Source organism: Roseicyclus mahoneyensis (assembly GCF_003148775.1).
In the GTDB taxonomy this organism is placed as follows: domain Bacteria; phylum Pseudomonadota; class Alphaproteobacteria; order Rhodobacterales; family Rhodobacteraceae; genus Roseicyclus; species Roseicyclus mahoneyensis.
Genome location: NZ_QGGW01000002.1, coordinates 1 through 109,988, shown reverse-complemented (window position 1 = coordinate 109,988; position 109,988 = coordinate 1). Strand labels below are relative to the sequence as shown.

At 64.5% G+C, this 109,988-nt stretch carries 116 protein-coding genes and 2 tRNA genes (1 of these 118 running past the window's edge); 62 read left to right on the top strand and 56 right to left on the bottom strand.

The window, feature by feature from the left end; all coding sequences use genetic code 11:
- The 5 genes from C7455_RS05530 to C7455_RS05510 all read left to right on the top strand — a co-directional run.
- Positions 1-269 carry the 3' portion of a hypothetical protein gene (locus tag C7455_RS05530; RefSeq protein WP_211315449.1) on the top strand. The gene continues 55 nt to the left of window position 1, outside the view, so 269 of the gene's 324 nt are visible here — the last part of the coding sequence; the start codon falls outside the window, past its left edge; the stop codon is at positions 267-269.
- An 81-nt stretch (positions 270-350) separates the two neighbouring features.
- Entirely contained in the window at positions 351-1,139 is a 789-nt protein-coding gene (locus tag C7455_RS05525; protein ID WP_109666368.1) for an exodeoxyribonuclease III, read from the top strand.
- 67 nt (positions 1,140-1,206) lie between these two features.
- Positions 1,207-2,124: a thioredoxin family protein gene (locus C7455_RS05520; protein ID WP_109666821.1), complete on the top strand. Its 918-nt coding sequence runs from the start codon at positions 1,207-1,209 to the stop codon at positions 2,122-2,124.
- 27 nt (positions 2,125-2,151) lie between these two features.
- On the top strand, positions 2,152-2,796 hold the full coding sequence (locus C7455_RS05515; RefSeq protein ID WP_109666820.1) for an LON peptidase substrate-binding domain-containing protein: 645 nt from the start codon (positions 2,152-2,154) through the stop codon (positions 2,794-2,796).
- Positions 2,793-2,978 (top strand): Trm112 family protein, encoded by a 186-nt coding sequence (locus tag C7455_RS05510; protein WP_109666366.1) that lies wholly within the window; start codon positions 2,793-2,795, stop codon positions 2,976-2,978. The genes C7455_RS05515 and C7455_RS05510 overlap by 4 nt, the downstream gene beginning before the upstream one ends.
- A 5-nt stretch (positions 2,979-2,983) precedes the next feature.
- Here C7455_RS05510 and C7455_RS05505 read toward each other — a convergent pair whose 3' ends face one another.
- The 12 genes from C7455_RS05505 to C7455_RS05450 all read right to left on the bottom strand — a co-directional run bounded on the left by C7455_RS05505 (position 2,984) and on the right by C7455_RS05450 (position 14,704).
- Positions 2,984-3,427 (bottom strand): hypothetical protein, encoded by a 444-nt coding sequence (locus tag C7455_RS05505; protein WP_109666365.1) that lies wholly within the window; start codon positions 3,425-3,427, stop codon positions 2,984-2,986.
- Positions 3,428-3,685: 258 nt separating this feature from the next.
- Positions 3,686-4,963: a DUF6522 family protein gene (locus C7455_RS05500; protein ID WP_109666363.1), complete on the bottom strand. Its 1,278-nt coding sequence runs from the start codon at positions 4,961-4,963 to the stop codon at positions 3,686-3,688.
- Entirely contained in the window at positions 4,956-6,089 is a 1,134-nt protein-coding gene (locus C7455_RS05495; protein ID WP_245904237.1) for a P-loop NTPase, read from the bottom strand. The genes C7455_RS05500 and C7455_RS05495 overlap by 8 nt, the downstream gene beginning before the upstream one ends.
- A gap of 19 nt (positions 6,090-6,108) precedes the next feature.
- The gene (locus C7455_RS05490) at positions 6,109-6,711 is read right to left on the bottom strand and encodes a MarR family winged helix-turn-helix transcriptional regulator (protein WP_109666360.1); all 603 of its coding nucleotides are present in this window, start codon (positions 6,709-6,711) and stop codon (positions 6,109-6,111) included.
- 163 nt (positions 6,712-6,874) lie between these two features.
- Positions 6,875-7,615, bottom strand: coding sequence for an energy-coupling factor transporter transmembrane component T family protein (locus C7455_RS05485; RefSeq protein ID WP_109666358.1), 741 nt, complete (start codon positions 7,613-7,615; stop codon positions 6,875-6,877).
- Entirely contained in the window at positions 7,609-9,180 is a 1,572-nt protein-coding gene (locus C7455_RS05480; protein WP_146199936.1) for an ABC transporter ATP-binding protein, read from the bottom strand. The genes C7455_RS05485 and C7455_RS05480 overlap by 7 nt, the downstream gene beginning before the upstream one ends.
- The gene (locus tag C7455_RS05475; RefSeq protein WP_109666355.1) at positions 9,173-9,757 is read right to left on the bottom strand and encodes an ECF transporter S component; all 585 of its coding nucleotides are present in this window, start codon (positions 9,755-9,757) and stop codon (positions 9,173-9,175) included. Before C7455_RS05475 ends, C7455_RS05480 begins: the two co-directional genes overlap by 8 nt.
- A 63-nt stretch (positions 9,758-9,820) precedes the next feature.
- Complete coding sequence (locus C7455_RS05470) at positions 9,821-10,429, bottom strand: YkoF family thiamine/hydroxymethylpyrimidine-binding protein (RefSeq protein ID WP_109666819.1); 609 nt, start codon at positions 10,427-10,429, stop codon at positions 9,821-9,823.
- A 318-nt stretch (positions 10,430-10,747) separates the two neighbouring features.
- Positions 10,748-10,823: transfer RNA gene (locus tag C7455_RS05465), tRNA-Thr, on the bottom strand.
- 99 nt (positions 10,824-10,922) lie between these two features.
- Complete coding sequence (locus C7455_RS05460) at positions 10,923-12,398, bottom strand: heme biosynthesis protein HemY (protein WP_109666354.1); 1,476 nt, start codon at positions 12,396-12,398, stop codon at positions 10,923-10,925.
- A 12-nt stretch (positions 12,399-12,410) separates the two neighbouring features.
- A complete protein-coding gene (locus C7455_RS05455; protein WP_109666352.1) occupies positions 12,411-13,883 on the bottom strand; it encodes a COG4223 family protein in 1,473 nt (490 codons plus the stop codon).
- Between the two features lie 89 nt (positions 13,884-13,972).
- Positions 13,973-14,704: a uroporphyrinogen-III synthase gene (locus tag C7455_RS05450; RefSeq protein ID WP_109666351.1), complete on the bottom strand. Its 732-nt coding sequence runs from the start codon at positions 14,702-14,704 to the stop codon at positions 13,973-13,975.
- A 51-nt stretch (positions 14,705-14,755) separates the two neighbouring features.
- Between C7455_RS05450 and tsaD the strand changes: the two genes are divergently transcribed.
- The 4 genes from tsaD to C7455_RS05430 all read left to right on the top strand — a co-directional run bounded on the left by tsaD (position 14,756) and on the right by C7455_RS05430 (position 17,784).
- A complete protein-coding gene (gene tsaD / locus C7455_RS05445; protein ID WP_109666349.1) occupies positions 14,756-15,838 on the top strand; it encodes a tRNA (adenosine(37)-N6)-threonylcarbamoyltransferase complex transferase subunit TsaD in 1,083 nt (360 codons plus the stop codon).
- On the top strand, positions 15,835-16,779 hold the full coding sequence (locus C7455_RS05440) for an NAD(P)H-dependent glycerol-3-phosphate dehydrogenase (RefSeq protein ID WP_109666348.1): 945 nt from the start codon (positions 15,835-15,837) through the stop codon (positions 16,777-16,779). Before tsaD ends, C7455_RS05440 begins: the two co-directional genes overlap by 4 nt.
- A 5-nt stretch (positions 16,780-16,784) precedes the next feature.
- Positions 16,785-17,198 carry an EVE domain-containing protein gene (locus C7455_RS05435; RefSeq protein ID WP_109666346.1) on the top strand — a complete coding sequence of 138 codons (414 nt, stop codon included), beginning with the start codon at positions 16,785-16,787 and terminating at the stop codon, positions 17,196-17,198.
- A 214-nt stretch (positions 17,199-17,412) separates the two neighbouring features.
- A complete protein-coding gene (locus C7455_RS05430; RefSeq protein WP_109666345.1) occupies positions 17,413-17,784 on the top strand; it encodes a VOC family protein in 372 nt (123 codons plus the stop codon).
- 57 nt (positions 17,785-17,841) lie between these two features.
- On the opposite strand, the gene C7455_RS05425 is transcribed toward C7455_RS05430, so the two are convergent.
- From C7455_RS05425 to ahcY, 3 genes are all read right to left on the bottom strand, one after another.
- Entirely contained in the window at positions 17,842-18,183 is a 342-nt protein-coding gene (locus C7455_RS05425) for a DUF2853 family protein (protein ID WP_109666343.1), read from the bottom strand.
- A 153-nt stretch (positions 18,184-18,336) separates the two neighbouring features.
- On the bottom strand, positions 18,337-19,338 hold the full coding sequence (locus C7455_RS05420; protein ID WP_109666342.1) for a ketopantoate reductase family protein: 1,002 nt from the start codon (positions 19,336-19,338) through the stop codon (positions 18,337-18,339).
- An 8-nt stretch (positions 19,339-19,346) separates the two neighbouring features.
- A complete protein-coding gene (ahcY, locus tag C7455_RS05415) occupies positions 19,347-20,732 on the bottom strand; it encodes an adenosylhomocysteinase (RefSeq protein WP_109666340.1) in 1,386 nt (461 codons plus the stop codon).
- A gap of 161 nt (positions 20,733-20,893) precedes the next feature.
- On the opposite strand from ahcY, the gene C7455_RS05410 reads away from it, so the two are divergent.
- The 5 genes from C7455_RS05410 to C7455_RS05390 all read left to right on the top strand — a co-directional run bounded on the left by C7455_RS05410 (position 20,894) and on the right by C7455_RS05390 (position 23,213).
- A complete protein-coding gene (locus C7455_RS05410; protein ID WP_211315448.1) occupies positions 20,894-21,157 on the top strand; it encodes an alcohol dehydrogenase catalytic domain-containing protein in 264 nt (87 codons plus the stop codon).
- A 41-nt stretch (positions 21,158-21,198) separates the two neighbouring features.
- Positions 21,199-21,540 carry a hypothetical protein gene (locus C7455_RS05405; protein ID WP_109666339.1) on the top strand — a complete coding sequence of 114 codons (342 nt, stop codon included), beginning with the start codon at positions 21,199-21,201 and terminating at the stop codon, positions 21,538-21,540.
- 134 nt (positions 21,541-21,674) lie between these two features.
- Positions 21,675-22,271: an HD domain-containing protein gene (locus C7455_RS05400; protein WP_109666337.1), complete on the top strand. Its 597-nt coding sequence runs from the start codon at positions 21,675-21,677 to the stop codon at positions 22,269-22,271.
- A complete protein-coding gene (locus C7455_RS05395; protein ID WP_109666336.1) occupies positions 22,268-22,756 on the top strand; it encodes a GNAT family N-acetyltransferase in 489 nt (162 codons plus the stop codon). Before C7455_RS05400 ends, C7455_RS05395 begins: the two co-directional genes overlap by 4 nt.
- 43 nt (positions 22,757-22,799) lie before the next feature.
- Complete coding sequence (locus C7455_RS05390) at positions 22,800-23,213, top strand: putative signal transducing protein (protein ID WP_109666334.1); 414 nt, start codon at positions 22,800-22,802, stop codon at positions 23,211-23,213.
- 3 nt (positions 23,214-23,216) lie between these two features.
- Here C7455_RS05390 and C7455_RS05385 read toward each other — a convergent pair whose 3' ends face one another.
- The 3 genes from C7455_RS05385 to C7455_RS05375 form a co-directional block, all read right to left on the bottom strand.
- Positions 23,217-23,717 (bottom strand): hypothetical protein, encoded by a 501-nt coding sequence (locus C7455_RS05385; protein WP_146199935.1) that lies wholly within the window; start codon positions 23,715-23,717, stop codon positions 23,217-23,219.
- A 39-nt stretch (positions 23,718-23,756) separates the two neighbouring features.
- The gene (locus C7455_RS05380; protein ID WP_425450624.1) at positions 23,757-24,296 is read right to left on the bottom strand and encodes an ActR/PrrA/RegA family redox response regulator transcription factor; all 540 of its coding nucleotides are present in this window, start codon (positions 24,294-24,296) and stop codon (positions 23,757-23,759) included.
- 113 nt (positions 24,297-24,409) lie between these two features.
- Positions 24,410-25,051 carry an SCO family protein gene (locus C7455_RS05375; RefSeq protein ID WP_109666329.1) on the bottom strand — a complete coding sequence of 214 codons (642 nt, stop codon included), beginning with the start codon at positions 25,049-25,051 and terminating at the stop codon, positions 24,410-24,412.
- Between the two features lie 120 nt (positions 25,052-25,171).
- Between C7455_RS05375 and regB the strand changes: the two genes are divergently transcribed.
- The 8 genes from regB to trxA all read left to right on the top strand — a co-directional run bounded on the left by regB (position 25,172) and on the right by trxA (position 37,385).
- On the top strand, positions 25,172-26,578 hold the full coding sequence (regB, locus tag C7455_RS05370; protein ID WP_109666327.1) for a sensor histidine kinase RegB: 1,407 nt from the start codon (positions 25,172-25,174) through the stop codon (positions 26,576-26,578).
- A gap of 108 nt (positions 26,579-26,686) precedes the next feature.
- Positions 26,687-28,363, top strand: a complete 1,677-nt coding sequence (locus tag C7455_RS05365) for a PAS-domain containing protein (protein WP_170119004.1) — start codon at positions 26,687-26,689, stop codon at positions 28,361-28,363.
- Positions 28,364-28,435: 72 nt separating this feature from the next.
- Entirely contained in the window at positions 28,436-28,981 is a 546-nt protein-coding gene (gene tsaE / locus C7455_RS05360) for a tRNA (adenosine(37)-N6)-threonylcarbamoyltransferase complex ATPase subunit type 1 TsaE (protein ID WP_109666324.1), read from the top strand.
- The gene (locus C7455_RS05355; RefSeq protein WP_109666323.1) at positions 28,978-29,958 is read left to right on the top strand and encodes an aminoglycoside phosphotransferase family protein; all 981 of its coding nucleotides are present in this window, start codon (positions 28,978-28,980) and stop codon (positions 29,956-29,958) included. The genes tsaE and C7455_RS05355 overlap by 4 nt, the downstream gene beginning before the upstream one ends.
- A complete protein-coding gene (locus C7455_RS05350; RefSeq protein ID WP_245904235.1) occupies positions 29,955-30,644 on the top strand; it encodes a nucleotidyltransferase family protein in 690 nt (229 codons plus the stop codon). Before C7455_RS05355 ends, C7455_RS05350 begins: the two co-directional genes overlap by 4 nt.
- Positions 30,637-33,627, top strand: coding sequence for a double-strand break repair protein AddB (gene addB / locus C7455_RS05345; RefSeq protein WP_109666321.1), 2,991 nt, complete (start codon positions 30,637-30,639; stop codon positions 33,625-33,627). The genes C7455_RS05350 and addB overlap by 8 nt, the downstream gene beginning before the upstream one ends.
- Positions 33,620-37,000 (top strand): double-strand break repair helicase AddA, encoded by a 3,381-nt coding sequence (addA, locus tag C7455_RS05340; protein ID WP_245904234.1) that lies wholly within the window; start codon positions 33,620-33,622, stop codon positions 36,998-37,000. Before addB ends, addA begins: the two co-directional genes overlap by 8 nt.
- A gap of 64 nt (positions 37,001-37,064) precedes the next feature.
- Positions 37,065-37,385, top strand: a complete 321-nt coding sequence (trxA, locus tag C7455_RS05335; protein ID WP_109666318.1) for a thioredoxin — start codon at positions 37,065-37,067, stop codon at positions 37,383-37,385.
- Positions 37,386-37,446: 61 nt separating this feature from the next.
- Here trxA and C7455_RS05330 read toward each other — a convergent pair whose 3' ends face one another.
- Complete coding sequence (locus tag C7455_RS05330; protein WP_109666317.1) at positions 37,447-39,726, bottom strand: transglycosylase domain-containing protein; 2,280 nt, start codon at positions 39,724-39,726, stop codon at positions 37,447-37,449.
- 268 nt (positions 39,727-39,994) lie between these two features.
- Here C7455_RS05330 and C7455_RS05325 point away from each other — a divergent pair, with 268 nt between their 5' ends.
- The 4 genes from C7455_RS05325 to C7455_RS05310 all read left to right on the top strand — a co-directional run bounded on the left by C7455_RS05325 (position 39,995) and on the right by C7455_RS05310 (position 44,805).
- Positions 39,995-40,333, top strand: coding sequence for a P-II family nitrogen regulator (locus tag C7455_RS05325; RefSeq protein WP_109666315.1), 339 nt, complete (start codon positions 39,995-39,997; stop codon positions 40,331-40,333).
- 36 nt (positions 40,334-40,369) lie between these two features.
- On the top strand, positions 40,370-41,707 hold the full coding sequence (locus tag C7455_RS05320; protein WP_109666314.1) for an ammonium transporter: 1,338 nt from the start codon (positions 40,370-40,372) through the stop codon (positions 41,705-41,707).
- 166 nt (positions 41,708-41,873) lie between these two features.
- Complete coding sequence (pheT, locus tag C7455_RS05315) at positions 41,874-44,282, top strand: phenylalanine--tRNA ligase subunit beta (protein WP_109666312.1); 2,409 nt, start codon at positions 41,874-41,876, stop codon at positions 44,280-44,282.
- Between the two features lie 76 nt (positions 44,283-44,358).
- Positions 44,359-44,805 carry a YtoQ family protein gene (locus C7455_RS05310; protein WP_109666815.1) on the top strand — a complete coding sequence of 149 codons (447 nt, stop codon included), beginning with the start codon at positions 44,359-44,361 and terminating at the stop codon, positions 44,803-44,805.
- 6 nt (positions 44,806-44,811) lie between these two features.
- On the opposite strand, the gene C7455_RS05305 is transcribed toward C7455_RS05310, so the two are convergent.
- Complete coding sequence (locus tag C7455_RS05305; RefSeq protein ID WP_109666311.1) at positions 44,812-45,513, bottom strand: glutathione S-transferase family protein; 702 nt, start codon at positions 45,511-45,513, stop codon at positions 44,812-44,814.
- A 157-nt stretch (positions 45,514-45,670) separates the two neighbouring features.
- Between C7455_RS05305 and mscL the strand changes: the two genes are divergently transcribed.
- Entirely contained in the window at positions 45,671-46,099 is a 429-nt protein-coding gene (gene mscL / locus C7455_RS05300) for a large conductance mechanosensitive channel protein MscL (RefSeq protein ID WP_109666309.1), read from the top strand.
- A 52-nt stretch (positions 46,100-46,151) separates the two neighbouring features.
- Here mscL and ald read toward each other — a convergent pair whose 3' ends face one another.
- The gene (gene ald / locus C7455_RS05295; protein ID WP_109666307.1) at positions 46,152-47,270 is read right to left on the bottom strand and encodes an alanine dehydrogenase; all 1,119 of its coding nucleotides are present in this window, start codon (positions 47,268-47,270) and stop codon (positions 46,152-46,154) included.
- Positions 47,271-47,387: 117 nt separating this feature from the next.
- Here ald and C7455_RS05290 point away from each other — a divergent pair, with 117 nt between their 5' ends.
- Positions 47,388-47,867, top strand: a complete 480-nt coding sequence (locus tag C7455_RS05290; RefSeq protein WP_109666305.1) for an Lrp/AsnC family transcriptional regulator — start codon at positions 47,388-47,390, stop codon at positions 47,865-47,867.
- Between the two features lie 10 nt (positions 47,868-47,877).
- On the opposite strand, the gene C7455_RS05285 is transcribed toward C7455_RS05290, so the two are convergent.
- Both C7455_RS05285 and C7455_RS05280 read right to left on the bottom strand, forming a co-directional pair.
- Positions 47,878-48,927 carry an ABC transporter ATP-binding protein gene (locus C7455_RS05285; RefSeq protein WP_109666303.1) on the bottom strand — a complete coding sequence of 350 codons (1,050 nt, stop codon included), beginning with the start codon at positions 48,925-48,927 and terminating at the stop codon, positions 47,878-47,880.
- 20 nt (positions 48,928-48,947) lie between these two features.
- Positions 48,948-49,736 (bottom strand): IclR family transcriptional regulator, encoded by a 789-nt coding sequence (locus C7455_RS05280; protein WP_109666301.1) that lies wholly within the window; start codon positions 49,734-49,736, stop codon positions 48,948-48,950.
- 145 nt (positions 49,737-49,881) lie between these two features.
- Here C7455_RS05280 and C7455_RS05275 point away from each other — a divergent pair, with 145 nt between their 5' ends.
- From C7455_RS05275 to C7455_RS05235, 9 genes are all read left to right on the top strand, one after another.
- Positions 49,882-51,138: an ABC transporter substrate-binding protein gene (locus tag C7455_RS05275; RefSeq protein WP_109666300.1), complete on the top strand. Its 1,257-nt coding sequence runs from the start codon at positions 49,882-49,884 to the stop codon at positions 51,136-51,138.
- Positions 51,139-51,207: 69 nt separating this feature from the next.
- Positions 51,208-52,143: a carbohydrate ABC transporter permease gene (locus tag C7455_RS05270; RefSeq protein ID WP_109666298.1), complete on the top strand. Its 936-nt coding sequence runs from the start codon at positions 51,208-51,210 to the stop codon at positions 52,141-52,143.
- A gap of 10 nt (positions 52,144-52,153) precedes the next feature.
- Positions 52,154-53,002, top strand: coding sequence for a carbohydrate ABC transporter permease (locus C7455_RS05265; protein ID WP_109666297.1), 849 nt, complete (start codon positions 52,154-52,156; stop codon positions 53,000-53,002).
- On the top strand, positions 52,999-54,342 hold the full coding sequence (melA, locus tag C7455_RS05260; protein ID WP_109666295.1) for an alpha-glucosidase/alpha-galactosidase: 1,344 nt from the start codon (positions 52,999-53,001) through the stop codon (positions 54,340-54,342). The genes C7455_RS05265 and melA overlap by 4 nt, the downstream gene beginning before the upstream one ends.
- A complete protein-coding gene (locus tag C7455_RS05255) occupies positions 54,339-55,103 on the top strand; it encodes an SDR family NAD(P)-dependent oxidoreductase (protein WP_109666293.1) in 765 nt (254 codons plus the stop codon). The genes melA and C7455_RS05255 overlap by 4 nt, the downstream gene beginning before the upstream one ends.
- Positions 55,100-56,023 carry a 2-dehydro-3-deoxygalactonokinase gene (locus C7455_RS05250; RefSeq protein ID WP_109666292.1) on the top strand — a complete coding sequence of 308 codons (924 nt, stop codon included), beginning with the start codon at positions 55,100-55,102 and terminating at the stop codon, positions 56,021-56,023. Before C7455_RS05255 ends, C7455_RS05250 begins: the two co-directional genes overlap by 4 nt.
- Positions 56,020-56,643 (top strand): 2-dehydro-3-deoxy-6-phosphogalactonate aldolase, encoded by a 624-nt coding sequence (locus C7455_RS05245; protein ID WP_109666290.1) that lies wholly within the window; start codon positions 56,020-56,022, stop codon positions 56,641-56,643. The genes C7455_RS05250 and C7455_RS05245 overlap by 4 nt, the downstream gene beginning before the upstream one ends.
- Positions 56,640-57,500, top strand: a complete 861-nt coding sequence (locus C7455_RS05240) for an SMP-30/gluconolactonase/LRE family protein (protein WP_109666289.1) — start codon at positions 56,640-56,642, stop codon at positions 57,498-57,500. Before C7455_RS05245 ends, C7455_RS05240 begins: the two co-directional genes overlap by 4 nt.
- A 2-nt stretch (positions 57,501-57,502) precedes the next feature.
- Complete coding sequence (locus C7455_RS05235) at positions 57,503-59,416, top strand: beta-galactosidase (RefSeq protein WP_109666814.1); 1,914 nt, start codon at positions 57,503-57,505, stop codon at positions 59,414-59,416.
- Positions 59,417-59,425: 9 nt separating this feature from the next.
- Here C7455_RS05235 and C7455_RS05230 read toward each other — a convergent pair whose 3' ends face one another.
- The 8 genes from C7455_RS05230 to C7455_RS05195 all read right to left on the bottom strand — a co-directional run bounded on the left by C7455_RS05230 (position 59,426) and on the right by C7455_RS05195 (position 67,063).
- Entirely contained in the window at positions 59,426-60,361 is a 936-nt protein-coding gene (locus C7455_RS05230; RefSeq protein ID WP_109666288.1) for an isopenicillin N synthase family dioxygenase, read from the bottom strand.
- On the bottom strand, positions 60,358-60,984 hold the full coding sequence (locus C7455_RS05225; protein WP_109666286.1) for an NAD(P)H-dependent oxidoreductase: 627 nt from the start codon (positions 60,982-60,984) through the stop codon (positions 60,358-60,360). The genes C7455_RS05230 and C7455_RS05225 overlap by 4 nt, the downstream gene beginning before the upstream one ends.
- The gene (locus C7455_RS05220) at positions 60,984-61,565 is read right to left on the bottom strand and encodes an NAD(P)H-dependent oxidoreductase (RefSeq protein ID WP_109666285.1); all 582 of its coding nucleotides are present in this window, start codon (positions 61,563-61,565) and stop codon (positions 60,984-60,986) included. The genes C7455_RS05225 and C7455_RS05220 overlap by 1 nt, the downstream gene beginning before the upstream one ends.
- Before the next feature lie 89 nt (positions 61,566-61,654).
- Positions 61,655-63,067, bottom strand: a complete 1,413-nt coding sequence (locus C7455_RS05215) for an FAD-binding oxidoreductase (protein ID WP_109666283.1) — start codon at positions 63,065-63,067, stop codon at positions 61,655-61,657.
- Positions 63,067-64,347 carry a cytosine deaminase gene (locus C7455_RS05210; protein ID WP_342767617.1) on the bottom strand — a complete coding sequence of 427 codons (1,281 nt, stop codon included), beginning with the start codon at positions 64,345-64,347 and terminating at the stop codon, positions 63,067-63,069. The genes C7455_RS05215 and C7455_RS05210 overlap by 1 nt, the downstream gene beginning before the upstream one ends.
- The gene (locus C7455_RS05205; protein ID WP_109666280.1) at positions 64,344-65,207 is read right to left on the bottom strand and encodes an ABC transporter permease; all 864 of its coding nucleotides are present in this window, start codon (positions 65,205-65,207) and stop codon (positions 64,344-64,346) included. Before C7455_RS05205 ends, C7455_RS05210 begins: the two co-directional genes overlap by 4 nt.
- Positions 65,204-65,998, bottom strand: coding sequence for an ABC transporter ATP-binding protein (locus C7455_RS05200; RefSeq protein WP_109666278.1), 795 nt, complete (start codon positions 65,996-65,998; stop codon positions 65,204-65,206). Before C7455_RS05200 ends, C7455_RS05205 begins: the two co-directional genes overlap by 4 nt.
- A 69-nt stretch (positions 65,999-66,067) precedes the next feature.
- Positions 66,068-67,063: an ABC transporter substrate-binding protein gene (locus tag C7455_RS05195; RefSeq protein ID WP_109666277.1), complete on the bottom strand. Its 996-nt coding sequence runs from the start codon at positions 67,061-67,063 to the stop codon at positions 66,068-66,070.
- A 241-nt stretch (positions 67,064-67,304) separates the two neighbouring features.
- Here C7455_RS05195 and C7455_RS05190 point away from each other — a divergent pair, with 241 nt between their 5' ends.
- From C7455_RS05190 to C7455_RS05180, 3 genes are all read left to right on the top strand, one after another.
- Complete coding sequence (locus C7455_RS05190; RefSeq protein ID WP_109666275.1) at positions 67,305-67,721, top strand: RidA family protein; 417 nt, start codon at positions 67,305-67,307, stop codon at positions 67,719-67,721.
- A gap of 54 nt (positions 67,722-67,775) precedes the next feature.
- Positions 67,776-67,852, top strand: a tRNA-Met gene (locus C7455_RS05185).
- A 631-nt stretch (positions 67,853-68,483) separates the two neighbouring features.
- The gene (locus C7455_RS05180) at positions 68,484-69,710 is read left to right on the top strand and encodes an amidase (protein ID WP_245904233.1); all 1,227 of its coding nucleotides are present in this window, start codon (positions 68,484-68,486) and stop codon (positions 69,708-69,710) included.
- Positions 69,711-70,080: 370 nt separating this feature from the next.
- Here the strand turns inward: C7455_RS05180 and C7455_RS05175 are convergent, their stop codons facing one another.
- Complete coding sequence (locus C7455_RS05175; protein WP_245904232.1) at positions 70,081-71,523, bottom strand: malonyl-CoA decarboxylase; 1,443 nt, start codon at positions 71,521-71,523, stop codon at positions 70,081-70,083.
- 92 nt (positions 71,524-71,615) lie between these two features.
- Here C7455_RS05175 and C7455_RS05170 point away from each other — a divergent pair, with 92 nt between their 5' ends.
- Positions 71,616-72,320, top strand: coding sequence for a GntR family transcriptional regulator (locus C7455_RS05170; RefSeq protein WP_245904231.1), 705 nt, complete (start codon positions 71,616-71,618; stop codon positions 72,318-72,320).
- Here the strand turns inward: C7455_RS05170 and C7455_RS05165 are convergent.
- The 7 genes from C7455_RS05165 to C7455_RS05135 form a co-directional block, all read right to left on the bottom strand.
- A complete protein-coding gene (locus C7455_RS05165; RefSeq protein ID WP_109666271.1) occupies positions 72,281-73,126 on the bottom strand; it encodes a sugar phosphate isomerase/epimerase family protein in 846 nt (281 codons plus the stop codon). The genes C7455_RS05170 and C7455_RS05165 overlap by 40 nt on opposite strands.
- Positions 73,123-73,932 (bottom strand): class I SAM-dependent methyltransferase, encoded by an 810-nt coding sequence (locus tag C7455_RS05160; protein ID WP_109666269.1) that lies wholly within the window; start codon positions 73,930-73,932, stop codon positions 73,123-73,125. The genes C7455_RS05165 and C7455_RS05160 overlap by 4 nt, the downstream gene beginning before the upstream one ends.
- Before the next feature lie 28 nt (positions 73,933-73,960).
- Complete coding sequence (locus C7455_RS05155; protein WP_109666268.1) at positions 73,961-75,238, bottom strand: TRAP transporter large permease; 1,278 nt, start codon at positions 75,236-75,238, stop codon at positions 73,961-73,963.
- A 40-nt stretch (positions 75,239-75,278) separates the two neighbouring features.
- Positions 75,279-75,869, bottom strand: coding sequence for a TRAP transporter small permease (locus tag C7455_RS20430; protein ID WP_170119003.1), 591 nt, complete (start codon positions 75,867-75,869; stop codon positions 75,279-75,281).
- 86 nt (positions 75,870-75,955) lie between these two features.
- The gene (locus C7455_RS05145; protein ID WP_109666265.1) at positions 75,956-76,948 is read right to left on the bottom strand and encodes a TRAP transporter substrate-binding protein; all 993 of its coding nucleotides are present in this window, start codon (positions 76,946-76,948) and stop codon (positions 75,956-75,958) included.
- 76 nt (positions 76,949-77,024) lie between these two features.
- Complete coding sequence (locus tag C7455_RS05140) at positions 77,025-78,122, bottom strand: mandelate racemase/muconate lactonizing enzyme family protein (RefSeq protein WP_109666263.1); 1,098 nt, start codon at positions 78,120-78,122, stop codon at positions 77,025-77,027.
- On the bottom strand, positions 78,119-79,318 hold the full coding sequence (locus C7455_RS05135; protein ID WP_109666262.1) for a pyridoxal-phosphate-dependent aminotransferase family protein: 1,200 nt from the start codon (positions 79,316-79,318) through the stop codon (positions 78,119-78,121). The genes C7455_RS05140 and C7455_RS05135 overlap by 4 nt, the downstream gene beginning before the upstream one ends.
- A 139-nt stretch (positions 79,319-79,457) precedes the next feature.
- Between C7455_RS05135 and C7455_RS05130 the strand changes: the two genes are divergently transcribed.
- Positions 79,458-82,388: an FAD-binding and (Fe-S)-binding domain-containing protein gene (locus C7455_RS05130; RefSeq protein ID WP_425450623.1), complete on the top strand. Its 2,931-nt coding sequence runs from the start codon at positions 79,458-79,460 to the stop codon at positions 82,386-82,388.
- 424 nt (positions 82,389-82,812) lie between these two features.
- On the opposite strand, the gene C7455_RS19855 is transcribed toward C7455_RS05130, so the two are convergent.
- The 5 genes from C7455_RS19855 to C7455_RS05100 form a co-directional block, all read right to left on the bottom strand.
- The gene (locus C7455_RS19855; protein ID WP_146199934.1) at positions 82,813-83,868 is read right to left on the bottom strand and encodes an SH3 domain-containing protein; all 1,056 of its coding nucleotides are present in this window, start codon (positions 83,866-83,868) and stop codon (positions 82,813-82,815) included.
- Between the two features lie 248 nt (positions 83,869-84,116).
- Positions 84,117-85,244 (bottom strand): helix-turn-helix transcriptional regulator, encoded by a 1,128-nt coding sequence (locus tag C7455_RS05115; RefSeq protein ID WP_109666256.1) that lies wholly within the window; start codon positions 85,242-85,244, stop codon positions 84,117-84,119.
- 334 nt (positions 85,245-85,578) lie between these two features.
- Entirely contained in the window at positions 85,579-85,704 is a 126-nt protein-coding gene (locus tag C7455_RS20425; RefSeq protein WP_281269402.1) for an ATP-binding protein, read from the bottom strand.
- 165 nt (positions 85,705-85,869) lie between these two features.
- Entirely contained in the window at positions 85,870-86,373 is a 504-nt protein-coding gene (locus C7455_RS05105; protein ID WP_146199933.1) for a hypothetical protein, read from the bottom strand.
- 179 nt (positions 86,374-86,552) lie between these two features.
- Positions 86,553-87,056 carry a hypothetical protein gene (locus C7455_RS05100; protein WP_109666251.1) on the bottom strand — a complete coding sequence of 168 codons (504 nt, stop codon included), beginning with the start codon at positions 87,054-87,056 and terminating at the stop codon, positions 86,553-86,555.
- 171 nt (positions 87,057-87,227) lie between these two features.
- Between C7455_RS05100 and C7455_RS05095 the strand changes: the two genes are divergently transcribed.
- Entirely contained in the window at positions 87,228-89,705 is a 2,478-nt protein-coding gene (locus tag C7455_RS05095; protein ID WP_109666249.1) for a serine/threonine-protein kinase, read from the top strand.
- Here C7455_RS05095 and C7455_RS05090 read toward each other — a convergent pair.
- Positions 89,659-90,195 (bottom strand): ECF-type sigma factor, encoded by a 537-nt coding sequence (locus C7455_RS05090; protein WP_109666248.1) that lies wholly within the window; start codon positions 90,193-90,195, stop codon positions 89,659-89,661. The two genes, C7455_RS05095 and C7455_RS05090, sit on opposite strands and share 47 nt — an antisense overlap.
- 108 nt (positions 90,196-90,303) lie before the next feature.
- Here C7455_RS05090 and C7455_RS05085 point away from each other — a divergent pair, with 108 nt between their 5' ends.
- The gene (locus C7455_RS05085; RefSeq protein ID WP_109666246.1) at positions 90,304-90,870 is read left to right on the top strand and encodes a helix-turn-helix transcriptional regulator; all 567 of its coding nucleotides are present in this window, start codon (positions 90,304-90,306) and stop codon (positions 90,868-90,870) included.
- Between the two features lie 30 nt (positions 90,871-90,900).
- Here C7455_RS05085 and C7455_RS05080 read toward each other — a convergent pair whose 3' ends face one another.
- A complete protein-coding gene (locus C7455_RS05080; RefSeq protein ID WP_146199932.1) occupies positions 90,901-91,656 on the bottom strand; it encodes a hypothetical protein in 756 nt (251 codons plus the stop codon).
- A gap of 26 nt (positions 91,657-91,682) precedes the next feature.
- Between C7455_RS05080 and C7455_RS05075 the strand changes: the two genes are divergently transcribed.
- From C7455_RS05075 to C7455_RS05060, 4 genes are all read left to right on the top strand, one after another.
- Entirely contained in the window at positions 91,683-92,093 is a 411-nt protein-coding gene (locus C7455_RS05075) for an SH3 domain-containing protein (protein WP_109666243.1), read from the top strand.
- Between the two features lie 507 nt (positions 92,094-92,600).
- Positions 92,601-92,825 (top strand): hypothetical protein, encoded by a 225-nt coding sequence (locus C7455_RS05070; RefSeq protein ID WP_109666241.1) that lies wholly within the window; start codon positions 92,601-92,603, stop codon positions 92,823-92,825.
- Between the two features lie 59 nt (positions 92,826-92,884).
- The gene (locus C7455_RS20585) at positions 92,885-93,007 is read left to right on the top strand and encodes a hypothetical protein (protein WP_281269401.1); all 123 of its coding nucleotides are present in this window, start codon (positions 92,885-92,887) and stop codon (positions 93,005-93,007) included.
- Positions 93,008-93,213: 206 nt separating this feature from the next.
- Positions 93,214-94,080: a transglutaminase family protein gene (locus C7455_RS05060; protein ID WP_109666238.1), complete on the top strand. Its 867-nt coding sequence runs from the start codon at positions 93,214-93,216 to the stop codon at positions 94,078-94,080.
- Between the two features lie 12 nt (positions 94,081-94,092).
- On the opposite strand, the gene C7455_RS05055 is transcribed toward C7455_RS05060, so the two are convergent.
- Positions 94,093-94,284 carry a Thivi_2564 family membrane protein gene (locus tag C7455_RS05055; RefSeq protein ID WP_109666236.1) on the bottom strand — a complete coding sequence of 64 codons (192 nt, stop codon included), beginning with the start codon at positions 94,282-94,284 and terminating at the stop codon, positions 94,093-94,095.
- Positions 94,285-94,510: 226 nt separating this feature from the next.
- Between C7455_RS05055 and C7455_RS05050 the strand changes: the two genes are divergently transcribed.
- The 4 genes from C7455_RS05050 (at position 94,511) to C7455_RS05035 (ending at position 96,240) form a co-directional block, all read left to right on the top strand.
- Positions 94,511-94,933, top strand: a complete 423-nt coding sequence (locus tag C7455_RS05050; protein WP_146199931.1) for a hypothetical protein — start codon at positions 94,511-94,513, stop codon at positions 94,931-94,933.
- Between the two features lie 302 nt (positions 94,934-95,235).
- Positions 95,236-95,511, top strand: a complete 276-nt coding sequence (locus C7455_RS05045) for an ElaB/YgaM/YqjD family protein (protein ID WP_109666233.1) — start codon at positions 95,236-95,238, stop codon at positions 95,509-95,511.
- A 6-nt stretch (positions 95,512-95,517) separates the two neighbouring features.
- Positions 95,518-95,904 carry a hypothetical protein gene (locus tag C7455_RS05040; protein WP_109666232.1) on the top strand — a complete coding sequence of 129 codons (387 nt, stop codon included), beginning with the start codon at positions 95,518-95,520 and terminating at the stop codon, positions 95,902-95,904.
- 162 nt (positions 95,905-96,066) lie between these two features.
- Positions 96,067-96,240 carry a CsbD family protein gene (locus C7455_RS05035; protein WP_109666230.1) on the top strand — a complete coding sequence of 58 codons (174 nt, stop codon included), beginning with the start codon at positions 96,067-96,069 and terminating at the stop codon, positions 96,238-96,240.
- A 142-nt stretch (positions 96,241-96,382) separates the two neighbouring features.
- On the opposite strand, the gene C7455_RS05030 is transcribed toward C7455_RS05035, so the two are convergent.
- Positions 96,383-96,616 (bottom strand): hypothetical protein, encoded by a 234-nt coding sequence (locus tag C7455_RS05030; protein WP_109666229.1) that lies wholly within the window; start codon positions 96,614-96,616, stop codon positions 96,383-96,385.
- Positions 96,617-96,795: 179 nt separating this feature from the next.
- Between C7455_RS05030 and C7455_RS05025 the strand changes: the two genes are divergently transcribed.
- A complete protein-coding gene (locus C7455_RS05025) occupies positions 96,796-97,527 on the top strand; it encodes a Crp/Fnr family transcriptional regulator (RefSeq protein WP_109666227.1) in 732 nt (243 codons plus the stop codon).
- A 50-nt stretch (positions 97,528-97,577) separates the two neighbouring features.
- Here the strand turns inward: C7455_RS05025 and C7455_RS05020 are convergent, their stop codons facing one another.
- Both C7455_RS05020 and C7455_RS05015 read right to left on the bottom strand, forming a co-directional pair.
- Complete coding sequence (locus tag C7455_RS05020) at positions 97,578-97,772, bottom strand: hypothetical protein (protein WP_109666225.1); 195 nt, start codon at positions 97,770-97,772, stop codon at positions 97,578-97,580.
- Between the two features lie 280 nt (positions 97,773-98,052).
- A complete protein-coding gene (locus tag C7455_RS05015) occupies positions 98,053-98,694 on the bottom strand; it encodes a YiaD family glycine zipper/OmpA-like lipoprotein (protein ID WP_109666224.1) in 642 nt (213 codons plus the stop codon).
- A gap of 222 nt (positions 98,695-98,916) precedes the next feature.
- On the opposite strand from C7455_RS05015, the gene C7455_RS05010 reads away from it, so the two are divergent.
- The 5 genes from C7455_RS05010 to C7455_RS04990 all read left to right on the top strand — a co-directional run bounded on the left by C7455_RS05010 (position 98,917) and on the right by C7455_RS04990 (position 102,838).
- The gene (locus C7455_RS05010; RefSeq protein ID WP_245904230.1) at positions 98,917-100,086 is read left to right on the top strand and encodes an efflux RND transporter periplasmic adaptor subunit; all 1,170 of its coding nucleotides are present in this window, start codon (positions 98,917-98,919) and stop codon (positions 100,084-100,086) included.
- On the top strand, positions 100,086-101,291 hold the full coding sequence (locus tag C7455_RS05005; RefSeq protein ID WP_109666223.1) for an ABC transporter permease: 1,206 nt from the start codon (positions 100,086-100,088) through the stop codon (positions 101,289-101,291). Before C7455_RS05010 ends, C7455_RS05005 begins: the two co-directional genes overlap by 1 nt.
- Positions 101,288-101,965: an ABC transporter ATP-binding protein gene (locus tag C7455_RS05000; protein WP_109666221.1), complete on the top strand. Its 678-nt coding sequence runs from the start codon at positions 101,288-101,290 to the stop codon at positions 101,963-101,965. The genes C7455_RS05005 and C7455_RS05000 overlap by 4 nt, the downstream gene beginning before the upstream one ends.
- Positions 101,966-102,090: 125 nt before the next feature.
- Positions 102,091-102,408, top strand: coding sequence for an HPF/RaiA family ribosome-associated protein (locus C7455_RS04995; protein ID WP_109666220.1), 318 nt, complete (start codon positions 102,091-102,093; stop codon positions 102,406-102,408).
- A 64-nt stretch (positions 102,409-102,472) separates the two neighbouring features.
- Positions 102,473-102,838 (top strand): hypothetical protein, encoded by a 366-nt coding sequence (locus C7455_RS04990; protein ID WP_245904229.1) that lies wholly within the window; start codon positions 102,473-102,475, stop codon positions 102,836-102,838.
- Between the two features lie 169 nt (positions 102,839-103,007).
- Here the strand turns inward: C7455_RS04990 and C7455_RS20075 are convergent, their stop codons facing one another.
- Together C7455_RS20075 and C7455_RS04980 are read right to left on the bottom strand one after the other, a co-directional pair.
- The gene (locus tag C7455_RS20075) at positions 103,008-103,169 is read right to left on the bottom strand and encodes a hypothetical protein (protein WP_170119001.1); all 162 of its coding nucleotides are present in this window, start codon (positions 103,167-103,169) and stop codon (positions 103,008-103,010) included.
- Positions 103,170-103,300: 131 nt separating this feature from the next.
- A complete protein-coding gene (locus tag C7455_RS04980; protein ID WP_109666217.1) occupies positions 103,301-104,254 on the bottom strand; it encodes a tyrosine-type recombinase/integrase in 954 nt (317 codons plus the stop codon).
- A 101-nt stretch (positions 104,255-104,355) separates the two neighbouring features.
- Here C7455_RS04980 and C7455_RS04975 point away from each other — a divergent pair, with 101 nt between their 5' ends.
- The 4 genes from C7455_RS04975 (at position 104,356) to C7455_RS04965 (ending at position 106,319) form a co-directional block, all read left to right on the top strand.
- On the top strand, positions 104,356-105,426 hold the full coding sequence (locus C7455_RS04975; protein ID WP_281269400.1) for a porin: 1,071 nt from the start codon (positions 104,356-104,358) through the stop codon (positions 105,424-105,426).
- 246 nt (positions 105,427-105,672) lie between these two features.
- Positions 105,673-105,876 carry a DUF6447 family protein gene (locus C7455_RS04970; protein WP_109666215.1) on the top strand — a complete coding sequence of 68 codons (204 nt, stop codon included), beginning with the start codon at positions 105,673-105,675 and terminating at the stop codon, positions 105,874-105,876.
- 3 nt (positions 105,877-105,879) lie between these two features.
- Entirely contained in the window at positions 105,880-106,107 is a 228-nt protein-coding gene (locus C7455_RS19850) for a hypothetical protein (RefSeq protein WP_146199930.1), read from the top strand.
- Positions 106,108-106,124: 17 nt separating this feature from the next.
- Complete coding sequence (locus C7455_RS04965) at positions 106,125-106,319, top strand: DUF6447 family protein (protein ID WP_109666806.1); 195 nt, start codon at positions 106,125-106,127, stop codon at positions 106,317-106,319.
- Positions 106,320-106,453: 134 nt separating this feature from the next.
- Here the strand turns inward: C7455_RS04965 and C7455_RS20070 are convergent, their stop codons facing one another.
- From C7455_RS20070 to C7455_RS04960, 4 genes are all read right to left on the bottom strand, one after another.
- Positions 106,454-106,609: a hypothetical protein gene (locus C7455_RS20070; protein WP_170118999.1), complete on the bottom strand. Its 156-nt coding sequence runs from the start codon at positions 106,607-106,609 to the stop codon at positions 106,454-106,456.
- Between the two features lie 14 nt (positions 106,610-106,623).
- On the bottom strand, positions 106,624-106,995 hold the full coding sequence (locus C7455_RS19845; RefSeq protein WP_146199929.1) for a hypothetical protein: 372 nt from the start codon (positions 106,993-106,995) through the stop codon (positions 106,624-106,626).
- A 361-nt stretch (positions 106,996-107,356) separates the two neighbouring features.
- Positions 107,357-107,608 (bottom strand): hypothetical protein, encoded by a 252-nt coding sequence (locus tag C7455_RS19840; RefSeq protein ID WP_146199928.1) that lies wholly within the window; start codon positions 107,606-107,608, stop codon positions 107,357-107,359.
- A gap of 1,086 nt (positions 107,609-108,694) precedes the next feature.
- Positions 108,695-109,300: a response regulator transcription factor gene (locus C7455_RS04960; RefSeq protein WP_109666213.1), complete on the bottom strand. Its 606-nt coding sequence runs from the start codon at positions 109,298-109,300 to the stop codon at positions 108,695-108,697.
- Between the last annotated feature and the right edge of the window lie 688 nt (positions 109,301-109,988).

The window sequence follows — 109,988 nt, the reverse complement described above, 5'->3', positions numbered from 1 at the left end:
CCGCCGTTGCACAGGACATTCAATACACGCTGATTAACTCCAGTTCCGCGGTTCTGGTGGAGTTCTACACCGGTCCCGTCACGGCCCCTGAATGGGGTGAAGACCTGCTGGGCGCCGATGTGCTGGTTCCCGGCGAAAGCGCCATGGTCACGATCGCTGATGGCCAGACCGAATGTGCCTATGACCTGCTGTTCATCTTCGCCGACAACACGGAGCTGAGCGATACGGTCGACATCTGCGAACTGGCCAGCTACGAGCTGTTCGACTGATCGGCACCGCAGTCCTTGTGGCATGTGGCGGTCGATTGGGCCGCCAAATGTCCCTACAGCGCCAATAAAGGACTGCCTTACATGCCCTTCACCATCGCCACCTGGAACATCAATTCTGTCCGGCTGCGCGTCGATCTGGTGGCGCAGCTGTTGCACGATGAGGCGCCCGATGTGCTGTGCCTGCAGGAATGCAAGTCGCCGGTCGACAAGATGCCCCTCGATGTGTTCGCCGCCGCTGGCTACGGCCACGTCGTGGCGCGAGGCCAAAAAGGCTACAACGGTGTGGCGATCCTGTCGCGCCTGCCGCTTGAGGATGTCGGCCATCGCGACATGTGCGCCAAGGGCGATGCCCGCCACGTCGCTGCCCGGCTCGAGAACGGGGTGACCATCCACAATTTCTACGTTCCCGCAGGCGGCGATGAACCCGACCGCACTGTGAACGAGAAATTCGGCCACAAGCTCGATTTCCTGACCGAGATGCGGGACTGGTTCGGCACAGATAGGCCCGCGAAATCCATCCTCGTGGGTGATCTCAACATCGCCCCGCGCGAGGATGATGTCTGGTCGCACAAGGCACTTCTCAAGGTCGTCAGCCATACGCCGATCGAGGTCGATCATCTGGCGCAGATGCAAGACGCGGGCGGCTGGGTCGACATCACCCGGCAGGATATCCCCGAGGGGCTGCTGTACAGTTGGTGGTCCTACCGCGCGCGCGATTGGGATGTCGCCGACAAGGGCCGCAGGCTCGACCATGTCTGGGCTACGCCTGACATCTCGAACGCCGCGCATTCCAGCCGCGTCCTGCGCCACGCGCGCGGCTGGACCCAGCCCAGCGATCACGTGCCGGTTTTCGCGACATTCGACCTCTGAACCCTTGGCGCGCGGACCCGCGGCGCGCATATAGGGCGCAACGCGCATGGATATGACGGAGACGACGATGCTGGAGCTCGGACAGGGCCAGACGGCCGCAACCGACCTGATCAAGGACGGTACCGAGGCGACATTCATGGCCGACGTGATCGAGGGCAGCCGCGAGGTGCCCGTGATCGTCGATTTCTGGGCCACCTGGTGCGGGCCGTGCAAGACGCTCGGCCCGATGCTGGAGGCGGCGGTGACGGCGGCCAAGGGCAAGGTCCGGATGGTCAAGATCGACGTCGACCGCGAACAGCGGCTGGCGGGCGCGCTGGCCCAGCAGGGCCTGCCGCTGCAATCCATTCCCACGGTCGTGGCCTTCTTCGACGGGCGGCCCGTGGACATGTTCCAAGGTGCGATCCCGCAAAGCCAGATCCGCGACTTCATCGACCGGCTGACCGCGCTGACGGGCGACGGCGGGCTGGCCGAGGCGGTCGAGGCCGCCGAACAGATGCTGGCCGAGGGTGCCGCGCTGGAGGCTGCGCAGGTCTTTGCAGGCATCTTGGGCGAAGACCCCGAGCATGCGGGTGCGATGGGTGGTCTGGCCCGTGCGCATGTGGCCATGGGCGAGCTGGACAAGGCCGAGGGCATCTTGAACACCGCCCCCGCCAAGATCGCAACCGCCCCCGAGCTTGAGGCCGTGCGTGCCCAGATCGCGCTGGCCCGGCAGGCCGCAAAGGCCGGGCCGCTGGCCGACCTTCAGGCTGCGGTCGAGGCCGATCCGGGCAATCATCAGGCGCGGTTCGACTACGCGCTGGCGCTGCACGCAAGTGGACAGGTCCAAGAGGCGGTCGACGAATTGCTCGACCTGTTCCGTCGCGACCGCGAGTGGAACAATGCGGCCGCCAAGACGCAGCTTTTCACCATCTTTGACGCGCTCAAGCCGCAAGATCCGATCGCATTGGCCGGGCGGCGCAGGCTCAGCTCGATGATCTTTGCCTGATCGCCTTGGGGGGCTAGTTCCATGCCCATGATGACAGCACATGACCTGCCCGAGACGATCCCGATCTTTCCGCTGCCCGGCGCGCTGCTTTTGCCCCGGGCGCGGCTGCCGCTGCACATTTTCGAGCCGCGCTACCTTGCGATGCTCGATGACGCGCTCAAGACGCCCCACCGCCTGATCGGAATGGTGCAATCGCGCGAGGTGCCCGGATCGTCCGAAAAGCGCCTGCATGCCATTGGTTGCGCCGGTCGTGTGACGCAATTCTCGGAAACCGAGGATGGGCGCTACATGATCACGCTCGCCGGCATGTCGCGGTTCCGCATCAAGCAGGAGGTGACGGGGTTCACGCCTTACCGCCGCGTCGATGTCTCTTGGGACGGGTTCGCCGCCGATCTTGGCCCGACCGAGGTCGATCACAGCTTTGACCGCGCCCGTTTCCTTGATCTTCTGGGCCGCTATTTCGACGCCATGTCGCTGTCGACCGACTGGGACAGCATGAAAGAGGCCGAGGACGAGTTGCTGATCAACTCGCTCTCGATGCTCTGCCCCTTCCCGCCCGAGGAAAAGCAGGCCCTGCTCGAGGCGCCGTCGCTCAGCACCCGGCGAGAGACGCTTGTGACCTTGATCGAGTTCTCGCTGCGCGGCGGCGGCCCCGAGGAACAGATGCAATGAGTGAGGGCGACGCCCCCACGGACCGCCGCATGCTCGAGGCGCTGGTTTGCCCCATGACCCATGCGCCCCTGAGCTATGACGCAGACCGGCAGGAACTGGTGTCCAAGGCCGCGCATCTGGCCTTTCCGATCCGCGACGGCATTCCGATCATGCTGGAAAGCGAGGCGCGCGCGGTGGATTGAGACGGTCAGTCGCGTGGCATGTCCTGCGGTGGTTGCCATGGCGGGGCAGGGGCGCGGTTCAGGAGCAACCCGATCACCAGTGAGATGGCCCCGAAGACCATACCGAAAAGCGTGCTGACGCCTACAAGCAGGCCCGAGACGATCGCCCCGCTGAGCGCGGTTTCGTCGTCGAGAAAGCTCTGCGCCGTATGGTAGTCGAACTGCTGCCCCAATGCCGAGGCCAGCAAGAACGGCATCACGAGAAGGGTCGCGGCAAGGCCAAGGAACCCGCGCCCCCAGGCCCGCCGACCCGATGGCGCCTTGAGCGCGGCAACGGCGGTCCCGATGCAGGCAAGACCCGACATCATGGTGGTGAACGCCATGTTGTTGGCCGCCACGGCAAAGGTGAAGGCGGTCACGAGCGATGCCGTGCCCAACAAGACAGCGGCGATGATGCGGTTCACGGTCATGGCATGCCCCTTGGTCCGGTTCCGGCTTGCATGGTAAATCAAGCTTGCAGCATAGGTCAGGTCGGCGTTTCCGTAGCCTGCCGCCCGTGTACGCGACCGTCAGGAGGCTCTCGTGCTCGCCGACATCGACGAAGTCCGGTGAGAACCTGTCCTATCCCGCAAGGGATAATGCCCTCCGGTTTGGCTGCAGGTGCAAGATGTTGTTCGAAAAGCCGGGACGCAGCACCGGGCTTGCATCCTGCCCAGCCCGACCAGCCGCTATGCGCCGCTGTTGTCGGAAAGCGGGGACTTCGTTGGCCGAACCGCGATCATCTCGATCAGCTGGCGCAGTTCGCCAAGGTGAAACTCCTTATCGCTCTGACCGTGCCGCGGCCCACGAGACAAGGCCTGTGCAAGATCGAAGAAGCCGCGACCGGGCAGGGTTCCATGCCCGCGACTGACCGCGCGCGCAGCGATGAAGGGGCGACCGGCGGCGGCGTCTTCCCGCATCGTCGCCTCCAGCGCGCGCGTGACCTTGCCCACCGATCCCGGCATCCAGAGTCCGAGCGAGCGGGCAAGCGTCCCGTAGCTGATCGGCGCCTCGCCCTCTGCCAGCCCTTCCAGATGCGCGCGGACGCGGTTCGGCAGGTTCTGCTCCCGTGCGGTCGAGGCTTCGACCAGACGTGGTGGCGGAACTTCGCGGGCTGCGCCCATATCGTCGATCTCTGCCGCCCAGGCCCGGGTCGGACTGCGCAGGATGATGCGTGTCTTTCCGGCATCCGCACCCTCGCCAGTTTCCGTGACGCCGACGACATCGCCGGTGCGAAAGCCCTCGCGCAGTGTCTCGGGCGTCAGCCCCAGACGCGGCGCAAGGAAATCGGGATCGACGGTGACACGCCCGTCCTGCCATCCGATGACGCCGCCCGGGACGGGTCTGTTCAGGGTCGGCGAAGGCGTGTTTGGGCGGGCGTAAAAGGGACTGTCCCCGGCGGCATGGTCGGTCACATCGACGATCGCGGCGATCTGTGGCAAGGCGGCGCGCAGCATCCGCTCCACCCCCTCGCGCAACGTCGCAGCAGAGGCCGCGCAGCCTTGGCATCCGCCCGACATGCGCAGATAGACCGTGCCGGCCTCGACCCTGTCAGCCGAGATATGCCCGCCATGCGCTGCGACCGAAGGGTTGACCTGCCGGTCCAGAAGCTCTTCGACCCGATGCAAAAGCACCGCGTCGGTGTTGGGGTCCTCAGCACCGGCTCGCTCCGACAAGGGCGTGACGGTTTCGTCCAGCACCTTGCGGACCGCGGCGGCGATGTCCGGTTTCAGCACCCTCCAGTCGGCGGCCGCATCCTTCTTTACCCAGATCGTCGCGTCCCGCACCTCTACCCGAGTGATGCCTTGAATGGCGAAGAGCGCACGCGCCAGCGGCGCGTCGCCGGGCGCATCGAAACGGGCCGATCGGCCCGCCTGCACCGGCGCGTCGAGCACGAAACCCATGACATCCGCGTCGCCGGCCGAGCCTTGCGCGCGGATCCGGCGACCGGCTGCCGCGTCAGACATCCTCAAGCTCCAGGCCCTGCATCGCGTAAAGCGCCTTGAACGTGTAGATGCCGGTATCGTGCCCGTCGCTGAAGGCCATTCCGAGAGCATAGTTGCCGATGCTCCAGATGCGCGTGATACGCAGGTCGAGCGGCACGCGCGCCGGATCGAGAATCCGGGCGCTCGTCATCTCGTCTCGGCATTGCGCGCAGCGGCAGGCAAGGCGCAGGTCCCGGTCGGCAAGCCGTTGTTCGGTGCCGTCGGCCCAGTGCAGGACCAGACCAGCGTTGTCATGGTCGAGCGCGCTCAGGCAGTCCGGGGGGGCCTCCGTTGTGCCCCGCGCCGGGGCTGGTTTGCCCGCCCCCTCGGGGATCGACCACACGAATGGCGTGGCAATGCCACCCGGCGCGCGCGCGCCCTCCGCCAGCGCCGCCGCGATGGCGCGATAGGCCTCGGCGGCCGGGCTTTCCGGCGCGGCGCGCACCACGGGCCGCCCGTCATCGCCGCAATCGACCACATCGGGATCGAGCGGCACCTTGCCCAGAAATGCCACGCCCAATTCTCGCGCGATGGCCTCTCCGCCGCCCTCGTGAAAGATATGGGTTACGGTTCCGCAGCCGGGGCAGGTGAAGCCGCTCATGTTCTCGATCACGCCAAGGATCGGCACATTGACCTGCTCCATCATGCGCAGGCCCCGCCGCGCGATCTTGAGGCTGACATCTTGCGGCGTGCTGACCACGACCGCGCCCGACAGGGGAAAGGCCTGCGCCAGCGTCAACTGGATGTCCCCGGTCCCCGGCGGCAGGTCCAGAAGCAGCACGTCAAGGTCCCCCCAATCCACCTGACGGATGAACATCTGCAGGTATTTGGCCACCATGGGACCGCGCAGGATCGCCGGCGCGTCGTCATCGGTGAGCATGGCCATGGAGATGACCTTGACCCCATGCGCCAAGGCCGGGACGATCTTCTGATCAGGCGACATCGCGGGCTTTCGTGCGCGAATGCCGAGCATCCGTGGGATCGACGGGCCGTAGATGTCGGCGTCGACCACGCCGACGGACAGGCCCGCATCGGCCATGGCCACGGCAATGTTGGCTGTGACCGTCGATTTTCCCACGCCGCCCTTGCCGCTGCTGATGGCGATCATGCGTGGACCTGCGGGGTGATCAGGCTGCATCGTCGTGCTTTCCTTCGCTGCGCCTCGTCAGAGTCGGCCCGCTATAGCTTGCACAAAGCTTTGTCGTGTCTTCTGCCGCCAGTTCCGCCGCCATGCAGGCGCAAAAGGCGGTGTCACCCGATGTCCCGAAATGGCTGCAGTCCCGGCAGGTGCCGAAGGCGGGCATGTCCCGCCGAAAGGCGAGCGCGTTCGACAGCCGAGACAGCGTCGCCAGAAAACCGTCGCGTTCGGTCGTTGCCAACGCGCCGACCACGCCGATCAGCTGGCGCAGCGGATCGCGCGCCAGCATGGCCGTGCCCTCGTCCGTCAGGTCGAAACACACGCTCCGCCGGTCGCGTTCGGACCGGGTCCGCACGATCAGCCCCCGACGTTCGAGCGTCTTGATGATCTGCGAGGCGGTGCCCCGCGTCGTTGCCTGGAAACTGGCGAAGCCGGATGGGGTCCTTGTGCTGCCATTGGCGCGGGAGAAAAAGCGCAGGCAGGTCCATTGTGCCGCCGTGAGGTCCGAGCCGGAATCCTCGCTCCGCGCAGCACGGCCGACATGGACCAGCAGTTCCGCGATGCGTTCCGGTGTCCGGGGTTCATCCTTCATGCGCCTTTGATAGCGAATCGAAATCAATATGGCAATCTCTCCTTACTCGAGACGGTAGCGCCTCGATCCCGGCTGAGCTTCGGCGGATGCACCAGCGCGACCCCGGACCCGGCAGATGGCTTGGACGATCGGCGCGCGCGACCTGCGGCGTGGACAGGGCCGATCAGCCCCCAACCAGAAGCGTGGCGGTCGAGATCCCGACAAGAATGCCCGTTCCAACCGAGGCCAGGATCATATCTGTCCGCGTCATCGGCGGCTGTGGCAGGTGGGTCCGTGACATGCCTATCTGCAAACCCCGCGCCTCGAAAGAAAGGGCAGCGCGCGTGGCACGGCGGATCGCATAGGCCAAAAGTGGAATCGCCAGCGATACCGCCTCGGCCAATGACGGGAAACGCCGCAAGGGCCGACCCAACCGGATCGCGCGGGCCATGCGCATCTGCACCATTTCGTCACGCAGATCGGGCACCATGTGCATGGCCTGCATCAGGGCAAAGCCTGCGGGCGCGGGCAGGCGCACATGTTCCATGAGCGCCCGGACCAGCCGACCTGGATCGGTCGTCAGCGCGAAAAGCGCCGAGATCATGCCGCAGGCGAGAACACGGAAAAACAGCACGAGGCCCGGCGCGACCTCGGGCCCGCCGCCCTGCTCTTGCGCCATCTGCAGCGCAAATCCCGACTCCGCCCGAAACAGCACCGATGTGGTGAAGAACCCGAAGCCGAACAGGGCGAAAGGCACCATCAGCAAAAGGACCCGCCGCAGGGGAATGCGCGCGTCGATCACCAGCAATCCCGCCGCGAGGACCAGCAGTGCGAGCTGAAACGACAGCCGGAAGATCAGCAGCGAGGCCAGGATAAAGGCAAGGCAAAGCGCAAGCTTTGGCAGGGGATGGAAGCCCTTCAGCATGCGCGCTCCAGCCAGTCAAGCAGTGGCGCGGCGGTCGGGGGCAGCAAACCGGCTTCCGCCAGACGCAAAGGATCCCGCATCAAGGTGGCGCAGGGGCCATCGAAACGCAGCCCGCCTCGGTCCAACAACAAGGCGCGGTCGGCCACGGCGAGGGCAAAATCCAGATCATGGGTGATCACGCCGATGGCGCGTCCCGCGCGGGCAAGCGTGCGAATATGGGCGCCGAGCGCCGCCTCGGCCGCACCATCGAGGCCCGCAGTGGGCTCATCGAGGATCAGCACGGGCCACCTGTCGGTTTCGGACAAAAGCGCCAGCGCCAGCCGGCGCTTTTGCCCCTGCGACAGGGTGAAGGGGTGCTGATGCGCGACGTGCTCGAGCCCCCAGCGTCCGAGAATGCGCGCGACCCCGGCACCATCCTCGGTCACTGTCTCCAGTTCGGCGCGCACGCTTTCGCGGCTGAAGTGGGCCTCCGGGTTCTGGAATGCCATGGCACCCGCTGGACCTTTGCGTCGCCCCCCCCGTGGCGGCAGCAACCCCGCGAGGCAGGCCGCCAGCGTGGATTTCCCGACACCGTTCGGCCCGACAATCGCAACCACCTCGCCCGCGCGCAATGCCAGCGACAGATCCCTCAGGACGACCGGTCCGAAGGCGGGCGCGCAGGCCACGTCAGACAGCGTCACAATAATGTCGCCTGGCGGTATCGGGGCGGGCAGCAGGGCATCGCGCAGGGTGCGCACCCGCGCGGCGGGCGGACTGGTTCGCCACTTGTCCAAGACGCCGAAGGGCCCGATCAGGTCGGGGAAGGCCAGATGCAACCTGATCCCCAGCGGCAGGGATATCCCCTCCTTGGCCAGAACCTCCGCCTGCGCCGGAAAGATATCCGCCGGAACGCCATCCGCAATCACCCGACCGGTCCTGCCGATGGCCACACAGCGGTCGCTCCGGGCGAGGATAGGGCCGGGTTTGTGCTCGACCACAAGGGTCGTTGCGCCCGGCGCGAGCAGAAGATCGGCCATGCGCCGGGCAGCTGCCGGCGCAAGGCTCGCCATGGGTTCATCGGCCAGCGTGATCGGCGCGCCCTGTGCGAGAAGTGCCGCGATTGCCACCAGTTGCCGCTCTCCTCCGGACAAGGTCGTGATGCGGCGGTCGTCCCAGCTTGCCGGTATCGCCGCCCGTGCCATCGCCTTGGCGATCAGAGCGGGCATCTGTGCGGGGGCAATTCCTCGGTTTTCGGGGCCAAAGGCGATCTCGTCGCGCACGGTAAAGCCCGCAAGGGTCTGGCCTGCGTCCTGAAACAGATAGCTGCAGGTATCGGCCCAATCGGCGGGTCGGCGGCTGTCCACCAGCTGCCCGTTGAGGTAAATGTCGCCCCGCCGTCTGCCGGGGATCGAGGCCGGCATCAGCCCCGTCGCGGCCTGCAGCAAGGTGGATTTGCCCGCGCCCGACGGCCCCAGAAGCAGCACCCGTTCCTCCCCGTGCAGCGTCAACGACACTGGCCCCACAGCGTCTGTGGCCGCTCCGTCATGGCGCAGCGCGACGCGGTCATAGGCCAGTGCGTCAAACATGCGCGGCGCGCGTGTCACGGTCGATGGCGAGCCCCGACAAGACGCCCGTACGGTAGAGCGCCTTGACGATCACATGCCCCAGCAATCCGCCGAGCAGCGCGCCCGAGGCGAGGCGCAACACGAACATTGCCACCACAAGGCCCGGAGCAAGGCTGCCGTAGTCGAACCTGATCCAGGTATAGGCGAAGGAGAAAACCGCCGCGCCCATCCCGGCTGCCATCAGCACCGCAAGCGAATACCGGCGCCAGCGCGTCGCGGCGAAGACCGCTTCGGCACCCGCCCCCTGCACAAGGCCCGTCAGCAGCAGCAAAAGGCCCGCGGGGCTGCCCAACAGCACCTGAACCGCCGCGGCCATGACCTCCGACACAAGCGCAACGCCCGGTTTGCGAATGATGGCCGCTGCAATGATCGACACGACGAACCAGAAGCCCATCACGACATCCATGGTCAGCGCTCCGAAGATCGCCTGCAGCACCAGCCAGACCTGAACCCAGCCGAGATAGAGCACGCCGAACACGGCCCCCAACACGGCGACGATCAGGGTTTCACGAAGAGTCCAGACGGAATGGGTCGGCATATCAGCCTCCTTTGGGGTTCGGTTTTTGGAGTGAACGGTCCGCGCGCGGGCGCGGCAGGCGGGTCAGGCAGCGCTCGGCGAGTTGGCCGATAAGGTGACGTCCAGCGCGATGTGCCCCGCTCCCGATCCAAAGCCGGTAAAGGCCTGGTTCAGCGTTTCGAAGACGGGACCGGCATCGCCGCGCAACGCCGTGCAGAAATTCTTGGATCGATCAAAGGTGCCTGATCCCTTCAGGAATTCGATGCAGCCATAGATCTCGTCCATGTGATGGCCGAACCCGAGCGGGTAAAGCGACAGCTGTGCCGCGATCGTCTGCCCGGTACGAGGTGCTGTCATGACGGCGTCACGGCATGCCAGAATGCGCTGCGCAAGGGGCAGGCCGGGTGCGACTGCGGTGGCGGGCGTGCAGATCGGATCATCCGGTTCGCCGGGGCACCCCCGCGAGACTGTGGCGTGCATCGTGGTGTGGACGCCCGACCGGGTGGCGGCCAGAAACAGATCGCGCATGGCCGGAAACAGCACCTCCGGCGGTCCGACCATCAAAGTAGACAGGTGGTCGGTTTCCAGCCTGAGGCGATCGCGCCACGGCTCCAGCGCCTTGATTGCGCCAAGGATGATGTCGACGAAATCGTCGGACATGGGATAAACAGAGACTTGTGCGCCTGAGAACATCTTGACCTCGCTCCGCTGGCATTACCCAGATCAGCTCAAGGGTCCGAGGGCTTGCGCCCTGCATCTCAGCCCCGGCAGTACGGAGCTCCCCTGTATGACTTATGGGTCTCAGGGTTGTGCGCGAAGGTCAAGTGGTTCCGTCGAGCGCGGACCGGCTTATCGGGCACGCTCACGCGTTACGACCTGCGCCACCCTCGGGAACGCCCCAAAGCGCGATCATATCAGTGCATGCTCTCGAGTCGCACCGCAGAAGCTACCGCCATGATCCCTCTGGAACTGGCCGTCCACGCTGTCATCGGATGATTTCGGAGAGAAGAATGGTGCCGCTGAAGGGACTCGAACCCCCGACCCCATCATTACGAATGACGTGCTCTACCAGCTGAGCTACAGCGGCATTCTTCTCTGTCGCCGTCCTACCAGATCCATATCGGGACGAACCCTGACCGATGGCGTGCCGCGGGCTCTTAACAAGCCCTGCGGGGGTTTCCTAGTCCTAATTTCGTACGTCGGCCGGCTCAGGCGACAGGGTGTCCGCATCGGTCACCACCTCGGCCTCGACGCTTTCTTCAGCCGCTGGCGCCTTGTGGTCCCCCAGCGCGCCGACGATCAGGGGCAGCATCTGTGCCGGGCCGATCAGCGCCGCATCGCTTTGCGTAACTTCCTGCCAGCTGAGTCGGTCGAAGCTGTTGCAATGCGCACAGACCGGCCGCCAGTCGGCGTGGATGTGTCCGCAGGCGTCACAGACCCATTGCATGCCGCGCGGCGCTGTGACGGCCTTGGCAAGCCATGCGCGCACCACCCGGTCCTCTGCGCCCGCGCCACGTTCGATCGCTGCCATGATGGTCAAAGACCGCGCCGTCGGGTTGGTCTCGGCCAGATCGCCAAGGGCGCGGCGGGCGGCGGGGAAATCCTCGGCGGCGATCTGCAACTCGGCCTCCAGCATGCGCGACTCTGCATGGTTGGGGTGCTTGGCGATCAGCGGGCGGAACCGCTTGAGCCGCTCGGCCGGTGTTTCGCGCGGGGCGATTTCGGCGAAGGCCGCGGCAATATCGGGATGCGGGTCGGTGTCCCATGCGGCCTTGAGGATCTTGGTCGCGTGTTTGCCCTTGTTGTCGGCGATGGCAAGCCGCGCCGACATGACGGCGGCAGGCACAAGGCCCGGCGCCATCGCCTGCGCCGCCTCGGCGTCGCGCACGGCCTCGGCAATCTTGCCATTGGCCATGGCGTCGCGGGCATGGGCCAGCGCCAGCACCGCGTCGCGCCGCTTGTGCACGTCGCGCGGCAGGTTGCCTGATTTCAGCGCGGCCGCCAGTGTCGCGCGCGCGCCCGACCAATCCTCGTGGCGGGCCTGAAGTTGCAACAGCGTCGTCTGTACCTCTTCGTTCTTCGGGCGGAGCGCCAGCGCCTTTTCGGCCAGCTTCATCGCGGTCTCGGTGTCACCCGACGCCAGTTTCTGCTTCATCAGCCCGCGCACACCGACAAAGCGGGTGCGGTCGTCGGTCACCAATGCCTTGAAGGTTTCGGTCGCAAGCGCCGTGTCGCCCACCATCTCAGCGCCCTGAGCCACGACCAGCTTGGTCAGTTCGGGCCGGCCAAGGTATTTCTCTGCCCGTTCCGCCTTGCGGATCGCCAAGCGACCTTCACCGGCGGCCAGCGCCATCATGCCCTCGGCCAGCGCCTCGTAGCCCTTGCGCTCGGCGCGGCGGTTGAAATAGCGGCTGATCGCCGTCTCGTCGCCGTTGAGAAAGCGCAACGTCGCCACCAAAAGGCCGACCGCGCGGAACAGGAGCCAGACCGCCAGAAGCAAGACCATGGCGCCAAAGACCGCCAGAAGCGGGGTCAACACAAACTCCCGCCCCATCACGGTCAGCGTGGCCAACTCGCCCATCTCCAGCAGCAGACCGGCACCCCATGTCAGGCCCGCGACCAGCGCCATGAAGATCACGACCTTCAGCAAGACCCAAAGCATCACAGCGCCCCCTCAGTTACCGTCACGGGCCAGCGCCGCGCCGAGGGTGGCAAGACCCTCCACAGCGTCGGCGCGGGCTTCGACATCGACCGCCCATGCGGCAAGTTCTGATCGCGCGCTTTCGGGCAATGCGGCCAGTTCGGCCAAGGCGGCCCGCAGGTCGCCCGATCTGACCCCGGCCTCAACCCGGCTGAGTACGGCGTCGGGGTCATCCCCTTCGCGCGGTTCGACCGACCGGCCACCGATCTGGCCCATCACGAAGGCGCCCAGACGGTCCGTCATCGCCTCGCCCGCAGTTTCCTGCAGGGCGGCGGGCAGAGCTGCGCGCGCCAGCGGCGGAAAGGCTGTTTGCAGCGCGTCGAGCGTCGGCACCCCGGTATCGGCCACAGCAGCAAGCCCTTCGGGCACCTCGACCACTTGCGACAGAGCGGCCAGCGGTTCGGCAAAGGGGGCGCCTGTTTCCAGCGCCGCCTGCACCTGACCCACGGCGGCATCGGCGGCGGCACGCGCAACGGCGGCCTGTGCCTGTGCCTCTGTCTCTGCAATCGCGGCGGCGGCGGCGGCCTCTGCCTCGGCTGCAGCAGCTTGTGCGGCCTCGGCGGCGGCTTGCAGGGTTGCGGCCTGTTCGGCAGCTGCGGTGCGTTCAGCCTCCAGTTCGGCCTCCAGCCGAGCGGCGGCTTCAACGGCGGCGGCGCTGTCGGCGTCGACATCGCCACTGAATACAGGACGATCCTCAAGCGTCGTGACGCGGGCGGTCAAAGCTTCGAGCGTCGCGGCAGCGTCGTCGATCCGGGTGCCAAGCGCGCCGATCTGATCCAGAACCGGGGTCAGGTCGACCTCGGGCATGACGGGGGTATCAGGCGTGGCCGATTCAAGTTCGGCCACCCGAGCTTGCAGGGCGGCCAAAGTCTCGTTCGGACCTTCGAGCGCGGCCGTGAATGCCGCGCTTTGATCGCTGTCACCCTGTGCTGTCGGCAACCAGCCCATGTAGGCCGCGCCATAGCCGATCCCGGCGGCGATGATGCCCCCCAGCACCAGCGGCACGACCCCACTACGACGCTCAGGCAGAGGCGCAGGCGCAGGCGCCGAGGGTGGCGGTGGCGGTGCGGGCCGCTCGGGTTCGGCCTGTACAAGGGTTTCATTGGTCTCGGCCGGTTCGGAGATGATCTCCGCATCCTCGATGCTGGTGTCTTGGGTCACGATGCTGTCATCGCCAGCGCCGCCGGTGACACTGTCTTTTGCCGCGTCTGCGTCGGTCGTGGTCTGCTCGGCGGCTGTCGTCGGGTCGGTGTCGCTGGGCGCCCGTGCCTCGGCGCTTTCTTCGACGCTGTCATCGGGACGGATGGTGTCGGTCTCCGGCGTCATGGTGAGCGAATCGGTGGCGGCCTCGACGGTCTCGGGCGATTGCGCCTCGAGGGTGTCATTCTCCGCCGCGCTGCCGCTTTTGCGTGTTCCGCCTGAGCTTTTCGAGCTTCCCCGTGCCACGTCACCCGTCCTTCATCTGTCAATTTCAAAACTGTCCAGCGTGCATGACAGCCGAGTCAGTCAAAGCCTAGACCAGCGTGACATGCGCCTCAAGCCGGGGTTTGCGGTGATATCAGCGCACCTACAGCCTGCATCATTGCCTCTGCATCCGGTGCTGCGGCCAGTGTAGCTGTCCGGGCAAGCCTGTCCGGCAGGGCATCGCGCGCGGCCGCGCTGATCGTCACCGGACGGAGGTTGGCGCCGACTGGGTCCGCGGCCTCGGCAAACAAGCGGGCGCTGCGCGGCGAGAACAAGGGAACGACGATGGGCCCGTCATGGGCCAGTGCAGCGGTGAAAGCGGGGCCCGGCGAGATGCGCCGCTGGTCGTAGATCGCGCGGCCCTCAGCCCTCAGCCCCGCCTTGTTGAGCCCTTCGGCCACATCGCCCCGCGTGTGCGCGCCGTGCAGGTGCAACAACCGCCCCAAGGGCCGGGCGTCAGCCATCAGCGCCACCAGCGCCGCCGCGTCGCCGCCTGCGGACATCGCCTTGAGCCCCGCCTCGCGCGCGGCCTGCGCGGTGCGGTCGCCCACACACCATGCGGGCAGGTTGCGATCGCCGGTCAGGTCGGCAAAGACCTCCACCCCCGCCGCCGAGGTGAAGATCAGCGCCGCGACATCCTCCAGATCCAGCGTCGTGACCAAGGGCACGATCTCCATGAGCGGCAGGATTGCGATCTGCATCGGACCGAATTCCGCCCGCAGCATCGTGGCAAACCGTTCAGACGCCGCCCGCGGTCGGGTCAGCAGGACAAGCGGGGCAGGGGGGCTGGCATTGTCAGACATGGGGGCGAGTGTTACCTGCCCGGGGACGACCTGACAACGAGCGCCCCTTGCATGTCTGCGCCCCTGACCATTCTTGGCCTTGAATCCAGCTGCGATGACACAGGTGCGGCGATCCTGCGCCGGTCGGGCGGCGCTGTGGCGATCTTGTCCAACGTGGTGGCCAGCCAGACCGATCTGCACGCGGCCTTTGGCGGTGTCGTCCCCGAGATCGCCGCCCGCGCCCATGTCGAGAAACTGGACCTGATGGTCGAACAGGCGCTGGCCGAGGCGGGCGTGGCGCTAGCCGGGATCGACGCCATTGCCGTGACCGCCGGGCCGGGGCTGATCGGCGGCGTCTTGTCGGGCGTCATGGCGGCCAAGGGGCTGGCCATGGGGTTGGGCAAGCCGCTGATCGGCGTGAACCATCTGGCGGGCCATGCGCTGACGCCGGTGCTGACCGACGGGTTGGGTTTTCCCTTCCTGATGCTGCTGGTCTCGGGCGGGCATTGCCAGTTCCTGCGCGTCGATGGCCCGCAGGCGTTTCAGCGCCTTGGTGGCACCATCGACGATGCCCCCGGCGAGGCGTTCGACAAGGTCGCGCGTCTGCTGGGTCTGCCGCAGCCGGGCGGGCCTGCCGTCGAACGTGCCGCAGCCTTGGGCGATCCGCGCCGCTTCGACCTGCCGCGTCCGCTGTTGGACCGGTCGGGGTGCGACCTGAGTTTCTCGGGCCTCAAAACTGCCGTGCTGCGCGCCCGCGATGGGGTCATCGCGGACAAGGGAGGCATGACCGAACAAGATCGCGCCGACCTGTGTGCCTCGTTTCAGGCCGCGATTTCTGATGTGCTGGCGGAAAAATCACGCCGCGCGCTTGCGGGACAGGCCCGGTTGACCGGCTTTGCCGTCGCGGGCGGCGTGGCGGCCAACGCGTCCCTGCGCGCGCGTCTTGAACGGGTTGCGGCGGCTGCGGGCCTGCCCTTTGTCGCGCCGCCGCTGGCGCTGTGCACCGACAATGCCGCGATGATCGCCTTTGCGGGTCTTCTGGCCTTCGAGGCGGGGCAGCGTGATGACATGACGCTTTCGGCCCGACCGCGCTGGCCGCTCGACACCGAGGCCGCGCCGATGATCGGGTCGGGGAAAAAGGGCGCCAAGGCATGAGCGCGCGGCTCGACATCATCGGCGCAGGGGCCTTTGGCACGGCTTTGGCGATCACATATGCGCAGGCCGGGCATGAGGTGACGCTTTGGGCACGCGAGGGTGCGGCGGCGATGCAGGCTATGCGGGAAAACGTCCGCCGTCTGCCGGGCCACACTTTCCCCGAGGGGCTGCGCGTCACCGGCGACCTGTCTGACCTGACCGCCGAGTGCGCCCTTCTGGCCCTGCCGACGCAGACGCTCGGGGCCTTTCTGGCGGGCACGCCCTTGTCGGCCCGCACGCTGATATCTTGCGCCAAGGGCATCGATGTTGCGACCGGCCTTGGCCCCACGGGCCTGATCGCGCGCCATACCGTTGCAATGCCCGCGCAACTGACCGGCCCCAGCTTCGCAGTCGACATCGCCGCGGGCCTGCCCACTGCCTTGACACTGGCGTGCGCCGATGACGACACCGGTGCCGTGTTGCAGACGCGCCTATCCACCCCGCATCTGCGGCTGTACCGCACCACCGATGTGATCGGCGCGGAACTGGGTGGCGCGCTGAAGAATGTCATCGCCATCGCGGCGGGTGCGGTGATCGGAGCGGGCTATGGCGACAGTGCGCGGGCGGCTTTGATGACCCGTGGCTTGGCCGAAATGACGCGCATCGCCGTCGAGGCCGGGGCGCAGGATGCGACGTTGACAGGCCTGTCGGGTCTGGGCGATCTGATCCTGACCTGCGGCTCGGACAAGTCCCGCAATTTCCGCTACGGCTTGGCCCTTGCGCGGGGTAAGACGCTGGGCGACGATCTGACGATAGAGGGGTTGCACACAGCCCGCGAGATCGCCGTGCGCTACGGGGAAGAGATGCCCATCGCCGCCGCCGTCGCGGCGCTTGCCGATGGTCGGGCCGATGTGGCGCATATCGCCGAGATGCTTTTTAACCGCCCCCTGAAAGCGGAGTGAGACCGATGCGCCACTGGCTGTTCAAATCCGAACCCGATGCCTGGTCTTGGGACCAGCAGGTGGCCCGTGGCGATGCGGGCGAGGAATGGTCGGGTGTGCGCAACTATCAGGCGCGCAACTTCATGCGCGAGATGGACGTGGGCGACCGGGGGTTCTTCTACCACAGCCAGACCGACAAGGCGGTGGTCGGCATCGTCGAGATCATCGCCCTAGCGCATCCCGACAGCACCACCGACGACCCGCGTTGGGAGTGTGTGGACCTCAAGGCGGTTGCCGCCCTGCCGATGCCCGTGACGCTCGACCAGATCAAGGCGCGCGCGGATCTGGCCGATATGGTGCTGGTGAAGAATTCTCGCCTGTCGGTGCAGCCGGTGGCAGAGGCCGAATGGGCGATCATCTGCGAGATGGGCGGTACCTAGCGCAAACCCCCCAAAAAAACGGAGGGTCCCGACCCCTCGGGACCCTCCACCACCCACGCGCCCACTCGCTCCGCGTGTTGATATGTCGGGCCCGTCCATCCTGGTCAGGCATGGGCAACGATTAGCCGAAGCAGGCCCGCCGCGCAAAGAAATTGCCCGTCGCATTCGAAGCGCTTTTTGCACAAACTTGCGCGGTCATCCGAAGGGACATGCCATGTCGCCGCCGCTGGGCCGGATCCTCCTCTACACGCGGCAGATCGACGAGATGGCTGCCTTCTACGCAACCCATTTCGGCTATGCCGCCCATACGCGACCGGGCGACCGCATCACCGAATTGCGCCCACCCGCAACAGGCGGCGTCACGCTCATGCTGCACCCGCTGGGCAAGGGGCAGAAAGCCGGACAGGTTCTGGTCAAGCTGGTGTTCGACGTGGCGGATGTACCGGCATTTTGCCAAGCTGCGGCGGCGAAGGGCCTGATCTTCGGCAAGATCCACGACGCGGACGGCTATCACTTCGCCAACGCCCGCGACCCCGCGCAGAACCCGGTTCAGGTATCCAGTCGCGCCTTCGCCGCGCCGCACTGAAAAGGGCCCGCAACCGGCTTTTGGTGCGAGCCCTTCGGCAGTCGATAGCGCCCGGCGTCAGCCGTAGACGCTTTCCTTTTTGAAATGCTTGGTCAGCATGTAATAGACCACTGCGCGATACTTGTTGCGCTCGGACTTGCCGTAGGTCTCGATCACGCTGGCGATGGCCGCGTCAAGCTCGGGCCCGTCTTTCAGACCCAGCTTCTTGACCAGGAAATTCTTCTTCACCGTCTCGATCTCGCCGGGCTGGCTGCCCGCGACGGTCGATGCATCGGCATCATAGATCGCCGGGCCGCAGCCGATCGTGACCTTGGTCAGCAGCGCCATGTCCGGGTCCATGCCGCACTTGGTCTTGAGATCGTCCGCGTAGCGCGCGATCAAGTCGTCCCTCTTACCCATCTTGTTCTATACTCCGCTTGCAACTGGTCGCGGGCGGCCCGTGCCGGTCCAACCCCGGCGAGACGTTACCCGAGGCGGAGGGCTGTCCAAAGAGTTTATTTTCCAGCCTTCGTTTTGCGTCTCGATGTTGGGCAAGTTGCCGTCCGGCCTGGGTCAGGCCGACAACGCAACCTTGCGCCCTGCGCACCAATCCGCAAACAGCGCCGCGAGGCCGGCGGCATCGACATGTCCGGGCGCGACGCGCGCATCGGCCATGGCCGCGCCAAGCCATGTCAGGAAGGCGTTGACCGGGGTTTGGACCCCGTGCAGCCGGCCCAGATAAGCGATCTCGCCGTTGAGATAATCGGTCTCCACACGCCCGGTGCCGCGCAGCAGGCTTTGCGTGGTCGATCCACCGGAACGCGCAGCCCCCGGGATATCACCCATCCGCATCAAGGCCTTGCGCCGGGGATCGTCCATCCCGACATCGTCCCAAGCCAGCCCGGCGGCGCGAAACACCGCCTCCGCCTCGGCCCTTGCGCGCGCCGGGAAATCCCCGCGATCCGCACCGCGCCCGACCGCCGCCTCTAGGCAATTTCCGAGGTTGACCAAAAGCTTGCCGCGTTTGCTGGCCATCACGTCTTGATGCACGAAACCGCGCATCTGCGCACTGTCGAACAGCGCCGCAAGCCGCGCGTCATCGTCATCGGAGCCCCCAGGAAACCGCCCGATGTCGAACAGCCCAAGCTTGGGCGTCCCGTAGCACAAGACCTCGCCCGGATCGGTGAATCCGGCAGGCATCATCACCGTCACGCCATGCACGTTGGGAAACAGCCGCAAGGCCATCGGCTCGTTCGAAACGCCATTTTGCAGGCAGAACAGCGGTTGGTCCCGCACCCCGGCCAGCCGCAGGCATTGCAGCGCATCCAGACAATCCTGCGTCTTCATCGTGAGCAAGATCAGGTCATCGGCGCGAAATGCGATCTTGCCGGGGTCTGCGACGCAGGGCACCTGTGCCTCGACATCGCCATCGGGCGTGCGCAACTGCAAGGGCCCCGACTGCAACACCGCCAGTTGCGCCCCGCGCGCGATGCCGATCACCTCGTGACCGGCCCGCGCGAGGGCTGCTGCAACGACGCCACCGATGGCGCCGACCCCGTAGATGATGACCCGCATCCGCCCGCTCAGTAGCGGTAATGTTCGGGCTTGAACGGCCCTTCTTGCGCCACGCCGATGTAATCGGCCTGATCCTTGCTCAGCGGCGTCAGCTTGACCCCGATCTTGGCCAAATGCAGCCGCGCGACCTTTTCATCCAGCACCTTGGGCAGGACATAGACCTTGTTTTCATAGGCCTCGTTCCGCGTCCACAGCTCGATCTGCGCCAGCACCTGATTGGTGAAGCTGGCCGACATCACAAAGGACGGGTGGCCGGTGGCATTGCCGAGGTTCAACAGACGCCCCTCGGACAGCAGGATGATCCGGTTGCCCGAAGGCATCTCGATCATGTCCACCTGTTCCTTGATGTTCGTCCACTTGTGGTTGCGCAGCGCGGCCACCTGGATCTCGTTGTCGAAATGCCCGATGTTGCCGACGATCGCCATGTCCTTCATCGCGCGCATGTGCTCGATGCGGATCACGTCCTTGTTGCCGGTGGTGGTGATGAAGATGTCGGCGCTGTCGATCACATCCTCCAGCAGCACGACCTCGTAGCCGTCCATCGCGGCCTGCAGCGCGCAGATCGGATCGGCCTCGGTCACCTTCACGCGGGCACCCGCGCCGCGCAAGCTGGCGGCCGAACCCTTGCCAACATCGCCATAGCCGCAGACGACCGCGACCTTGCCGGCCATCATCGTGTCGGTGGCGCGGCGGATGCCGTCGACCAGCGATTCCTTGCAGCCATACTTGTTGTCGAATTTCGACTTGGTGACGCTGTCGTTCACGTTGATCGCCGGGAAGGGCAGGCCGCCGGTTTTCTGCAGCTCATACAGGCGATGCACGCCCGTCGTCGTTTCCTCGGACACGCCCTTGATCTGGTTCTTCATCTTGGTGAACCATCCCGGGCTTGCCGCCATCCGCTTCTTGATCTGGGCCTTGATGACCACTTCCTCGTCCGATTGCGGCACGGGGATGATCTCCTCGCCGGCTTCAGCGCGCGCGCCCAGCAAGATGTACAGCGTCGCATCGCCACCATCGTCGAGGATCATGTTCGGCCCCTCGGGGAACATGAAGGATTTGTCGAGGTAATCCCAATGCTCTTCCAGCGTCTGGCCCTTGATCGCGAACACCGGGATGCCCGCCTTGGCGATGGCGGCCGCCGCGTGGTCTTGCGTCGAGAAGATGTTGCACGAGGCCCAGCGGACATCGGCACCCAGATCCACCAGCGTCTCGATCAGGACGGCGGTCTGGATCGTCATGTGAAGTGAACCCACAATCCGCGCGCCCTTGAGCGGCTTTTTCGCGCCGTATTCCTCGCGCAGCGCCATCAGGCCGGGCATCTCGGTCTCGGCGATGTCCAGTTCCTTGCGACCATAGTCGGCCAGGGTGATGTCTTTGACGATGTAATCGGTCACGGGCGTCTGTCCTCGAATGACTGTAAACTTTGAGCCGCGACTTAGCACCCGTTCCGCAATGCGGCAATGGCAGGCGGCGCGCGCGCCTTGATCCGTGTCATGGTTCCAACAATGGGGCCGTGCATCCTGAAGGCTCGGTCGCCCCGCAGAAGATGACCGCCATGTCCCTTCCCAAGACGATGAAAGCCGCCGTCGTGCCCGCGCTGGGTCAACCGCTCGACATCCGCGAGGTGCCGGTGCCGCAGATCGGGCCGGGTCAGGTTCTGATGCGGGTCCGCGCCTCGGGCGTCTGCCACACCGATCTGCACGCCGCCGAGGGCAAGGTGGCCGCCCAGTTCACCTGGGACCGGCTGGAAAACATCAACGCCATCTTCGACCGCATGCGCTCGGGCACCATCGACGGTCGCGTCGTGATGGAGATCTGACATCCCTTGTCTATCGTGGCCGCGCGCGCCATCCTCGCCCGATGACCGGTCCGCACCCCAATCCGCTCCGACACCGGGCCCCGGCGGTTGTCGCCGCGGCCCTTTGCCTTGGCGCGACCCTCCTTGTCGCCCGCCAGAACGCGATGCGCGGCTATCCCGACGGCCATTTGACGCGCTTCGAAGCCTGCATGGACCCCGGTCTCGCCCTCCTGCCGCCCGCCCTCGGTCTGGCCGCGCTTGTCTTTGTCCTTGTCGCGATCTGGCCCCGTCACGGGCGCACCGCAAGCCTCCTTGTGGCGCTCCCCGTTCTCGCCGCGCTCGGCCATGTTGCGGTCGCGGCGCTCCACAGGTGCCGGGGTCTCGAAAACGGCTGGGGCGGCTGACCCCGCGCCTCCCATCTTTGCTTTCCAAATACCTCGGGGGTCGTCGTTGTCGCGCCATTGGTCCGAGAGACAATGACGACGGGGCTGGCCCCCAATCCGGCAGATGCTATCAAGCGCCAAGCCCGGAGGTCGCCATGCCCAAATCGCCCCCCCGTGCCTGGCAGCGGATGCTGTCGGGCCGCCGCCTCGACCTGCTCGACCCCACGCCGGTCGACATCGAGATCGAGGATATCGCCCATGGCCTCGCCTTCGTCGCGCGCTGGAACGGTCAGACGCGCGGTGATTACGCCTATTCCGTCGCCGAGCATTCCTTGCTGGTCGAACAGATCTGCGGTCGGCTCAAACCCGACTGGCCCGCGAAATGGCGGCTGGCGGCGCTTCTGCACGACGCGCCCGAATACGTGATCGGCGACATGATCAGCCCGGTGAAATCCGCGGTCGGCCCCGGCTACGGCGCGCTCGACGACCGGCTGACGGCGGCGATCCACCTGCGCTTCGGCCTGCCCGCGATGTTGCCCCCTCAGGTCAAGACGCTGATCAAGCGCGCCGACAAGGTCTCGGCCTGGCTCGAGGCGACACAATTGGCAGGCTTCGCCCCGCCCGAGGCTGACCGCTTTTTCGGCCACCCCGACCCCGCCCTGACCGAGGGCCTGTCTCTGGTGCTGCGCCCGCCGGTCGAAACCCGCGACGCCTTCACCGCACGCCACGCTACCCTGATGGAGGCCCTGTGATCCACATTCGTCCGGCCCATGACCTTGATGCGCGGGACATGGCCGCGATCTTGTCTCAGATCATCGCCATTGGCGGCACCACCGCCATGACCGGAGAGATCGACAGCGAATACATCCTCGGCCGGATGCGCACCGCACCCGACGCCTCGGCCTGGCACGTCGCCGAGACGCCCGAAGGCGAGATCTTGGGCTTCCAATGGATCGCGCCGCATGACCTTCTTCCGCCCGAGGCCTGCAGCATCGCCACCTTCGCCAAACCAGGCCGGCAAGGCATCGGGATCGGGTCCAAACTGTTCGAAGCTACAAAAGCCGCCGCCCGTGTTCTGGGCTACCGCTGGATGGACGCCAACATCCGGGCCGACAACACCAGCGGCCTGACCTATTACCAGTCCCGCGGGTTCGAGGATTACGGCCGGATCGACCGCTACCGCATGGCCGACGGCCACGTGGTCGACAAGATTCTGAAACGCTACGATCTGCGCTGAAGCCGTGCTTGACGCTCTCATCCGCGCCTGACACCGTGGTGCCATGACGACGATCAAGGGCTTTCAGCGCGTCGCCTCGGCCTATGACGCGACCGAGATCCGCCTCGCCGTGGCGGCGCTGGAGGGGGCGGGCTATATCGCCATCACGCCGGGCCTGATCTTGAACCACATGGCGCCGCAGCGCAGCTTTGCCTTCGGCCCGATCTCGATCCTTGTGCCCGAGGCGGATGCCGAAACCGCCCGCGCCTTGCTCAGGTCGATCCAGACGGAGACCATGACGGTTCTGGAAGATGCCCCCTTCGGCCCGGAGGAGGACGAAGATGAGGTTGACCTGCCCGCGGACTGCACGCTTTGGCGCAAGCTGCTTGATGCGCTTGGCTTCGGGCTTGCGGGCGTGTCGCATCCGCGCGACCGGCTCAGCGTCGATGACCCGCCGCCCCGCATGCCTGAGGAGTGACGCCTAGCGGAAGAAGCAGGTTGTCCCGGCCCATAGCAGGCGGATTGCCGCGTCATCCTCGGTCAGCAGGCCGAAGACATCGCTGCGCGAAAATTCCGTGCCCAGCGATGTGATCTGGAAACTGACCTGCGGCATCTCCAGCCGGGGTTGACCCGCGCGGAACCCACCCGCCACCGGCAGATTGCGGTCGCCATTGGTCCAGCCGACGAACTGACCATCTTGGAAATTCAGCGTCAGCCCGTCATCCCATGACGCTGACGTCACCGGCCCCGCCCCACATTCCGCATTTGTAGTGATGGTATCAGGCCCCTCGTCCAGGAGCCGCGAAACAGTGTCGATCACGCCCGCCTGCGCGCGGCCGAAATCGATCCGCAACTGGCTGACAGTGGGCTGGATGCCACGGGCATCCAGCGTCAACACGGGCGGCTCAGGTTCACGCGGGGTGGTCACGCAGGCCGACAGGGCCAGCACCACGGCAAAGGTCATTACGGCACGAAGGTGCATCGGTCTCTCCCGACTCAGGGCAGCGGTTCGGGGGTTCTCTTAGCGCGGGCTGCGCTTGGCGAGAATACGTTGCAGCGTGCGACGGTGCATGTTCAGCCGCCGCGCCGTTTCGCTGACGTTGCGGTCGCACAGCTCGTAGACACGCTGGATATGTTCCCAGCGCACCCTGTCCGCCGACATCGGGTTTTCGGGCGGCGGCGGCATTTCTTCCTCGGTCGCCAGCAGGGCAGAGGTGATGTCATTGGCATCCGCCGGTTTCGACAGGTAGTCGGTGGCCCCGATCTTGACGGCCGCCACGGCCGTGGCGATCGCGCCATAGCCGGTCAGCACCACAATCTTGCAATCGGGCCGCCGCGCGCGCAGCGTTTCCACCACATCCAGCCCGTTACCGTCTTCCAGCCGCAGATCGACCACCGCATAGGCGGGCGGGCGGGCGGTGGCGATGGCCTTGCCGGCCGCGACCGAAAGCGCGGCCTCGACCTCGAAGCCGCGCTTTTCCATCGCGCGTTCCAGACGGCGCAGAAACGGCTCGTCGTCGTCGACGAGCAGCAGGGATTTATCGGGTCCGATATCCCTCATATTGTGCTCCTCCGACATGCGGCGTCTCCTTCCACCCGTTAAGCGGTTGAACCTTCTTACAGGCAATCGTCACAAAGGGTCAATTTGCGACGCGATGGCGGTCTGTCCAGCCTTCAACCGGCTGCATCGACAAAACATTCCGTGCGCTCGGCCATCTGCTGTGGCGTGGTTTCACGGTTGAAGAACTCCACAAAGCCGTGGCCGGGCAGGACCAGATAGGTGAAGGCCGAATGATCCACGAGGTAATAGGGGTCATCGCCCACGCGGTTGATCCGGTAGAACACCCGGTAGGCGCGGGCGGCCGCATCGGTCTGCTCGGGCGTACCGGTCAGGCCCAGCATGCGCGGATGCACGTTTTCGGTGAAGGCCGCCATAACCTCGGGCGTATCGCGCTCGGGGTCGACCGAGATCATCGCCGGCTGGACGCTGTAGCCGTCAGCCTCGAGAATATCGACGGCCTCCGCGTTGCGCACAGTGTCCAGCGGGCAGACATCGGGGCAGAAGGTGTAGCCGAAATACAAAAGCGTGGGTTCCGTGATGACCTCAGCATCGGTCACCGTCTCGCCGGTTTCCGTGACCAGCGTGAAGGGCCCGCCGATCTGACCGGCCCCGCCCGCCACGACGCTTTCGCGGCACTGACCGAAGGGATCAGCCGAGGCGTTTTGCCCGGCCTGCCCGAGGTAGACGGCGACGGCAGCACCGATCAGCAAGATCCCGATCAGCGCGGCGGAGGCGATGGCATAGGCGCGGGTCATAAGAGGTCCTCAATGGCGTGGGGCGCGTCGCGCGCCAATCCGGTCGGCGGTGCAAGTTGAATACCTAAGCCCTGCGCCCTATCAATTCACGATCCGCCGCCTGTGACAGAAAGCCCCCCCATGGCAAATGCCATCCAAGACCCCGCGCTCGACCTCGTCAGCCAAGATGCCCGCAGCGATTGGGTCCGGCTGCGCACGCTTCTGGTGCTGCGCTGGCTGGCCATTCTGGGGCAGACGGTCACGGTAGTCATTGCCTCGCTGCATCTGGGGCTGAGGGTCGAACTGGGCCTGTGTTTCCTCGCCATCGGGGCATCGGTCATTTCGAACCTGATCGCGATGACGATCTTTCCCGAGAACCAGCGCCTCAGCGACCGCGACGCGATGCTGACGCTGCTCTTTGACCTGTCGCAGCTCAGTTTCCTGCTGTTCCTGACCGGCGGCTTGAACAACCCCTTTGCGCTGCTGATCCTTGCGCCGGTGACGATCTCGGCCACGGCGCTGACGGTGCGGTCGACCGCGATCCTCGGGCTGCTTGCCATCGCCATGATCTCGCTTCTGGGCGTGTTCCATGTGCCACTGACGACCGAGGCGGGCGAGATCTTGCAACTGCCCGACCTTTTCGTTCTGGGCTTCTGGATCTCTATCGTGATCGGAATCGTCTTCCTGTCGGCCTATGCCCGACGCATCACATCCGAGACGCACTCCATGAGCCAGGCCTTGCTGGCGACCCAGATGGCGCTGGCGCGTGAGCAGAAGCTGACCGATCTGGGCGGTGTCGTGGCCGCCGCGGCGCATGAGCTTGGCACACCTCTGGCCACCATCAAGCTGGTGTCGACCGAACTGGCCGAGGAATTGCAGGACCATCCCGAACTGGCCGAGGATGCCCGCCTTATCCGTCAACAGGCCGACCGCTGCCGCGACATCCTGCGGTCGATGGGCCGGGCTGGAAAGGACGACCTGCACATGCGACAGGCCCCTTTCGGCGCGGTGGTGCGCGAGGCCGCCGAACCCCATGCTACGCGCGGCATTGCGGTGCACTACGATTTCCTTGCCGATCCCGGCGCGCCCGAAGGCCAGCCGATCATCCGCCGCAAGCCCGAGGTGATCCATGGTCTGCGCAACCTCGTGCAGAATGCCGTTGATTTCGCGGCGACCCAAATCTGGGTCGATGCGAGCTGGGGCGGGGGAGAGATCCGGTTGCGCATCACCGATGATGGGCCGGGTTATCCGCAGGACTTGCTGGGGCGCTTGGGCGACCCGTTCCTCAGCCGACGCGCCCGCGCCCAAAGCCCGGCGCGGCCCGGCTACGAGGGGATGGGTCTTGGCCTGTTCATCGCCAAGACCCTTCTGGAAAGGTCGGGCGCACGGGTGAGCTTTCTCAACGCCTCCGATCCTTTCCTGTCGGCCGAGGACAAGGAAGAGCGGGGCGGTGCCATCGTTGATGTGGTCTGGCCGCATTCGGCCATCGGCGTGCCGCTCGACGAAGCGGTCGGCCCCTTGGGCGAGAACCGCCCCATCGCCTCCTGAGCCTGCCGCGTGTCGTCAGGAACTTCAGCTTTAACGCAGCGTTAACCCTTTTTGCCGCAGGGTCTGTCCGGGGCATATCGGAAAGACGCGGGCATGCAGGACCTTGCGATGAACCTCGGCCTATATGGCAGTGTGAGCTTGCTCAGCGCGGCGCTGGCCTTGATGGCTACGGGGTATTGGGGCGGTGGCGCACCGGTGCGGCGTCGCGACGATGCGCGCCCGATCTTCGCCGACGCCCCCCGACGTTACGAATTCCGCGAGGGGTATCTGATTTCTCCCATCGATCCTGACGATGCCTTCTTGCCATCGGATGTCGACCGCAGCGCGGCGCTGGCCGATCTTGCGCGTGGGCTTGCGCCGTTGAACCCCGACCTGCCCGCCCGGCTCACGGCGCTCGCCCGGCGGGGGGAGGCCTTCGTGCTGTGCGGCAGTTTCGGGCCCGACGCGCTGTCCATTGCCGGCCGTGCCGAGGGGGACAGGATGGTGCTGACCCTCGGCCCGACCGAAGGGGGCACGGGCCGGCAGGTCATCGATGGCCCCGTCCTGCAGGCGCTTCAGGCCGAGGCCGAAGATATGCGCCATGCCCTCGACCTTGGCCGCGCTGCCATCTGGACCGAGGACGATCAGGGCCGCGTCCTGTGGGCCAACGGTCCCTATCTTGCGCTGGTGGAACGTCTGTCGGGCACAGAGGGCGGCCCGCTGCCTTGGCCGGTGCCGCATCTCTTTGCAGACCAGCTTGACCCGATGCCGGAACCCGGCAGCCTGCGCCGGTGCCGCCTGCCTCTGCCTGAAGGCGACGCGGTGGACCGCATCGCTACCGCCGATGGCGGGCTGTGGTTCGAGGTCGCGGTGCAGCGTCAGGGGGTGGCAAACATGTGCTGTGCCACCCCCATCGACAGATTGGTCGCGGCGGAAACCTCGCTGCGCAATTTTGTGCAGACCTTGTCCAAGACCTTTGCCCACCTTCCGATCGGGCTGGCGATCTTTGACCGGCGGCGCGAGTTGATGCTGTTCAACCCGGCGCTTGTCACGCTGTCCACGCTATCGCCCGAATTTCTGTCGCGCCGCCCCGGCCTTGTCGCCTTTCTCGATGCGCTCCGCGACCGCCAGCGCATGCCCGAGCCCAAGAACTACCGTGGCTGGCGCGACGAGATCGCCCGGCTGGAACAGCGCGCCGAGGAAGGCACCTATCAAGAGCTTTGGACCCTGCCCGGCGGGCAGAGCTTTCGGGTCATCGGCCGTCCGCACCCCGATGGGGCGGTCGCCTTCATGTTCGAGGACATCACCTCCGAGGTGACGCTGACCCGCGGATTCCGGGGCGAACTGGACCTGTATCATTCTGTCTTCGACGATCTTCCCGGCGCCATGGCGATCTTCTCGGGCGAGGGGCGTCTGGTTCTGGCGAACAAGGGCTATGGCGCGCTGTGGTCGGTCGAACCGGCCCAACAAATCGGCGTCCTGTCGATCACCGAGGCGACGCGGCTGTGGCAGGCCGCCTGCGTGCCCACCGGCATCTGGGGCGATATCCGCCAGTTTTCCGCCCACAAGACCGACCGCAGCTCATGGGCCGAGGATATCACACTGCGCGATGGCCGCCGCCTGATCTTGCGGGTGGCGCCGCTGGCGGGCGGTGCGATGTCCATCCGCTTTCTCGATCCCGATGCGGATGCGGCCACCGGCATCGCGCGCTTCACCCGCGCAGCCCGTCCCTCGCCCGCCTCCGGCCTGCACGAGGTCGCCGAGGATCAGGTTCTGTTCCGGGGACAGCGCCTGTCCGGGGATTGAGCGCATCAAGGACCGCCTGACGCGCGGTCCTGCGTTGCAGCCGCTAGGCAAGTCGCTAAACTCTCGCTTGCCATGACCGCCATTGCCCCGCCGAGTGACCCCGACCTTGCCACACCGCCCCCCGGTTGGACGGCCCGGTCGTCCCGCCTGCTGTCGGGCCCTGCCGCCACCGATGCGCTGGCCCGTGCCGTCGCGCCCCGGCTTGCGCCGGGTGACACGCTTTTGCTTCAGGGCCAGCTTGGGGCCGGAAAAAGCCACTTCGCCCGCGCCCTGATCCGCGCCCTTCTGGGGATCGAGGAAGGACAGGGCGAGATCCCGTCGCCGACCTTCACCCTCGTGCAAAGCTATGACGGCGCGGGCAGCGAGATCTGGCATGCCGATCTTTACCGCCTCTCTGACCCGCAAGAGATCGTGGAGCTTGGGCTTGATATCGCCATGGATGACGCGATCTGCCTGATCGAATGGCCCGACCGCATTGCACCCGATTGGCCTGCGAGGGCGGTATGCCTGCGTCTTGAGACGCTGCCCGGTCTCCATGAGGGCCGCGAGGCGACCCTCATCGCGCCCGAGGGCAGCGATCTGGCGCGGCGCCTGCTTGCGCCGATGATCCGCCCGTGAGCGTGGCCGCCACCGACAGGGAAGGCGATTTCCTTGCGGATGCAGGCTGGGCCGACGCACGCCCCGCCCCGTTGACCGCCGACGCCTCGGCGCGGTCCTACCGACGCCTTGTCGCCAGCACCGGCGCCAGCGCGATCTTGATGCGCGCGCCCGTGGACATGACAGCCGACCGCGACAGCCTTGCCGCGTTTTTGCGCGTGGGCGCGCACCTTTGCGACCTTGGCCTGTCCGCGCCCGGCGTCTTGGCCGCAGACCCTGCGCAAGGCTTTGTCCTGCTGGAGGATTTCGGCGACGCCACGCTGGCGCGGCTGTTGCAGGCCGACCCTGCCGCCGCGCAAGCCGCCTATCGCGTGACCGTGGCCGAGGTTCTGCCCCATCTTGCCCGCGCGCCTGTGCCCGACTGGGCCGCCCGCCCGCCTGCCGCCGCACAGGCCGCCATGATCGACCTGACGCTCACGCTCCTGCCCGCGCCCGAGGCCGTCACGGACCTGCGCCCGGCCTTGGTCAATGCCCTTGCCGACCATTGCCCGGGCCCGCCCGTGCTTGCCTTGCGCGACTGCCATGGTGACAACCTGATCTGGCTGCCGGACCGGAAGGGGAGCGCCCGGATCGGCCTTCTTGATCATCAAGATGCAGTCGCTCTGCCGCTGGGCTACGATCTTGCCTCGTTGCTGGACGATCCGCGCCGCGACCTGCCCGAGGGTTGGCGCGCCGACCTGACCGACCGTTTCGCCACCGCGCTGGGCTTGCCGCTGCCTGAGGTCGAGGCGCGGGTGGCCACCCTGTCGCTCTTGCGCAACCTGCGCATCCTCGGGATCTTCCACCGTCTTGCCACACAGATGGGCAAGCCGCAGTACCGCGCCTTTCTGCCCCGGACCGGCCTGTTGATCGACCGTGCCGTGGCCCATCCCGCGCTGGCCGATCTGCGCGCGCCGGTGGCCGAATTGCGCCGCCAAACGCAAGGCTGGGCCGCATGATCCGCCCCGATGTGATGATCCTTGCCGCAGGCTTCGGCACCCGCATGGGCGCGCTGACCGCCGACCGGCCCAAGCCGCTGATCGAGGTGGCGGGCCGTCCTTTGCTGGATCATGCTCTGGAGGCGGCGCGCGACGGTGGGGGCCGGATCACGGTCAACGCCCATTACCGCGCCGACCAGATCGCGGCCCATCTGGCGCAGTATGCCGACATCCACCTGTCGGTCGAGACGCCCGCACTTCTCGATTCCGGCGGTGGTGTGAAACGCGCCTTGCCGCAGTTGCGCACCACCCCCATTGCCACGCTCAATGCCGATGCCGTCTGGGCGGGGCCGGGGCCTTTACGCAGCCTCACCGGCGCATGGGACGCCGCGCGGATGAGCGTGCTGATGCTGCTGGTGCCGCGTGGCCGCGCCATTGGCCGTCTGGGCGGCGGCGATGTGGCGATGGACGCGGCAGGCCGCCTGACATGGGACCGGTCCGAGGCCGGTCTGGTCCACACCGGTGCGCAACTGATCGACCCCGCGCTGGTGGCCGACCATCCCGCCACGGTCTTTTCGCTGCTGGACATCTGGCAGGAGCAGATGGACCGGGGCCGCGTGTTCGGCGTGATCTACCCGGGCCGCTGGGCCGATGTCGGCCATCCGGACGGGATCGCGCAGGCCGAGGCGATGCTGGCCGATGCGTGATCTCTTCCCCCCTGTCGCGGGCCCACGGGTCCTTGCCACGCCCTTGGGCGTCGATTTCTGCGCCGCGCTGGTCGCGGGCCTTGATGCGATGCTGCAAGGCCAGTCGCCCGAGGCCATCGCGCGCGTCGACCTTTACGTGGCCAATGCCCGGATGGAACGCCGTCTGCGCGCGCTCTACATTGCGCGTGGCGCGGGCTTTTTGCCCCGCATCCGCCCGGTTCAGGCGCTGGGCGACAGCGTGGATCTGTCCGATCTGCCGCCTGCCATCCCGCCGCTGCGCCTGCGGCTGGAACTGGTGCAGCTCATCGGCAAGCTGCTCGATGCCCAGCCCAAGCTCGCACCGCGATCGGCGCTTTATGATCTGGCCGACAGCCTTGCCGACCTGATGGGCGAGATGTTCGAGGAAGGTGTGACGCCCCAGGCCATCGCGGGTCTCGACGTGGGCGATCACGCGATCCATTGGCAGCGCGCGCAGGCCTTTCTCGATCTGGTGACGCATTTCCTGCAAGACGACGCCGCCCTGACGCGCGAGGCGCGCCAGACCCGGATCGTGGCCCGGCTGGCCCGGCTGTGGCAAAGCCAGCCGCCCGCCCATCCTGTCATCGTCGCAGGCTCCACCGGGTCGCGGGGGGCCACCGCGCAGCTGATGGAGGCCGTGGCCCGCCTTCCGCAAGGCGCAGTGATCCTGCCGGGCATCGACCGCGACATGCCGCAGGCGATCTGGGCGCGCCTTCTGGAGGATCGGCGCGAGGGTCTGGATGGCGAGGATCATCCGCAATACAGGCTGGCGAGATTCGCCGATCGCCTTGGGCTTGACCCTTGGGCAATTCCCGATTGGCCCGGCGCGGAAAGACCGCGCGGCGGGCGTGGCGCGGTCGTGTCGCTGGCGCTCAGGCCCGCGCCCGTCACCGACCAGTGGATGACCGAAGGCCCGCGCCTGACCGGGCTGGCCGAGGCGATGGCGGGTGTCACGCTGCTGGAGGCGCCCAATCCGCAGGTGGAGGCGACGGCCATCGCGCTGCGCCTGCGGCAGGCAGTGGCCGAGGGCAAGCGCGCCGCCGTCATCGCGTCGGACCGCACGCTGACGCGGCAGGTCACGGCCGCCCTGTCGCGCTGGGGCATCACGCCCGACGACAGCGCGGGCCAGCCCCTGTCGCTCAGCCCGCCGGGCCGGTTCTTGCGCCATGTCGCCGAGATCGAGGCGAAACCGGCCGACCCCGAGGCGCTGGCCGTTATCCTGAAACACCCGCTGTGCCATACCGGCAGCGAACGGGGCCTGCACCTGCTGCGCGCCCGCGATCTTGAGGTTCAGGTCCTGCGCGCCCGCCCCGGCCTGCCGTCGCGCGCCCGGCTGGTGGAATGGGCCGACAAACGCCGCGACGATCCCGGCGCGATGGCCTGGGTGGGCTGGCTGACCGACCATCTGCTGTCGCCCATCGACCCCGGCGCCTTGCCGATGGACACGCGCGTCGCCCGCCACCTTGTGCGGGCCGAGGCGTTGGCCGCCGGGCCGGATGCCGCAGGGTCAGGCGACTTGTTCGACAAGGAACCGGGCGAGGCCGCACGCAAGCTGATGGATGACCTGATCGCCGAGGCCTCCGTGGGTGGCGCGATCAGCGCCAGCGATTACCGCGATCTCTTCACGGCGCTGACGCAGGACCGCGAGGTGCGCCAGCCGCTGTTTCCCCATGCCGATATCCTGATCTGGGGCACGCAAGAGGCCCGTGTTCAGGGCGCCGACCTGATCATCCTTGCGGGCCTGAACGAAGGCGCATGGCCCGCGCCGCCGCCTGCTGATCCGTGGTTGAACCGCGCCTTGCGCGCGCAGGCGGGTCTGCGGCTGCCCGACCGGGTGATCGGACTTGCCGCGCATGATTTCCAGCAAGGCATGGCCGCGCCCGAGGTCTGGCTGACGCGGGCGAGGCGCGATGCCGAAACCGACACCGTGCCGTCTCGCTGGCTGAACCGTCTGGGCAACCTGCTGGCGGGGTCGGGGCCCGAGGCGAAACAGGCGCTGGCGGGCATGACCGCGCGGGGCGAGTTCTACATCGCGCTGGCCACCCGACAGTTGACCCCGCAAGACACCACCCCGTTCGAGCCGCGCCCCGCCCCGCAACCGCCCGCCGTGGCGCGGCCCCGCCGCCTGAGCGTGACCGAGGTGGAAACCCTGATCCGCGACCCGTACGCGGTCTATGCCCGTCGGGTGCTGGGCTTGCGCAAGCTCGATCCGCTCAGGGCCGAGGCCGATGCCCGGGTGCGTGGCTCGGTCCTGCACAAGGTGATGCAAGACTTCATCGAGGCCACGATGACCGGCTTGCCAGACCGCGATGCAGCGCTGGCGCAGCTTTTGGGCATCACCGACAGTGTGCTGGAGGATGAGGCACCATGGCCCGCCGCCCGCCGCCTCTGGCGCGCGCGCATGGGCCGTGTCGCGGGGTTCATCCTCGACACCGAGGTGGAGCGCCGCGCGCGGGGGTTGCCCGAGATCATCGAACGGCTGGGCGAATGGGAGGTTCCTGGCACCGGCGTCACCTTGCGCGGCAAGGGCGACCGGATCGACCGGCTGCACGACGGGCGGCTTGCGATTTACGACTACAAGACCGGCGCGCCACCGACCGAAAAGGAGGAACGCCATTTCGCCAAGCAGCTTTGGCTGATGGCGCTGATGGCCGAGGGGGGTGCCTTTGGGCTGCCGCAAGGCGCCAGTGTCGGCCATGTCGCCTATGTCGGTCTGGGGGCCAAGCCGGTGATCCGCGCCCATGACATCGACCCGGCCGAGCTTGCCATCGTCACGGGCGAATTCATCCGCCGCCTGCACCACATGGGCGATCCCGCCAGCGGCTTCCCCTCGCGGCGCGCGATCAAGGACACGCGCTATGCGGGCGACTATGACCAACTCGCCCGCTACGGCGAATGGGACGAGACGCAGACGCCGCTGCTGATCCCGGTGGGGCGCGATGACGGGGGGCCGCAGGATGGATGATGCCACCCGCGCACAGGTCCGCGCCGCCGATCCCGGCACCTCGACATGGCTGTCGGCCAATGCCGGGTCGGGCAAGACCCGCGTTCTGACCGACCGTGTGGCGCGGCTGCTGCTCGATGGCGTGCGCCCCGAACACATTCTGTGCCTGACCTATACCAAGGCCGCCGCGATGGAGATGCAGAACCGCCTGTTCCAGCGTCTGGGCGAATGGGCGATGAAGGATGACACAGCGCTGGCCACCGCCCTGACCGATATCGGCGTGACCGGCCTGTCCGCCGATGTCTTGTCGCGCGCCCGCACATTGTTCGCCCGCGCGATCGAGACGCCGGGTGGCCTCAAGATCCAGACCATCCATTCCTTTTGCGCGAGCGTGCTGCGCCGCTTTCCGCTGGAGGCCGGCGTCAGCCCCGGCTTCACCGAAATCGACGAGCGGGTGCAGACCCGCCTGATCACGGATCTGCTGGATCGCATGGCCGAGGACCCGGAGGCGCAAGGGACCATCGACACCGTCGCGGGTGCGCTGGGCGATGATGACGGGCTGTTGCGATTGGCGCGCGCCATCGCGGGCCATGCCGATGAGCTGGCCGAGCCATGGGATTGGGCGGCGATCTGCGATTGGGTGGGTATCGTGCCCGGGACGGATGAAGCGGCGATCCTGTCTGTCGCGCTCGACGGGTCCGAGGCCGATCTGGCGACTGCGCTGGCCGCCCATCTCGACCCCGAGACCAAGACGCAGGCCAAACTGGCCGAGCGCCTGCGCATGATGCCATGGGCCGCGATGACGATGCCCGATCTGGAGGAGCTTGAGGCGGCGTGCCTGACCATGTCGGGCCCGAAGGAGGGGCAGCCCAAGGCTATCGCCAATGCCGTTGTGCGGGCCGCCATGGGCCCCGATCTGGTCGCCGCCTACGACGCGCTGGCCGAGCGTGTGGCCGAGGCCCGTTCGCTCCGTCTGGCCTATCTGACCGCCCGGCGCACGCAGGCGCTGCACCGTTTCGCGACGGCCTTTCTGCCGCGCTATGCACAGGCCAAGGCGCAGCGCGGCTGGCTGGATTTCGACGACCTGATCCGATCGACCCGCCGTCTTTTGACCAGCCGAGACATGGCGCAATGGGTCTTGTTCCGCCTCGACGGCGGGATCGACCACATCCTTGTCGACGAAAGTCAGGACACGAGCCCGGAGCAATGGGATATCGTGGCGACGCTCGCGCAAGAATTCGCCACCGGGCAGGGCGCGCGGACCGATGTGGCGCGCACGATCTTTGTCGTGGGCGACAAGAAACAGTCGATCTATTCCTTTCAAGGTGCCGATCCCGAAGGCTTCGACCGGATGCGCGACCACTTCGCCGCCCGCCATGCCGAGGCCGGTTTGCCGTTTCAACCCGCCGAACTGGTGCATTCATTCCGCTCCTCGCCGGTGATCTTGTCGCTGGTCGATACCGTGGCCGATCGCGCGGGTGCGCCGGGCGTCGGTCCGGGTGTGTCGCACCGGGCGTTTTTTGACACCAAGCCGGGCCGCGTCGATCTCTGGCCGGTGGTGGAGCCTGCCGCGACGGGCGCGGAGGATCTGGCTTGGGACGACCCGCGCGATATCGTGTCGGACGATCACCACACCAGCATCCTTGCGGGTCTGATCGCCGACCGGATCGTCGCCATGCTCGCCGCCGGTGAGCCGATCCCCACCAAGAACGGCCCCCGGCCGATCACGCCGCAAGACATCTTGATCCTTGTCCAGCGCCGCTCGCCGCTGTTTCGCAAGATCATCGCGGCGTTGAAGACCGCAGGCCTGCCCGTCGCGGGCGTCGACCGCGCCCAGATCGCCGAGCCTCTGGCGGTGCGCGACCTGATCGCCCTGATGCGGTTTCTGGCTCTGCCCGAGGATGACCTGTCGCTGGCCTGCGTGCTGCGCTCGCCGATCGGCGGCTGGTCTGAGGATGCGCTGTTCCGCCTTGCCCATGGCCGCGATGGGCGCGCGCTATGGGCAGAGCTGCGCAACCGCGGCACCGACTGGCCCGAGACGGTGGAGATGCTGGGCGATCTGCGCGGACAGGCCGATTTCCTGCGTCCCTATGACCTGCTCGAACGGGTGCTGATCCGCCATGGTGCCCGCCAGCGCCTGATCGCCCGCCTTGGCCCCGAGGCCGAGGATGCCATCGATGCGATGCTGGGTCAGGCACTCGCCTATGAGGCGATGGAGGTTCCCAGCCTGACCGGCTTTGTAGGCTGGCTGGAGTCCGGGCAGGTGACCGTGAAACGCGATCTTGCCAAGCCCAACGGGCAGATACGGGTGATGACCGTGCATGGTGCCAAGGGACTGGAGGCGCCGGTGGTGATCTTGCCCGACACCGGCCTGCAATACGGCGGTGGTGGTCCGCGCATCGATCTGGTCACGCCCGAAGGGGGGCCACTGGTCTGGGCGCGCGCTGCCGATGCGCCCGAGGACGTGCGCGCGGCACTGGACGCCCGCGCCGAGGCCGAGGCGCAGGAACGCAACCGCCTGCTCTATGTGGCGATCACGCGCGCTGAAAGCTGGCTGATCGTCACCGCCGCGGGCAAGGTCGAGACCGAAAAGAGTGGTCCTGCCTCCAGCTGGTACACCGCCATCGCCGACGCGATGGAGGCGACGGGGGCCGCGCTCTTGGCCCTGCCGGGCATCGAGGCGACGGGCCTGCGCCTGCAACGCGGAGACTGGTCTTGCCTGACGCCCGCCGACACGGGTGCCCGCGCGCTGCCCGACCTGCCCGATTGGGCGTTCGAGCCTGCGCCATCCGCCCGGCGAGAGGTCCAGATGCGCACCCCGTCGGATCTGGGCGGGGCCAAGGTGGTCGCGGGCGCGACCGAGGGGCTTGAGGAACAGGCGGCGCTCAGGCGCGGGCGGCTGATGCACCTGTTGCTTGAAAATCTGCCGAAAACCCCGGCCGCGACCTGGCCCGCCGCCGCCCCCGGCATTCTGGCGCTGGAAGCCGGCGCGGTGCCGGAGGCCGAGGCGGCGGTGCTACTGGCCGAGGCTACGCGGGTGCTGACCGCGCCCGAGCTTGCGCCGCTTTTTGCGCCCGAGACACTGGCCGAGGTGACCCTGACGGGTGACACACCCGCACTGGGCGGGCCTATGCTGGGCGTGATCGACCGGCTGATCGTATCGGAGGGTCGTGTACTGGCCGTCGATTTCAAGACTAATGCCGTGGTGCCGGACAGTGTGGCCGCTGTTCCCGAAGGCATCTTGCGCCAGATGGGGGCCTATGCGGCGATGCTGGCGCCACTTTACCCCGGTCGCCGGATCGAGACGGCGATCTTGTGGACGCGGACGCCCAGGCTCATGCCCCTGCCACACGATGTCGTGTCTGCGGCGCTGGCGCGCGCAAGCACTGCTTGACCCTGTCATGGGCCATCCTTACCTTCCGATCCCGACACCCACACCGCCAGGAGGGCCCGACGCCATGGCAACCGTTTCCGTCTCCGACGCCACTTTCGATGCCGAAGTGCGCCAGTCCGATATCCCCGTCGTCGTCGATTTCTGGGCCGAATGGTGTGGCCCCTGCAAGCAGATCGGCCCGGCGCTGGAAGAGCTTTCCGTGGAATACGCTGGTCGCGTCAAGATCGTGAAGGTGAACGTCGACGAGAACCCGCAGGCCCCCATGCAGATGGGCGTGCGCGGCATCCCGGCGCTCTTCATGTTCAAGGGTGGCGAGGTGGTGTCCAACAAGATCGGCGCCGCCCCCAAGGCCGCCTTGCAGAAGTGGATCGACGAAGCGGTCTGATCCAGCCTGCCGCTCAGCGGTAAAGGGCGCCCCCTTTGGGGCGCCTTTTTTGCTGCGCCGCTCAGTTCCGGCCCAGTAGCCCGTTCAGCACCCTCATGATGATCTGGTCGGCGTCATCCTGTGGGGCCGGGCCCAGCAGTGTGCCGCGTGGCGGCGCTTCGCCCTGCGCCCATTCCGGTGGCACGGTTTCCCAGCTGCCGTCGCCGGGCCCGTACTCCACGATCTGCGGCGCAGGACGCCCCTCGACCGTAGGGTCGATCATCGGCAAGGGGCGGGGGGTCAGGTCGCGGTGGATGCGCTCCATTGTCTGGCGCCACAACTCGGCCGGAAGGCCGCCGCCCGTGACGCCGGACAGGGGCGTGTTGTCATCATAGCCCATCCAGACGCCCGCAACGTAATCGGCTGTGAAACCGACGAACCACGCATCCCGTTGGCTATTGGTCGTGCCGGTCTTGCCCGCCACGGGATGATTGGGCAATTGCGCCCGGACGCCCGTGCCCTGCGCCACGGCGACCGACATCATGTAGGTCAACTGTCGCGCTGCGTTCTCCGAGATCACCCGCTCCTGGATGCCGCTGGTCTGCTCGAACAGCGGCACGCTGTCCCCGATCAGACGCAGTTCCTGCACGCCATAGGGCTGCACCGCCGATCCGCCGTTCAAGATGCCGGCATAGGCACCGGTCATCTCGATCAGCGTCGATTCCGACGCTCCCAGCGCGAGGGCGGGGCCGTCGGCGAGGCTGCTTTCGATGCCGAATTGCTCAGCGACCGTGCGCACCGCATCGCGCCCCACTTCTTCGGAGAGGCGCACCGCGGCCGTGTTGAGCGACCGCCGCAAGGCGTCGGTAAGGGTCCCGTCGCCGTAGAATTCGCCGGTGTAGTTCTCGGGTGACCAAGGCCCTGATCCGGGGATGTTGATCGTCAGGGCCGCGTCGAGGATCATGTCGTCGAAGCGCCAGCCCAGATCCAGCGCCGCGGCATAGACGAAGGGCTTGAAGCTGGAGCCGGTCTGCCGCATCGCCTGCGTCGCACGGTTGAACAGCCCTGTGCCCGCCGTATCGCGGCCGCCGACCATGGCGCGCACCGCGCCATCGGCCGACATCACCACGATTGCCGCTTGTGCCGCCGACCCCTCGCGTACCTGCGTGGCGAAGACATTTGCCATCGCCGCCTCGGCCGCGGCCTGCATGGCGGGGTCGAAGGTGGTGCGGATCGACACGTCCTCGGTCGTCTCGCGGGTGAGGAAATCAGGGCCGGTGGACATGATCCAGTCGGCGAAGGCGCCGCCGGTTTCCTGGCGCGCCGCTGCCGACAGGGTCGCCGGGTTGGCCTGCGCCGCGGCGGCCTCGGCGGCGGTCAGATAGCCTTGATCCTCCATCAGGCGGATGATCGTGGAGGCCCGGCGTTGCGCGCGTTCGAGGTTGCGGGTCGGTGCATAATAGGACGGCGCGACCAGAAGGCCGGCCAGCATCGCCGATTGCTGCGGGTTCAGATCGGCCGAGGAGGTGGCGAAGTAGCGCTGTGCCGCCGCCTCGAACCCGCGCGAACCTGCGCCCAGAAAGGCGCGGTTCATGTAGATCGACAAGATCTCGTCCTTGGAATACCGGAACTCCATCGCAAGGGCGAAGGGGATCTCCTGGATCTTGCGCCACAGCGTCGTGCGGCGGCAATCCTGCTCGTAGGCGCCCTCACTCTCCCAGTCCGAGCTGACATAGGGCACGCCGAGACACATCAGCTTGGCGACCTGCTGCGTGATGGTGGAACCCCCGTGACCCGACAAGGGGCCGCGCCCTTCGCTCAGGTTGATCCGGATCGCGCTGGCGATGCCGCGCGGCGACACGCCGAAGTGCCGGTAGAACCGCCTGTCCTCGGTTGCGACGATGGCGTTGACGAGATGCGGGCTGACGGTCGAGGGGTCGATCACGCCGCCGAACTGGTCGCCGCGCCACGCGAAGACGTTGCCGCTGCGGTCTAGCATTGTGACCGACCCGCGCGAACGTGCATCGACGGCCGCCGCCAGATCGGGCAGTTGGGCGTAGTAATAGGCGGTAGCGGCCCCCAGCAGCAGCATGACCGCCACCGTGCCGCGCCAGATCAGGCCCCAGATTATGCGCCAGATCAGCCCGAAGAAGGCCGCGATCCAGCCCAGCGGGCCGCGCGGTCTTGGCCGCGGCGCGCGCGTCTTGCGCCGTCGTGGCGGGCGTGTCGTACCGCCGCCCGGCGGGGCCGGGTTGCGTCCGCGTGCGGGGGCCTTTGGGGCTGCCGGTGCCGCACGGCGATCGGCCACAAGGCTACGACGCCCGCCGGGCGTGGATCTGCGACCTGATCCGGAAGAACTCATGACGATGGCCTGCCTCTTTTTCGCCAAAGATAGGGAAAAACGAGTCGCTTGTAGACCCCCTTCGCCGCGCCGCCGCATTTTTCCGTGGCTGAAAAAGAGTGCATCTGAAAAAAAACGCACAAATGTTAGCCATATTCTGCCCTGGGTTGTGCTGGACATGCCCAGTTACGTTGCTCCCCTGCCCGCCTGCCCCTGATTTGGGCGCGTGACACTCGCTCGGTCCAAGGGCCGGCGGGACAACCGGACCAACTACCGGAAGGGGTAACACGTGAAACTCATCATCGCAGCGATCAAGCCGTTCAAGCTGGAGGAGGTCCGCGAGGCGCTGACCGCCATTGGCGTGCGCGGCATGATGGTGACCGAGATCAAGGGCTTTGGCTCGCAGTCCGGACACACCGAAATCTACCGTGGCGCAGAATATGCCGTGAACTTCGTGCCGAAAGTGAAGCTCGAGATCGTGGTCTCGGACGGGATGGCCGACCAGGTGGTCGAGACCATCCAGACAACCGCCAAGACCGACAAGATCGGCGACGGCAAGATCTTCGTCCTCGATGTGGAAAGCGCCGTGCGCGTCCGCACCGGTGAAACCAACGACGACGCGGTCTGACCCCGCGCGCCCTTTCGACATAAGGAAACCGAAGAGATGAAAACGAAGTATCTCCTTCCTCTGGCCGCCGTGGCAACCGCCGCGCTGCTGCCGACGATGGGCCTCGCGCAGGACACCACCGAGGCGGTCGAAGAGGTGGTCGAGGCCGCAGCCGCCGTCGACAACGCCTTTATCTTCAACACGCTGCTGTTCCTGATCGGCGGCTTCCTCGTGTTCTGGATGGCTGCGGGCTTTGCCATGCTCGAGGCCGGCCTCGTGCGGTCCAAGAACGTGACCATGCAGCTGACCAAGAACATCTCGCTGTTTTCGATTGCCGCGATCATGTACTGGCTGATCGGCTACGGCATCATGTATCCGGCCTCATGGCTGGTCGAAGGCTGGGTCGGCCCGTTCTTCGCCGTCGCCAACCTAGGCGGCGATCCGGCGGTCGACGTGGGCTATGCCACCGGCTCCGACTTCTTCTTTCAGCTGATGTTCTGCGCCACCACCGCCTCCATCGTCTCGGGCACACTGGCCGAGCGGATGAAGCTTTGGCCCTTCCTTGTCTTCGTGGTCGTGCTGACCGGCTTCATCTACCCGATCGAGGCATCTTGGCAGTGGGGCGGCGGCTGGCTGTCCGAGGCTGGCTTCTCCGACTTCGCGGGCTCGACGCTTGTTCATGCCGCAGGTGGCTTCGCCGCACTGGCCGGTGCGATCATCCTTGGACCGCGGATCGGCAAGTTCGGCAAGGACGGCAAGGTCAACCCGATGCCGGGGTCCAACCTTGCGCTTGCCACGCTGGGCACGTTCATCCTGTGGCTGGGCTGGTTCGGCTTCAACGGCGGCTCGCAGCTGGCACTGGGGACCGAGGCGGATGCCAATGCCGTCGCGATCATCTTCGCCAACACCAACATGGCGGCGGCTGCCGGTGCCATCGCGGCGCTGATCCTGACACAGATCGTCTATGGCAAGGTCGACCTGACCATGGTGCTGAATGGCGCGCTGGCCGGCCTCGTGTCGATCACCGCAGGTCCGCTTGACCCGACGCTCTTCGGGGCGCTGTGGATCGGGGCCATCGGTGGCGTGATCGTCGTCTTCGCCGTGCCGATGCTCGACAAGCTCAAGATCGACGACGTGGTCGGTGCCATTCCCGTCCACCTGATCGCAGGGTTCTGGGGCACGCTGGCGGTGCCGTTCTACACCGAGGGCACATCCTTCGGCACACAGATCCTGGGCTTTGCGGCCATCGGCGCCTTCGTCTTCGTTACCTCGCTGATCGTTTGGGTCATTCTAAAGGCGGTCATGGGCCTGCGGGTCAGCGAAGAGGCCGAGGTCAACGGGCTCGACGTGTCGGAACTGGGCATGGAAGCCTATCCGGATTTCACCAAGGGCTGATCAGATCGGACCACCAAGACGAAAGGGGCGCCTTCGGGCGCCCCTTTTGCATGCGGGCAACGCTGGCTCGCGCCGCGCCCCCAGCTGCGGGCTTGCCCCTTTCCCCGGTGGACACCGCGCGCAGAGACGCTAGAACGCGGACAACCCCGCGACGGAGCCGCAACCCATGAAATTCACCCTCTCCTGGCTGAAAGAGCATCTGGAAACCTCCGCCACGGTCGATGAGATCACCGAGGCGCTGACCGACCTCGGCCTCGAGGTCGAAGGCGTTGAGGATCGCGCGGCGCGGCTCAAGACCTTCACGCTGGCCAAGGTCGTTTCGGCCGAGCAGCACCCCGATGCCGACCGGCTGCGCGTCTGCATGGTCGAGACCGACGAGGGCGTGAAGCAGATCGTCTGCGGCGCGCCGAACGCGCGGGCGGGGATCACGGTGGTTCTGGCCAAGCCCGGCGATTATGTTCCGGGCATCGACACGACGTTGGGCGTGGGCAAGATCCGCGGTGTCGAAAGCCATGGCATGATGGCGTCGGAGCGCGAGTTGGAATTGTCGGACGAGCATTCTGGCATCATCGAACTGCCGTCGGGCGAGGTCGGCGAGAAATTCATCGACTGGCTGGCGACCCATGACCCGGCCAAGGTCGACCCGGTGATCGAGATCGCCATCACCCCCAACCGGCAGGACGCGCTGGGCATCCACGGCATCGCCCGCGATCTGGCGGCGCGCGGCCTTGGCACGCTCAAGCCGCATGAACCGCAACCGGTCAAGGGCAGCTTTCCGTGCCCCGTGAGCGTGACCATCGACGCCGACACGCTGGACGACGCCCCCCATTTCGCGGGCCGCGTGATCCGGGGGGTGACCAACGGCCCCAGCCCGAAATGGCTGCAGGACCGCCTGCGCGCCATCGGGCTGCGCCCCATCTCGGCGCTGGTCGATGTGACCAACTTCTTCACCTATGACATGAACCGACCGCTGCATGTGTTCGACGTGGACAAGATGCAGGGCGCGTTGCGGGTGCATCGCGCGCTGGGCGGCGAAAGCCTGCTGGCGCTGGACGACAAGACCTACAGCTTGCGCGCCGGTCAGGTCGTGATCTCCGACGATCGCGGCCCCGAAAGCCTTGCGGGCATCATGGGCGGCGAGGAAACCGGCTGCACCGAGGGCACGACGACCGTCTTTCTCGAAAGCGCATGGTGGGACCCGATCCGGATCGCGCACACGGGGCGCGAGCTCAAGATCAATTCCGACGCGCGCTACCGCTTCGAGCGCGGCGTGGATCCCGACTATACCTTGCCGGGGCTTGAGGCCGCGACGCGGATGATCCTTGATCTGTGCGGCGGCGAGGCATCCGAGGTTGTGGAGGCGGGCGCGCCCCTCAAGACGGCGCGAAGCTATCCGCTGGATACCGCGCGGGTGATCTCGCTGGTTGGGATGGAGATCCCCAAGGCAGAGCAGGTGCGCATCCTGACCAGCCTCGGGTTTTCAGCCACCGGCACAGGCGAGGTTCTGGAAGTCTGGGTGCCGTCGTGGCGCAGGGACGTGCAGGGCGAGGCCGATCTGGTCGAAGAGGTCGCCCGCGTCGCGTCTCTGACCAAGTTGGAGCCCAAGCCCCTGCCGCGCGCGATGGCGGGCGTGCCGAAACCCGTGCTGACGCCCACGCAGTTGCGCGAGCGCGCCGCGCGGCGGACCACGGCGGCGCTGGGCTACAATGAATGCGTCACCTATTCCTTCATCGATCAGGCCGCGTCGGGTTTGTTCGGCGGCGGCACCGACGACGTGCGGCTGGAAAACCCGATTTCCGCCGATCTCAGCCACATGCGCCCGCAGCTTTTGCCGGGGCTGTTGCAGGCCGCTGCCCGCAATCAGGCACGCGGCATGATGGATCTGGCGCTGTTCGAGGTCGGCCACGCCTTTCACGGCGGTGAGCCGGGCGAGCAACATCTGCAGGTCGCGGGCCTCCTGATCGGCCAGACCGGCCCGCGCGATCCGCACGGGGGCCGACGCGGCGTCGATGTCTTCGACGTCAAGGCCGATGCCGAGGCGGTGCTGGCCGCGATGGGGGCACCGGCCAAGACGCAGATCCTGCGCGGTGGCCCGGACTGGTGGCACCCCGGGCGGCATGGCGTGATCTGCCTTGGACCCAAGAAGGTGCTGGGCATCTTTGGCGAATTGCACCCGCGCATCCTCAGGGCGATGGACCTCAAGGGACCGGCAATGGCCTTTACGCTTTTCCCGGACGAGGTGCCTTTGCCCAAGGTCACCACCGCAAGCCGTGGCGCGGTCGAGATGGCCGGGTATCAGGCGGTCGAGCGCGACTTCGCCTTTGTCGTCGGCGCGGAGGTCGAGGCGGCCGTTCTGGTCAACGCCGCCGCAGGCGCCGACAAGGCGCTGATCGAGGAGGTGCGCGTGTTCGACGAGTTCCTTGGCGGCAGCTTGGGCGAAGGGCGCAAATCCATCGCGCTGACCGTGCGGCTGCAACCGCGCGACAAGACCCTGACCGAGGAAGAGATCGAGGCCGTCGCGGGCAAGATCGTGGAGAAGGTCGAAAAGGCCTCAGGCGGCACATTGCGCGGTTAAGCTGATTGTTCGCACGAACAACACAAGGTGTGAATTTCGTGCGAAAATTCAGTCAACCTTGAGTGTGAAAGGAGACATCATGCTGACCGTTTACCTGTCGGGTGAAATCCACACCGACTGGCGCGACGAGATCGCCGAGGCCTGCCATGGGCTGGATGTGAGTTTTACCGCTCCGGTCACGGATCATGCCGCCAGCGATGATTGCGGTGTGGCCATTCTCGGGGCCGAGCCCGACAAATTCTGGCACGACCACAAGGGCGCGAAACTGAACGCCATCCGCACCCGCCACGGGATCGAGTCCGCCGATATCGTCGTCGTGCGCTTCGGCGAGAAATACCGGCAGTGGAACGCGGCCTTCGACGCGGGCTATGCCGCCGCCTTGGGCAAGCCCCTGATCGTGGTCAGCCTGCCCGACCAGCAGCACGCGTTGAAAGAGGTGCATGCCGCTGCGCTGGCCGTGTGCGACCAGCCGGTGCAGGTGGCGCACATCCTGCGCTACGTTCAGACCGGCACGCTGCCCTGACGCCCCTCAGCCGTCGCGTGGCGGCGTGACGAGGCCCTTTTGCACGGCGGGCCGGGCGAGGAAGCGGTCGAGATAGGCGTTGCAGTTGGGCAGGTCGTGCCAACCGACAAGGTCCTTGACGCCGTAGAAATCAAGACCGCGCAGCCAGGGTGCCAGCGCGATGTCGGCGATGGAATACTCGCCCGCGATCCAATCCTGCCCCTGCAGCGCGCCCTCTATCACGGCCAGCAGGCGCTTGACCTCGGTCACGTAACGCTCGCGCGGGCGGGGGTCTTCGATCTGGGCGCCCGCGAATTTGTGGAAATAGCCCAGCTGCCCGAACATCGGCCCGACCCCGCCCATCTGGAACATCAGCCATTTGAGGACCTGATACTTGTCGGTGGCCGTCCGGCCCATCAGCTGCCCGGTCTTTTCCCCCAGATAGATCAAGATCGCGCCGCTCTCCCATAGCGCGATGGGGGCGCCACCCGGTCCGTTCGGGTCGATCAGGGCGGGGATCTTGTTGTTGGGGTTGAGCGACAGGAATTCGGCGCTGCGCACATCGGCGTCCGACAAGGTGACGCGATGCGCCTCATAGGGCAGGCCCTGTTCCTCGAGCGCGATGGAGACCTTGACGCCATTGGGCGTGGGGAAAGAATAGAGCTGGATCACCGCAGGGTCGGTGGCGGGCCAGCGGGCGGTGATCGGGAAATCGGCGAGGTGTGGCATGGGAAACCCTTTGCGCGCATGACTCTTTCGCCTGAACCTACAATCTCTTGCGCGGGAATCGAGGCTGCGCTCTGTTGAGCGCTGCGCCATCGGCTGTGCGATCCTGTAGCGGTCGGGCCGGGCGCAGTCTTAGTCACGGCAGGGTGGAACGACCAACATGATCAACGAGTTCAAGGATTTCATCGCGCGCGGAAATGTCGTCGACATGGCCGTGGGCATCATCATCGGGGCGGCCTTCACCGCGATCGTCAGCTCCATGGTGGGCGACCTGATCAACCCGATCATCGCGCTGCTGACCGGCGGGATCGACTTTTCGGGCTGGTTCTATGCGCTGAACGGGGAAACCTACCCCTCGCTGACCGCCGCCATCGATGCCGGTGCGCCGGTCTTCGCCATCGGCAAGTTCGTGATGGCCGTGATCAATTTCCTGATCATTGCCTTCGTCGTCTTCATGCTGGTGAAGATGGTGAACCGGATCAAGGACGCCGCCATCAAGAAGGAAGAAGCCGCCGCCGAGGCCGTGCCTGCGGGCCCGACCGAGCTGGAAGTGCTGTTGGAGATCCGCGACGCGCTGAAGCGCGGCTGATCGCTGGCGTGTCGCAGGGCAGGGCCGCCCATCGGGGCGGCCCTGTTCCGTTTCAGGCCGCTGTCGCCATCGTCGGGGTGATCGCGTCGAGCCCGAGCGCCTCGGCCACGGCGGCATTGGTCAGCTGACCATCATGGGTGTTGAGCCCTGCCATCAGGCCCGCGTCGTCGCGGCACGCCTTTTTCCAGCCCTTGTTCGCCAGTGCGATCATGTAGGGCATGGTGGCGTTGCCCAGCGCGATGGTGGCGCTGCGCGCGACGGCGCCGGGCATGTTGGCGACGCAATAGTGCACGATGCCATCGACGTCATAGATCGGATCTTGATGGGTGGTGGCACGCGAGGTCTCGAAGCAGCCGCCCTGGTCAATGGCGACGTCCACGATCACGGCGCCGGGTTTCATGGTTTTCAGCTGCGCGCGCGTCACCAGCTTGGGCGCGGCGGCGCCGGGGATGAGGACCGCGCCGATCACCATGTCGGCCTGAGCGACGCGCTCTGCGGTGGCTTCGGCGCTGGCGTATTCGGTGGTCAGGCGGCCCATGAAGATGTCGTCGAGGTAGGAAAGGCGCGACACCGAGCGATCCATGACGGTAACATTCGCGCCCATCCCGGCGGCGACCCGTGCGGCGGCCGTGCCCACGACCCCGCCACCGATGATGACCACGTCGGCGGGGCGCACACCGGGCACGCCGCCCATCAGCACGCCGCGCCCACCATTGGCCTTTTGCAGCGCCCATGCGCCGACCTGCGGGGCAAGGCGGCCCGCCACCTCGGACATCGGCGCGAGGAGCGGCAGGGTGCCGCGGGCATCCGTCACCGTCTCGTAGGCGATCGCGGTGACACCCGAGGCCAGCAGGTCGCGCGTCTGGTCGGGGTCAGGGGCGAGGTGGAGGTAGGTGAACAGGATCTGGCCGCGGCGAAGCTGCTTGCGCTCGACCGCCTGGGGTTCCTTGACCTTGACCACCATGTCGGCGCGGGCAAAGATATCGGCGGCGGTGTCGACGATCTGTGCGCCGGCGCTGGTGTAGGCGGCGTCATCGAAGCCCGCGCCGATCCCGGCGCCGGTTTCCACGATGACGGCATGGCCGCGCGTCACAGCCTCGCGCGTGGCGGCGGGCGTCAGGCCGACGCGGAATTCCTGCGGTTTGATCTCTTTCGGGCAGCCGATCAGCATGGGGTATCCTCCTGTTCCTTGTGGCGGCATGATGCGCCTTACACGGTGAAATTGCTTTGATCTTTTCCGCAGGTTCCGGCATTGGAGCGCAGGATTTTCCCGGTTCGAGGGCGTTTGATGCAAGACTTTCGCGCCGATACTGTGCTTGACGACATGGACCGTGCCATTCTGCGGGTGCTGCAGCGGCACGGGCGTATGACCCATGCTGAGCTGTCGGAGCGGGTGAACCTGTCGCCCTCGGCCTGTCACCGGCGGGTGCAGCGGCTGGAACAGGCGGGGGTGATCCGGGATTATGTCGCGCTTTTGAACCCGCGCGCGGTGGAGCGGGTGACGACGGTTTTCGTGGAGATCAAGCTGCAGGGGCAGTCGGACGAGATCCTCGACGCCTTTGAGAAGGCAGTGGCGCGGGTTCCCGATGTGCTGGAATGTCACCTGATGGCGGGGACGGCGGATTACCTGCTCAAGGTTGTCGCCCGCGACAGCGAGGATTTCGCCCGCATCCACCGCCAGCATCTGGCGCGGTTGCCGGGGGTGGCGCAGATGCAGTCAAGCTTCGCGCTGAAGACGGTGTTCAAGACGACGGCGTTGCCGGTGTAGGATGGCCCCCCTACCGAAGCCGCAGGCCGTTGCCGCCGTCGAAGAAATACGCCTTGGCCGGGTCAAAGCCCAAGCCCACGCGGGTGCCGGGTCTGGGGGCGCGCTGGTCATGCGCCTCGACGATCAGTTTCCGGTCGTCTGGGCCCTTGAGGTAGTGGTAGCTGACGCCGCCCAGTTGCTCGCTCAACTCCACCACATGGCTGTCACCATCAGTCAGCGCGATGTGGTTGGGGCGCAGGCCGACGGTAACTTTGGTCCCTGCGCTGCGTGGGGCGGGCAGGGTGACATCGCCAAGGCCGGGGACATGCACGCCGCCTTCACCCGCGTTGCCGTCGAAGAAATTCATCGCCGGGCTGCCGATGAAGCCCGCGACGAACAGGTTGTCGGGATCGTTGTAGAGATCGAGGGGGGCGCCGACCTGTTCGATGCGGCCCGCGCGCAGCACCACGATCTTGTCGGCGAGCGTCATCGCCTCGACCTGATCATGGGTGACATAGATCATCGTCGCGCCGATCTCCTGATGCAGGCGGGCGATTTCCACCCGCATTTCCACCCGCAATTCGGCGTCGAGGTTCGACAGCGGTTCATCGAACAAGAACACCTCGGGCCCGCGCACGATGGCCCGCCCGATGGCGACGCGCTGGCGCTGCCCGCCCGACAGCGCCTTGGGCTTGCGGTCGAGGTAGGGGCCCAATTTCAGGACGCGGGCGGCCTCGTCGACCTTGGCCTTGACCTCGGCGCGGGTGTGGCCGGTCATCTTGAGGCCAAAGCCCATGTTTTCCTCGACCGTCATGTGCGGATAAAGCGCATAGGTCTGGAACACCATGGCGACGCCCCGTTCGGCCGGGTCGAGGCGGGTCACGTCGCGGGTGCCGATACGGATCTGGCCTTCGCTCGTGTCCTCCAGCCCCGCGACCATGCGCAGGAGCGTTGATTTTCCGCAGCCCGAGGGGCCGACAAAGACGCAGAATTCCCCATCCTCGATGGTCAGGTCGACCCCGTGGATCACCTGTGTCGCGCCGTAGCGCTTGGTCACCTGTTGCAGTTGCAGACCTGACATCGGCTGTTACCCTCCCCGTCTCATTCTGCCGCGTCGGGAAAGCGCCAATCCTGCGCCTCCGCGGCGATGGCCTCGGCCGCCGCCCGGATGCGTGGCAGATGGCGGTCAAGCCCTTCCAGCGTTTCGCGGGCGGTTGTGGAGGTGACCGACATCGCGCCCAGAACCCGGCCGCCGCGGGTCAGGATCGGGTGGGCTATGCAGATGATCCCCGGCTCGTGTTCCTCGCGGTCATAGGCGAAGCCCCGGGCGTGGATAGCGGCAAGCTCGGACCGCAGCGCGGCTTCGGTTGTGTAGGTGTGGTCGGTGAAGCGGTGAAAGCTTTGCTGGGCGATGGCGCGGGCCAGATCCGCCTCTGGCAAGAAGGCCAGCATCGCCTTGCCCACGCCGGTGCAATAGGCGGGGCCCACCTTGCCCGCGGCCGAAAACATCTCGATCGGCTGGCGGGCGTTGCGCTTGTCGACATAGAGCACCTGCGCACCGTCGAGCTGCGCGAGATGAACGGTTTCGCCCACGGCGTCCGACAGAGCGTCGACATGACGCCGCGCGATAGGGGCGAGCGCCGAGGTCTGCCAAGCCGCATGGGCCAGACGCACCAACCGCAGCCCCGGCGCATAGGTCTGCCGGTCGGGATCGAAATGCAGCATCCCCTGTTTTGTCAGGACCTGCACGAATCGGTAGAGCGTGGCCTTTGGATAGGGCGAGCGATCAAGCAATTCGGAAAACCGCACCGGGCGGCCAAAGCCCGCCACCTCGTCCATCACCGCCAATGCCTTGGCGACCGTGCCGTCGCCCTGGCCGCGTTCCGTCATCTGTCCGTCCCTCCCGTGCCCACGATCCCCGTCGCGGGTTTGCTGTTGACAAACCTAGGCTGACTCGGCGTAGGATTTCAACATAAGAAACCAAGTTTCACATAATGAAACTGAACGACCCTCAAGGATCACCAGGGAGGACACCATGCGATCCATTTTCAAGACCGGCGCCGCAGCGCTGGCGGTCACCACCATTATTGCCGGCTCCGCATTTGCGCAGGATCTTTCGGGCACGCTGCGGATCATCTCGGACATGTCGGACCCCGCGCCCCGCGCGGTCATGGAGGGTCTCGCCGCCGAGTTCGACGAGATGCACCCTAACCTCACCGTGAACCTGACGGTCGTTGATCGCGAGGCTTGGAAGACCCAGATCCGCAACGCGCTGTCGGCCAACCCGCCCGATGTGGTGAACTGGTATGCCGCGAACCGCATGGCGCCCTTTGTCAATGCCGGACTGTTCATGGACATCACCGAGTGGTGGGATGCCGGCGATTTCGCGGGTCTTGAGTCCGTGCGCGGCGCGCTGACCCAGAACGACCGCGTCTGGGGTGTGCCCTATACATACTACCAGTGGGGTGTTTACTACCGCGAGGACATCTTCAACGAGCTCGGCCTGTCGGAACCCGAGACCTGGGAACAGGAGCTCGCCAACTGCCAGATCATCATCGACAGCGGCCGCCATTGCTACGCCATCGGCAGCCGGTTTCTGTGGCCGGCGGGCGGCTGGTTCGACTATCTCAACATGCGCACCAACGGGTTCGATTTCCACATGGCGCTCGCCCGGGGCGAGGTGCCGTGGACTGATGACCGTGTACGCGCGACCTTTGCCAACTGGCGGCAGCTGATCGACATGGGCGGCTTCATCCCCGACCACCAGACCTATGACTGGCAAGAGGCGCTGCCCCTCATGATCAATGGCGAGGCCACCGCCTACCTGATGGGCAACTTCGCCGTTGACCTGATGCGCAGTGGCGGGCTGACCGACGACCAACTCGACTTCTACCAGTTCCCGATGATCAACCCCGAAGTTACCGCCATGGGCGAGGACGCTCCGACCGACACGTTCCATGTCGCCGCAGGCGCGCAGAACGTTGAGGCGGCGCGCGCCTTCCTCCAGTTCGTGACGTCAGCCGAGGTGCAGACGCGCATCAATGGACCCGAGGGACTGGGGCAACTGCCGGTGAACGCCAACGCCTCGGTCGCGGACGACGAGTTCATCCAGCAGGGCTTCGAGATGCTGAGCCAGAACGCCACGGGCGGAATCGCACAGTTCTTCGACCGCGACTGGCCGGCGGAAATGGCGTCGGTGGGCATGGAAGGCCTGCAGGAATTCATGGTCTTCCCCGATCGCCTCGACGATATTCTCGATCGGCTCGAGGCGGCGCGCCAGCGCGTCTATTGATCTCATACAAGATTGGCCCGCGCCCTGTTCCGGGCGCGGGCACACCCATGCCCGACCGGAGCGCCGGAGATGACAGCACCCGCCACACCCCTGCACCAGCCGCGCCTTGAGGCGACATGGATGCAGCGCAACCGAATGACGGTGACGCCGATCCTGTTCCTGCTGCCGGGGCTGCTGTTCTTCCTTGTCTATGTCATCAGCCCGATTTTCCAGAGCTTCAACATCTCGCTCTACCGCTGGGACGGGCTGGGAGAGGCACGTTTCATCGGCCTGGACAATTACCGCGAGCTGGCCACCGACCGGAATTTCGAGATTTCGCTTTGGAACAACTTGCGCTGGCTGGTGCTGTATCTGCTGGCCATTCCGCTGGGCCTGTTCATCGCGCTGTTCCTGAACCAGACGGTGACGGGCATCCGCCTGTACAAATCACTGTTCTTCTTTCCCTTCGTGCTGAGCCAGGTCGTCGTGGGGCTGGTCTTCAGCTGGTTCTATCTGCCGCGCGAAGGGCTGCTGAACGCCGCGCTGCAGTTTTTCGGTCTTGGCACGGTCAATATTCTCGGCAATCCCGACCTCGCCACCTATGGCATCATCGCCGCGGGTCTCTGGCCGCAGACGGCCTATTGCATGATCTTGTACCTTACAGGTCTGAATGCGGTCGATCCCGAGCAGGTGGAAGCCGGGCGGCTCGATGGCGCAAAGGGGTGGAAGATGCTGTGGTATGTGATCTTGCCCCAGCTCAAGCCCGCAACCTTCATCGCCTTTGTCGTCACGATCATCGGAGCGCTGCGGTCTTTTGACCTGATCTCGATCATGACCAACGGCGGACCGTTCGGGTCGACGCGGGTGCTGTCCTTCTACATGTTCGAGCAGGCGCTGGGCGAGTACGGATTCCGCATGGGCTATGGCTCGGCCATCGCGGTGGTGCTGTTCGGGATCATGCTGGTCTTCATCGCGTATTTCCTGTGGCAGATGTGGCGCGACGAACGCGCCGCGCGGCACGGCTGAGGGGGTAGCGATGTTTCCCACGCCCATCGAAAAGCGGTCGCGCGCGGCGCAGATCACCTACCAGTCGCTGCTGCCTGTCGCCTTGATCCTTTGGCTCTTGCCGCTGATCGCGGTGATGCTGTTTTCCATCCGGCCGTTTTCGGATTTCGGGGCGGGGAATTACTGGGGCGTGCCGTCCAGCTTCGAGTTGTTCACCAATTACGGGCGCGTGTTTTTCGAGAGCGACATGCCTCGCTACCTGCTGAATTCCGTCTTGATCACGGTGCCCACGGTGATCGGCGCGGTTGCGCTGTCGTGCATGACGGGCTTTGCGCTGGGCATATACCGGTTCCGGGGCAACCTGCTGATCTTCTTCATGTTCATCGCGGGCAATTTCGTGCCTTTTCAGATCCTGATGGTGCCGGTGCGCGACCTGACGGTGAGCATGGGGCTTTACGACACGAAACTGGGCCTTGTCCTGTTCCACATCGCGTTCCAGACCGGGTTCTGCACGCTGTTCATGCGCAACTTCATCCGGGCGCTTCCCTATGAGCTGATCGAGGCCGCCCGCGTCGAGGGCGTGGCGGAATGGAGGATCTTCTGGTTCGTGGTGCTGCCCCTGATGCGGCCCGCCATCGCGGCGCTCAGTGTGCTGATCTTCACCTTCATCTGGAACGATTACTTCTGGGCACTGGTGCTGACCCAAGGCCCCGGTGCGCAGCCTGTGACGGCGGGCATCACGTCGTTCAATTCGCAATTCGTGGCCCAATACCACCTGATGAGCGCGGGCAGCATCGTGGCGGCGATCCCGCCGGTGGCGATCTTTTTCCTGATGCAGCGCCACTTCATCGCGGGGCTGACGCTGGGGGCTGTCAAATGAGTGTGAAGCTGGCCTTCATCGGTGCCGGGTCCACGATCTTCATGAAGAACATCGTGGGCGACATGCTGCATTTCCCGGCGCTGCGGGACGCGCGGATCGCGCTGATGGACATCGACCCGCAGCGGCTGGCCGAGTCCCGCATGGTGGCGGAAAAGATGATCGCCACGATGGGCACCGGGGCAAGCGTCGAGGCCACAACCGACCGCGCAAGCGCGCTGGATGGGGCGGATTTCGTGGTGACGGCCTTTCAGATCGGCGGTTATCGTCCGTCGACCGTGATCGATTTCGACATTCCCAAACAGTATGGCCTGCGCCAGACCATTGCCGACACGCTGGGCGTGGGGGGCATCATGCGGGGGTTGCGGACGGTGCCGCATCTCTGGGCCGTGGCCGAGGACATGGCGCGGCTTTGCCCCGATGCGACCCTGCTGCAATATGTGAATCCCATGGCGATCAACACCATGGCCCTGGCCGAGCGGTTCCCGCGTCTGCGACAGGCAGGGTTGTGCCATTCGGTTCAGAATACGGTCGAGGAAATCGCCCATGACCTCGACGTGCCGAGTGATGACATCCGCTACCGGGTGGCGGGGGTCAACCATGTGGCCTTTTTCTTGCGGCTGGAGCAACAGGGGCGCGATCTTTACCCATTGCTGCGCGAGGGCTACCGGACCGGGCGGCTGCCCAAAACGCCCTTGCAGCGGCCCCATTGCAGCAACAAGGTGCGGTACGAGGTGATGGAGCACTTGGGCTATTTCTGCACCGAAAGCTCCGAACATCTTGCCGAATACGTGCCTTGGTTCATCAAGGACGGGCGCGAGGACATCATCGCCGCGATGGGTATCCCACTGGATGAATATCCCGCGCGCTGCGAGATCCAGATGGCGGAATGGGCCGCGCAGGCCAAGTCGTTGGAGGCGGCAACAGGGATCGAGGTGAAGAAATCCCATGAATTCGCCGCCGAGATGATGAATGCGGTTGTGACCGACACCCCTTATGTCGCCTACGCCAACCTGCCCAACCGGGGGCAGATCCCGCAACTGCCGATGGGCGCGGCGGTGGAAACGCCTGCGCTGGTCGATGGCAATGGCGTGCAGCCCAGCGTCGTCACCGATATTCCGCCGCAACTGGTGGCCCTGATGCGCAGCCAGATCAACGTGCAGGAACTGGTGGTGCGCGCGCTGGTCGAGGAGAACCTCGATCACGTCTATCACGCCGCCTACTTGGACCCGCATACCGCCGCCGAACTTGATCTACGCCAGATCCGCAGCCTTGTGACGGACCTTTTGGTGGCGCATGGCGACATGCTCCCTGCCTTTGCGCGCAACCGGAGGGCCGCATGACCCCGATCTTTCCCGATCTCGACGGGCAATCCGTTTTCATCACCGGCGGCGGGTCTGGCATTGGCGCCGCGTTGACCGAGGGGTTCTTGCGACAGGGTGCAAAAGTGGCCTTTGTTCAGCGATCCGATGCCACGCCGTTTTGCGACACGATGGAGGCGGCGACCGGGCGGCGGCCCCATGCGATGCGCTGCGACATCACCGACACGCCGGCCCTGCAGGCGTCGCTGGCCCAGGCGGCGGAGGTCAACGGGCCAGTTACCGTGCTGGTCAACAATGCCGCCAACGACAAGCGGCACACGACCGAAGAGGTGACGGAAGACTTCTGGGACTGGATGCAGGCCATCAACCTGAAATGCTATTTCTTCGCCTGTCAGGCCGTGATCCCCGGCATGCGCGCGGCGGGCGGTGGGGCGATCATCAATGTCTCGTCGATCTCCTACATGATGGGGAATGCGGGCTATCCGGCCTATACGACCGCCAATGGCGCGATCACGGCGATGACCCGCAGCCTTGCGCGCGAATTCGGGCCCGACCGTATCCGGGTCAACGCGCTGATGCCGGGCTGGGTGCTGACGCAAAAGCAGCTCGACATGTGGGCCAAACCCGAGGATCTGGCGGCGCATCTGGACAAAATGTGCCTCAAGGAACATCTGGTTCCCGAAGATATCGTGGGGGGGATGCTGTTTCTCGCCTCGCGGGCGTCGAAATCGATGACCGGTCAGGCGATGGTGATCGACGGGGGCGTGGTGACGACGGGATGAGTGGCAGCGCGACATATGCCGACTGGATTGCGGTCGACTGGGGCACCACGCATCTGCGGGCTTGGGCGATCGGGGCGGATGGGATGATCCGTGCCGAGGCGGTATCGGCCAAGGGCATGGGCGGGCTGGCGCGGGACAAGTTCGAACCGGCGCTTCTCGATCTTGTAGAGGATTGGCTGGGCGCCGGGCCGACCCCTGTGCTGGCCTGCGGCATGGTTGGAGCGAAACAGGGCTGGCAGGAAGCGCCCTATATGCGCATCCCCGCAAAACCCGCCGAAATGATGCCGATGCGCGCAACTGCCGTGAACGACGCGCGCTTGTCTTTGTCGATTGTGCCGGGCCTGAGCCAAGCCAATCCCCCCGACGTGATGCGCGGCGAGGAAACCCAGATCGCGGGGTTTCTGGCGCGCGAAACCAGTTTCGACGGCATCCTGTGCCTGCCCGGCACCCATACGAAATGGGTGCATCTGAGTGCGGGCGAGGTCGTCAGTTTCCAGACCTGCATGACCGGCGAAATGTTCGATCTGTTGTCCAACCACAGCGTCCTGCGCCATTCGGTGGCGGGTGAGGCGCTGAATGCCGACAGCTTTGCAGACGCCGTGTCCGACACCCTGTCGCGGCCGGAACGGCTGGCGCAGCGGTTGTTTTCGATCCGGGCGGATGCCACGCTGAACGGCACTGGTGCAGCCGTTGCGCGTGCCCGGCTGTCAGGTGCTCTGATCGGGGCAGAATTGGCGGCGACGCGCCCCTATTGGCTGGGCCAGCAGATCGTGGTCGCGGGCGCGCCTGCGCTGGCCGATCTTTACGCCCGCGCGCTGGCCACACAGGGTACGACGGCCCGCGCGATGGATGCCGCCTCCCTGACACTCGCGGGCCTAGCCCGCATTCGCATGACCCAGAAAGAGCCAAGCCCGACATGACACAAGACCGCAACCTGATCGCCATCCTGCGCGGCCTGACCCCGGACGAGGCTTTGCCGGTCGCCGAGGCGCTGGTCACGGCCGGTATCACGCGGATCGAGGTGCCGCTCAATTCCCCCCGCCCGCTCGACAGCATCCGACTGATGGCCGACCACATGGGCCATCATGCGCTGATCGGGGCGGGGACGGTTCTGACCTCTGAGGCCGTGCGCGAGGTTGCCGAAGCTGGCGGGCGACTGATCGTCTCGCCCAATTTTGACGCCGAGGTTGTGGCCGAGACCAAGCGCCTTGCACTGCTCAGTTTTCCCGGCGTGCTGACCCCATCGGAATGTTTCGCCGCCCTCAAGGCGCGGTGTGACGGACTCAAGATCTTTCCGGCCTTTCAGATGGGGATCGAGGGGTTGGTGGCCATTCGCGCGGTCTTGCCCAAGGCAGCGCAGCTTTACATGGTGGGCGGTGTCGGCCCCGAGGCTTTTGACGATTGGCTCAAGGCGGGGGCGAGCGGCTTTGGCCTTGGCTCCTCGCTCTACAGGCCGGGGCTGTCGGCGGATGAGGTCGGCACCCGGGCCCGCCGTATGGTGGCGGCATGGGATGATGCAACCAAAGGGGTCGCGGCATGAGCGTGGCCGTCCACGACGACCGCCCGTGCATTCTGGGTGAAGGGCCGTTGTGGCATCCTGCTCGTGAACACCTGTTCTGGTTCGACATCATGGGAAAGCGCCTGATGACGCGCGACTCGGACGGGCCGCGCGCGTGGGATTTCGACCGCCATGTGTCTGCCGCTGGATGGGTCGATGATGATACGCTTCTGATCGCGACCGAGACAGATCTGATCCGCTTTTCGCTGGCTACGGGCCAATCCGACCGGTTGGTGGCTCTGGAGGCCGACAAGCCCGCCACGCGGTCGAATGATGGCCGCGCAGATCCGATGGGCGGGTTTTGGATCGGCACGATGGGCAAGAATGCCGAGGCGCGGGCAGGCAGCCTCTATCGCTACTGGCGGGGCGAATTGCGCCGCCTGCGTGACGACATCACGATCCCCAACGCGACCTGTTTCGCGCCCGATGGCCGGATCGCTTATTTCGCTGATACCGCCGCGCATCTGGTCTGGCGCGTGGCGCTCGATACCGACGGCTGGCCTGTGGCGCAGTGGGAGGTGTTTCTTGATCACCGCGACAGCGGCATCAACCCCGATGGCGCGGTGGTGGATGCAGCCGGCCACCTGATTGTGGCCGAATGGGGCGGGTCGCGGGTGGCACGGTACGACCACGACGGAAATCTTGTAGAAGAAATTACATTGCCTGTGCCGCAACCGACCTGCCCGGCCTTTGGCGGGTCGGATCTGTCCGTCCTTTACGTCACATCCGCCCGGCAAGGCCTTCCGGGTGATGCAATGGACGCTACCCCCCTGTCGGGCCAGACGCTGGTGATCGAAACGGATTGGCGTGGGCAGCTTGAGCACAGGGTGATCTTGTGACCCTGCACCGCACGCTTGGCACCTGCTACTACCCCGAGCATTGGCCCGAAGCGATCTGGTCCGAGGATGCCACCCGCATGGCGGACCTTGGCTTGACATGGGTCAGGATCGGCGAATTCGCATGGTCGCGGCTGGAACCCAGCCACGGCGATCTTCGCTTCGACTGGATGGAGCGCGCGATCGACATTTTGCATGGTGCCGGTCTCAAGGTCGTGCTGGGCACGCCCACGGCCACGCCGCCGCGCTGGATGCTCGACCGGCATCCCGACATGCTGGCCGTGGATGCACATGGGCGCCCGCGCGGCTTCGGGTCGCGCCGCCACTACTGCTTTTCGCATGACGGCTATCGGTCCGAGGCGGTGCGGATCACGACACTTCTGGCGGAGCGGTTCGGACGCAAGGTGGAGGCTTGGCAAACCGACAACGAGTATGGCTGCCACGACACGATCCTGAGCCATTCCGAGGCCGCCCGCCGCGCCTTCCGTGATTGGCTGGCGCAGACATACCAGTCGCCCGAGGCGTTGAACCGGGCTTGGGGCAATGTGTTCTGGTCGATGGACTATGACAGCTTCGACCAGATCGACCTGCCGAACCTGACCGTGACAGAACCCAACCCATCCCATGCGCTGGATTTCCGGCGGTTTTCTTCGGACCAAGTGGCGCGGTTCAACGCGGCGCAGGTGGCGGCCATACGCGCCCATTCCGACGCGCCGATCAGCCACAACTACATGGGCCGGATCGTCGAATTCGACCATTTCGCGCTTGGGGCCCAGATGGAGATAGCGACTTGGGACAGCTATCCGCTGGGGTTCCTTGAGGATCGGCTGGAGGAAACGGCCGAGTTCAAGCGCCACTATGCCCGGCAGGGCGATCCGGATTTCCAGGCGTTTCACCATGACCTTTACCGCGCAGTGGCGGCCCGGTTCCCCGATCACGAAACTGCGCGCTGGTGGGTCATGGAACAACAGCCCGGCCCGGTGAACTGGGCCCCGCACAACCCGGCGCCCTTGCCCGGTATGGTCCGCCTCTGGACATGGGAGGCCTTTGCCCATGGCGCGGAATGCGTCAGCTATTTCCGTTGGCGGCAGGCACCCTTTGCGCAGGAGCAATATCATGCAGGCCTCTTGCGCCCCGACAGCGTGGAGGCCGAGGGGTTCCACGAGGCGGCCGAGGTCGCGCGAGAGCTGCGCGCCGCCCCGCAGGTCGAAATCGCACAGGCCCCGGTCGCGCTGGTCTTCGACTACGCCTCGGCCTGGGCCTGGGCGGTGCAGCCGCAAGGGCAGGGTTGTGATTATTTCAGGCTTGTGTTCGAGGTCTATCGCGGGCTGCGCAAGCTGGGCCTTTCCATCGACATCGTGCCGCCCGATACCGCGCGCCTTGATGGCTACGGGCTGGTTCTTGTGCCCGGCCTCATCACCCTATCCGATGCGTTGAAACAGGCGCTGCAAGACACCGACGCGCAGGTCCTGCTTGGTCCGCGCAGCAATGCCAAGACCCGAACCCTGTCCATTCCTCTGCCGCTGCCGCCCGCGTTTCCCGGTCTCGACGTGACCGTGTCGCGGGTCGAGACGTTGCGGCGGGACATGCCCGTCCCGATGGAGGGCGCAGGCCATGTCGTTCTTTGGCAAGAAACGCTGGAGGGAACCGCCAAGGTCATGGACCGCGACGCCGCCGGCCACCCGGTCAGCATGCGCGACGGCCATGTCACCTATCTGGGCGGCTGGCCCGATGCCGATTTCTTGCGCCACCTTCTGCTCAGGGCCTGCGCCGAGGCGGGTATCGCAACGCTGGACCTGCCGCCCGACATCCGTCTGCGGCAGGCGGGCGCGACACGCTTCGTGTTCAACCATGGGCCGGACAGCGTGGAATTCGACGGGATGATCTTGCCGCCTGCGGGCGTGGCCCGCCAGACCTGAGCCTGTGCCCTAGACGGCGCCGCCCTTGACCGGCTCGTTATAGGTCGCATCCAGCCGCGATTGCAGGTAATCGGCGGCGCGGATCGGCGGGTATTTCGGCACCCCCGTGCCGGGCAATGCGGCGACGACCACATCGGGGTTCGCCTCGACGAACATCGCCACCGACCGTCGTTGACGCCGTGGCGGCAAGACCCTGTGCGGGGTGGAGACATAGATGTCATTGGTCCAGCGCATCAGGCAGTCGCCGATATTCACGACATAGGCCCCCGCCACATGCGGCACATCCATCCAGTCGCCGCCGCGCGTCCTCACCTGCAACCCCGGTTCGCCATCGGTCATCAACAAGGTGATCACCCCGTAATCCGAATGCGCCCCCGCCCCGATCTCGCCCAAAGCCCCGGTTGCGGGCGGATAATGCAGCACCCGCAACGCAGCCAAGGGATCGTGGAACAGGTCATCGAAATGATCCTCCGGCAGGCCAAGATCGAGCGCGATCGCTCGGCTCAACCGCACGCCCAGGTCCAGCGCCGCATCGTAATAGGCCAGCATCGTTTCGCGGAACCCGGGCAAGTCGGGCCACTGGTTCACGCCCCGAAACGGTGCCCCCGCCAAAACCCGCGGATCGTCGGCCGGCAGATCGAGGCCGATATTGAAGCTCTCCTTGCGATCCTTCACGCCGCTTGTCTCGTCCAGACTTTCCAGCCCGTCATGGGCCCAGCCCCGATAATGCGGTGTGTTGAGGATGGAGATTTTCTGTTTTTGCGCCATCGGCAGGGAAAAGAACGCGTCGGCCTGTTCAAGGACCCGCGCCTGCAGGTCCGGGTCGATCCCGTGGCCCGTCAAAAGGAAGAACCCTGGTCCCCGTGCCGCCGTCCCAAGGTCGGCAACAAAGCCCGCGCGGTCGGTGCCACCGGAGAACCGCTTGAAATCCAGCACCGGGATCATGCCACGGCCGCCTTCGCGCGCGGGCTTGTGCCGATCAGCCGGTTCATCCGTGCCGCCACTCGCACAAGGTGCTGCGCCCGGCTTGCTTCGGTGGAACTGTCCATCAGATAATGCGCGGCAAAGACGGTCTTGCACCCCTTGGCGCAGATCAGGCGCACGCCCCGGATCAAGGTTCGCCGCCCTGGCGCCCCGATCAGCCGGGTCAGCCACCAGCTTGCCCCGCAGGTGGTGAACACCCCCAAACGCGTGATCTGCGTCAGGCCCGGGCGGATGTTGGCATTCTGGGCATCGGGCATCACGAAGGCCACGCCCGGCAACAGCACGCGGTCAAGCCAGCCCTTGATCATCGCGGGCAACCCATACCACCAGGTCGGATAGACAAAGATCAGCGTGTCGCACCATTGCAAATCCTCCACATGCGATGCCACGGACGCCCTGTTTGTGGCCTCGTCCTCGTAGCCTTCATGTTCGTGTGCGGACAGCACGGGATCGAACCCCTCGGCATAGAGATCGCGCAGCCGCACCTCGGCTCCTGCCGTGGCCAGCTTCTCCAGAACGACATCGCGGACGGCCTGCGTGAAACTGCCCCGGCGCGGGTGGCAATAGACGACAAGCGCCCGCATCAGAAGGCCTCCATCTCACGGGCCACACGGGCGAGGAACCCCGCCCGTGCTGCGTCATCGGCGCGGTTCATGTCATAGAGCGCCAGATACTTCATCTTTTCCGGACGGCAGACGTGCCAGACCGCGCGCGTCACCGACTTGCGCGGCGGGTCGCCCACAAGCATCGCTCGCATGCGCGTTCCGCCATAAGTCGTGACCGCGGCCAGCTTGCGGATATGCGTGAGGTTCGGCTTCACCTTTCCATCCTCCAGCCGGAAGGACACTCCGGGTAGAAAGACCCGGTCAAGGAACCCCTTCAGGATCGCGGGGTAGCCGAAGTTCCAGACCGGGAACACCATCACCAGCGCATCGGCGGCGCGCAGCCGCTCCACATAGCTTGCCACCGGGGCTATGTTCGCCCCCACCTCATGATAGCCGCGCCGCTCCGCTTCGGTCAGCACGGGCGAGAACCCCTCGGCGTTGAGGTCGCAATCATCGACCTCCCACCCCGACCGTGCCAGCCGCTCCACAACGCAGCCATGGAGCGCCGCCGAGAAACTCTCGGGGCAGGGATGTGCGAAAAGGACAAGCGCACGCGGCACGCTCTATCCCTTCTCTGTTTCAAAAATATCCCGGGGGGTCCGGGGGGCAGGGCCCCCCGGTCGGTCGACGCCGAAGGCGGCGAAATCCCTCATTCAGCGGCCTCGGGTTTGGGCGTCATCGCGGCGTAGCGGTACATCTGCGCATAATCGAAATCGGGCGTGTCCCAGGTCACCATCTTGCCGGGGTTGAGCAGCCCCTTGGGATCGGCCTCGCGCTTAAACTCCAGCTGCCGCTTGTCGGCCGACTGCCGCCCGCCTTCCTCCAGCGTGTAGCGGTGCGGGTTGAAGATCATCGCGCCCGCTTCCTCGTGCATCCGCACGATTTCGTCCAGACGCTCCTGCGTGGTGAACTTGACCAGCGACAGCCCGGCGAAGGCGATCTTGCCCTCCATCTTTATCGCTTCCAGATGCTGCAGCACCTCGGGGCTGAGCGCGTCCCGCATCTTTTCGATCAGCGCCAGATGCTCGGGAAAACCGTAGCGGACCTGCAGGTAGGTGATGGAGGGGTCGATCTTGAGGGCGCGCAGCGTCGTGTGGTTCCAGCCATATTCGAATACCGGCCCGGGCGTGCGGTCCCAGTCGCTGGCGTCGGACCGGTAGATCATCCGCGCCTCGGGGTGGCGTCCGAGGAAGGTCAGAAAGCCGTCCATGGAATGGGGCGCCACCATCAGGCCGATCAGCGTGTCGCCCGCCTCGATATGCGGCTTCACGCGCGTGAAGTAGTCAAAGGGTGCAGGCGCCTCGTAGACGCTGGCGAGCTTCAGCAAGATGCCATCCTGGTTCGCCAGCTTGTCGGTGAACCGCGCGGCGTCCATGAAATCCTTGGTCGCCACAAAGATCTCGACCCAGTCATAGGCAGGCGCCAGCGGCAGCTCCAGCTCGGTGATGATGCCGTTGGTGCCATAGGCGTGGCTGACGCGGGCCAGTTCCTCGCCGCGGAATTCCAGAACGCGGGGCTCCTCCTCCATCGTCACCACGCGCAGGCGGATGATGTTGCCCAGATCGCGCAAGCTGCCCCAATGGACCGACCCCACGCCGCCCGACCCGCCGGCAATGAAGCCGCCGATCGTGGCCGTGGCCCATGTGGAGGAGAACATGCGGATCTCCTGCCCGGAATGCGCCTTGCAGTGTGCGTCGAGGTCTTTCAGCAATATCCCCGGCTCGCAGATCACGCGGCCCGGGTGCACCTCCCTCACCGATGCCATGTGGCGCAGGTGCATGACGCAGCCGCCGCGCATCGGCATGGCCTGCCCGTAGTTGCCGGTGCCCGCGCCGCGGGTCGTGACCGGCACGTCATGGGCATAGCAGACGCGCAGCACCTCGATCACCTCGGCCTCGGATTTCGGGTTTACCACGAAATCGGCCTCGAGATGATCCATCGCGTCCTTCAGGACGGGTGAATACCAGAAGAAATCGCGGCTTTTGGCGCGGATCGTGGCGGGGTTCTCGTCTTGCTCGATATGGGCAAGGGCGGCCTTGGCGGCGGCGATGTTGGGCTGCATCAGGTCCTCATCAGGGGGTCAAGTTCGGCGTAGTCCGGCAGGCTGCGATCGATCTGGCGCCCGTCGCGCAGCACGATCCGGTCGGATTGCGGGCGCGAGAACAGCTCGGACCAGCTGCGCGCCTTGACGATGACCAGATCGGCGGGCGCGCCGGGCATCAGCGAGGGCGCGTCAAAGCCGCAGGTGGCGGCCGGGTCGGTCAGGAAGCTCGTGACCCAGTCGGTGCGCGAATGGTCAAGGTGGCCGATCCGCGTCGCCTCGCGCATCACCTCGAGCATGTCCATGTCGCCATAGGCGTAGAAGGGATCGCGCGTGTTGTCCGAGGCAAAGCTGACGCGGATCCCGCGCGCCCGCATCTCGTGGACCAGCGTGATGCCGCGGCGGCGGGGTGTGCGGGCGATGCCCAAGGGGCTGCGGTCCTGCAGGTAAAGGTTGCACATCGGCAGGCTGACCACGTCGATGCCGGCCTTCGCCACCAGATCGAGCGTGTCCAGCGCGCGCGCCTCGTCCTGCGCCGAGAGTGAGCAGCAATGACCGACGACGACCCTGCCCGCAAAGCCGGTTTCCAGCTTCAGTTCGGCGATGTCGCGCAGCGTTTCCACGCTGGCGTCCATCGTCTCGTCCACATGGAAATCCGTATCGAGGCCGCGGGCAGCCGCTTGCGCGAACAACCCGCGGATGCGGTCGCGCAAGTCGCCCATGGGGTATGTGACCATGCCCAGAACGCCGCCGCGCGTCTGCGCCACCAGATCTGCCGTACGGCCAAAGGTGCCGCTGTCGTCGGTCCATCTGTCGCAACCGATCAGGCAGGCGGCCTGCAAGTCGATGCGGCCCGCCCAATCGGCCTGGACATCGCGGAAAACGGGCCAGCTGATGCCATCTTGCGGCGCGATGCTGTCCAGATGGGTGCGGATCGCGCGTGTTCCGTGGGAATAGGCCGCGCGAAGCGAGAATGTCATCCGCGTCCGCACATCCTCGGCCGTCCACCGCGCGCTACTGTCGGCGCGCACGGTGGTCAGCGCACCCATGAAACTGCCGTCGGGGTTGGGGCTGCGCGGCGAGATATGGCCCTTGTCCAGATGGGTGTGCATGTCGACGAAGGCCGGGAAAACCATCGCGCCCTTCATGTCGACGGCGATGGGTTGCGGCGCTGCGATCCGGCCGCCCGCGATGGAGATGTCGGTCGTGACCAGATCGCCGGGCTGGCCCAAAAGACAGGCGGGCACTGTGACATTCGCGAGCGTCACGTCGCCGTTCGGCAAGTGTGTGAAGTCCATCATGTTTCCCGGCTCAGCGCACTCTCGTGCCATTTGCGCAGCAAGAGATGCGACAGGATGCTGAGCGCTGCGAAGATGAAAACGCCCATGGCGGCGACCAGCGCAAGGGCTGCGAACATGCGGGCGATGTTCAGACGATACCCCGCCTCCTGAATCCGGAAGGCAAGGCCCGATCCGATGCCGCCCGTTCCCGCCACAAGTTCGGCCACGACCGCCCCGATCAGCGACAGGCCACCCGCGATCTTGAGGCCACCGAGGAAATACGGCAGCGCCGAGGGCAATTGCAGGTAGCGCAGCCGTTGCCAGCGCGTCGCGCCATAGATGCGGAACAGGTCGCGCAGGTTGTGATCGACAGAGTTGAGCCCCAGCGTGGTCGAGGACAGCACTGGAAAGAAGGCCACCAGCCACGCACAGAGCAACATGCCCGCCACCTTGCTGTCCACATAGATGAAGATCAGCGGCGCGATGGAGACCACGGGCGTGACCTGCAAGATCACGGCGTAAGGGTAGAACGACAGTTCCAGCATGCGCGACTGGTTGAACAAGATCGCAAGGCCCGCCCCGCCGATAACCGCCAGCAGCAAGGCCAGCAGCGTGATCCTGCCGGTCAGGAAGGCCGCGTCGATCAGCATGGCCCAATCATCGACCAGGCTGCCCCAGACACGGTCGGGACCGGGAAGGATGTAATGCGGGATCTCGTTGGCGGTGACGATCCAAGCCCAGCCTGCGATCGACAGGATCATGATGATGACGGGCAGCGCCCATTTGGCGATGCGTTCGATCCGGGCGGCGCGGGCGCGCTGAATCTCGTCCTCGTCCCGCGTGTCGAGCGTTGCGATGGGCTGGTCGTCTGCAAGGCTCATGCGGGTTCTCCCATCGCTTCGCGCAATGCCTCGGACGCGCGGCGCGCGTGGGCGGCGTATTCGTTGGAGGTGCGGAAATCCTCGCCGCGCGGGTAGGGCGCGTCGACCTCCAGCTCGGTCAGGACGCGGCCGGGGCGCGCGGCCATGACCACGATGCGATCCGACAGAAAGACGGATTCGAACACCGAATGGGTCACGAAGATCACCGTGCAGCCGATCTTGTCCTTGAGCCTGAGCAGGTCGTTGTTGAGCTTGTGCCGCGTGATCTCGTCCAGCGCGGCAAAGGGCTCGTCCATCAGGATGAGGCGGGGATTGGTGGCGATGGCGCGCGCGATGGAGACGCGCATCTTCATGCCGCCCGACAATTCGCGGGGGTAGGCGTTGAGGAATTTCTCGAGCCCGACGAGGCGCAGCACTTCGAGGATGTCATCCTTGACCTCTGCATAGCCTTTGCCTGACAGGCGGAAGGGCAGCCAGACATTCTGGGCCACCGTTGCCCAAGGCATCAGGGTCGGTTCCTGGAACACCACGCCGAGGTCTCCACGGCCATGGTCGCCCTCCCATTCGATGCGGCCACGCGTTGGGTGCATCAGATCGGAAATCAGACGCAGAGCGGTGGATTTGCCACAACCCGACGGACCCAATAGCGAGATGAAATCTCCTTGATTGACCTGCAAAGTCATGTCGCGCAGCGCCACGACGTCGCCGTTGAAGATCTTGTCGACATGGTTCAGCCGCAACAGCGGCGCGCGTTGCCCCAGCGGCTTTATGTCATTGCGGCGGACAGCCATGGCGGCACCTTCTTGTGCAAGATAAATGCGGCCCGCCAGGATGGGCGGGCCGCCTGTGTCAGCACCACATCACTGCGGACGCAATTCCATCCCAAGGCCCTGATTCACGAATTGGGTCGTGAATGCAGCCTGCCAGTCGATCCCGTCCGAGACAACGCCCGCTTCGACCATGGAGCGGTAGAAGACTTCGACGGTTTCCTCGGTCATGGCACCGATGCCGAGCGTCAGAGCCTCACCGCTGTCGACGATGCCGTATTCGATCATCTTGGCGATGGCATAATCGATCTTGTCCTGGGTCATGTCAGGGTTGGCTTCCAGGATCAGGGCATTGGCGGCTGCGTTGTCGCCATAGAGGTAGTTGTACCAGCCGAGGATCGATCCGTTGACGAAGCATTCCACCACTTCGGGGCTGTTCTCGATCGTGGCGGCCATGGTCTCGATCGTGGTGGCGTAGGTGGCGTAGCCTGCGTCCGCGATCAGGAAGACATTGGGCGTGAACCCACCTTCGCGTTCGACCAGATAGGGTTCGGACGACAAGAAGCCTTGCATGCCGACCTGCGTGTCGGCGAGGAAGGGTGCGGGGTTGAACGTGTAGGGCTGGCGCTGTTCGACGGTGAAGCCATGTGCCGCGATCATCCACTGGTAGTAGCTGGCAAAGCCGTTGTCGCCGATCAGCAGCGTCAGGTCGCGCAGCTCTTCCCAGGTGTCGGCGACACCGGGATGGGCAATGATCACCTGCGGGTGTTTCTGAAAGGTCGCTGCGACGGCCACGACGGGCACATCCTCCTCCACGGCGGTAAAGGCCTGCAGCAGGTCGCCGCCCATGTGGAACTGGATCCGGTCGGCCAGCAGCAAGGCGCGGTTGTTCACCTGCGGGCCGCCCGACACGATGGTGACGTCCAGACCGCATTCGGCATAGGTGCCATCGGCGACCGACTGGTAGAACCCGCCGTGCTCGGCTTGCGCCAGCCAGTTGGTGCCGAAGGTGACCGGCGTCAGATCCTGCGCCCCCGCCGTGCCGGCGGCCAGGGCCGCCACTAGTGCAAGTGTCGAACTGCGAAACATCCTTGGTATCTCCCCGATAAGGTGGCGGTGTGTAGGACCAGACGTGAGCCTATGAGGGCTCGGCAATGTGGAAAGGGGTTAGCTGGTCGGCCTTTGTCGGGCTCAGCGCTGCCGCCATAATTTACGGCGGACCTTTGGGCATTGCATGAAAATTAGGCGCCAGCCGCATGGTCCCTGCGCATCCTCTGGACAGCGGGTCGGCAGGACATTTGTCTGTTCGCGACATACCAAGGAGAAGACGATGCCAGACTGCCCTCGTTTGACCTCCCTTGCACCGCCCACGATTCGCCCGCCGTTCGCGGCCTATGCCCACGGCACCCATGTGCCGGCGGGGGCGGAGTGGGTTTTCACGTCGGGGCAGCTGGGCATTTCACCCGATGAGCAGGTCCCTGCGGATGTCCGGGCGCAAGCCGATCTGTGCTTTGCGGCCTGCACCGCGATCCTTGCCGAGGCCGGGTTCGACAAGACGGATACCGTCCGCATAAACGCGTTCGTGACCGACCGCGCCGAAATGCCTGCCTACATGGCCGCCCGAGATTCCTGGTGTGCGGGGATGGCACGCCTTCCCGCCTCGACGCTGGTGATTGTGTCGGGCTTCACCCGCCCGGAGTTCAAGGTCGAGGTGGAAGTCACCGCCGCCCGCCTGCCGCGCGGTTAGCCATGATTTTGAGGTTGACGGACAGGTGCGCCTGTCATACCTCCGCCTCGGCTTGGCGGAGTAGCTCAGTTGGTTAGAGCAGCGGAATCATAATCCGCGTGTCGGGGGTTCGAGTCCCTCCTCCGCTACCAGCATTTTGGTACAACTGTTCTGTAAACACGCCGCCAAGGGCGCGTTTGTGATGGTCCCAATGTGCCCGCGATCGCCTGGATGCGAGCGGGATCATGCCACTTCGGTGGCAGGGCATGTTGAGGAAGGGTGAACCACGGCCCATTTTCCGCCGAAAAGCGCCGATTGTATTGCGATTGCCTCGGGTTATTGCGCTCCTCTCCCGGCCAACAGCAGATTCCGCGGAAAACGCCAGCGCCAAACGGCCCAGTTTTGAGTGATCAAAGCGCCGAAAGGTCTTTCGCGCCTTGCATGGTTTGCACCCTCCTCCACTGGCACGCGCGGCAAGGCGCGGCTACGAAAGGGCATCGGATGGCAAGCGAAGCCTTTGACAAAACAGGAGAGTGGAATTGAGCGACGCAGCTGACCTGACCGCCACGGAGGCGCGCCGCTTGATTGCCCGGCGTCAATTGTCTCCGGTAGAGCTCGCCGACGCTTGTATCTCGCGGGTCGAATCCTTGGATCATGCTGTAAACGCGATCGTAGCAAATGATTTCGACCAGCTGCGGGATGCGGCGCGCGCTGCGGAGGCGGCGGTAATGGGGGGGGCGGACGCTGGGCCCGCTCCATGGTCTTCCGGTTGCGATCAAGGACATGAATGATGTCGCGGGTCTTCCAACGACATACGGCTCGGAAATCTTTGCCGACAACGTGCCGGAACATGACGACTCCCTCGTCAGGGCGGTGCGGTCAGCCGGTGGCCTGATCCTCGGTAAGTCGAATGTTCCTGAATGGTCGGCGGGGGCAAATACACGAAATCGCGTCTATGGCGTCACCGCAAACCCCTATGATGTCACACGCTCTTGCGCGGGCTCATCGGGCGGCTCCGCCGTGGCGCTTGCCACGGGAATGGCTCCCCTCGCGACCGGCTCGGACCTCGGTGGCAGCCTGCGCAACCCGGCCGCCTTCTGCGGCGTCGTGGGCTTCCGGCCGACCCCGGGGGTCGTGCCGGGCCCGAAACGCGAGATGGCCCTGCTGCCGATGTCGACCGACGGACCGATGGCGCGCACGCCTGAAGATGCCGCCCTGCTGCTTTCCGTGCTGGCGCGCCATGATCCGCGAGACCCGTGGTCACCCGCGGCAGGTTTCCTGTCGCCAGACCTGCCTTTGGTTGACCTCGCATCGCTCAGGTTTGCCTCGAGCGAGGATTTAGGGTTTGCGCCTACCGAAGGCATTGTGCGCAGCACCTTGCGCGACCGGATCGACCGGCTTGGCCCATATCTTGGCCCGCTCCATGAGGGCGCGCCGGACTGCTCCGGCGCGGACCGTATCTTCGCCGTCCTGCGCGCCGTAGGGTTTCTCGGGCAGCACCGCGAGCGGCAGGTGCTGTTCCCGCAAAAGATCGGCCCAAATGTCCATGCCAATATCGAGGAGGGGTTGAGCTATTCCGCCGCGGACGTGGCGGGGGTGCTTGCACTTCAGGGAACCTATTTTCGCGCGTGGACGGACTTCTTCGAAACTGTTGATATCCTTCTGTGCCCTGCAGTCACGATCAGTCCGCGTCCTTGGCGTGAGCTTTACCCGACGCAGATCGACGGCCAGCCGATGCAGAGCTATTATCATTGGCTTGCCATGGCATACGCGACCACGATCGCGGGTTTCCCGTCTGTCTCGATCCCTTGCGGGCGCGACAGTGCCGGCATGCCCTTCGGTCTTCAGGTGGTCGGACGGCGCCATGACGATGCCAGAGTTCTCGCAGTGGCGCGCGAACTCGCGGCGGTGTTCGCATCCGATAGCGTGATGAACCTGCCTCCTCCTGATCTTGGCGCGCTCCGCAGTGCGCCGCCACTGTCGCAAGTGGAGGGATTTAGGGACCTGTGAAAGCCCTTCCCGAAGGCAAGAGAGGCCCGGTAGCGGGCAGAAGCATTGTCTGCCCGTAGTTCGCGCGCGGCCCGGCCTTCAGCACCTTGCCCATCGCGTCCCAGAGCAGTGCCGCAGCGAGGAACACCGCCATCGGCTGCTTGTAGCGCGCCAGCCGGCCTGCGAGGGGCTGACGGCTGGCATCGTTTCCAAAGTGGCGCTGGCCTCACGCACGACGACCCGACCACCTCCTTTCCGAAGTCTGGCTGTGGCACGACCGTGACCGCCCTGTTGCGCAAACCGTCGAGAGCAGACTGCGTCGTCGCAGCCTAGTGACCCCACGCACGGGGTTTCAAAAGACGGTTGCTGCCTGACACTGCCGCACCTTCTGTCACGGTTTGCGCGCCAGCTTGTGCACAACCGGCGCTGCGATCAGTTCACCCTTGTTGGCGAAGGCCTCGTGGTTTCGTTCTATGGTGCCGAGATCATAGAGATAGTTGACCATGACCCCCCATGACTGCTCCTGCCCGCGGAGGGACGTGTCGGCATCAGCGTTGATTCGCTCGAGCCGCGCCCCGTTGCCGAGGTGAAAGCGCGCCACGGGATCGACGATGTGTCCGGTCTCGGTGCGGGCAAGCATAAGGTAGCGTGCTGCCAGTTCGAGTGCGATATCGGCAGGCGGGGGCGTGGAGTTCAAGGTGCCCTCCCCGGCGGGGTCCGACACGGCCGCGACCTGCGCCTCGGTCAGCATGCCCGAGCGCGGCCTCGCGAGCTCACCGGCGACCCAGCGCCGCAAACCGGGCAAGGGCGACAAGGTTACAAAGGTGCGCAAAGCCGGAAACTCGAGGCGCAGAACCTCAACAACCTGCTTGATCAGGAAGTTGCCGAAGGACACCCCGCGCAGGCCGTTCTGGCAGTTCGAGATGGAGTAGAACACCGCGGTCGTCATCTTCGCGGGGTCCTGCGGCGTCCGGCCCGCATCAAGGATGGGACCGATGGCGGCGGGGATCTCATGATCGAGCGCCACTTCGACGAAAATCACGGGATCGGCCCGCATCGCAGGATGGAAGAACCCGTAGAGCCGCCTGTCGGGCGATGCCACACGGCCGCGCAGGTCGTCCCAGCCATTGATCGCATGCACCGCCTCGTAGCCGATGATGCGCTCGAGGGTTTCGGCGGGTGTAGACCAGTCAATCCGGCGCAGTTCGAGGAAGCCGCGGTTGAACCAGGAACGAAGCAGATGCTGGAAATCCGCATCGAGCGGGCGTAGCGACGGATCGGACCGGATCGCTGTCAACAGCGCGTCGCGCATCGCGACCACGTCCTGCGTGGCCGCCGGCGCGCGGTTCAGCCGCCGGATCAGCTCTTGGCTGCGGGGTTCGCTGGCAAAGTGGAGAGCCCGCGCGTTGGCAGCGCTGCGATCCGCCGCGTACTGCGTCATTGCGCGATCAAGCGCTGTCTGATCGACGCCAAAGCGCTGAACGATATCGGTGAAGACTGCGCGTTTCCCGGCCATGTCGAGTTGCCCGAAACCGTCGAGGATCTGGCGTGCCAAGGCAAGCTCGGTTGCTTCTCCTCGGCCTGCCAAAAGTGCCGCACATTGGTCGACGAGGCTGGCAGTTGCCACATCGCTAGAGGTCAGGGCCCGCCCGACATCCGCGACGCGGGACAATAAATCAGTGAAAAGGCTGGATGCTCTCATGTCCGGTTCGTCTCTTGGGTTGCGGCCGGCGCAATGTGACGGCGAGGTGTCATGCACAGCCTTTTCAACATGACATATGCTGCACACAAAATCAATTTTTGTGTATGCATAAATATGCATTTTTGCGCACAAGAGGAGGTTTGCACCTGTACCTTGTTCAACATAGAATGTGCCCGGAAAGCTGGATGTCCTTGGAGTTTCGGTCTTTGAAACGGTCAGATGAATTGCGCGACGAACTTGAAGAGGAAATCCTCACGGGCGTGTTGCGACCGGGCAAACGGCTGGAAGAGGCTCAACTGGCGGATCGCTTCGGCGTATCCAGAACTCCGATCCGCGAAGCCTTGCTCCAACTGGCCGCCAATGGCCTGGTCGAGTTCCGGCCTCGTCGCGGAGCCATCGTAGTCGAGATCGGCCCGCGCCAGCTGATGGAAATGTTCGATGTGATGGCTGAGCTTGAGTCGATGTGCGCGCGTCTCGCTGCGCGGCGCGTAACCGATGACGCGCTGGAGCAGATCACCGCCGCGCATGAAGCGTGTCTCAAGGCGGCAGCCGAAAAAGACATCAACGAATATTACGACACCAACGAGGTGTTTCACGCCCGCATACGGCAGGCCAGCCAGAACGAATTCCTGATGGAGCAGGCGACCAACCTGCAAAAAAGGCTTAAGCCCTACCGGCGCATGCAGTTGCGTGCGCGCGATCGCATCCGCGCCTCGCTCCAGGAACACCAGCGCATCGCAGATGCGATCGCGGCGGGCGATGCCGACAGCGCCGGGGCGGAAATGCGCGACCATGTGGCCCTGATGGGAGAGCGCTTTACCACTCTCATCGCGTCGCTCGACGCGAGCAAGGCCAGCCAAGACGACGTATCAGCGGAAAACAGCGCGGTTCAGACCACACCGACCCGGCGGGCTACATCCACGAGATAGCGCCGCCCTTCCAACATGTCGTCAAGGCTGCCGAACTGGTTCATGTAATGGCCGGTGAAGCCCTTGGCCTCGATCCGTCGGAACATGTCCGCAAAATCCATCGAACCTTCCCCGGGGTTCAGGTGCTCTTCGTATGTGCCGTGGCAATCGGCCAAGCGGACCTCGCGACAACGGGTGAAATCAAGCGCCTCAACAAAGCCCGCTACACCTTCGGGATAAAGATGCGCGTGATTGGCGGTGAACGCCATTCCCAGATGCTCGGACCTAAGGTTGTCGAAATACCACAGACATTCCTCGAGCGTGGTGCACAGGTAATTCACCTCGGCATGCTGGGGCTCGCGGTTGGTGTTCTCCAAAAGCAGGAGGACGCCCTGGCTTTCGGCATAGCCGACCGTGCGCTTGAGCCGCTCCAGCCCCGCCTCGCGCCGCATCTGGTAATCGGCTGTGAAATGGTTGCCCGCATGCACGATCACCCAGCCCGCGCCCGTCGCCTTGGCCAAGTCCACATAGGCGCGCAGATAGGAATCCACGGCCTCTGTCACAAAGGGCGACACTTCGGCCACGTTCACGGCGGACAGGGTATGCAGGCCCAAAACCACACCGGTTTGCTCGCACAGCTCACGGATGGCGGGCGCGCGCGCCATCATCGTGGCCATAGCATTGGGCGCCAGATCGGTCTGGACATCGAGAAACCGCACGTCGTTCGCGGCGGCCCAGCGGATCGCATCCTCGACCGCGAGGCCACGGCCCACATCCATCCCGATGCGTTCGAAAAGCGGCTTACCGGCGGCCTCATTCCCCCTCATGCCGGCACCTCGCCCGTCACGACCCAGGATGTCGCCGTCAACGACCGTGGACCATCGACATCGCCCGATAGAAATGCCGCCCGCACCGCGTCGCAGACCCGCGCCTGAAGATCAGGTTCAAGCGCTGCCACATATCCGCCAACCGGCCCCTGTCCGCCCAAAAGCGGCTGCCAGTAGTCATCCCAGTCTGCAAAATCCATCCGCACGGTAACTGACTGACGTTCCACATTGGCAAGACCTGCCGACCGCCAGAGGTTGGCCATGCCGTCGGGCAAGGCGAGCGGATTGGAAAAGATCTTGTCCCTGGTTTTGGACGCCACCGGGTCTATCGCGGCAGCCGTATCCCAAAGTAGCCGCTGGTAGACGAGACCGCCCCGGAAATCCCAAGCGGCAGCGACGAGAACTCCGCCGGGGCGCACAACGCGCGCCATCTCTTGCGCGGCCTTGAGCGGGTCCGACATGAAGTTCAGAGCTATCAGGGCCCCCGCGCCATCAAAGGTGTTATCGGGAAAGGCGATGTTCTGAGCATCTCCGTTCAACAACTCGACGCCGGACAGGTCAGGGCGTGCGCGCGCGAATTCCAAGTAGGGTTCGGCGACGTCGATACCCACGACCCGACGGGACGGGTGCCGCGCCAAGAGGGCAGCGGAAAGGCTTCCTGTCCCGCATCCCACATCGAGAAGCGGGCCACCACCTTCGAATGTGACACTCTCCGCGATGCGGTCCGCCACCCTGCGGCTCCAGCGTCCGATGAAGCGTTCGTACGCTGCACCGTCATTGGCTTGATAGCTTGAACTGTTGGTCATGCGGAAAGGCTCTCCTGCGGCGCTCGTCTCAGCGCATCTGCGATGGCAACCAGGTTGCGATTTGGGGGAACAACAAAAGCATCAGCGTGAACAGCAAGATTGCACCGAAGAACGGCAGGTTCGCCACGAAGATCCGCATTTGGTCAGTATTCGCTATCCTCGACGTGATGATGAGTGCGATCGCAAGGGGCGGTGTCAGCTGGCCGATGACGACTGCCATGACCATCAGAACACCGAAGTGCAGCAGGTCCACATCGTAGAGGATCAAGGTAGGCAAGATCACCGGAACGAGAACCGGTATCAGCGGGTCCAAGAACATCCCCGCGATAATGGCCAGCAGCATCAGAAGCGCCAGTCGCATGAACATGTTGTCGCCGAAGGTGAAGAGATCGATCAGTTCGGCGAGAGCTTGGGGGACATGGGCGCTGGAAAGGCTCGACCCGAGGGCGAAGGAAAGACTGACGATCACCAAAAGCTCGCCCGTCATGGTCAAGGCGACCACAAAGACGCGGTACAGACCCTTCAGGCTAAGGCTCCGAAAGATGAACATGGACAGAATAATCGCGTAGACCACCGCGAATGCACCGCTTTCGGACGGTGTGAATACCCCAAACACGAGACCGCCCACGATGATGGCAGGCAGTCCGAATGCAAGGATGCCCCTGCGCCCAGTCCGTATGATCTCGGCGGTGGAAAAGCTTCCGTGTCGCTGCCATTTGCGCCGAATTGCAAGGTAGGACACCAGAGCCATGAAGATGGCGCCCAAAATGAGGCCAGGAATGAGTCCCGCGATGAACAGCGCGCCAAGCGACGTGCCGGTCACGGCGGAATACAGGATCATCGGCGACGACGGCGGTATCAACGGGCCAATCCCCGACGAGGATGCACTGATCGCGGCCGATACTTCGGAGGAGTACCCCTCGCGCTTCATGGCCGGAATGACGATGGATCCCGATCCGGCAAGATCGGCGGTGGAAGATCCGATCATCCCGCCAAAGAACATGCTGGTCAGGATGTTAACCTGTGCGAGCCCACCGCGTAGCCAGCCCACCAGAGCGCGCGCGAAATCGAAGAGACGGCCTGAGACGCCCCCGGCGTTCATGATCGTACCGGCAAGAACGAACATCGGCAGGGCGATCAGGGTGAACTGACTGACACCGGAGACCATGGTCTGTGGCACCATCATGCTCCACTGACCGTTCATGACAAAATTGAATGCGACCGCGAACAACAGGGCGGCGACCATGGGAGTGCCGAGGATCAGCAACACCAGCAGGATCGATATCGATAGCAGGGCAATGATCACGATGTCACTCCGGGGTTGGGATTGCGTCTGAGACTGGCGGTCATGCGATGTCAGAGCGGTTGCGCTTGAAATAGTCCTGGACCAGCAAGCCGAGATACGCGACGGCGGCGATCGCGGGACCAACGACCATTGCCGCCATGAACCAACCCTTCTGCAGACCGACATAGATCATCTGATCCCCGCCGAAGAATTGCAGGTACTTCAGCGACACGATCGCCAGCCAGACGAAGATCGCAGCCGAGAAGAGATGTGTCGCGAACGCAAGCACGGTCTCCATCCTGGCCCCGAGGCGCTGCGCAAAGAAGTCTATGCGGATGATCTGCCGCCGGCGGATCGACAGGAACATACCCAGCATGCCCAACCAGGGCAGCAGTGACAGGACCAGCTCATCCCCCCAGATAAAGACGAAACCAAGCGCGTATCGCCCCAGTGCGTTCAGGAACACCACTGTCACGATGGTGAGCAGGACGGCCACGCCCAGCGCTTCGGCGACAGCGTTGATCGCACGGTCGAGGCGGCTCCGGCCGATGTCGAGGTCTTGGAATTCGGTCGCTCGGGCAGCTTCATCCACCTGACGCGCCAGTTCGGCATCGCTGATGGGAACGCTGCCCTCCGGTAGCCGGTCCTGCATTGGATGGTCCATTCAGTTGGTCTCGGAGGACATGACGCCGCACACAGCGAAAGCGTGGGTCGCTGCGTGCGGCATTCCTTGCGGGATCAGTTCGAAGCTGCGGCCACGACTTGGGCGGCGAACTCGCTGCCAGCCATGTCACCGACGGCTTCCCAGATCGGAACCGAAGCGGCCCGGAAAGCCTCGATATCGATCTCGTTGATCTCCATGCTCTGCCCGAGCTCTTCCAGGAGAGACGCATCGGCTTGCGCACCGAGGCCGCGGGTGTACTCCGCCGCTTCCTGTGCGGCCGCAATGACTGCGGCGCGCTGTTCGTCTGTGAGCGAGTCGAACCGGGCCCCGTTCATGACCAGCGTCACCGGCGAATAGACGTGGCGCGACAGCGACATGTAGTCCTGCACTTCGAAGAACGACCGGTTTCTGATCGTGATCAGAGGATTTTCTTGACCGTCGACCGTGCCCTGCTGCAGGCCAAGGTAGAGTTCACCCATGTTCATCGAGATCGGCTGAGCCCCGAACGCGGTGAAGGCGAGGATACGTGCTTGGCTGCCGGGAACGCGGAGTCTGACGCCCTCGAGGTCAGAGGGAACTACGATCGGGCGGACATTGTTGGTGATGTTGCGAAACCCGAGCTCGCCAAAGGCCAGCACTTCGAGCCCGGCCGACTCCCGCATCGAGGCGCGCAGCATCTCACCGACCTCGCCGTCGAGGAGCCGGGCGACGGTTTCGCGGTCGCTGAACAGGAACGGCATGTCAAAGATCGCCCAGCTTCTGTCCAGTGACACCGCGTCCGAGCCCATCGGATAGACATCGATCTGGCCGGTGCGGATCATTTGCATATGGACGGTTTCATCGCCAAGCGCCTGCGTATGAAAGAATTCGAAGGCGAAGCCATCACCCAATGCCGTCTGGAGGTTCTGGGCAAAGCGTTCGGCCATCTGGAGATCCAGACCCGTCATCGGGTTTTCGCCCGAAATGCGCAGCTCGAGCGTCTGCGCTTGGGTAAGGGCGGGTATTACCATTGCTGCGCCGAGCACAAGCGCGGCGCCAAGCTTTCCGAATGTCTTGTAGATGGTCATCTTATGTTCTCTCCCTTGGTTTGTCTCAACGTTCCGGCACATTGTTTTTGTTATCGTGCCGTTCAGTGCCGCCTGATCAGTTCGCCTTCAGAGTTGCGCGCATCGCGTCCCTGTCGAGCTCCACCCCAAAGCCCGGCGCATCGGGTACCGCGATGCGCCCCTCCCTGACTTCGGGGATCGATTTGAAGATTTGGCGTTCGACTTGATCGACGCCAAGATGACTTTCGCTGAGGGTTCCGTTGCGGAAGCCCGCAACGTGATGGAGACAGAATATCCCCCCGCCACCTGCGTCCGAGAGTGGCCGATTGTAGATCTGGGCCAGATGCGCAACGCGCCGGGTCTCGGTCATGCCGCCATTGTAAAGACTGTTGGGCATGAAGATGTCGATCGAGTCATGCTCGACAAAGGCGCGGAACCGATCGGAATGGCCGTCCATCTGACCGGCGGACAACGGTATCGTCGTGCGTTTGCGCAAAAGCCCCAGATCCCTTGGGTCGTTTCGCAAGACCGGGTCCTCGAACCAGGCGATGTCGCAATCCTCCACCATCTTGGACAACCGCATCGCCTCATCGAGGGTCAGGCTTTCATTTGCATCAATGGCAAGCGGCGTATCGGGGCCGAGCGCATCCCGAACATGCCGGACACGCTGGGCATCCTCCCGGATGCCGCCCTTGGCCACACCGACAAGCATCTTGAACCGACGATGGCCCTTGCCCTGCAGGTCGCGAGCAACCTCGACAAGTTGGTCGCGGTCGAAAGCACCGAACCCGAACGTGCAGTAGGCCTCCGTATGGTCGCTGTGCCCACCGAGCAGTTGTGCGACAGTCCGGCCGCTTGCCTTTCCGGCGATGTCCCATAGGGCGAGGTCGATGCAGGACAGCGCCAGCATGTTGACGCCGAGGGTTTGGCCTCGTTCCGAGACGATCTTGTGCAGACGGTCGTGGATCCGCTCGAGATCGCGGGGGTCCATGCCGATCACCACTGGCCCCAAATGGTTGACCACCGCAGAGGCTACCGCGTGGGGCAGAAAGCGCGAGGCCATCCCGATGCCCACGTGCCCCTCGGTCGTCTCGACCTCGCAGATGACCCTCACCGAGTCGCCCGCCGGCTTGCCAACTATCGGCAGAACCGTATCGAAGGCATGGACGGTGGCCGTGACTTTTGCGATCTTCATGCCGCCGATCCCTTGAGCAGGCCGCCCGGCGCATTGTTACCTGCCAGGCTGCGCATTGCAGCATCCACACCGCCCGCCCGATGCGGGATTCCGCACGCCGCAAGCCCCATCTCGACACCACTGAGCGTGCCGGTGACCATCAGATCGTGGAAATCCCCGAGGTGACCGATACGAAACACACGGTCGGCCAATTGGCCGAGGCCATTCCCGAGAGGCATGTTGCTGTTGGTCAGGATCTGAGCGCGAAGGGCGTCGGCCGAATGACCCTCGGGCAGGCGAACGGCGGTGAGCGAGGGGGAGTGTTCGGCATCGACCGCGCATTGCGTCTCGAAGCCCCAGTGGCGCACGGCAGCCCGCGTCGCTTCTGCTGCGCGCTTGTGGCGCGAGAATACGTTCGGCAGCCCCTCTTCCCGGAGCATGTCGAGGGCGACCTTCAGCGCCTGCAACATGTTGGTCGCCGGAGTGTAGGGAAAGAAGCCGTTCACGTTGGCCGCGATCATGTCTTCCCAATCCCAGAAAGACCTCGGCATCCGTGCTGTCTTTCCAGCAGCGCGCGCCTTTTGGGATACCGCGTTGAACGACAGGCCGGGGGGCAGCATCAGACCCTTCTGCGATCCGCCGACCGTGACGTCCACGCCCCATTCGTCATGCCGATAGTCGATCGACCCCAGCGACGAGATCGTATCCACCATCAAAAGTGCCGGATGCCCAGTGGTATCCATCGCCCGCCGCAGCGCGGCGATGTCCGATGTCACCCCAGTCGATGTCTCGTTGTGAACTGCGCAAACGGCTTTGATCCGGTGCGCCTTGTCCTCGGCGAGAACCGCCCAGATGCGGGCAGCATCAACACCAGAACGCCAGTCCCCCTCCAGCAACTCCACCTTGAGGCCCAGTTTCTCCGCCATTTTGCGCCACAGGGTCGCGAACCAGCCGGACTGGTACATCAGCACCGTGTCGCCCGGCGACAGCGTATTCACGAGGGCCGCTTCCCATGCACCGGTTCCCGATGCCGGGTAGATGACAACCGGTTGCTCTGTTGCAAAGACCTCTTTCACACCTTCCAGAACCTCGCGACCCAGCGCGCCGAATTCCGGTCCGCGGTGATCGATCGTGGGCTTTGCCAAGGCGGCGAGTATGGGCAGCGGCGTATTCGTTGGCCCCGGAATTTGAAGGAATTGGCGTCCGGCTGAATACATGCTGATTTCTTTCGTTTGTGTTTCCGGTGACCAGGATGGCATCCGATGACCGGGTCTTGCGTATCCTCAAGACAAGCATAATGTATACAATTGTGGCAAGCGATTCTTTCTTGCCTCACTGAAATTGAGGAAATCCCGGATGACCGACACTCAGCGCGCTTTCTCAGCGAGATCCACCATGGCGGCAGCACCGGCCGTAACGGAGAGAGACGCTGTTGCGCTTGCGCGGGAACTGAACGGAGTTATGAAGGGCTCGGCCGCGGGCGATGCCTTCACGCGTGGCCGGTACGCGACAGACGCATCGATCTATCAGATCATGCCGGCAGCTGTGGCCTTTCCACGTGATGCCGAGGACGTGGCCGCCGTGATCGGGGTGGCCGCGCGCCATTCCGTTCCGGTGATCGCGCGGGGTGCCGGCACGTCGCAAAACGGGCAGCCCATCGGACCCGGGATCGTTGTCGACTTCAGCCGTCACTTCAACAATGTGCTCTCGATCGACCTCGATGCGCAGACGGCACGGGTCGAACCGGGTACGGTGCTGCAGAGTTTGAACACGCGCCTGCGCGAGCACGGCCTGTTCTTTCCGGTAGAACCATCTACCGCGTCACGCTGCACGATCGGAGGCATGGCCGGGAACAACTCCTGCGGGGCGCGTTCGCTCGCGTATGGCAAGATGGTCGACAATGTGATTGGCATCGAAGGGATGCTGGCTGATGGCACACCCATCGCATTTGATCGCAAGGGCACGTCGGCCAATTCTTGGACGCTTGCCCATGCGATGCGCTCGCTTGCCGAACGTCAGCGTGCGGAAATCGACCAGATGTTCCCAAAGGTCCAGCGGCGGGTCGGCGGCTACAATCTGGACGAACTGCTTGCCGACGAGCCGAATTACGCCGGTCTCTTGGTCGGTTCGGAGGGTACTCTGGCCTTGTCCAGCGCGGTCACGCTGAAGCTGGCCCGACTTCCCGAACATCGTGTGATGGGGATCTGTCATTTCCCGTCCTTCCGGACCGCGATGGAGGTGACGCGCCACTTGGTCGAACTCGGGCCGACCGCCGTTGAACTTGTCGACAACAACGTCCTGACGCTCGGCGCCGACATCCCGTTGTTCCGCAAGATCCTTGGTCAGATTACGCGTGGGCGGCCCGACTGCCTGCTTCTGGTCGAATTCGCCGGTCCGGATGCCTCCGCCTTGGGCGCGGAGCTGGCCCGTCTCGACGCCTGCATGGCGGATCACGGCCATCCCGACGCTGTGGTGAAAGTGTCCGATGTTGCGGTTCAGCGCGACATCTGGGAAATGCGCGAAGCCTGTCTGAACATCATGATGTCCGGGGCGGGCGATGCCAAGGCCGTCAGCTTTATCGAAGACTGCGCCGTGCCGCTCGAACATCTTGCGGACTATACGGACGCGATCACCGATCTTTTCGAACGCCATCAAACTCGGGGAACCTGGTACGCGCACGCATCCGTCGGATGCCTTCATGTGCGTCCCATCCTGAACCTGAAGGACCCGCGCGGCCTGCACGCAATGCGCGCGATCGCCGAGGAGGCCTGCGATCTCGTCCGCCATTTCAAGGGCTCGCATTCGGGCGAACATGGTGACGGCATCTCGCGCTCGGAGTTCCACGAACGGATGTTCGGCCCGACCCTTGTCCGCGCATTCGAGACCGTGAAGGACGAGTTCGACCCCGCCGCACGTCTGAACCCGGGCAAGATCGTGCGTCCCTACAAGATGGATGACCCAGACCTGATGCGCTTTGCGCCAGACTACAAAGTGTCGATGCCAGTTCGGACCGGATTGGATTGGTCGGAAAAAGGTGGCTTCGGCGGCGCCGTCGAGATGTGCAACAACAATGGCACCTGCCGCAAGCTGGCGGGTGGCGCGATGTGTCCCAGCTACCGCGTCACCCGCGACGAACAGCACCTCACCCGCGGGCGCGCGAACACGTTGCGGCTGGCCATTTCCGGGCAACTCGGCCCGGACGCCCTTACATCCGCCGAGATGAAGCAGACCATGTCGCTTTGCGTCGGATGCAAGGCGTGCCGCCACGAATGCCCGACCGGCGTCGACATGGCCAAGATGAAGGTCGAAGTCGACTATCAGTACCAGTTGCGCCACGGGCTGAGCCTGCGCGACCGCCTCGTGGCCTTTCTGCCCCATTATGCCCCGCTTGCATCGCGGCTGCGCGGGCTGGCGAACCTGCGGGATCGGCTGCCCGGCCTGCCATGGCTGAGTGAACGGGTCCTCGGCTTGTCAGCCCGCCGACCCTTGCCGAAATGGCAATCACCATGGCGGGAGGCCGGTCACTCGACGCCTGCCGACGTGCGGGGTGACGGGCTGGATCTTGTGCTGTTCGCCGATACGTTCAATCGCTACTTCGAGCCCGAGAACCTTTCGGCGGCCCTGCGCGTGCTCACTGCAGCCGGATACCGCGTTCACCACGTTGCAACGACCGGTGGGCGCCCCCTGTGTTGCGGGCGGACCTTTCTGTCTTCCGGGCTGGTGGAACAGGCACGCGCCGAGGCGCGGCGCACTCTGGACGCCCTTGCGCCCTTCGTCGCCGCCGGAGCACGGGTCGTTGGCCTTGAGCCGTCCTGTCTCTTGACCATGCGAGACGAGTTTCTTGTTCTCCTCCCGGCACAAGAAGCAAAACCCTTGGCGGACGCCGCATTCCTCGTCGAAGAGGTGCTGGCCGCCGACATCGCCGCCGGACGTGTGACGCTGCCGCTGTTGGACCGGGGGCAAAGGACTGCCCATCTTCATGGGCATTGTCACCAGAAGTCGCTGGGCGGGTTGAGCGCAGCCCAGACCCTTTTGGCCCATGTTCCCGGTCTTGTGGTGAAGACCATCGAGTCGAGCTGTTGCGGGATGGCCGGCGCGTTCGGCCACGAGGCGGAAAACTATGACACGTCAGTGGCCATGGGCGAGCTGTCGCTCTTGCCGGCGGTGCGTGCGGTTTCGGCAGGTGACGTCATTGTGGCGGACGGCACGAGTTGTCGAAAGCAGATCGTGGACGGATCCGGGCGCGCCGCGCTGCATGTGGTCCGTGTGCTTGCTGATGCGCTCTGAGAACCAGCCCCGTCGCCCCATGAGGGGCAAGACTTGCCAACAAAGGCGGACAAAGCTTAACAGTAGCTTGTTTCTTGGGCGTACAATCCGGACACGGAGGGCCAAAGTCACGGAACCGGCAACGGCGGCACCGGTCGAGCTGTGGTGAATATTTCGCTTGGTGTTTTGTCAACGCACAGTGGCACGCAGATCATGTGGCCGGGCCGGGAAAGGGCCATGACATTCCGTTGCGCAAACATTGCGTCGGCTTGCTCCCCGATGCCAGCGAGGCAGCGATCCTTGGTGTAGCGCCTGTATCTGACGGGAACGGATCTCTATCGCCATCCTAACCCAAACTGCCCTTAGGCCTTGCAGTAAGGTCTAAGGGCCGAGCAGGCGGGCCAGTATCCTTGGGGGCAGGCCCCGCCGGCGGCGGCGATACGCTTTACAGACCAAGCGAATTGTAGTCCGGCCCGCTGTAGACCCAGCCATCGGGGAACTGTGCGGTGCGGATGCGGCACCAGTTGTCCGTCTGGCAGCGCTCGCGCAGGGTGACCGTCTCACCGACTTGCAGTACGCCGATCCGGCGGCTTCCTGGGTGATCATAGACGTCCGTGGCAAGTCTCACGGCGCGAGTCTGGCGCAGAGTTGTCTCAATCTCAATTGGCCGTGTGAGATCTACTGGCATGTCCGAGATTTCCGGGCGTGCATCGACGAGGATGCGCGGCGGAAGCTGGCCACACAGAACCCCGAGCGTATCGATGACTTCGGGCCGCTCAAGGTGCAAATGGGCATCGGAGCCGTAGCGAATTCCAGTAATCCATTCGCCGGGCGGGCAGCGAAGACGGCCGGGGCTGGTATAACTGCCGCTGAAGGTGGGGGTCACTTCACGATAATGGTCCCTGTAGGGAACACGAGTGCAGCCCAGGCGAACGTGATTGATGGCTGGTGGCAAAGTCTGCCCGTTTCCGCGGATATTTTCGTTGACGTAGGTAAGCAGCATATGGACTGCTTGGCCCGCCGGGCACCGGATCTGTTGCCAACCCCCACCCGTGCCACCGACCAAGCTGAGGACAACTGGACTACCTTGCAGGCCTGAGACGCTGGGGTTCACTTCGTCACAAATCGGCTGGATGGCGTCCAGAAGATACCCGGTGCGCATGTTGAACCCGATCAGAAGGGATCGGGGTGGGCATCGAAGATCTTGTGTCATGCTGCCAGCCCCTACTAATCCGGGCTCGCTGATCTGGGCATTGGCACCGGTCGTGGCCGCCGATGCAACGATCGCTACAGTGGCGGCGGCCGCAAGCCAGCGGACCCCACGCTTGCATCGAAACCACAGTCGGTTGCGGCGCATATCTTCAGACGGAGGCGCAGCACGCATGTTGCCGTCGTTGTGTGTTGGTGTGTCCATTTGCAGATCCCCCGATTTCGGGCAGCGCGCAGTGTCTTGGCTGCCGTGCCGTTGCATGTCAGAAGCCGCCGAAGCGTTGTCAGCCATCTTCGGCGCCCGGCAATGATGCTGCATCCTTCATTTGCATGATTTCGCCTGCCTCTGTCCCCGGAACAGCCGTCTGACCCCTTCCTCACAGGCATCGCAGGATGGGCCTGACGGTCGGACGGCGACATGCGGACATCGGGCGACCCTTTGAGCTCAGCCTATGGCCACATCACAAACCGCAACGCAGGGTCGAGGCCATCGGTCAAAGGTTGTCGAATTGGGGTGCGCTGAGATCCGCGTTCCTGACCCTAGCCTGAGCGCGGTTTCGACCCTTCTCCGCCCTTGATGGAACCGAGCGACGAAAGCAGGCTTGTCAATTCGGACTGACGCTTCGTACCGGTCTTGGAGAAAATTGCACTGAGCTGACTGCGGATCGTGGTAATCGACACCCCCAGGGCATCCGCAGCCCCCCCCGTTGAGCGGCCTTCGACAAGATGCTGAGCCAATCGCGCCTCGGCCGGGGTCAGGTCGAACAGGCCGTGCAACATCACGGTATCCGGTGCATTGGCGCCATTGACCGGAGTGATGACAACCGCCGTCGCGGCATTGTCGAAAATATCGTGGGCCGCTCCCGTTATTGGCAATATATGCACGATGCAGGGCGCATTTCCGCCGTCTGATCGCACAGGTATGGAACGGACCACTGTGTTCCGAGCAGCTTGGCTTAGCCCTTCCTGAAACAGCATGTTTGCAGCGCGATGGCGGAGCGCCAATTTTCCCATCGCGGTAAAGATCACCGAACCGTTGGCGCTCTCCAGCAACGTGTTTGCGGCAAGCACGCGTCCGTTTTGCGCAAGGACGGCAGCGGGCAGTCCCATCGAGGCAAGAACGGAAACGGCTGCCTGCGCACGTTCAAGGCCCAATCGCGCTGCCATAAGCCCTGTGCGGGCAAGATGCGGACGCAGCCCCGCCAAGCCGTCCATCAGTTGGTTCCCCGGGCGCGTGGAATTTACTGACAGTTCAATCGTGATGCATACGTTTTCACCGGTGGGCATGCGCATCAAGGTGCCAAGCTGATTTCCGATCCCGAGGGCTTTCAGCGGTGCACGCATCAAATCCCGGGAAAGTACCTCTCCGGGAAAATAGTCGGCATCGTAGAAAAAGGCTGCCGGCGGGACATTCAACATATACGGGGTCAGCTCGCTGACTTTCCACGCATCGGATGTGCAATATCCTGTCAACACCTCGTCGATCAACGGGGTGCTGCGCCACCGAGGCTGAATGAGCCCGTTATAAACGATCACTGCCGCCGAGACGCCACCGGACACGTCTGCCAGTTTCTGAAGTACGTCATTCCAGCGTTCCGGGATGAAGGCCGCTTCGTAGATTTTCTCGATTAGAGTTTCGTCCACCGCATCGACGCTCCAATTGGCCAAGTGAGCGTCGCTGACGGATCAACTTCCGTCAACCTCCGAGGTCTTCCCTCGGCTTGGTGCCGCCAGCGTTGTTAACCGGCGCGGCCTGTGGCGCAGATGGATCGGCGCAGCATCCGGCGCTATCCACCATATTTTCGGGCGTGCGGCGGCGGAGGCGGAGGGAGGCGGTCGTACCATCTCTTGGCCGGGTCCAACTCGCAAACTGCCAATCGGCATCCAGACGCCCCCCATCATCGGCGCGCAAAATGAACCCCTCTTGCGGGACGGGAGCTGGGCCGAGGCGGCGTGGCCTTTCAGGCTGTGCCGCCGTCTCGGGTCAGCGTTTCAACCGGGCTTAGGTGCGGGTCTTGAGGCGCCAGCCGTCGGTGCCGGTTTCGACGATGTCGCGGTGACGGATGAGACGGTCGAGCATCGCAGCCGTCATATTGGCCGCGCCAGAAGGCGCTGGATCATCCGGCATGCCGGTCTGCGCCATTGCCCAGCCCGCAAGGGCATGAGCCGTTGCGCGCCCCGGCATTACGGCCCCGCGCACCGGACTTTGGCGAAATGACCGGCGCGGCGGGTTTTGAACCTTTATTGGTCGACTGAGGGCACGTGCCTTCGGCCCGCGGACATGCGACAATTTTCAGCTTCTTGCCGAGCAGACGACTCTGAAGGAGGTGACGGCATTGTCCCACCCGGTAGCTCCGGTCAGGTTGACCACGCGATTTGAATCACCCCGGATCGTTGTGCTCTGGCCGACGAAGTCCGCCTCGCGATACAGCGTTGCGTAGCAGTAGACGCTCGCGTCGAAGTCGCACTGGACGGAGGAAATCCTGTTGTTCCACGTGTTGCCCAGACGCGTGGTGATGGTGTGGTAAAGCGCAGCGCCTTCGCTGCCGGGAACGAAATCCGTCACGACCTGCCGCATGCGCTGCCCTTGGCCGTTTGGGTCCATGTAGAACCAGCACCCTCTGTTGCGAAGCTGGGTCGGCACGATCCTGATCAGGTCCCTCATGGTCCGACCGGTGGAATCGCCCCTAATGATATGGTCGTACGGCTGGACATGCAGCGGACCGCTCTGCATCTGCGCTGACCCGGAGTTGACTGAGGAGAGCACGCTGATTGCGGCGCCAAGGGTCAAGCTCATCAAGTTTCTCTTGGATATCATGGTCGTTTTTCCTTTTGCTGGATGCCACTGCGGCATTGTGATGCTGCAACTTTGGATCGCTGTCGCTTTGGGCGCTTCATTCGATTGAAGGACATTTTCGCGGTGGTCCTGCAGGCAAGCCACGGCATGTGGCGCAGCAGACGGGGTCGGGCAGCGCCTCACGGCTTCTGCGCTGCCTCCGCCGTTGGCCACACGTCGATCGTCGCCGTGTCACCATCAACCTGCAGCCGACCTTCGATCTCTAAGTCGTCACTCAGGTGTCGCCCCTCAAATCGGGTCGACTGTACCCGGCCGTCTACGGTCCTGACGAGGATCAGGGTCCTAAAGGTGCCGATCCGTACGCCTTCAAGGGTCACGGAGTAATTTCCTGTCGGGCACTGCGCCCGGATACACATCACGGGCATATAGCGGATGCCGAAACTCCCTCCGATCACCAAGCGGTCATGCGCCTGCGGAATCGGAGGAAGCGGTTGAACCTGGGCGATGGCGGCCGGGGTGTCAGACAGCACGGCGAACCCAAGGAACGACAAGGCCATCAAGGCATATTGAGACTTTTGCATGTTGGAACTCCTCTTCTGACCTGACATCCTATACGGCCGTGCGAGCCACGCTTCCTTCGTTCGAAGGATGGGTTCGATCGACAGAGCCTGCATGATCTTCATCACGAAAAGCGGGGTGGCGGCATTTGCCCTTGCCAGCGCGTTCGCCCAATTTGTGCCGACGGTCCGCTCGTGGCGACGCTGGTGTTTCGTGTGGTCGAAAAAAGGCACTGCAAGTTCTGGGGTTGAAAATCTCTGGGCTGCGCTTCTGTTTACTGTCGGGGGTTCGCCGCGATGTCCGCCTTGTCTGCAAATGAATGGTCGCTTGTTCGTGATGCGCTTGACGACCTGCTGGATCGCGCCCCGGCAGAGCGCAGGCGCATTTTGTCTGCGATGCCGCTGAGCCCGGGTATTCGCCACGAGATCGATACGTTGCTGAATGCCGCCACAGATGCTGCAGACTTCATGGAAGTGCCGCCGGCCCTGTCCCTTGAGGCAGCGGGGCAGGACTACCGTTCGCTGGCCGAAGGCGCACGGGTGGGGCAGTTCCGCGTGGAGCGTCTTGTCGGACGCGGCGGGCACGGGGAAGTTTATGAGGCCTTCCGCGACGATGGGCAGTTCGAACAGCGCGTCGCGCTAAAGCTGCTGCGACCGGAGGCCGTCTCGCGGTTCGATGCGTTCCGCTTCGAACGACAGGTCCTTGCCAACCTTGAGCACAAGGGAATTTCACGTCTTATCGACGGCGGGATAGCGCCCGACGGTCGGCCCTACACTGCGATGGAATTTGTCGAGGGCGAGGCCATCGACATATCTTGCAGTGTGCGAGGGCTTGATATCGCTGCGATCCTGAACCTCATGCTTGCTCTTTGCGATGCGGTGGCCCACGCACATGGCAGGCTTGTCGTTCACGGCGACATCAAGCCGGGCAATGTTCTGGTGGATGCGACCGGCCAGCCTCGGCTGCTGGATTTCGGTATCGCACGCATCCTCACGGCCGATACCGCGCTGCGCGGTCTGACGACGGCGCTTTCGACCCCTGACTATGCCGCGCCCGAGCAACTGGCCGGTCATCGCGCAACGGTTGCAACCGACGTTTATGCGCTTGGCGTCTTGCTTTATGAACTGCTTGCGAGGGCAACTCCGTGGCGGGTGGGGGACACCCCGGTTTCATGGGCGACGCGTCTGCTGCATGACGAGCCGCCACTGATGAGCAGCAAGGCCGTGCCCGAGCGAAAGGCGCTCTTGCGCGGCGACCTTGACGCGATCGTTGCCAAGTCGGTTCGTGCCGATCCGATGATGCGCTACCAGACGGTCCAGGCGCTTCAGGACGACATCACGAGGCATTTGACGAAGCGGCCTGTGCTCGCCCGCAACGGATCATCGATTTACAGGCTGCGCCGGTTTGCAGCCCGCAATACCCTCGCGCTCTCGGCGATGGTTCTTGTCGTTGTGACGGGTGTCATCGGCGGGGGCGCCACCTTGTCGTCCATGCGTGACGCCGAGACAGGGCGCGCGGTAGCGCGAGCCGAGGCAGGTCGGGTCGAAACGCTGCGCGCCACAATGGACCTCGTGTTCCGTGCTTCCGCCGATCAGCCGGAAACCGGCGTCACGACCCGGCAATTGCTTGATCTCACCGCCGATCAGCTCCGCAACGATGTCGCGGCGGGCGTCGCATCGCCCGATCTTTTGCGCCAGATGGGTGAGCTTTATATCGAACTCGAGGAATTCAGTGCCGCGGCCACGTTCCTCGATGCCCACCTCGCAGCGGCGACCGCGGCGGGCGACGTCACGGCAGCGGCACAGGCTCGCCAGCTTCTGGCGGTCGTGGCAATCCGACGTGGCGATCTGGCGGGAGCAGAGGATCTACTTTCCCAGTCGGATGCCGTGTGGGAGGCAATGCCCTCGCGTTTCACGCGTGAGTTGATTCAGCAAAGGGGCATCCGTGCCGCCCTCCTGCGCCAGCAAGGCGACACCGAACGCGCTCTGTCCCTGATCCGGGACGCTGTCGACGAGGCAACCGCAGCGTTCGGGCCAGACGGCCTCGATACGCTGGCTTTGAGGCAAAACCTGGCGACGCACTTGTTGAGTATGCGACAGACCAGCGACGCGCGCGCCGAGTTCGATGCCCTTGCTATGGCGTTCGAGGCGGCGGGGCGCGCCAACTCTCCGGCCGCCCTTGCCGTCATGATGCACCGCGGACTTTTGGCGCTGGAAGATGGCAACCCCGCTGAGGCAGACCAGCTGCTGTCCCAAGCCGTCGAAACGCGCCGGTCAATCTACGGCGCATCCGAGGCGCTGGCGGCACTGCAACTCAATCACGCGCGGGTTCTGCTGTCGCTGGGCGAGGCCAATCGTGCGGTGAGCATCCTCGACGACGCGCTGGAGATGTCGAACGAGGCAACCGGCGGTGGCGGAATGATCGGGATCATGCTCTTGCAAAGCCGGGGTCTGGCGCGCCTCACAACGCACGGTCCCGATGCGGCACGGGCAGACATGCAGGCGGCCCTTGCCGCCGCCGAGCAAAATTTCGGGCCCGAAAGCCTGATTTTCGGAAGTGGTCTGGCAGCGGCCGCCAATGTCGAATTGTTCGCTGGAAACGCAGCCCGGGCCAGCACTTACCTTCAGCGTGCGCGTTCGTTGTTCCTGCAGCTCGGCCCTGCAGGGGCCCATCAGATGCAGGTGGTTCATGCGCTCGAAGAGATGATGGGTGTCCCGGCAGAGCGCGCTACCGCTCTGCCTCTTCCTGAAGGGCACGATACAACCACGCCTTAGCCTGCAGCCAATCCCGCCGCACTGTGCGATCGCTCACCTTGAGAATCTGCGCTGTTTCCTCCTCGCTGTAGCCCGCGAAGAATCGACATTCCACGACGCTTGCCATACGTGGATCGATCCCGCGCAGTTCGGCGAGGGCCTCGTCGATGCGCACGACGTCGCTGTCGCTTGGTCCTGCGATGTCAAATGCGCTCTCGATGCTTTCGGCGACTTTTCCGCTGCCCCGCTTCTGGGCCAGACGGGCGCGGGCCGCGTCGACGAGGATGTGGCGCATTGCCGTGGCGGCGGTGGCGAGGAAATGGGGCCGGTCCTTCCACGTCGGATGATGGGCGAGTTTCACATAGGTCTCGCTGATCAGTGCCGTGGTCTGCAATGTCTGCGGTCGGCCCACCCGCACGCGCTCGCGATGAGCCAACTGCCGCAACGCATCATACAGGCTTTCCATCAGCTTTTCGGTGCTGCCAGGCAGCGCATCATCCTCCGATGTCATGTCGCCTGTCCGTGCCAGAGAAAAATCTTGGCCATTATGCGCATCGGCGTGTCCGGTTCCAGAGCGAGGTTCCGTTTTCCCTTATGAGACCATCATGAGGACACCGCGATGCAAACCGCCACACATGTCGAACGCCCTCCCTTTCCTGTGCAGGATCTGGCCGAGGCGACCACCGCGTTGATCGTCATTGACGAGACGCTGCGTCTGATAAGCGCCGATCCGGCTGGCCATGCGTTGCTGATGCGCGACAATTGCCTGAGGCTGAGCCTTGGCCACATCTGCACCGGCTCCCACAACCGGAACATGCGGCTCAAGGAGTGCATCACCTCTGGCGGCACGGGCGGCTCTTTAGATCTGGGTGACGGTGTGGTCCTGACCCTGACCCCGCTCCGCGCGGCCGATGGCATGAACACGACGCGGCAGGCTATCTTGATGGCGCGGGTGACCGAGGTCGAGGAGGACGCCGTCAGCCTTGTGAGCGAGTCTTGTGGACTCACCAAGGCTGAAAGCGAAGTCCTGCGCCTGATCTACAAGGGCTTCAGCACCGTCGAAGCAGCCCGCATCTCGGGCGTGGCAAAGAGCACGGTGAGGTCGCACCTTCAGCGCGTTTTCGCCAAGACGGATACATCACGCCAGAGCGAACTTGTGCACTTTGTCGCCACTTGGCGCGGCTGAACCATCCGTGCCAGTGCGGCCAGCGCGCGTTCAGTAGGTAAAGGTCAGGCTGTTGCAGGAAATCTCTGTCGCGCCTTCGAAGCGGTGGCTCGGCATGATGTTGTAGGCCGGGTTGCCAACGGCAAACTCTGCCATCGCCCAGTCCCGAAGGGCTTTCTCACTGTCATCGGACACGAGCGTCAGTTCTTCGCCGGGCGAGGTGCCCGGTCCGCGCCAGAACAGGTGCGGATACTGCGCAATCAATCCCGGATCCTCCGATGCCGCGCAGATATGGCTGAAACCGACGGTGCCAGCCTCGATTTGCGGATCGAGCGGCCAACAGGTCGAACTGTCCGCCAAGAGCGGCTCATCCAGAACCAGACGTTCATTCTCGATCAAGCGTCTCAGCGCAAAGATCGGGTCTGGCGGCGCCTCACAGGCTAGCTCGGCGATCAGCATTGCATCGGTGTCCGGATCGGCCGCGAACGCGGCCGGTGTTGCGAATGCCAGAAGTACCAGTGCAATTCCGGTCGGCGTGAAACTCGTCATGTCGAGGCTCCCATGGTGAAAGGTGATGCTCGATTGTGGTGCGGTCTTGCCGACCCGTGCATCCACCATTTGAAGGAGGGGCCACACCGGGTCATGCGACCTGACCCGGTGCTGTTTCGTGGCGCGCGGTTTCGTTGCGAGATGCCTTGGGAGGGTGGCAATCTCGAACACGGTGTCGAACCGTATGGTCGAAGCACGCGGGCACAGGCAAACTGTCTCCTTCGTTTGAAGGAAGCCGCCGGTGAAGCGCTGTGCCAATTTGCAGTATCAAGGAGGTATTCAAGATGTTCGGATTTGCCAAAACTGTTGCTGTTCTTGCCGTTTTTGCCACCACACAGGCCATGGTGACGCCAGCGTCTGCTGAACTCTCCGGTGCGATCAACCACGCCGTCATATTCGAGGCGCCGGGTCTTGATCAGAGGCGGATTGGTATGCTCCGCACGGGCGAGAGGGTCGAGGTCGATTTGTGTGAAGGCACCTGGTGCTTCATTCGTGCTGCTGGTGATCGGAGAGGCTGGGTGGCCTGGAGGTCGCTGTCCTCTCTGGATCAATGGGTTGGCGGCACCGCCGTTCCGGGGCCGATCCCGCTGTCCGGTGCTCCACAGCTCCTCAACCAGCACAGGCATGTGGGCGGGTCCATTGAACTGGCACCCGGTGTCCGTGCGCCGTTTCGGGGATCCGCGCCGACCCGCTGAAAAGGGCGAGGAGCGGGGCAGAGCATCCTGCCCACTTCAAGGCGACTGCCTGCGCCCCAGAAACCCCAACCGCGCGTTTGACGGCCTCAAGGCGGGCAAAACATTTGAACTGATTGAATTGAGATCTCGAAGGAATTTGGGGCATAGCCCGCCGTCGAGTTCGGCTTGCGCGTAATGACCGGCAATCCTGACGTGGGTTAGGGTGGTATCCGCGCACAGGCGTTAGGCAGTGGGGGCGTTCTGAACGGATCGGCCGGGTCGTTCCGGGGCGCGAGGGGCAGGTCTTCTGCCTCATCGCGGACCGATGCGGAGGCGCACGGCGGCAGTGGCCGTGAAGGAGACAAAGCCAGTCGGCTTCGGCGGCCATCCACCCCTTCATCGGAAAGCCAATATGACCATGCGTTCATCATCGCGCTCCAAGCCCCTCTTGATCCATGCAGGGCGGGGACATGCCCAAGTTGGACAGCGCGATCCGACTGACCCCATCTGGCGCGCGGCACCGTGGGCATGACGGGGCGCTTCAGCAACTTCGATGGACCGGGAGCCGGGCTCCGGCGCGACGCAGTGCAACGCAGCGATCGGTTTCGTGAGGCAGAGACGAATACCGGCCTGAAGGTCATCATGCATCACGGCATCTGGCAGGTCCGCATGGATGGCGGGTTTCACGGCGACTACCATCAAGAAGAACCCGCGCACGCGGCCGCTGCGCTGCTCAGGCGTTCCCTGCCATGACGAACCCTCAGGAAACGGGTCCGGATGCCTGTCCCGTCCAGACGGCCGAGAACGAAGGCATGCCGACCATCGCCAGCAAGGCTGCAAGGACCGGCCGGGCGCCGGGCTATCAGCTAACCGGCAAAACCGCACCATGCGCCGCGCCGCCGCAGCTGCTGGCGCATCACAAGGAAAAGACATGAGACCCAGGTCACACACCGCCCCGCCTGTCGCATCCGCCCACCGTGATGTGGCCGGGCAGCGTCCCTGCCTTCGCTGCAGGACGATCTTCCTCAGCGAGGGCTTCGGAGAACGCATCTGCGCCAGGTGCAAGGCCAGCACGATCTGGCGCACCGTGCTGCCTGCGGGTGGTGGCCAGATGCGGGGCCGGTCGGAGTAGGATGCAGAAATGGCGCGCGTCACCATCAGCCATGCCACGATCTATCGCTACCGCGACCCGGTCATTCCCGGACCACATCGCCTGATGCTGCGCCCGCGCGAAACCCCCGACCTCGGCCTGATTGCCTTCGATCTGCGGGTGACGCCCGACGCGCGGATCGACTGGGCGCATGACGTTGCAGGCAACGCGATTGCCACAGCGAATTTTTTGGCCTCCTCCGACACCATCGACATCCGGGCGCGCACGACGGTCGATCTGAGCGCACCGGCCTGGCCGGTCTTTGCCATCTCCGCCTCGGCGATCGACTACCCGTTCCTCTATTCGGACGAGGAATGGACCGACCTCGGCGCGTTGACGAGCCCGCAATACATTGATGCTTCGGGTCGGCTTGGGGCTTGGGTCGCGGGCTTCGTGCGGGGCCGGCCGACAGATACGCTGTCCTTGCTGAAGGATGTCAGCACGGGTATCGCCACACGCATCGCCTACGAGGCGCGCGAAACCGAAGGCACGCAGGGCCCGCTCGATACGCTCGATCGGGGCCGGGGGTCGTGCCGCGACCTTGCCGTTCTGATGGCCGAGGCTTGCCGCACGCTCGGCCTCGGCGCGCGGCTGGTGTCAGGCTACCTGCATGATCCGCAGGGCATGAGCCTTGGATCGGCGGGGTCGGGGTCCACCCATGCTTGGGTCGAGGTCTTTGTGCCCGGCGCGGGCTGGATCACCTTCGATCCGACCAACCGGGCTGTCGGCGCGGCGAACCTGATCCCGGTTGCGGTCGGACGGCGCATGTCGCAGATCGTGCCCGTCGCGGGCAGTTTCCACGGCGCATCGTCCGACCTGCTGGGGATGGCGGTCGAGGTCAGCGTGACGGCAGCCTGAGTGCCGCATGCCTCAGCCGCCTACGGTCACGCCGCGCAGCCCGTCCAGCACACCGAAGGCGGTGAGCAACCACAAGATGACCGCGATCACGATCACCGCGTTCAGGATGGATTTTATCTTGCGATCCATGGGGATGTAGGTGTTGACGAGCCATAGCAGCACGCCGACAACGATCAGCGTCACGACAAGATTGATGAGAGGCATGGAGGGGTCCTTTTCCCTGTGCGGGCCATGACGGCCACGCGGTTACCGGATCGATCTGCACCCTATGCCGGGCCGGCATCGGCCGCACTGATCGGGGTTAGTGAGGCAGCACCGCGGTTCCTGTAGGGCTACGCGAAAGCCAAGCCCGGCGGTCCTGCACGCCTGCGCGGCTGACGCGCAACAGGCCCGCGCCGCCGAGCTGCCCCTCCGCGAAAGGAACGGCCCAATGTCCAGAATGGATTTCCTGTGCCAGGGCGGCACGCCCTTTGACGGGTTCCTTTACGCCGAACTGGGCGAGGACAGCGCTGGCAATTCCGTCACCGTCCTGTCGGCCCTTGCGCGCCTCGGCCTCGATCCTTGGGATGAGGCGGAGGCGCTGTCCGACCTGTCGCGTGATGGCGCCATGGCGCAGCTTGGCGGTCATCTGGCGCGGCTCCACGACATGCCAGGCCTCGGGGCGATCGGTGACGGGGTCCTGCCCCGGCTGATCGGGCTACTGCCGCGGTCCGACGTCGGCCCCATCGGCGCGGGTCTCAAGGATATGTCGCGCGTCAGGTTGCGAAACATCGGCCCGATCCTTGCGCTGATTGTGGCCATCTTGCTGCTGATGCGCACCTTGCTCACGTGGTCGTCCGGGTCGGGTGGCTAGCGCCCTGCCCGGAATGGTGGAGGGTCCCGGATCGCCGCCCGGACTGATCCATGTTGCGGCGCGCGCCGCGCAAGGCAGGCAAGGTGACAAGGGAATGGTGGTCTTCTCCGGGCTGCCTTGTATCAGCGAGGATAGCGCATGAACCAGATCATCTACATCGTCGGACTGGTGGTGGTCATCATCGTGATCCTCGGGTTTTTCGGGCTGCGTTGAAGCGCCCGACCCATCGCTTTGCGACGGGACCTTGAAGCCATGTGAGCCCCGGCACGTCCCGGGGCATCCGACCCACAGGGGAATATCCCATGAATGCCGCCATCACCAAGGACCGCAGCGAGCCCGTCGCCGACACCGATCTGAGCCATCAGCTCGAGGCGCTTCGGGCGGATGTGGCGAAACTCGTGTCCACCCTGTCCGACGACCTGTCCGATGGCGTGGGCAAGACCGGCCGCCAGATCGGCCAGACCGGACGCGACGCCCGTGCCACGGCCACGACAACCGTGATCGAGCATCCTCTAACCGCTGTCGGCATCGCCGTGGGCGTAGGTCTGCTTTTGGGCATGATCGCGCGCAAGGGCTGACGGAGCATGGCCCTGCCGCTTTGGGACCCGCTGCGCGAGGCCGCGCGCACCGCGCTGGCGGATGCGGGCGAGCGGGCCATGACTTCGCTTGTTGCAGCGGCACTGGTCGCAGTGGCCTCGGGGCTACTTCTGTCGGCGGGTCTGGTGGCGCTGTCGCGCGTCATCGGTTTTCCGCTGGCGGCCTGCCTGCTGGGCGCCGCTTTCGCCGGGCTAGCGCTTTTGGTCCAGCTTGCGGGTCGCGCGCGGGCCCGGCGCAGGGCGGACCGGATCGCCCTGGCGACGGAACGCGCCACGGCCGATCTGGCCTTGGCCCGATCGCTTGTGCGCACGGCCCGACCGATCCTTCCGGTTGTGGCCTTTCTGGGCGCTTTCTTGCTGGCACGCCGCGGCTGATGCCGCCAAGGCCGCGCCAATCGGTGCCGGGCTGATGCATGTCGGCGACGCCTTCCATCGAACCGCCGAAGATCGCGGGCGGGGAGTTTTGCGCAATTCCCCGCGACCACCCCGCGCCCGGCTGACGGCGCTTTTGCAGACCAAAGAAAAGGATTTCGGATCATGGACAAGGACCGCGTGAAGGGAACCGTCAAGCAGGCCACCGGCAAGGCCAAGGAAGGTATCGGCAAGCTGACAGGCGACGCCGCGCTGGAGGTCGAGGGCAAGATCGAGAAGGCCGAGGGCGGTATCCAGAAAACCTACGGCAAGGCCAAGGATGCGCTGCGGAAATCATGACGCCCGGGGCGGTCACAACGCGAGAGATCCCGGCGCAACGGTGCATCACGCCTCCGAAAGAAAACCCCGCCGACCCGTTCCTCGGGTGGCGGGGGCTTTGCTTGGACGACGGCATGCATGCCAGCGGCGGGATCCGTGCATTTCAGGGTCGGCGCACCGAATTTCCGCCTGCAAGGATACCATTGATGAGGGCCGCAACGGCCCGGTGCATCTCGGACTTGTCGGACTCCGGTACGCCCTCATGGGCGGCAGCGGCGTCGCGCAAGATCCCCAGGATTTCCCGTTCCGGCAGGATCTTTCCATCGTTCAGCGCCAGAAGCAGCGATTCACAGATGGACAAGGCGGCTGATCCGGCGATGTCTGTGGGCACTGGCATGGGCGATATCGCTTTCTGTTGATGGAGGGACCGGGCGATGTGGCGCGCTCGGATCGGAACGTCTCGCGACAATGAACAAAATCGCGTATGCTGGACTGATACAAAGCAGCATGGCGCATTTTTCCCCCGTGTACCGGTGGAAGCACGCAAACCCGTTCTGACCCATGAGGGAAACAGATATGCTGACCCTCCAGACACCGCTGGCAAGCAAACTCTCGGCCTTCGTGGCACTATCCGCGCCTGACCTCGAGATGCTCGCGCGGTTTCACCGGCGGCGTCGGACTTTTCAGGCGGGCCACGAGTTGATTCACGAAGGCGAAAAGAACCAGTCGGCCTTTGTTCTCGCCGAGGGCTGGGCCTGTTCCTACAAGCTTTTGCCCGATGGCGAACGCCAGATCGTTGATTTCCAGATCCCCGGCGATTTTCTGGGGCTTCGCAGCATCTTGTTCCGCACCTCCGACCACAGCGTCGAGGCGGTGACCCGGATAGAGGCCTCCGAGGTGCTGGCCTCGGATATCCTCGACAGCTTCGCCCACGCCCCGCGGCTGGCCACGGCCGTGCTTTGGGCTGCGTCGCGCGACGAGGCGATGGTAGTCGAACATCTGGTCAATCTGGGCCGTCGCCCGGCCGAGATCCGCACGGCGCATTTCCTTCTGGAACTGGGCGCGCGGTTGCGGCTGGTGGGGGTGGGCGAGGCCGCGGGTTTCGAGTGTCCACTGACGCAATACCATCTGGCCGATGTGCTGGGCCTGAGCGCGGTGCATGTGAACCGCGTGCTGCGGCAATTGCGCGAGGACGGGCTGGTCACTTTCCAGAAGGGACGCGTCGACTTCGACGACATTCCCCGGCTGACGCGACTGGCGGGCTTCGATCCGGAATATCTTGACCAGCCGCGGCCCTTTTTGCCCTGATCGCCCCCGGGGCCTTCATCCCGGGGAGTACGCGTCGCCATTTCGTTTGCTCAGACGAGCGCGTGTTGCGCCGCATCAAGCTCGCGGTTGCAATCGGCGTCCTTGTGCTCGGTCCGGGCCTTCTCGGCCGCCTTGAAATGGGTCAGCGCCGCGTCCTTCTTGGGACCCGCGGGTGCTGCATCCCAAGCGGCCTTGACCGTTTTCATCTTCTCGGCGGTCTTCGGTGCGGGCGTCTTGTTGTCCATCGGACTTGTCCTTTCCTGACCTGCTCGAACAGGCGCGGCCCCCCGACAAGATGGCCTGATTGGTACAGTTGCCTGACGGGGAACCGCGCCGAAACTCGAGACAGATACGCAACGGCGAGATGCTCTGCCGTCCTCCCGACCATGGGTCAACGGCGCGGTGCATGGACTGATGCAGGTTGGTGGCGCCCCGAATATTCACAAAAAACCCGGCGCGGCTGACAAAAGAAAACGGGCAAGGGATGTCCCCGGCCCGTTTTGCGCCCACGTGCGGGAAAGATGGTCAATTGGGCGTGATGATGATCTCTACCCGCCGGTTCTGGGCACGCCCGGCCGCGGTGGCGTTCGAGGCTGCGGGCTCGTAGAAGCCGCGTCCCGACACCACGATGCGCCTTGCATCGGTCCCGTTGACGATCAGTTCGCGCGCGACGGCAAGGGCGCGGTCCTCGCTGAGCTGGGTGTTGTAGGCGGCGCCGCCGACATTGTCTGTGTGGCCGACAACGCGCACCAGCGTGTTGGGATGGCGCCGCAGGCTGTCGGACACTGCCCGCAGCGCGGGACGGAAGGCGGGATCGACGGTGGACGATGCGGTGCGGAAGGTCACGCCTTCGGGCAAGATGACCCGCAGGTCGCTTCCGGTGTTGGTGATCACAGCCCCCGATCCGGCCAGCGACTGTTGCAGCTCGCGCTCCTGCGCCTGCAATTGCGTGCCGATCGCGCCGCCGACCGCGGCGCCCACGGCGGTGCCGATCACGGTCGCACGGGTGTCGCCGCCGATAATCTGCCCGGCCGCCGCCCCGGTCAGGCCGCCGATGATCGCCCCTGTGCCGGGCTGGTAATTGGTGCCGTCGGGGTTGGCGCAGCCCGCCAGTGCCAAAGAGCCCGCGACAAGCGCCATCGAGATCCTGTTTCCATGGTGGCCCATCTTGCGTCCTTTCCTTGGCGGGGCCTGCGCGGAACGCGGCAGGCGGTTGCGCCAGACAAGCCTAAGGGTATCACCCTGCCGGCATTGCCTTGCTGATCTGCGTCATGAGGGGTGAAGTCCTCCGTCCTGATCCAGATCAGAGATGGTCGCGCAGCCGGACCGTATCAGGAGGCACGATCTTGTGCCGTTTCAAGCGGCCCACCGACCAAGCTGGAACAGGACATGGCTCCGCAAGTGGAAGAGCACGACACCGACGCGGCCGCGCAAGCCCCGACCGCCGCGGCCGGGCTTGGCCTGCCTGCCCTGCGCACCGCGACGATGCCATCGCCATCTGCGCCCGCGCGGCGTGTCTGGCTTTGGGCGGCGGCCGCGCTTGTCGTGGCCGGGATCGGGGCTGCGCTCTACCTGCAGCCTTGGGTCGCGCGGCCCGTGGCCGTGCTGGTCGAGATCGTGACCGAGGGGCCCGCCACCCGCGTGCTGGCCGTCAACGGACAGATCGCCGCCCGCCATTCGGTCGATGTGCGCGCCCTTGTCGGCGGACGGCTGGCAGAAATGACGATGGAAGAGGGCGACAGCGTGGCGCAAGGCGACGTCCTAGCCCGGATCGACGCGGCGGGGCAACAGGCCAGCGTGCAGCAGGCGGTCGCCGTTCTGGATGCCGCCCTGATCGCGCAGGCCCGCGCCGAGGATGCGCTGGCGCGGGCAGAGGCCTTGGGGGCCAACATCGCCCGCACCGAGCTTGAGGCCGCCGGGCGCGCGCTTCAGACAGCGATGCAGGATGTGGCGCGCGCCACGGCGCAGGTCGATCAGGCGCAGGTTCTCTTCGACAACCACACACTCCGCGCGCCGATGACGGGCACGATCCTTGCGCTTTACGTCGATCCGGGTCAGGCCATCGACCCCGCGACGATCCTGATGACCATCGCGGACCTCGGCGACCTGATCGTCGAGGCCGATGTGGATGAGGCCTATGCCACGCGGATCACCGATGGCCTGCCCGCGCTGCTGCAACTGGCGGGCGAGGATGCGCCGCGGCCGGGCCGGGTCGATTTCGTCTCGCAGCGCGTCGATGCCGCGACCGGCGGGCTGTCGCTGCGGCTGGGGTTCGACACGCGAGTGCGTGCGCCCGTTGGGCTGACGGTGACGACCAACATCATCGTCGATGAGCGGGCGGCCGCGATGACCGTGCCCCGCGCCGCGATCGCCGAGACCGCGGAAGGTGCCACCGTGTTCATCGTCAGCGATGGCATAGCCGCGGCGCGCGCCGTCACGGTCATCGACTGGCCCGCCGCAAGGCTGATCGTGACGGACGGCCTGGTCCCCGGCGAGGTGCTGATCACCGACGCCACCGGTCTTGCCGACGGACAGGTGGTTCGGGTCGCGGTGCCCTGATGCTCTATGCGCTCAAGATAGCCACCCGCTACCTGACCGCCAGCAAGGCGCAGACCGCGCTTCTGGTGCTGGGTGTGGCGGTGGGCGTGTTCATCTTCATCTTCATGTCGGCCCTGATCGGGGGGCTGGCGGAATTCATCTTGTCGCGCACGGTGGGCGACATCAGCCATGTCACCATCGAGGCCGAGGACCGCGACCCCGACATCCTGATCGCGCCCGGCGGCGCGCTTCTGGCCGTGATCGAACGTGGCCGGACGCGGCAGGCCACACTGGCCGAGGCCGCCACATGGGTGCCGCTGATCGAGGCCGTGCCGGGCGTGGTCGCCGTCTCGCCCCAGATCGGCGGCGCTGGCTTCCTGACGCGCGGCGCGCAGGTGGCGCAGGTCAGCGTTACGGGGCTGGAACCGGGGCGCGAATCCGCGATCCTGAACCTCGGCGGCTACATGGTCGAAGGGTCCGAACGGCTGGGCTCGGGCACGATCCTGCTCGGGCGGCGCTTGGCCGACGACCTGTCCCTGCGGCTGGGCCAGACGGTGCGGCTGCAATCCTCGGGCGGGGTGGCGACGGTGCTCACGCTGGGCGGCATTTACGACACCGGCAACGGCATGATCGACGCCAGCGGCGTCTTTGTCGGCCTGCCCACCGCCCGCACGCTCTTCGCCTTGCCGCAGGGTGTCACCCGGATCGAGATCAGGCTCTCGGATTTGAACGCCGCCGATACCACGGCCTTGCGCATCCGGGCGTTGACGGGCCTTGACGCCGTGCCTTGGACCGATGGGGCAGAGCAGTTGATGGAGGCGCTCGATGCCCAGGCACAGACCGGGTACTTCCTCAAATCCTTCGCGCTCATCACCATCGTGATCGGCGTCGCCTCGGCGCTGCTTCTGTCGACCTACCGCCGCCGCCCGGAAATCGGGATCATGCGGGCGATGGGGGCGGGGCGGGGCTTTGTGATCTTCGTCTTTGTCACTCAAGGCGCGCTGATTGGCTTGCTGGGCGGGCTTTTCGGCGCGGCGATGGGTTATCTGGCGCTTTTGCCCTTTCCGTCGCGCGACGCCTTCGAGCCGGGAACCCTGCCGATGGACATCACCCAAGGCTCCTACGGTCTGGCGATCACGCTGACGGTGATCGGCGCGATCCTTGCCTCGATCCTGCCCGCCCGCGCGGCAGCACGGGTCGATCCGGTTACGGCGATCGGGCAATGACGGCGCTGCTCGAGGTCAGCGATCTCTACAAAACCTTCGGCAGCGGCGAGGCCGAGACCCGCGTCCTGCGCGGCCTGTCCCTTACGCTTGCGGCGGGCGAGATGGCGGCGCTGCTGGGTCCCTCGGGGTCGGGGAAAAGCACGCTCCTGACCATTCTGGGCACGTTGATGAAGCCTACATCGGGGCGCTACGAGATGCTGGGCCGGGACCTTGTCGCCGCCGACGACCGCGCGCTGACCGAGTTTCGCAACCTTCACATCGGCTTCGTCTTCCAGTTCCACAACCTGCTGCCCGATTTCACCGCGTTGGAAAACGTCGTCTTTCCCACCGCCGTCCGCGAGGGGCGCGAGACGGCAGAGGCGCGCGCCCGAGGGCGGGAGCTGCTGGTGCGGATGGGGCTGGAGGCGCGGGTCGATTTCCCCTCGACCAAGCTGTCGGGCGGGCAGAAACAGCGCGTGGCGGTGGCGCGTGCGCTGATGAACCGGCCCGAACTCGTGCTGGCGGATGAGCCGACCGGCAATCTCGATCGCGACTCCGCCATGCAGGTGATGGAGCTGATCGCCGAGATCAACCGCGACGAGGGCACCACCTTTCTGATCTCGACCCATGACGAGAAGATCGCGGGCCTGTGTCGCCGTCAGGTCGTGGTTGGCGATGGTCTGGTCACGGGGTGAGGGGGGCGCCCGGCTTCTGTGCTGCCTCTTGATCCAGGTTGGGGCGGCCCTGATCGTGATGTGCCAGCATACCCATGTGGCCTTGGGCTGACTCCTTGGCGCAACACAAGGACAGATGAACCGCCATGCATGTGGAAATCAGCACGGACAACACGATCAACGGCAGTGCCGATCTGAGCGCGGCCCTGACCGCCACGATCCGGCACGGCCTCGCGCATTTCGAGGCGCATGTGACCCGGGTCGAGGCCCATCTTCAGGATTGGAATGCGGGCAAGTCAGGGCCCGAGGACATCGAATGCACCCTTGAGGTGCGGCTCAGGGGGCAGCGGCCTGTCGTGACGAGGGCCGCATCGGAAACCGTTGAAAAGGCCACGAAAGAGGCAGCCGGCAAGATGAAGGCCCTGCTTGAGACGACGCTGGGCAAACTGGCCGAGCATCGCTGACCTGCTTCAGGCCGATGCAAGCTGAACCGGACAATTTTCGGGAGCAATCGAAGAAAGGTGGACCATGATGACGACGGAAGACACGCTTTGGGCGACCGAGGAACTGTTCTGGACGCAAGGCGCCGACAGCGCGCGGGCGATGACGGCGAAGGGCGCTGTCTTCGTCTTTCCCTACCCAGTGGGCATCTTGCAGGGCGACCGGATCTGGCGCGAGGATCTGGTGGCGCAGCGATGGCGCTCGGTCGAGTTCTCCGAGCGCTGCGACAGCCGGGAAAGGAATATCGCTGTCCTTGCCTATCGCGCCTCGGCCCTGCGCGAGGGGGAACCGGGGTACGAGGCCTATTGCACCTCGTCCTATCTGAACGATGACGGCACATGGCTGCGGATCATGCACCAGCAGACGCCCCTGACCGGGTCGCACCCGTCCTGACCGATACCAGGGTCAGCTGGCGCGGCAGCCCCCGCAGGATCGTCAGGGCCTTGTCGCGATCATCACGCGCCCTTTTGCGTCAGCCCTCCGAACTGTGCATTGGCCTTGGTCGAGGAGATGTCGACAAACCGCAAGTACTTGTCTTGCTTGCTCAGACTGTCCGTCCCTTTCATGGTTCCAGGCCTGCCGTGACCCATTGCCCGACGATGTATTCCTCCATCACCACCCGGCCTTTCGGATCGCACCAGACACGCCGGGCTGTCCCGTTGGTCGTTTCGATCCGAACCAACGAGCCATGCACCCTGTGACGCTTTTGCAACTTCCCGAGCATGATCCCTGCCGTCGGGCTGGTCCGGACGTTCTGCAAATCGCGGTTTCGTGCCGTCGAAGGCGCTGAGAATGGTGCTATCTGTGGGACGCGCTGCGGTCTGGTGCGCCTGCAGGGGCGCAAGCGCAGCGCCGTCATTGCACTGCCACCTCCATACCACCATCGACCATACCGCCATCGACGATTGATGCGACGATCTGAGTGCGCGATCGCAGTTTGTTCGGCGCCAGGTGGGCATAGCGTTGTGTCATTGCGACGGAGGAATGGCCCAACAGTTCCTGCACTTCGTAGAGGCTCACGCCGTTGTTGATCAGCAGTGATGCATAGGTGTGACGTAGATCGTGGATGCGGACTTCGGGCAAACCGGCAGCGTCACGCGCCCGGAAATAGGCAAGATGGAACCCATGGTAGCAGGTGCCGGTCTTGGGGTTCGGAAAGACATGATGCTCGGGCCCGACCCTTTGTCCCAGGATGAGTGTCCGCCGCTTGACCTGCTCCAGCGTATCCAGCGCAGCGGCGCTCAACATGATCCGGCGCGACCGTCCATTTTTGGACACCGGCACCCGCCAGACCCCGCTTGCCACGTCGATATCGCACCAGCGCATGGTGCGGGCCTCGCCCTTGCGCGCGCCGGTCAGGAGGAGGAAGCGAATGAAGAGTTGCAGGTACGGATGGTTGATCTTGCCACATTCCGCAAGCAGGCGGAGGATCTCTTCCTTGGAGAGGAACCGCTGTCTGTGGTCGCCGGTGGGCAGTTTGCGCAGCGATGGCGGCTGGTTGGCGCCTTCGGGAAGGGCGCCCCAATCGCGCACTGTCCGGAACAGGCGGTTCACAAGGAAGATGTGCTTGTTGATCGTCGTGTGCTTGAGCTTCTTTTGCAGCTGGTTGCGCAGCCACGCGTTCACCATCAGCGGCGTGATCTCCTGCCATCGCATTGGCCCCAGCGTGTCGCGCAGGTGCTTTTCGTAGGTCAGGCGGACGTGCCGATGCCCCCGCGTGGTCGCTTCGCAGTGGGGCAGGTAGTGTTCGTCGAAAAAGGCGTTCAGCGTCGTGGGCGCGTCGCCAAACATCACGGGGTTCATCAGCATCGGGTGTCACCTTTGTCTTTTGGGCACGTCACAGTGCCGGATACGGATGGAAACTCGGGCGCAGTCCATTCCTTCCCGCCCCGAAATCTTTTCGGCTCGGATTGGCATCCCAAGGGCCGCAAACTACGCTCGATAGAGCGACAGCTCTGGCTTCTACCGGAATAGACAGATCATCAGTAATTAATGCAACTATAGTTTTCATTTCCAGACCAAAGAGTGGAACATTTCCTGCCCACAATTCGGACAATAGTATCTTCGCTACTACTGCGCTAGTGGCTACTGCTGGAATTGCGAGTGCCGATGTTTCGCTGTCGGGTTCCGCCGAAATGGGTATTGCCGGCGGAGCCGATGCCGAAACCGTGTTCTTCCAGTCGGTCGACGTGCGCTTCCGGCTGACGGGTGAAACCGACAACGGCCTGTCCTTTGGCGCGACCATCGATCTGGATGATGCAATCGAATCCGGCGCTGGCTCCACCCGCCAGGGTCTGGTCGACGTCGACGGCGGAACCGCTGATTTCACCGTGTTCATCCGCGGCGCGTTCGGCACCCTGACCATGGGCGACACCGACGGTGCGTTCGACTGGGCGATGACCGAAGTGAACGCTGGTTCGCCGGGCTCGATCAACGACGCTGAAACCGGCCATGCCGGCTTCAACGGCAACTCCGGCTACGATGGCGGATTCAATGGTCAGGTTCTGCGTTACGATTACTCGATCGGCGACTTGGGCGTCGCAGTGTCGGCCGAAATCGACGAGACCGGAGCGGATGACGCGATCCTTGGCCTCGGTTTCCGTTACGGCTTCGACTTCGCTGGTGGCTCTCTCGCACTTGGCCTCGGTTATCAGGACTCCGACACTGCTCCCGACGCTATCATCGGCATTTCGGCCAGCGTGGAGTTGGACACGGGCCTGACGGCGACCGTGAACTATTCTCAGCTGCCTTTTGATGTCGACCACGTCGGTCTTGGTGCGAGCTACGAGTTCGACGCGTTCACGGTTCATGCGAACTGGGGTCGTTACGACACGTCCCTTGGGGACACTGACGGCTTCGGCCTCGCTGCGTCCTACGACCTTGGCGGCGGTGCTTCGCTCCACCTCGGCTATGGTGACGGCGAAGTACTTGGCGTTGATGCCGGCTCCACCTGGTCGCTCGGCGTTGCGATGTCGTTCTGATCTTTCGGAACTCTGTGATCCGGATTGGGTGGGCTTAGGCCCACCCCATTCGTTTTTGGGTCTGACCGCTGCCGCATCTGCTGACATTGCGCGAACGCGGCGCTGATCGTCAGAATTAAAAGATGATATTTTGGAATAAAGCTCTGGATAAATCTGGGGCATGCATGCAAATGCGCGTGCTTGAGCGAACGCAGGTGCCCATACGACGCGCTTCCTGAACGGAGTCGCAAAAAGAGGAACCAGCTTATGTCAGATACCCAGATCATCACAATCGACGGAATCGACTACAACCTCGACAACCTGACCGAGAAGGCCCGGCTGCAGATCCAGAACATCCGGTTCTGTGACCAGCAGATCCGTCAGTTGCAAAACGAGTGGGCCATCGCAGATACGGCCCGCCTTGGTTACGCAAACGCGCTGCGGCGCGAGGTTGAAAAGCACAAGATCTGATCCGTGACACAAACATTCGGCTTCGGTCGCAAGGACTATGTTGGTCCTGCATCAAGCGAGAAAGGGCGCAGCAATCTGTCCGCCTTCAGACACGCTTCTGAGCGGCTGCGTGACTGCGCGAACATGCGGGCTTTGCTCACAAAGGCAAAAAACGCGTATATTGCCGATCTCAAAAACGAAATGGTCAGGGAAAGCAGCGGTGTTGACCTGCGCACACTGTTTGAAGACTGACAGCAACGGAGAAAATGATGCCCAAGATCACTGTCGACGGACTCGAGTATAACACGGAAGACTTGACCGATAATGGTAAAGCCCAACTCGCAAGTCTGCAATTTCTCGAAGTTCAAATGCTGAAACTGAAGAACGAAATCGCCGTGTACCAAACCGCGCGCGCTTCATACGCGCTCGCGCTCAAGGCTGAGTTGGAAAAGGTTGAGGGGTGATGCCACGCGGGGTTACGCTGACTGCCTTTACGGTCATCGCCTTGCTACTTTTCTATCTTTTGCAAGGGTGTCAGCCTTTCATGGTGCCGGATCTGGACAGCATGCGTAACCCTCTCCGGGCCGGTTGACCATATTTAGCGCACGATGCCCCAGATCAGGTATCCCAGACACAGTCCGAGGAACATGCCGATTATCATGATCAGACATGCCATAAACAGGCCCACCGCATCGATGTCCCGGTGAAATTCTGGCTCGGTCCGATCTTTAACGACGGCGATGGGCTCAGCCATAGCATGCAGATCCTTCATCTATTTCCTGCGTATTTGCTGAGTAGAACAGGACCAAGCTGGCTCAGCAACCGCTCGGACGGGACAAGGCAAACCTGCGACCTTTTTCGTCCCGCACGCTCCTCGAAAAGGCCACCGGCACGCATGGCGCGCAGGCGACCGATGATGCCGGATGGGCTTGAGAACCGCGACTCGACACTCTCCACCGCATTATAAACAGGCGCACCGCCTTCACCGGCGCACATGATATAAAGCACGGCTTCGAAGGCACCAGGATTTGCGCATGCAAGAATCAGATCGTTTCGAGTACCTAACTTGCGTACATATTCCAGTTCCGACGCAGCAGCTTCGCGTACGATCGCCTTCTGATAATCGTCAACATGTTGCATGTTCGAGTTCTCCCTCTTGCATCTGATGCTCCGAATGGACGCGCCCGGCACCAAATAATAGTCGAATTTTAATGAAATGCTGCAATGACCGATGATCGAGATGTGATCTTACGAGACATTGAGGCCGTATTAAGCGCGGCAAAAGCATAATGTTTCACAAACTGCGACTGCGGATGGCCGGCAAATCGAAACCGCCGCCTACCGAAAGAGCTTCAAAACGGCCGGGTGTCTATCCGAAGTAACTTGCAATGTAGGCTTGCGCGTCCTTTGCAACGCCCTCGATAACGACATCAGCAAAAGAAAATTTTGGCGTTGGTGCGAAGCGTCACTTCCGATACGTCGCAATAATCGTCCTGCTCCGCTATAGATCAAACAATGGCGTAGGAGACGAAGCGAAATGGCAGCTTGGGGTGGCATCAAGGTTTGGATGGCGGCGTTTTCCAGAGATTCCCGGAAAGTCGAGATCGGTCGAAATGCCGCGTATGAGTCGGCTGGCTCGATCGACCCGTTGAATAGAGGCCTTGAAGGTGCGTCCAAACATATCCTTGGCGCGCAGATCGTTCGGCGTCGTATATTGATCGTAGCCGATCCATCCTGTCAGCTGCTCGATCACGTTTCATGGCTGGATCGGTTCACACTCGGTGTAGAGATGTGTAGCAGCCTATCTGACGCAAAAGCGAGAGCTGCGCATTTTGCCGAGCCACTTATCGTGCTTGTTGGAATCGATTATTTTCAGGATCTCGACGTAGCTGTCGATGCATTGGGGCGCTTCCGGGCAACCACCAGCAACCTGCCTGTCGTCATTGCGTCCACCAGTTTTGCACGGCCCGACTTGTCATGTGAGCGGGCGATGATCGCAGACGCAAGCATCAGGCTTCCGGCTTCGCGGCCCCAGATTGCCCTTGCGCTTGGTGCGGCTGTTACCAATCACCGTGTTGTACGGAAACGTCTCGGAACCAGTTTGCTTGGTTCAGACGATGTCGCTGGCCCTGAGATCACGGGTTCCGTCGCTGATATGGCACGGCCTTCTCACATGTCACATTGAAACTCCGGCGGGCACCAAGTGCCTAGGTTCACAAAACCGTTTCGTCGTGATCGTGCCGCGCAGTCTCAAATGAGCCAATCCAACGAGGGGGCTGCAAAAATTGTCGACTTGTCCTGACGATCTTGACGTACCTCTGTCAGTCCTGTTTCAAGACGTCTACGTGGATTGGGGTATCCGGCCCAGTTTGCTCAATTCGGACTTCTTCCGCGAACATACCTTGCGAAAGATTCTGGATGATCCCGAAGGTGCACTGTGCAGTTTGTTCTACACCCGGGGCATTGGCGATGCTCTTCGGCCGCGGGTTGCGGCCGCTTTGACCGCCGCCTTCCGCCAGCGGTGGCCAGAGCTGTGGCCTGAGGTGGTGACGGAAAGCCAAACTTTGGGGGTAGAATGCCCGGCGGGCGGTCCTTGGCCGAGCCTTGCCCTGCGTGCGTTCGCCGAGCACTGGTTGCCCGACATACCACTCCGCCCAGTTCCCCGACCGCGCGGGCGTAGCTGAACCTCAATCCTTCCTGCGAGATTCGGCGCGGAAGACGCAGGCAAGATCAAGTTGGCGCATTTACGCGCGTGCGGGACAGCAGTAGGTCGGGGGCTCCGCAGACGTGCAGCCACCAGTTGGCCAGCTGCGGCACGCACGCACGCGCGGCGCCATCGTCAGATCAACAGGCGTTCGCGCCCGATCATGCAGGCATGGGCTCGATTGCGAGCTGCCAATTTCATGCAGATGTTGCGCATAATCATCTTGACCTGGGTCTCCGAGTTGGAGATTTCCCGGGCGATTTCCTTATTTGTTTCGCCGTCAGCCGCCAGGCGGAGGACATGCAATTCGCGGTCGGTCAAGGGTGCGCGCTTCTCGTCGGGCTGCGGAGCTGCGGTCGAGCCGATGTGCGGGATAAAGGTCTGACCCGTCTGGATAAGACGAAGGGCTACTTCGAGCGACTTCAGAGGCATGGTCTTGGGGATGTAACCCTTCACGCCCAACTTGATGGCGTCGTCGACGAACTGCCGGTCCACCTGTCCTGTGAACAGGACGACGTTTGCATCCCCTGCGCGCGCGACGACATCCGTGATGCTGGCGAGCCCGTGCATGCCTGGCATCCTCAGGTCGAGCAGCACGACGTCATGAGGTGTGGCGTTCACCTCGTCGAGTGTGCCCTGGAGAGTATAGCAGGTCGTTACCTCGAAATCAGGTGAGCGGCAGAGGGTATCGCAAATCGCCTGAGCAAGCAACGCGTGGTCATCGGCGATGAGAATTTTCATCGAAAGGCTCCTGACAGGGATGGTGAGGATACGCAGTTCTGTGGGGGACAGAACCGATGAACAAAATTACACGAAAACACCGTTAGCCAGATTTGGAGCGACATGCGATGAATTTTAGGCTTTGGAAACTTTAGATACAATCTTGGACCAAAAAAACCAGAAAAGCGACCGTTAGGTGAGCCCTGCCTCGTAAACATCAGAAATCGCGCCGGAAATCCATTTAGCAATTTCCCGGCAGCCGATTCAGACAGATCGACGACACAAACAAGCATGGCAGAGAACGCAAGAAGTTACCAGAACAGCCTTCAAACCGTCCCTCGAACAGCAGGTTGACAGCCAAGGTGGGCCGCTTCGTGCCGCTTTCGGCGCCAGGTCGGCCCCATTAGACCTTGGAATCGGAAAGAAGGCTGACAGCCGGTTGAAGGAAGCCGCGACAGGTAAGGCGAAGCAGCGCATGACAAAGGCACCGGAGCCGAAACGTTGACGAAACAAAAACGCACGGTTCACAAGCGTCACAAAGTAACTGCGTTGCGAAATTCTATTTCGACCAAGGAGCTGAGTGATAGTGGATTCTCGTCAAAAGATGGGAAATCTGAGCTACCCCCCGAAAATTGGACAGTGACGGAAGCTACGATCTGAGGTCTGCTGATCCCCAAGACGAGGAGATCAGAATATGTCGAAACGCAGG

What these genes read in the sequence shown, in the direction of transcription:
- regB (WP_109666327.1), top strand. Translation starts at nt 25,172, where the DNA reads ATGGCAAATGCCATCCAAGACCCCGCGCTCGACCTCGTCAGCCAAGAT.
- C7455_RS05210 (WP_342767617.1), bottom strand. Translation starts at nt 64,347, where the DNA reads ATGATGGACTTCACACACTTGCCGAACGGCGACGTGACGCTCGCGAAT.
- C7455_RS05190 (WP_109666275.1), top strand. Translation starts at nt 67,305, where the DNA reads ATGCCAGACTGCCCTCGTTTGACCTCCCTTGCACCGCCCACGATTCGC.
- C7455_RS05305 (WP_109666311.1), bottom strand. Translation starts at nt 45,513, where the DNA reads ATGCCACACCTCGCCGATTTCCCGATCACCGCCCGCTGGCCCGCCACC.
- C7455_RS05485 (WP_109666358.1), bottom strand. Translation starts at nt 7,615, where the DNA reads ATGCTGAAGGGCTTCCATCCCCTGCCAAAGCTTGCGCTTTGCCTTGCC.
- C7455_RS05435 (WP_109666346.1), top strand. Translation starts at nt 16,785, where the DNA reads ATGCGCCACTGGCTGTTCAAATCCGAACCCGATGCCTGGTCTTGGGAC.
- C7455_RS05145 (WP_109666265.1), bottom strand. Translation starts at nt 76,948, where the DNA reads ATGACCATCTACAAGACATTCGGAAAGCTTGGCGCCGCGCTTGTGCTC.
- C7455_RS05495 (WP_245904237.1), bottom strand. Translation starts at nt 6,089, where the DNA reads ATGATCGCCATCAGCAGCGGCAAGGGCGGCGTGGGAAAATCGACGGTC.
- C7455_RS05055 (WP_109666236.1), bottom strand. Translation starts at nt 94,284, where the DNA reads ATGCCTCTCATCAATCTTGTCGTGACGCTGATCGTTGTCGGCGTGCTG.
- C7455_RS05205 (WP_109666280.1), bottom strand. Translation starts at nt 65,207, where the DNA reads ATGAGCCTTGCAGACGACCAGCCCATCGCAACGCTCGACACGCGGGAC.
- pheT (WP_109666312.1), top strand. Translation starts at nt 41,874, where the DNA reads ATGAAATTCACCCTCTCCTGGCTGAAAGAGCATCTGGAAACCTCCGCC.
- C7455_RS05275 (WP_109666300.1), top strand. Translation starts at nt 49,882, where the DNA reads ATGCGATCCATTTTCAAGACCGGCGCCGCAGCGCTGGCGGTCACCACC.
- C7455_RS20585 (WP_281269401.1), top strand. Translation starts at nt 92,885, where the DNA reads ATGCCGACCATCGCCAGCAAGGCTGCAAGGACCGGCCGGGCGCCGGGC.
- C7455_RS05075 (WP_109666243.1), top strand. Translation starts at nt 91,683, where the DNA reads ATGTTCGGATTTGCCAAAACTGTTGCTGTTCTTGCCGTTTTTGCCACC.
- C7455_RS05515 (WP_109666820.1), top strand. Translation starts at nt 2,152, where the DNA reads ATGATGACAGCACATGACCTGCCCGAGACGATCCCGATCTTTCCGCTG.
- tsaD (WP_109666349.1), top strand. Translation starts at nt 14,756, where the DNA reads ATGTCTGCGCCCCTGACCATTCTTGGCCTTGAATCCAGCTGCGATGAC.
- C7455_RS05135 (WP_109666262.1), bottom strand. Translation starts at nt 79,318, where the DNA reads ATGTATTCAGCCGGACGCCAATTCCTTCAAATTCCGGGGCCAACGAAT.
- C7455_RS05380 (WP_425450624.1), bottom strand. Translation starts at nt 24,296, where the DNA reads ATGAGGGATATCGGACCCGATAAATCCCTGCTGCTCGTCGACGACGAC.
- C7455_RS05005 (WP_109666223.1), top strand. Translation starts at nt 100,086, where the DNA reads ATGCTCTATGCGCTCAAGATAGCCACCCGCTACCTGACCGCCAGCAAG.
- C7455_RS05450 (WP_109666351.1), bottom strand. Translation starts at nt 14,704, where the DNA reads ATGTCTGACAATGCCAGCCCCCCTGCCCCGCTTGTCCTGCTGACCCGA.
- C7455_RS05460 (WP_109666354.1), bottom strand. Translation starts at nt 12,398, where the DNA reads ATGCTTTGGGTCTTGCTGAAGGTCGTGATCTTCATGGCGCTGGTCGCG.
- C7455_RS05320 (WP_109666314.1), top strand. Translation starts at nt 40,370, where the DNA reads ATGAAAACGAAGTATCTCCTTCCTCTGGCCGCCGTGGCAACCGCCGCG.
- C7455_RS04990 (WP_245904229.1), top strand. Translation starts at nt 102,473, where the DNA reads ATGATGACGACGGAAGACACGCTTTGGGCGACCGAGGAACTGTTCTGG.
- C7455_RS05105 (WP_146199933.1), bottom strand. Translation starts at nt 86,373, where the DNA reads ATGAGCTTGACCCTTGGCGCCGCAATCAGCGTGCTCTCCTCAGTCAAC.
- C7455_RS05070 (WP_109666241.1), top strand. Translation starts at nt 92,601, where the DNA reads ATGACGGGGCGCTTCAGCAACTTCGATGGACCGGGAGCCGGGCTCCGG.
- C7455_RS05285 (WP_109666303.1), bottom strand. Translation starts at nt 48,927, where the DNA reads ATGTCAGGTCTGCAACTGCAACAGGTGACCAAGCGCTACGGCGCGACA.
- C7455_RS05140 (WP_109666263.1), bottom strand. Translation starts at nt 78,122, where the DNA reads ATGAAGATCGCAAAAGTCACGGCCACCGTCCATGCCTTCGATACGGTT.
- C7455_RS05510 (WP_109666366.1), top strand. Translation starts at nt 2,793, where the DNA reads ATGAGTGAGGGCGACGCCCCCACGGACCGCCGCATGCTCGAGGCGCTG.
- C7455_RS05225 (WP_109666286.1), bottom strand. Translation starts at nt 60,984, where the DNA reads ATGCGGGCGCTTGTCGTCTATTGCCACCCGCGCCGGGGCAGTTTCACG.
- C7455_RS05400 (WP_109666337.1), top strand. Translation starts at nt 21,675, where the DNA reads ATGCCCAAATCGCCCCCCCGTGCCTGGCAGCGGATGCTGTCGGGCCGC.
- C7455_RS05255 (WP_109666293.1), top strand. Translation starts at nt 54,339, where the DNA reads ATGACCCCGATCTTTCCCGATCTCGACGGGCAATCCGTTTTCATCACC.
- tsaE (WP_109666324.1), top strand. Translation starts at nt 28,436, where the DNA reads ATGACCGCCATTGCCCCGCCGAGTGACCCCGACCTTGCCACACCGCCC.
- C7455_RS05090 (WP_109666248.1), bottom strand. Translation starts at nt 90,195, where the DNA reads ATGACATCGGAGGATGATGCGCTGCCTGGCAGCACCGAAAAGCTGATG.
- C7455_RS05525 (WP_109666368.1), top strand. Translation starts at nt 351, where the DNA reads ATGCCCTTCACCATCGCCACCTGGAACATCAATTCTGTCCGGCTGCGC.
- C7455_RS05405 (WP_109666339.1), top strand. Translation starts at nt 21,199, where the DNA reads ATGACCGGTCCGCACCCCAATCCGCTCCGACACCGGGCCCCGGCGGTT.
- trxA (WP_109666318.1), top strand. Translation starts at nt 37,065, where the DNA reads ATGGCAACCGTTTCCGTCTCCGACGCCACTTTCGATGCCGAAGTGCGC.
- C7455_RS05470 (WP_109666819.1), bottom strand. Translation starts at nt 10,429, where the DNA reads ATGTTCTCAGGCGCACAAGTCTCTGTTTATCCCATGTCCGACGATTTC.
- C7455_RS05500 (WP_109666363.1), bottom strand. Translation starts at nt 4,963, where the DNA reads ATGTCTGACGCGGCAGCCGGTCGCCGGATCCGCGCGCAAGGCTCGGCC.
- C7455_RS05035 (WP_109666230.1), top strand. Translation starts at nt 96,067, where the DNA reads ATGGACAAGGACCGCGTGAAGGGAACCGTCAAGCAGGCCACCGGCAAG.
- C7455_RS05095 (WP_109666249.1), top strand. Translation starts at nt 87,228, where the DNA reads ATGTCCGCCTTGTCTGCAAATGAATGGTCGCTTGTTCGTGATGCGCTT.
- C7455_RS05365 (WP_170119004.1), top strand. Translation starts at nt 26,687, where the DNA reads ATGAACCTCGGCCTATATGGCAGTGTGAGCTTGCTCAGCGCGGCGCTG.
- C7455_RS05160 (WP_109666269.1), bottom strand. Translation starts at nt 73,932, where the DNA reads ATGACCAACAGTTCAAGCTATCAAGCCAATGACGGTGCAGCGTACGAA.
- C7455_RS05045 (WP_109666233.1), top strand. Translation starts at nt 95,236, where the DNA reads ATGAATGCCGCCATCACCAAGGACCGCAGCGAGCCCGTCGCCGACACC.
- C7455_RS05020 (WP_109666225.1), bottom strand. Translation starts at nt 97,772, where the DNA reads ATGGACAACAAGACGCCCGCACCGAAGACCGCCGAGAAGATGAAAACG.
- C7455_RS05100 (WP_109666251.1), bottom strand. Translation starts at nt 87,056, where the DNA reads ATGAAGATCATGCAGGCTCTGTCGATCGAACCCATCCTTCGAACGAAG.
- C7455_RS05010 (WP_245904230.1), top strand. Translation starts at nt 98,917, where the DNA reads ATGGCTCCGCAAGTGGAAGAGCACGACACCGACGCGGCCGCGCAAGCC.
- C7455_RS05430 (WP_109666345.1), top strand. Translation starts at nt 17,413, where the DNA reads ATGTCGCCGCCGCTGGGCCGGATCCTCCTCTACACGCGGCAGATCGAC.
- C7455_RS19845 (WP_146199929.1), bottom strand. Translation starts at nt 106,995, where the DNA reads ATGCAACATGTTGACGATTATCAGAAGGCGATCGTACGCGAAGCTGCT.
- C7455_RS05270 (WP_109666298.1), top strand. Translation starts at nt 51,208, where the DNA reads ATGACAGCACCCGCCACACCCCTGCACCAGCCGCGCCTTGAGGCGACA.
- melA (WP_109666295.1), top strand. Translation starts at nt 52,999, where the DNA reads ATGAGTGTGAAGCTGGCCTTCATCGGTGCCGGGTCCACGATCTTCATG.
- C7455_RS05425 (WP_109666343.1), bottom strand. Translation starts at nt 18,183, where the DNA reads ATGGGTAAGAGGGACGACTTGATCGCGCGCTACGCGGACGATCTCAAG.
- C7455_RS05410 (WP_211315448.1), top strand. Translation starts at nt 20,894, where the DNA reads ATGTCCCTTCCCAAGACGATGAAAGCCGCCGTCGTGCCCGCGCTGGGT.
- C7455_RS05330 (WP_109666317.1), bottom strand. Translation starts at nt 39,726, where the DNA reads ATGAGTTCTTCCGGATCAGGTCGCAGATCCACGCCCGGCGGGCGTCGT.
- C7455_RS04970 (WP_109666215.1), top strand. Translation starts at nt 105,673, where the DNA reads ATGTCAGATACCCAGATCATCACAATCGACGGAATCGACTACAACCTC.
- C7455_RS05215 (WP_109666283.1), bottom strand. Translation starts at nt 63,067, where the DNA reads ATGCAGCCCAACATCGCCGCCGCCAAGGCCGCCCTTGCCCATATCGAG.
- C7455_RS05030 (WP_109666229.1), bottom strand. Translation starts at nt 96,616, where the DNA reads ATGCCAGTGCCCACAGACATCGCCGGATCAGCCGCCTTGTCCATCTGT.
- C7455_RS05265 (WP_109666297.1), top strand. Translation starts at nt 52,154, where the DNA reads ATGTTTCCCACGCCCATCGAAAAGCGGTCGCGCGCGGCGCAGATCACC.
- C7455_RS05230 (WP_109666288.1), bottom strand. Translation starts at nt 60,361, where the DNA reads ATGATCCCGGTGCTGGATTTCAAGCGGTTCTCCGGTGGCACCGACCGC.
- C7455_RS05050 (WP_146199931.1), top strand. Translation starts at nt 94,511, where the DNA reads ATGTCCAGAATGGATTTCCTGTGCCAGGGCGGCACGCCCTTTGACGGG.
- C7455_RS05060 (WP_109666238.1), top strand. Translation starts at nt 93,214, where the DNA reads ATGGCGCGCGTCACCATCAGCCATGCCACGATCTATCGCTACCGCGAC.
- C7455_RS05040 (WP_109666232.1), top strand. Translation starts at nt 95,518, where the DNA reads ATGGCCCTGCCGCTTTGGGACCCGCTGCGCGAGGCCGCGCGCACCGCG.
- C7455_RS05440 (WP_109666348.1), top strand. Translation starts at nt 15,835, where the DNA reads ATGAGCGCGCGGCTCGACATCATCGGCGCAGGGGCCTTTGGCACGGCT.
- C7455_RS19855 (WP_146199934.1), bottom strand. Translation starts at nt 83,868, where the DNA reads ATGGCTGACAACGCTTCGGCGGCTTCTGACATGCAACGGCACGGCAGC.
- C7455_RS05375 (WP_109666329.1), bottom strand. Translation starts at nt 25,051, where the DNA reads ATGACCCGCGCCTATGCCATCGCCTCCGCCGCGCTGATCGGGATCTTG.
- C7455_RS05505 (WP_109666365.1), bottom strand. Translation starts at nt 3,427, where the DNA reads ATGACCGTGAACCGCATCATCGCCGCTGTCTTGTTGGGCACGGCATCG.
- C7455_RS05280 (WP_109666301.1), bottom strand. Translation starts at nt 49,736, where the DNA reads ATGACGGAACGCGGCCAGGGCGACGGCACGGTCGCCAAGGCATTGGCG.
- C7455_RS05290 (WP_109666305.1), top strand. Translation starts at nt 47,388, where the DNA reads ATGCAAGACTTTCGCGCCGATACTGTGCTTGACGACATGGACCGTGCC.
- C7455_RS05240 (WP_109666289.1), top strand. Translation starts at nt 56,640, where the DNA reads ATGAGCGTGGCCGTCCACGACGACCGCCCGTGCATTCTGGGTGAAGGG.
- C7455_RS05385 (WP_146199935.1), bottom strand. Translation starts at nt 23,717, where the DNA reads ATGCACCTTCGTGCCGTAATGACCTTTGCCGTGGTGCTGGCCCTGTCG.
- addB (WP_109666321.1), top strand. Translation starts at nt 30,637, where the DNA reads ATGCGTGATCTCTTCCCCCCTGTCGCGGGCCCACGGGTCCTTGCCACG.
- C7455_RS04995 (WP_109666220.1), top strand. Translation starts at nt 102,091, where the DNA reads ATGCATGTGGAAATCAGCACGGACAACACGATCAACGGCAGTGCCGAT.
- C7455_RS05180 (WP_245904233.1), top strand. Translation starts at nt 68,484, where the DNA reads ATGAATGATGTCGCGGGTCTTCCAACGACATACGGCTCGGAAATCTTT.
- C7455_RS05015 (WP_109666224.1), bottom strand. Translation starts at nt 98,694, where the DNA reads ATGGGCCACCATGGAAACAGGATCTCGATGGCGCTTGTCGCGGGCTCT.
- C7455_RS05475 (WP_109666355.1), bottom strand. Translation starts at nt 9,757, where the DNA reads ATGCCGACCCATTCCGTCTGGACTCTTCGTGAAACCCTGATCGTCGCC.
- C7455_RS05025 (WP_109666227.1), top strand. Translation starts at nt 96,796, where the DNA reads ATGCTGACCCTCCAGACACCGCTGGCAAGCAAACTCTCGGCCTTCGTG.
- C7455_RS04980 (WP_109666217.1), bottom strand. Translation starts at nt 104,254, where the DNA reads ATGCTGATGAACCCCGTGATGTTTGGCGACGCGCCCACGACGCTGAAC.
- C7455_RS05520 (WP_109666821.1), top strand. Translation starts at nt 1,207, where the DNA reads ATGCTGGAGCTCGGACAGGGCCAGACGGCCGCAACCGACCTGATCAAG.
- C7455_RS05245 (WP_109666290.1), top strand. Translation starts at nt 56,020, where the DNA reads ATGACACAAGACCGCAACCTGATCGCCATCCTGCGCGGCCTGACCCCG.
- C7455_RS05000 (WP_109666221.1), top strand. Translation starts at nt 101,288, where the DNA reads ATGACGGCGCTGCTCGAGGTCAGCGATCTCTACAAAACCTTCGGCAGC.
- C7455_RS05165 (WP_109666271.1), bottom strand. Translation starts at nt 73,126, where the DNA reads ATGAGGGGGAATGAGGCCGCCGGTAAGCCGCTTTTCGAACGCATCGGG.
- C7455_RS20425 (WP_281269402.1), bottom strand. Translation starts at nt 85,704, where the DNA reads ATGCCGGATGATCCAGCGCCTTCTGGCGCGGCCAATATGACGGCTGCG.
- C7455_RS20430 (WP_170119003.1), bottom strand. Translation starts at nt 75,869, where the DNA reads ATGCAGGACCGGCTACCGGAGGGCAGCGTTCCCATCAGCGATGCCGAA.
- addA (WP_245904234.1), top strand. Translation starts at nt 33,620, where the DNA reads ATGGATGATGCCACCCGCGCACAGGTCCGCGCCGCCGATCCCGGCACC.
- C7455_RS05250 (WP_109666292.1), top strand. Translation starts at nt 55,100, where the DNA reads ATGAGTGGCAGCGCGACATATGCCGACTGGATTGCGGTCGACTGGGGC.
- C7455_RS05420 (WP_109666342.1), bottom strand. Translation starts at nt 19,338, where the DNA reads ATGCGGGTCATCATCTACGGGGTCGGCGCCATCGGTGGCGTCGTTGCA.
- C7455_RS20075 (WP_170119001.1), bottom strand. Translation starts at nt 103,169, where the DNA reads ATGCTCGGGAAGTTGCAAAAGCGTCACAGGGTGCATGGCTCGTTGGTT.
- C7455_RS05350 (WP_245904235.1), top strand. Translation starts at nt 29,955, where the DNA reads ATGATCCGCCCCGATGTGATGATCCTTGCCGCAGGCTTCGGCACCCGC.
- mscL (WP_109666309.1), top strand. Translation starts at nt 45,671, where the DNA reads ATGATCAACGAGTTCAAGGATTTCATCGCGCGCGGAAATGTCGTCGAC.
- C7455_RS05085 (WP_109666246.1), top strand. Translation starts at nt 90,304, where the DNA reads ATGCAAACCGCCACACATGTCGAACGCCCTCCCTTTCCTGTGCAGGAT.
- C7455_RS05490 (WP_109666360.1), bottom strand. Translation starts at nt 6,711, where the DNA reads ATGAAGGATGAACCCCGGACACCGGAACGCATCGCGGAACTGCTGGTC.
- C7455_RS05200 (WP_109666278.1), bottom strand. Translation starts at nt 65,998, where the DNA reads ATGGCTGTCCGCCGCAATGACATAAAGCCGCTGGGGCAACGCGCGCCG.
- C7455_RS05195 (WP_109666277.1), bottom strand. Translation starts at nt 67,063, where the DNA reads ATGTTTCGCAGTTCGACACTTGCACTAGTGGCGGCCCTGGCCGCCGGC.
- C7455_RS05390 (WP_109666334.1), top strand. Translation starts at nt 22,800, where the DNA reads ATGACGACGATCAAGGGCTTTCAGCGCGTCGCCTCGGCCTATGACGCG.
- C7455_RS05130 (WP_425450623.1), top strand. Translation starts at nt 79,458, where the DNA reads ATGACCGACACTCAGCGCGCTTTCTCAGCGAGATCCACCATGGCGGCA.
- C7455_RS05480 (WP_146199936.1), bottom strand. Translation starts at nt 9,180, where the DNA reads ATGTTTGACGCACTGGCCTATGACCGCGTCGCGCTGCGCCATGACGGA.
- ald (WP_109666307.1), bottom strand. Translation starts at nt 47,270, where the DNA reads ATGCTGATCGGCTGCCCGAAAGAGATCAAACCGCAGGAATTCCGCGTC.
- C7455_RS20070 (WP_170118999.1), bottom strand. Translation starts at nt 106,609, where the DNA reads ATGGCTGAGCCCATCGCCGTCGTTAAAGATCGGACCGAGCCAGAATTT.
- C7455_RS04965 (WP_109666806.1), top strand. Translation starts at nt 106,125, where the DNA reads ATGCCCAAGATCACTGTCGACGGACTCGAGTATAACACGGAAGACTTG.
- C7455_RS04960 (WP_109666213.1), bottom strand. Translation starts at nt 109,300, where the DNA reads ATGAAAATTCTCATCGCCGATGACCACGCGTTGCTTGCTCAGGCGATT.